Source organism: Mesorhizobium sp. BR115XR7A, assembly GCF_020165315.1.
Taxonomy (GTDB): Bacteria; Pseudomonadota; Alphaproteobacteria; order Rhizobiales; family Rhizobiaceae; genus Mesorhizobium; species Mesorhizobium australicum.
Window position 1 is genome coordinate 1 of sequence record NZ_JAIUHW010000012.1, and the last position, 112134, is coordinate 112134.

Here is a 112134-nt window from a genome sequence, read left to right on the forward strand (position 1 = left end):
GATCCAAATCTTTCACAATGGCAAATTAAAACTCTGAGAGGCCTAATTATGAGGCGAGGAAAGCGACCACTGCCGCAGGGCTTGCGTCTTGTCGAAGGCACCTATCGCTCCGATCGGCACGGCCCTGCGGAAAGCGCACATGTTGCTGCGCAAGAACGGCTGATCAAGCCCGATTGGATGCGCGGCGGCGTCGGCGCGGCGTGGGATCGGTTCATCGCTCCGGCTGGTTGGCTTGACGTGTTCAGGGAGCCTTCCGCGATCGCCTTTTGCGAACTGTGGGAGGAGTTTCAAGCCTGGCCAGTGCGGTTCCCCGCATCGAAGCATGGGCAAATGCGCGGATATATGAACGATCTCGCCTTATCCGGCCGCTGCGGGAGGATTTGATGCCATGAGCAAAACACCCACGGACAGGGCAGCAGCATGACCAGCAAAAAGCCGTCCACATACTGGGGCGAAGCCATTGAGGCAGGCGACGCACGCCGCAAACAGGAGCAACTCGACGTCGCTCGGAACGTGATCCTTGCTGGGATCGAAATGGCCTTTTTGGTCTCCGGTTCCGGCCTGGCAGCGCTTCATGAGACTGAGACGGCCATGGGTGCCTTTCTCGCCGCGCACAACGCACCGCTGGCGGCTGAAATCGCTGCGATAAAAACGGAAGGAACCGCCTAATGGCCGCAACGGTCGGAAGCATCAGCATCGATTTGGTCACGAATGCCAACTCATTTGCTAGCGGTTTTAAAAGCAGCGCGCAGACCGTTGAACAGCAGTCGGCACGCATGGCGAAGTCGGTTGCAGCCGTGGAGAAGGGCGTTATCGGGATCGGCACCACGCTTAAGAACTTCGGCGTCGGCGTTGCGGCGGGCGTTGGACTGGCGGCACTGGGGTCTCTTAGCGGTGCGTTCCAGACCTTGAAGCAGACCATTTCCGAATACGACGAAATTGCCACCAACGCCAAACAGACTGGGCTGAAGTCCGACACGTTCCAGGCGCTGTCCTTCGCTGCAAAGCAAGCGAACATCGAGCAGGAAAGTTTCAATACCTCGCTGACGATCTTCGCGAAAAATGCCGGCCTCGCCGAAAAGGGAACTGGCGCCCTATATTCCGGGCTTATTAAGCTCAACCCGCAACTGCTTCAGAACATCCTCAACGCCAAGGATCAGGAGGAACGGCTTAAGCTTGTTTCCGATGCCCTGGCCCAAACCACAGACGCGACCCAAAAGGCGGCGCTTGCCGCGGTTGTCTTCGGCAAATCCGGCGTCGAAATGGCTCGTTTCCTCGACCAGGGCCGCGCCTCCATTGAGGCTATGAAAAAGACCGCTCAAGGCTTGGGGATCATTGTCCCGGATTCGTTGCTTCAAAAGGCCGGCGAACTTGACGACAAACTGGACCTTCTGAGCCAAGTCATCCACGTCCAGCTAGGCGAGGCGCTGATAAACCTTGCGCCGCTGCTTGTGGATGCAACTGCGGGATTTGCCGACTTCTCGAAGCAGATCAACACCACCGCCGCGTCGCTGGAGAACTTCGTCAACAATCCAAGTTGGGCGAATCTCGAAAACCTCGTGGTCGCTTTGGGCGGTGAGAAATTCCGAGAAGGCAGCATTCTGGATCGGCTGGCGAAAGGCAACCTGGCCCCCGGCGGCGCCGAAGATGTCGCACAACTGACGAAGGGCATCGATTTTCTGACGACCAAGATTGCCGAGCTTCAGGCGCAGGCCGAGCAAGGCGCGAACGTCAAGCTGGAGATCGCCGACGCCACGGCAAGCCTCAACGACCTGGAATCCCAATTGCATCGAATCCAGGCGACAGCCGAAGAGGCCCTGAACAATCCGGCAGGCTCATTCGATAATCTTCTTAAATCCATGGGTGGAACCGCCCCCGCTGCCAGTCCCGGCGTATTGCCGAACGTGACCCGCTATGGCGGCGATCCTAACAAGATCACCCTGCCTGGAGCTGGAGCCCCGGTGGTTCAAAACAACGCCAACGGCTCGGGTGTCAGCGTCACGAAATACAACAGCGAGACCGCCGACAATACCGGTGAAACCGCTGACAATGTGTCGACCCTCGACAAAAACACCAAGAGCTATCTGCGCGGCCTGAGCAATGACATCGGCGGCTACTCCTCCCAGACCAACGTCACCATCTCAAAGTTGAGCGATGTCGTCCGGGGCAACATCGGCGGCCTGTCCAGTTCCATCCTATCGTTGCTCACTGCCGGTGGCGGACCCGGCAAGGCGGGCGGTATCGGTGGCGGCGCCTATGCATTCGGCGATTCGTTCGATCCGAACGTGGGCAGCTACATTTCCAGTTGGGGTATAGGCTCCGTTAAGCGCCCCAGCGTGAACTTTCCGACGACATCGAGCGACGGCACATACAACCAGGACGTCTCCGTCGCCCAGCCCGGCAGCCCGATCACATTGAACTATCATGCCGCCGCTGGCGAAAGCACACAGACGGCAAAGCAGAATGCCCGCGCCATGTTCGATGAACTCGTCAGGGCACAGGCGAGCGCATGATGATGTTCGCCGGGCACGCTACAGCTTACGGAGTCGCTGCCCATGACGAGGACGTCATTGGCCATGGCGCATTCACGGATCTGATCCGACAAGGCTTCAGACCCAAGATGCTTATGATGCACGAAGGCTCGGAAATCGGCGACTGGCTTGAATTCCGCGAGGACGACATCGGCCTCCTGGCAATTGGCCGGCTCGATTTGAAGTCTGCCGGTGGCAGGCAGGCGTCGGCGAAGATCGAGACTGGCGAATTCACCGGTTTATCGCTTGGCGCGCCGCTGATTGGAGACATTCGCCGAATTGCAGGAACAAATGGCCGCTTTTGTCGGCGCGTGCTTGCTGTACCGGAAATCTCACTGGTGACTGAGCCGGCAAATCCGATGGCGCGTATTCTCTCATTCACGGCGGGAACAGCATGATCACAAGGCCTGTCCTTTATCTCGGTGGCCCGCCGGCATCGCCTACCGTCGCGGAGCCGTCGCCCGTTCAAACGACGCTTCCGACATCGGCCTACGGCCAGACAATCCCGGTGGTATGGGGCAAGGCCCGCTTGCCGGCTTCTTATATCTGGGTGGCACCAATCCTCACCGTCACCGAAACGCATATGGAGTGGTTTGATCAAGTCACCACGACGACCAGCGCCATGACGGCGCGGCTGCGTTTTGCTCGTCCTCTAGTCCCGAACTCGACATGGGGTGTCCGCAGGATATGGGCTCAGGGGAAGCTGATCTATGATTCCTCGACCGGCTATCGAGCCCCCGGCGTCGACTTCCGCGTCTACGATGGCCGAAGCACGCAAGGCCGCGACCCTTCCCAGGTCAGCGAGGAAGGCACCAACAACGTTTCGGCCCATCGCGGCTATCTCGACATCGTGTTTCGAAATTTCGATATCTTCACCATTGGCGCGCCTCCTGTCTTCGAAGCGGAATGGATTCAAGATCCGTCGACGGACCCCCAAGTCCAAAACTTTCAGACCTTTTTCTCGGACCCGATCAACACCGTCGCTGCGGCAGACTGGGACGCTCAGGAATTCTATGGCATCTTGAATGATAGCGGCCAAATTAGGCGATTCTCGATCATCGGCTTGCGAGAAATTTACGCGATTGCGATCAGCGGCCTTGGACGAGCGTATAGCGGCATAACCGAAAACTTCCTTGCCTACGTCCCGATCATGGATCGCCTCGTGGCGTTTGGTTTTGTCCCCGGTCCAGCCGGCGGCACTTTCCCGATCATGCTTGACCCGGTGACGGGAACATCCATCAGCGAAGGTGCTGCGATCGGAGACGCAGGGCAACTGTTGAATGCGGCGGCAGTCTTGCAGTTTGGCCATTCCTCCGGCCTCCTGATCGCCAGCAGCTTCCATATCGGCTACTTCTCGGTCTTCAGGTTCGACGCCAACACGATGACGCGCGTCAGCCTCTCCGGTAGCTTCTGGGATAGCCGGGGACTGCCAGAGAGCATCACCGTAGGCACCATTCGGGACAGTGACGCTGACGTCTATGTGTGCGCGGGAACGTCGCTCTACAAGCTGGTAATCAACGCTCAGGGCCTCGTCCTGACAACGACCACGTTGGCAACGTTCAGCGACAATCTGAGATATGTCGTTTTCTACGATAGCAATTTGATCGTCTGGAATGACAACGCGCAGGCTATCAAGGTCGGCTCGACCGGCGCGACAATCTGGACTGTCACCGTGCCTTATCAACTCCCGGCATCTTCAGCACCGCGCGGCGATGGCGACCCGACGCTCAACAGGTTCGAGGACACGTTTTTCACGCAAGACTCGGACCACTACTATTTTACCAATCTGGACGATGGCACGACGGAAACGGTTTCGAAGCCACTTGAGCTGTCACCATGGCGCCACGTCTACGACGCGATCAGCGATACCGTCATCACGACCGATAATTTTGCGGTGCCCCAGCGGCGCCGGTTCAATGTATCGGGAACCGGCGACCTCCGAAATTTGTCTGATTTCCTGTCGGATCTCATGATCCACGGCGGTGGCGAAGATGAAGTCGAATGCGTCAACATCGATGATCAGATCCAGGGCGCCGTGATCGACGTCACGGCCGGCGCTCGCGATATCGCGAGATCGATCATCGAACCGTATTCGATCGCCATGTTTGAACGATAGGAGACCGACCGATGTTAATGTCCACCGGCCAAATGTTTGGAAACACCAATCCCGGCGGCGGTGGTGGCGGCGGCAGTGGACATCGCTATTGGCGAATAAGCTGCACAGCCGTCGATGGTGGCGCCCGTGTTGCCATCGCAGAAATTCTGATGCGCACGACGGCATGGGGCGCCAATGTCGCCACAGGCGGCACGGCCAGCGCATCAGACGCAAGCTTTGGCGCTGCGGCCAATGCCTTCGATGGCAATCCGGCTACGGTCTGGCGAGCGAATTCCGCCACGGCAACGATCACCTACGACTTCGGCTCCGGCAACGCCAAGGATATCCAGCAGGTTGTCATAAAGGCTTTCCCGACCGTCCCTACCGAATCGCCAAAGGATTTTACGATCCAGTATTCCGACGACAGTTCGTCGTGGACGACGCTGGCGACGATAACGGGGCAGACCGGATGGAGCGGCGCGCTGCCGGCAGATACGATCGGCGAGGCCAGGGCCTTCAGCGCCGCTGGTCGGGATGTGGCGACTGGTGCCGCACGCTACTGGGCGGTTTCCTTCGCCGACAACCAGGCCGGCGGCGGCGTTATGCGCCTTGTCGATATCATCTTTCGTGCCTCATCCGGTGGCAGCAACATCACGGGAGGGACGCCGTCCGTTTCATCGGCGGCGAACAGCACGACTGCCGCCATGGCTAGGGACGGCAACACCGCTACCGTGTGGGATTCGAACACACCATATCCTGTTGCGTTCTATATCGATTGGGGTGCGGCGAACGACCAGGATATCGTTGAAATCCTGATGCAGGCCCAAAACATTAACGGGCCGAAGAACTTCAAAATCTACCGGTCCTACGACGCGATTGTCTACAGCCTGGTCTGGGCGCCCGCGACGCAAGGCGCATGGACCAATTTGGAAGTCCGCACTTTTACGAAGCCATAAAAATGGCCGATCAGGCAGTTGGCAACTCTGCCGACGGGAAGCAGTCAAACCACGCCTGGGTGGAGGATCTGACCGATATCGACGGTTGGCAGTCGCGGCTGATCGTGGGCAGTTCCTTTGATCAATACACCGGCACCGGCCACGGCGGCGAGGATGGCGAAGGCCGCGAGCGCAATGCGGAGTCTCGGGCTCTCTTGTGGAGCCTTCACGGCATGGGTGAGATCGTCAAAAGAGGTTTCCATCAGCGGATGCTAATCGAGGATCGGCCAACAACCAGTTAACGTGCCGCCGTCTCACCGTCTTGCTTTACGCCAGCCAGCCTCTTGCGCCTCGGCTTCGCTGCAGAACCAGCGTTCGCCATACTCAGGGCTGATCCTCGTTTCCCAATAATGTTCTTGGCCGGGGACGTGGTAGATGTGCTCGCCGGTGTTAATCGAGATGTTGCCCTTGATGTTGCAATTGCCGCCCGCAAGCAGCAGCGATGAGGGATCAGGGACGTCCAAGCTGCCAAGCCATTTGGTGGGCACGAGGTTCGCAACAGTGTTGAGGCTGCTTGGGTTCACAGTAAGGAAAGCCGCAAGCGGCACCATTACGAGCGGGAGGATGTACTGCCACCGCCATGACCTTCGGCGCCGCACGCTCGCGCGCCTCGGCTGATCAGCACCAGCACCTCTGTAATGATGGCCTTTTCCCAAGCCCTTCACTCCCGATGGGACAATGCGTCCGTTGCGGGGGAGAGTCCAGATTTGATTAGGCACTGCTAAAAAAGGGCGGCACGGCTCGGGAACAAGTTGGATTGGCCCAAGTTCGACCCGCAGGCGCCATACTCATCTCCCGCCCGTGGCGCACCGGCCCGCTGCTTTCCCCTCGTGCAGCGGGCCACTTCATTCTGTCTGCCTTAAGGGGAACCGAATCATGGGCCTACGACTTGTTAGCTTCAAAGAAGCTTGTATGAGGCGCGCCTAATGTTCAGGGATAAAGAAACTCGAGTTTTAGAAGCGGCCCTGCTCGCGGCGGTACCGATCTCGGTAATGGTTGCGGTGGCGATGGTCAGCCTTACGTTCGGTTGGTTCGGATGAGCACGCGAGGCACTGACTTCCTCGACCGGTGGATCCGGTCCAACGTTCCGGGGACAGTCGGTGCGGATGTCATCTCAGTCGCCGAACTGACACAAAAGCTTTTCGCCGATGCCAAAAAGGTCGGCATCAGCAGCACTGAGATCGAGGAGGACACCGGCAGCGTCTATGAGGCGGTCCTTGATGCGATCGTCCACCACGATGCCGGGTTGGCGGACTGACTGGTCTTCCTTCGACCCCTCGCACCGGTTGACAACGCTCCCCTTCGCAAGGCAATTTTCTCTCTGCCGAGGACAACCGGGGAGGACCATTATGAAGAAGACCTATGAAAAGCCAGAACTGAAGAAGCGTGAGCGTCTGGGCAGCATCGCGGCCCAGGTGATCGTCATCTCGAAGTCGGCCGGCTAGCCGATCCAGAACAAAGCAGCCCGCTAGGGCTACGCCCGGCGGGTTTTAGTGCTCGGGGTCGGGAACAGCTCGACCAGTCGCAAGTTTCGGGCGAAGGCGGCGGCGCGTCCGGGTCTTTCGCGACGCTGGCCGGCCCGCGCTCTACAGTGGGGTGGGGTGCGGGCCTCAATGGAACATACGTCAGAGTCAAAGGTTCGGGAGCCAGCCGCCTAGTCCGGCGGTTCTCCACTTCTGTCAGCTGCCCGCTGGCTCCGGCCGGCGGGCATTTTGTGCGCATGTGGGAACTTGGTATTTCTCGGCAAGTTCGAATGTGGCAGCTCCCCGCTGCTGGTCAGGATGTCCCCCCTGACCGGGCCCGCTTTCCCTGCCCGTACTGCCAGGAGGCGGGCCCACGGGGTGGAGAGCGGGAAGGACTTCCGTGAAAATAACGGCACCGTCTTGCAAGCAGACGCGGGCGAGGAATATAATCCTTTCGTTGCGGCGAAACCCTCAAAACGGAGATCGCCAATGGCCAGGTCCAAACCATCCAAGCAGCTTTCCCAGGCTGAAATCGAGCGCTTTCTCGTGGCGGCGGAAGCGCTCCACAAAAGCATCATAAAGCCATTTATATCGCCGCACTGCGAGCATTACCGCGCCACGCGGACACTGCATGAGGCGTTGTTGAAGACCGTGCGGGAAGTGACGGGGAAGGAAGTCGAGTTCATCCAGTGGAATACCACCGGGCCGGTGCTGGGAATGACCGAGTGACCGCTCAGCCCGCTACAGCGTGGCCTATGGCGATTCCTAGGCCGATTGCGAAGCCCATGAGCAAGTTCGCTGCCATCTTCAGGGCAAACGCGCTGTAGCGGCTCCCCTGGCTGTTCTGGGGGGCTTTCAAGGCGCTGGCGATATCATCGAATGCGCTTTCCATGCCGGCGAACATATACCCGATCCGCGAATCTGTGAATCCCCCTTAAACATGCCCGGCATTCCTCTTAGGCGAGGATAACAGCGGGATTCACGGGCACAACTTTCCTCTATCTCTGGTGCCATGGCTTCGGCCGTCGAACTATATGCCGTGACGGCGTATGGTTCGCGCGGTCGGGTTCAAACCTCCAAAAAAAGGCATGAAGAAGCTCATGGCGATCAACGAGAGGGAAGGAGACCCAAATGCACTTAGCAGACGCAGCCCAACACCAAGCGGCAGGAGAGAGGCTTAGAAGACAGATCCATCAGCGAGGTTTCACGCTCCTAGGTCAGAAGCTTTGGATACCGAAAGAGGACGAAATCTGTCGATCGCTCTATCCGGATTACCTGGCCATGGCGAAGGCGTTGCCTCACCGCAGCCGGAAAGCCATCGAGCATCGGTGCTCGGTGCTCGGAATCGTTCACCGCAGAATCAATGTGTGGACAGCGAAGCGGGACACCCTGTTCCGGAAGATGTATCGCACCAGCTCGACCCAAGAGCTTCGCGACGCCTTCCCAGAAATGACGATGAAACAGATCTGGAGGCGGGGCTGCAAGTGCAAGCTATCGCGACCCCGCAAGCGACCTTATCGGACAACCGGCAACCTGCTTCTGGATGAACTCAGAGAGGAATGCTGGCGACAGAACATTTCTATGCCCGACCTGGATGAATTCGCCAGGTCAGGGCGTTATTTCAGGCGAAGATCCTGGCGATCCGGCTTGAACTACAAACACATCCTGAGAGCGATAAACGAGCTTGGCGGCACGCCTATCGTTCAGTGGCAGGAAAGGACGCTGCAATGAGCACGTTCTTTCGCAAGCGTGTCGAGGCAACGATTGAACACCTCATAGCGGTATTGGACCAAATGGACGGCGATCCTGATCAAGAACAGGAGCCAGTCGAGGAGCAGCACGACCGCGAGCCCGAGGATAGGGCTACGCGCGCGTTTGTGATCGCTGAGGCTAGGCGCCGGTATCGAAAGACCAGACACTAAAGCATTAGGCACGGTGCGGGCTTGTTTCAGCAAAAGGCCCGCACCGGCACTAATGTCGCGATCGAAGCTGGATGCTGATCACTCCAAGCGCAAACGTTACCGACCCAAATCCGAAAGCAGCGATGGACTCTATTTCGTGGATTGCCGATTTGGCAGCGGCAATTGTCACTATGCCCAAGGACAATTCGAGTAGCCCAACGAGAATAATCAAAACACCCATGGCCCCTAATCCTCCCGAGCCCACCATTGCGCCGGTAACGCATTAAGGCAAGGCGCGGCTGCCCCGGGAAAGGGGAGCGCTTGACGATTGAGGCAAATCAGCGGCAAATGTCCGTGGGCTGAACACCCGGACCTGGAATACGGCGTAGCGACCCTTGGCGGGGAGGCTTCACCGAAAATCTGCGAATGCCGAAGCCCTGGCAGGCTTCCTATTCGCGCGTGGAGCGCCTTGGCGGGCGTCCAACTCGGCTTTTATGGCCGGGGGCGGACGCTATGTCCAGAGGGAAACCTTAAAAGCGTTCGGCCTGTCTTCCAGGCAGGTGTTCAACCCCGGCTTTGGCGCCGACCGCCATATGGGTCTGAACAGCCCTTACCTGGGGACTAAACCATGACATACGCAGCAATAACGCTTCTGCTTGGGGCAGGAGCCATCCGCACGCGCGTTGTACGTCTTCACCTAGCTCTGAGGCTCCTACGCCTCTCAAACGCGCTCCATGATGCCGGGGCGCGTGTCCTAGAACAGATTGAGCAGGAGTTGGGCCAATGAGCGCGCAACTGTCACGCCGCGCCGCATTGGGCGTCCTTGCCTCTCTGCCGGCCATAGCTGGCGCTACAGCGGCATTGCCGGCTCCGCTGGCCCTTCTAATCACACCGCCGACCAGAGAAAGCGCTCATGCCAAACTTGGGCGCCTCGAAGCGCTGTTGGACACGCTGCCGCCAGAAATCGCCGCCGCCTATCGTGCGCAGATGCATGAGTGGCTTACCCACATTGTATGGATGCAAGAGAGCGGCGCGCCTCGTGCTGATATCTTGGCCTACATTCGCAGCCTGAGGTACCGCGATAAAGTCTTCGCACAATTCAAAGCGTCACTGGGGACGACGCTATGAACGCGCCTGTCAGACTTCTAAAGCCCTACGGGATGCCGGCCGGGGTAGATCCCCGCACTTGGCGGCAAGCCGTCGAGAAGCAGCTTAACGACCTGCTAGACCGCGCCATGAGCCTCATCACGGCGCTGGACGTTATGGAGGCCGATTGCGACCTTGAGGACGGGGCAGACGCGGAACCGTGGCTTGGGTGGTGCGCGCTCGGCCCGCAGACCGTCAGGGGCTTTGATGACGGCAGGGGCAGTCCCTACGACGACCGGGAGCAGGACAACAGCGACGACGAGGACGACGGTACGCTGGAGCCCACGCTCGGGGCTCCGAACCGTCACCACAATCAAGAGCATTGGGCGGCTGGCGCGCGCGGCGATCACGAGCGGGAGGTGTGCGTCGACCGCGAGCAGCCCGACCACTATTAACCGAGAAGTGGTTGATCGATTTCGCCCGGGGGCTTCGGCTTGCCGGGCCTTTTTCATTGCCCGATCACGAAATTGTTAGCCGCTCGTTAGCCAAAGAGGGAAACGCGCCCTGCCCGTGTCGCAGCCGAAAACTATCCAATTGATTTTGTTAGGGTTTTGGTGAGCGCGATGGGATTCGAACCCATGACCTACTGATTAAAAGTCAGTTGCTCTACCGGCTGAGCTACGCGCTCCCGCGGGCTCGAAAAGGCCGCCCTCGAAATTGCGCGGAACATAGGGAGAGTGCCGCGACCGGTCAACCGGAAAAGAGGGGTTCCAAACCTGCTCTTTGCCCTAATTCGCTGCCCCTTGCTTGTTCCCCCGGGTTCTGGCGACCAGCCCGGCGGTTTGGGTTTCGTGCGGGAACGGCTGCCTACACGGCGGAACAAATCCGACGCACTGTCGTTTTTTGCCAAAGGGACGTTCGCCAACCCTCGAGGAGAATACCAATGAATAGAATCACAACGGGCCTGCTTGCCGCCACCCTTTCGGCGACATTCGTCGCGGCGGAGGTGGTGCCGGTCAACGCCCAGCCCAACTTCGTGCCACTCTCCCAGGCGGCAGCGCCGGATGTGCAGACGGTGCAATACCGGGAGTGGAGGAGAAACCGCTCCTTCGACCGCAATTTCTCGCGCAATCGAAGCTTTAGCCGCAACGGTGACATGTATTGGAATGGGCATCGCGGCTATCGTGAATATCGCCGCGGCTATCGCCGTCATGGCGACTACTGGTTCCCGCTGGCCGCCTTCGCGACTGGCGCGCTGATCACCGGCGCGATTGTCAACAACGAGAACAACCGCGTCTATGAAGGCAACTCGCACGTTCAGTGGTGCTACGATCATTATCGGAGCTACCGCGCTTCCGACAACACCTTCCAGCCGAACAATGGTCCTCGTCGGGAGTGCCGCTCCCCTTACTGATCCGTATTGAGTATCAGTAGCTGGCAATGGTGAGTAAAGGCCCGCGTGTAGAAGACGCGGGCCTTGTCGCGTCTATCCTAACATGGTTGGCAGTGGTCGCGTTTGTCGCTGGCCCAGCTCAGGCTCTTGATAACCAGGTAAAGACCGCCGCCTTTGCCGCGGGGAGAGCGGTACGCTCCAACAGCGTCGCAAATCCGTACCATAGCCCCGCTGAGTTCCCATCCGAGTGCTTCGAGGTCGTCGTCGGTATCGACCACGTAAGCCTGCGCCAGCTCGTCGATGCCGTTCTGTTCCCCTAAGGATCGGACCTGCTTTGCGTCCGCAAGGAGTTCGTCGGGCAGGTTGGAGTTCGCCCAGGCCCACAGCCAGTTGCCAGCCATTGTGCTCGTGGAACCTGCGATCTGGATTTCGGCGACGACCGCGACCTTCCCTTCCTGTGAAAACAGCAGCTTCCCCGTTGTCAGGTCGTAGTCATAGCGCGGCCAGTGCCCCAAGTGGAAATCCTTCTCCAGACGGGCGTTCTTCGCGGTAAGCTGTTCGAATGCCTCCGCGAACCAGTTGCTATACCATTCCGGCGTCATTTCCCCCTCGCCAAGCCCTCACCTCAAGGCGATTATGGCACGCTCAATGTCCGGCGCACAGCGTCCCGCCAGCCCGCCAATTTGACGGACCGGGTAGCGGATTCCATGTCGGGCACGAACCGCCGCTCCAGGGCCCAGGTCTTCGCGAATTCCCGCGCCTTCGGCCATACGCCGGCCTTCGAACCGGCAAGCCATGCCGCCCCCAGCGCGGTCGTCTCCAGAATTGTCGGCCGATCGACCGGCGCGTCGAGAATGTCGGCCAGGCGCTGCATGGTCCAGTCCGATGCCACCATGCCGCCATCGACCCTGAGCACCGTCTTTGCCTTGGCGCCCTTCCAATCCTTGTGCATGGCGTCGAGCAGGTCGCGGGTCTGGTAGGCGACGGATTCCAGTGCCGCGCGGGCAAACTCCGCCGGTCCGGTGTTGCGGGTCAATCCGAAAATCGCGCCCCGCGCCTCGGCATCCCAGTGCGGCGCACCGAGCCCGACAAAGGCCGGCACCAGATAGACGTTCTGCGTCGGATCGGCTTCCGCCGCGAGTTTGCCGCTCTGCTCTGCCTTGCCGATCACCTTGATGCCGTCGCGCAGCCATTGCACGGCAGCCCCAGCGATGAAGATCGAGCCTTCCAGCGCATAGGTGGTCTTGCCGTTCAGCCGATAGGCAATGGTGGTCAACAGTCGGTTCTTCGACCGCACCAGGTCGCTGCCGGTGTTGAGCAACGCAAAACAGCCGGTGCCATAGGTGGATTTCATCATGCCCGGCTCGAAGCAGGCCTGGCCAATCGTCGCGGCATGCTGGTCGCCGGCAACGCCGAGGATTCTGATTTCGGCGCCAAACAGGTTTTTCTCTGTTATTCCATAATCATCGGCGCAATCCTTGACTTCGGGCAGCATCGCGGCGGGGATGCGCAGGATGGCCAGCAGCTCCTCGTCCCAGGCATTCTCCGCAATGTTGTAGACCAGCGTGCGCGACGCGTTGGTGGCATCCGTGGCGTGAACCTTGCCGCCGGTCAGCCGCCAGATCAAAAAGCTGTCGATGGTGCCGGCGAGCAGCTCGCCCTTCTCGGCACGCTTCCTCGCGCCCTTCACCTTGTCCAGCATCCAGGCGATCTTGGTGCCGGAGAAATAGGGGTCGAGCAGCAGGCCGGTCTTGCGGGTGAATTTCTTCTCAAGCCCCTGCTTCCTGAGCTTCTGGCATAACGGTGCGGTGCGCCGGTCTTGCCAGACAATGGCGTTGTGAATCGGTTTGCCGGTCGCTTTGTCCCAGATGACGACCGTCTCGCGCTGGTTGGTGATGCCGATCGCAGCCACATCCGAAGCGTCGCGGCCGGCATTCTTCAGCGCGGCCCTCACCGTCTCAATGACGCTCGACCAGATCTCCTCCGGATCGTGTTCGACCCAGCCTGAGGCCGGATAGTGCTGGGCGAATTCCTTCTGTCCGCTGCCCGCGACCTTCATCGTGCCGTCGAACAGGATCGCCCGGCTCGATGTCGTACCCTGGTCGATCGCAAGGATATATCCGGTCATTCTCCCTCCTGGTAAGCAGCTTATACAAACAGGGGAGACGGCAAGAAGCCGCCTCCCCGATCATTATGACGCCGGCGCGAACGCCAGCACCAGAATTTACTTCTGCCAGCTCTTCACCAGTTCGTCGTAGTTGATGGTGATCGGCTTGTCCTTCTCCTTCTCAAGCTTCAGCTGAGGCGCGAGATTGCCTGCCTTGACCGCGTCGGCATTCCAGTAGGCAAGGTCATGCTCTTCGGCCATCTTCGGTCCGATGTCGCCCTGGACACCGGATTTCTCGATACGTGCCATGACTTTTTCCTGATCGGCGCAGAGCGAATCCATGGCTTCCTGCGGTGTCTTGGCACCAGACGATGCGTCACCGATGTTCTGCCACCAGAGCTGCGCCAGCTTCGGATAGTCCGGCACGTTGGTACCGGTCGGCGTCCACTGCACACGGGCCGGCGAGCGATAGAACTCGATCAGACCGCCGAGCTTCGGCGCACGTTCGGTGAAGCTCTTGTCATGGATGGTGGAGTCGCGAATGAAGGTCAGGCCAACCTGGCTCTTTTTCACATCGACGGTCTTCGAGGTGACGAACTGGGCATAAAGCCAGGCCGCCTTGGCGCGGTCGGTCGGCGTCGACTTCATCAGGGTCCAGGAGCCGACGTCCTGATAGCCGAGCTTCATGCCGTCCTTCCAGTAGGAGCCGTGCGGAGACGGCGCCATGCGCCACTTCGGCGTACCGTCTTCGTTCATGACCGGCAGGCCGGGCTTGACCATGTCGGCGGTGAACGCAGTGTACCAGAAGATCTGCTGGGCGACATTGCCTTGCGACGGCACGGGGCCGGATTCGGAGAAGGTCATGCCCTGGGCTTCCGGCGGCGCATAGGCTTTCAGCCAATCAAGATACTTCTGGATGGCATAAACCGATGCTGGTCCATTGGTATCGCCGCCGCGCGCGGTGCACGAGCCGACAGGCCGTGAATTCGCATCGACCTTGATACCCCATTCGTCGACCGGCACACCGTTCGGCAGGCCCTTGTCGCCATTGCCGGCCATCGACAGCCAGGCGTCTGTGAACCGCCAGCCGAGCGACGGATCCTTCTTGCCATAGTCCATGTGGCCATAGACCTTCTTGCCGTTGACGTCGCGGCCAGTAAAGAATTCGGCGATGTCCTCATAGGCCGACCAGTTGACCGGCACGCCGAGATCGTAGCCGTACTTGGCCTTGAAGTCCGCCTTGTTCTTCTCATCGTTGAACCAGTCGTAACGGAACCAGTAGAGGTTCGCGAACTGCTGGTCGGGCAGTTGGTAGAGCTTCTTGTCCGGCGCGGTGGTGAACTTCGTGCCGATGAAGTCGTCGACGTCGAGCATCGGATCGGTGACGTCCTTGCCTTCGCCCGCCATCCAGTCGGTCAGGTTGCGCACCTGCTGGTAACGCCAGTGGGTGCCGATCAGATCGGAATCGTTGACCCAGCCGTCATAGATATTCTGGCCGGTTTGCATCTGGGTCTGGATCTTCTCGACGACGTCGCCTTCCTGGATGACGTCATGCGTGACCTTGATGCCGGTGATGGCGGTAAAGGCCGGTGCCAACACCTGAGACTCGTACTGGTGGGTGGTCAAGGTTTCAGACACGACTTTGATTTCCATGCCGGCAAAGGGCTTGGCCGCGTCGATGAACCACTGCATCTGCTTTTCCTGGTCGGCGCGGGAAAGCGTCGAGAGCGGGCCTATCTCCTTGTCGAGAAAGGCTTTTGCTTCATCCATCCCGGCATAGGCATTACCGGCCCCGAGCAATAGTACAAGGGCCGTCGTCGATGTCAAAAATTGCCGTCGCATGTGTTCCTCCACAGTTAAAATGTTTCAAGTACGATCTGGAGCGGTCACCGGCACGCGACCGCTCCAACAGTTTCCCCCTCTATACGTAGCGGAACACGCCGATGGCGTAGACCACGGAGAGAGCGAGAGCCCACCACAGGTTGGGTCCGACAAGACCCAGCCAAGCGAGATGGATAAAGGCGCTGCCGAGCAGCGACAGGAAAAGACGATCGCCTCGCGTCGTCTCGAAGCGCAGGACGCCGACGCGCGGATTGCCACCCGGCGAGGCGTATTCCCAGACGCCCATGCCAAGCAAAAGCAGCGCGATGACGGTGAAGAACGCGGCCGTCGGCCAGGTCCATGCCATCCAGGAGAAGTCGAGGTTCACGTTACACCCTCCCCAGGGCAAAGCCCTTGGCGATATAATTTCGCACGAACCAGATGACGAGCGCGCCGGGGATCAGCGTCAGCACGCCGGCGGCGGCGAGCAGGCCCCAATCCATGCCCGAGGCCGACACCGTACGCGTCATGGTGGCGGCGATAGGCTTGGCGTCGGTGGTGGTCAGCGTGCGTGCGATCAGCAATTCGACCCACGAGAACATGAAGCAGAAGAAGCAGGCGACACCGATCCCGCTCGCGATCAGCGGCATGAAGATTTTTACGAAGAAGCGCGGGAAGGAATAGCCGTCGATATAGGCGGTCTCGTCGATTTCCTTCGGCACGCCCGACATGAAGCCCTCGAGAATCCACACGGCCAGCGGAACGTTGAACAGGCAATGCGCCAGCGCCACCGCGATATGCGTGTCGATCAGCCCGAAGGCCGAGTAGAGTTGGAAGAACGGCAGTGCGAACACCGCCGGCGGCGCCATGCGGTTGGTCAGCAGCCAGAAGAACAGATGTTTGTCGCCAAGGAAGCGGTAGCGCGAGAAGGCATAGGCCGCCGGCAGCGCCACCGACACCGAAATCACCATGTTCATGACCACATAGGTGATCGAGTTGATGTAGCCGGAGTACCAGGCCTTCTCGGTGAAGATGGTGACGTAGTTGGCGATGGTCGGCGTGTGTGGGTAGAGCGTCATCGAGTTGACGATCTCGGCATTGGTCTTAAAGCTCATATTGATGAGCCAGTAAATCGGCAGCAGAAGTACGATGATGTAGAGCGTCGGCACGATCCACCACCAGCGCGATTCCTCGCCGCGCCGGCGCATGCGCCTGTCGAGATCGCTCTGCGACAGTGTACCGGCGAGACTTTCCGAGGCGGTCCCGTTCATCGCATTGCGCTCGGTTCGTTCATTGGCGCCAGCCATTTCAGCGCTCCGCGTCGTAATTGGTCATCACGGTGTAGAACACCCATGACAACAACAGGATGATGAGGAAGTAGACCAGCGACATGGCGGCCGCCGGGCCAAGGTCGAACTGGCCGAGCGCTGTCTTGACGAGGTCGATCGACAGGAAGGTCGTCGAGTTGCCCGGCCCGCCGCCGGTGACGACGAACGGTTCGGTGTAGATCATGAAACTGTCCATGAAGCGCAGCAGCACGGCGATCAAAAGCACGCGCTGCATCTTCGGCAGCTGGATGTAGCGGAATACCGCCCAGCGCGAGGCCCCGTCGATCTTTGCCGCCTGGTAGAAGGCATCGGGGATCGAGACCAGCCCGGCATAGCAGAGCAGCACGACGAGGCTGGTCCAGTGCCAGACATCCATGACGATGATCGTCACCCAGGCATCGAACGGATCCTGCACGTAATTGTAGTCGATGCCGATCGCGTTGAGGTAATAGCCCAACAGTCCGATGTCGTTGCGTCCGAACACCTGCCAGATGGTGCCGACGACATTCCACGGGATCAGCAGTGGCAGCGACATCAGCACCAGGCAGACCGGCACGCCCCAGCCCTTCTTAGGCATGTTGAGCGCGATGAAGATGCCGAGCGGCACCTCGATCGCCAGGATGATAAAGGAAAAGATCAGGTTGCGAACCATCGCTTCCCAGAAGCGGCTGGATGAAAGCAGTTCCTCGAACCATTCGGTGCCGGCCCAGGTGAAGACATTGTTTCCGAACGTGTCCTGCACCGAATAGTTGACCACCGTCATCAGCGGGATGACGGCGGTGAAGGCCACCAGCACCAGCACCGGCAGCACGAGGAACCAGGCCTTGTTGTTCCAGGTCTTGTCCATCTATGCCCCCATCTCGACACGCCAGGAATCGGCATAGATGTTGATGCCGGCCGGATCGAACCGCACCTTCGGTTCGGCTGGCACGGTCTCGTCCTCACCGATGACGGCAGCGATGTCCCTGCCCTCCAGCTTGGCGCGCACCACCTTGTGGCGGCCGACATCCTCGACCTTGGTGATTGAAACAGCCATGCCGTCACGGCCGAGCCGAACATATTCCGGACGGATGCCAAGCTCGACGGCGCCGCCGGCGGCTTTGGGCGCGCCCGGCAGTTCGATACGCTGCGAGCCGAGCGTCGCCGTCTTGCCGTCGATCGCCACAGGCATGACGTTCATGCCCGGCGAACCGATGAAATAACCGACAAAGGTATGGCGCGGCCGCTCGAACAGTTCGGCCGGCGTGCCGATCTGCACGATGCCGCCATCATACATGACGACGACCTGGTCAGCGAAGGTCAGCGCCTCGGTCTGGTCGTGGGTGACATACACCATCGTGTAGCCGAAGCGGCGATGAAGCTGTTTCAATTGCGAGCGCAGCACCCACTTCATATGCGGGTCGATGACGGTCAGCGGCTCGTCGAACAGGATGGCGTTGACGTCCGAGCGCACCAGGCCGCGGCCGAGCGAGATCTTCTGCTTCTGGTCGGCGGTCAGGCCCCTGGCCTTCTTCTTGGCCCAGGACGCCAGGTCGATCATCTCCAGCGTCTCGCGCACCTTGCGGTCGACGTCTGCCTCCGGCACGCCGCGATTGCGCAGCGGGAAGGCCAGATTGTCATAGACAGTCATGGTGTCGTAGATGACCGGGAACTGGAACACCTGCGCGATATTGCGCTCCTGCGTCGACAGGGTGGTCACGTCCCTGCCGTTGAACAGCAACTGGCCATGCGAGGGATGCAGCAGCCCCGATATGATGTTGAGCAGCGTGGTCTTGCCGCAGCCGGACGGCCCGAGCAGCGCGTAGGCACCACCATCCTCGAAAGTGTGATGCACTTCGCGCAGCGCGAAATCGGCATCCTTGCGCGGGTTCGGTAGATAGGAATGCCTGACATGGTTGACGTCGATGCGCGCCATATCGCCCTCCTCAAGCCGCCAGCTTCGGCGCGGTCACGGCCCGGCCGTGCTCGTCGAAGACCATGATGTGACGTGGATCGATGAACACTTCGACCACCGCGTCTGTCTCGAAATCCCTGATGCCATGGGTCAACATCACCCAGCGCACATCGGCAAAGTCGAGATGGATGAAGCTTTCGGACCCGGTGATTTCCGTGATGGTGACCTTCGCCCGCACCGGCACCGCGGAGGCATTGGGCCGGTCGAGCGAAAGATGGTGCGGCTGGAAGCCGACCGTATAGTTCGCATCGGCGATGCCGACGAGATCAGCGGGTACCGGCAGCTTGACGCCGCCCTCCAGCAGAAAATCCGCCCCCTTCTTGGCCAGCACGATGGTGTTGAGCGGCGGATCGGCGAAGGTCCTCGCCGTCACCAGGTCGACCGGCTTGCGGAATACGTCGATGGTCGGCCCGAACTGGGTGATGCGGCCTTCCGACAGCGTTGCCGTATTGCCGCCGAGCAGCAGGGCCTCATGTGGCTCGGTGGTGGCATAGACGAAGATGGTACCGGCGGCCGCGAATATCCTCGGCAGTTCGGCTCGCAATTCCTCCCGCAATTTGTAGTCGAGATTGGCGAGCGGTTCGTCGAGCAGCACAAGGCTGGCATTCTTGACGATGGCGCGCGCCAGCGCGGTGCGCTGCTGCTGCCCGCCCGACAGACTGAGGGGCGTGCGGTCGAGATAGGGGGTCAGTTTGAGGAGTGCCGCCGCTTCGCGCACCTGGCTGTCGATCTTGCCCTGCTCGACGCCGGCCACCTTGAGGGGTGAGGCGATGTTGTCATAGACGGTCATCGCCGGATAATTGATGAACTGCTGGTAGACCATGGCGATCTTGCGCTTCTGCACAGGCGTGCCAGTGACATTCCGGCCGTCGAACCAGACCGAGCCGGAGGTCGGCACATCGAGGCCGGCCATCAGCCGCATCAGGCTGGTCTTGCCTGAAAGTGTGGGCCCGAGCAAAACGTTGAGCGAGCCGTGCTGAAGCGTCAGCGACACGTCGCGGATGTGCTCGACCGCACCGACCGTCTTGGTGACGTTCCTCAGTTCCAGCATGACGCCTCCTCCCAGGCTTTCCGCATCAGCTCAAAACCTCTTCATTCGGCGGCCGCGACGTGCTGCCGGCTTATGCCGCGCATGAATTCATCGAGTGCCGCGACCTGCTCGCGGTTAAGATGCAGGCCGCGCTTGGTTCGCCGCCACAGCACGTCTTCCGCCGTGACAGCCCATTCGTTTTCAACGAGATAGCGCACCTCGGCTTCGTGGAGATCGCCACCGAAATTGCGGCCGAGATCGGCAATCGACTTGGCCAAGCCGAGCAGCACCTGTACACGCGTTCCATAGAGCCTCGTCAGCCGGCGCGCCAAGCGCTGGTCGAGGAAAGGATAGGCGCTTTTCAGCTTCGCCACCTGCGCATCGAAACCCGTGGCCGGAAAATCGCCGCCCGGCAGCGGCGCATCTGATGTCCACGGCTTGCCGCGCTTGCCGAGAAAACCTTCGATCTTCTCCAGCATCGATTCCGACAGCCGGCGATAAGTGGTGATCTTGCCGCCAAACGCGTTGACCAGCGGCGCGGCGCCGTCGCCGCCATCCGCCTTCAGCACATAGTCACGTGTCGCTTCCTGCGCCTTGGAGGCGCCGTCATCGTAGAGCGGACGCACGGCCGAATAGGTCCAGACGATGTCGGAACGCTTGACGGGAACCGCGAAATACTCGCTCGCCGCGGCACAGAGATAGTCGATCTCGGTGTCGCTGATCCTCACATCATGTGGGTCGCCGGGATAATCCTGGTCGGTGGTGCCGATCAGCGTGAACTCGTCCTCGTAGGGGATGGCGAAGATGATGCGACCATCCCTGTTCTGGAAGAAATAGGCGCGCGGGTCGTCGAACTTCTTGGCGATGACGATGTGGCTGCCCTGGACGAGGCGGACATTGTGCACGTCGTTGAGGCCGACGACGCCGGACAGCACGTGGTCGACCCAAGGACCCGCCGCATTGACCAGCAGCCGTGCCCTGACCTCTTCGGTCTCGCCGGTCCGCAGGTCCTCGATCTCTATCGCCCAGATTCCGCCCTCGCGGCGCGCTCCGACCACTTTGGTGCGAGTCCGGATCGTTGCGCCCCGGTCAGCGGCGTCACGAGCATTCAGCGCTACCAGCCGCGCATCGTTGACCCAGCCATCCGAATATTCGAAAGCCTTTTTGAACAGTGGCTTCAAAGGCTTGCCCGCCGGGTCGCTTGCCATGTCGAGCGTCCTGGTCGCTGGCAGCAACTTGCGCCCGCCGATGTGGTCGTAAAGGAAAAGGCCGAGCCGGATCAGCCAGGCCGGGCGCAGGCCCTTGGCATAGGGCAGCACGAAGCGCATCGGCCAGATGATATGCGGAGCGTTCTTCCACAGAACCTCGCGCTCCATCAGCGCCTCGCGCACCAGGCGGAATTCATAGAATTCGAGATAGCGCAGCCCGCCATGGATCAGCTTGGTCGAACCGGACGAGGTTCCGCTGGCGAGATCGTTCATTTCGGCGAGAAAGACCGAGAACCCGCGTCCCACGGCATCGCGGGCGATGCCGCAGCCGTTGATGCCGCCACCTATGACGAAAATGTCCCGGACTGAAGATGTGTCCACCTAGCTCCTCCACGATTTCGCATTGCACCATTTTTGCTCTTTTGCGAAACCGTGGCGGAATTATTTCGAACTCATAACGAATGTCAAACGAAATATCACACGCCTGTGAGAAGACCGTGAATTGCGTCAGCCAAGCGACGTCTCGATGAGCTGAACCTCGGCCTCCTGGCAGATCTTGCGCACGGACGGGATGTCGCAGCGATCGGTGATGAAGGTGTTGACCTGCGACAGATGGCCGATGCGCACAGGCGCCGTGCGTTCGAACTTGGTCTGGTCGGAAACCAGGATGACGTGCCTGGCGTTGGCGATGATCGCTTGCGCCACCTTCACCTCGCGGAAATCGAAATCGAGCAGCGCGCCATCATGATCGATAGCCGAGGCGCCGATGACAGCGTAGTCGACCTTGAACTGCCTGATGAAATCGACCGCCGCTTCGCCGACAACACCCCCGTCGGAGCCGCGCACCACGCCGCCCGCAATCACCACCTCGATCGAGGGATAGATGCGCATCCTATTGGCAACATTGATGTTATTGGTGATGACCATCAGGCCGTCATGATCGAGTAGCGCCTTGCTGACCGCCTCCGTCGTGGTGCCGATGTTGATGAACAGCGAGGCGTTGTCGGGAATCAATCTGGCCGCCGCGCGGCCTATCGCTTCCTTCTCGTCGGCCGCGATCTTGCGCCTGGCTTCATACTCCATGTTCTCGATACCGGACGGGAACAAGGCGCCGCCATGGACTCGCGAAAGCAGCCGCTGGTCGCACAAATCGTTGAGGTCCTTGCGTATGGTCTGCGGCGTCACGTTGAAATGCGTGGCCAGGTCATCAACCAGCACGCGGCCGTTGTCCTTGGCCATCTGGATGATCTCGGCATGGCGCGGCGACAGATACATAAGGCAAGCTCCCGTTTTCGTTTTTCTTGCTTATAATAGAAAACGAAACCGATGAAAAGGTGCAAGCCGGCTAACGAAATCTGATGATTGTACGGGTGAACCTCGGTGCCACCTTCATCCAGCCTTTTCAGGCCGTGGCACGCGCAATTTCGGTAATGGCGGTGAAAGCGGCATCGACGTCTCCCGCCTCCGCGTCGAACTGGCCGACCTGGAAGCGGATCGCCACCTTTCCATCGACCTTCGTTTGCGTCAGGTAGATGCGGCCATCGTCGTTGATCGCATTGACGAGCCGCAGATTGTGCTCGTCGGCATCGGCGCCCGAGGCAGCCTTGTGCCGGAACGAAAACAGCGACAGCATCGGCTCGGTGACGATCTCGAAATCCACCTCCCTTGCCAGCCGTGCGGCAAGGCCCTCGCTCCAGGCGACATGGTTGCGGATCATCGTCCGCAGGTTTTCCAGTCCATGCGCACGCAGCAGAAACCAAAGCTTCAGCGCCCGAAAGCGCCGACCAAGCGGCACCGACCATTCGGAATAGTTGATGATGCCGTCGCGGCCATGTGTCTTGAGGAATTCGGGCTTGATGGCCAGCGTGCGAACGAGGTCCTCGGGCTGGCGAATGAATTGCATCGAGCAGTCGAATTGCGCGCCCAGCCATTTGTGGGGGTTGAAGACGATGGAATCCGCCAGCTCGGCGCCAGCCCAGAAATGCCGGTACTCCGGACAGATCATCGCCGACCCGGCCCAGGCGGCATCGACATGCAGGTAGAGCCCATGCCGACCGGCGACCGCCGCAACTGCTGCAATATCGTCCGTGCCCCCGGTGCTGGTGCCGCCGACGCTGGCGATGATGCCGGCGGGCAACATGCCGGCCGCGCGGTCGGCGACGATTGCCGCGTCGAGTGCGGCCGCATCCATGGCGCGAAAACGGCCGGCGACCGGAATGCGCACGAGATTGTCCTCGCCTATGCCTGACACCCAGATCGCCCGATCGATCGAAGTGTGCACCTGGTCAGAGGAATAGATGCGCAACCGGCCCTGCCCGGCCAATCCTTTTTTGTTGCCTTGCCAGTCCAGCGCCCGCTCGCGCATGGTCAACACCGCGTTGAGTGTCGCCGACGAGGCCGAATCCTGGATAACGCCGGAGAATCCTTCCGGCAGGCCGAGCGCCTGGCGCATCCAGTCGACGGTCCGCATTTCAAGCTCGGTCGCCGCCGGCGAGGTCTGCCAGAGCATGCATTGCGCGGCCATCGCCGACACCAGATATTCAGCCACCACCGAGACCGGCGCCGCGTTGGCCGGGAAATAGGCGAAGAAGCGCGGGTGCTGCCAATGCGTCATCCCCGGCACGATCTTCTCTTGGAAATCGGCGAAAATCCTGTCCATCGACTCCGCGTCTTCGGGCGGCGACGCCTCGATGCTCCTGAAAATATCGCCCGGTTCGATCAGCGGCCGCACCGGCCGCTCACGCAAATTGTTGCGATAGTCGGCGCCCCAATCGGCGGCGCGTTGCGACCATTGCCGGAAATCATCATTGTTCATCTTGTCCTCCCGACAGGATCATTCGCTGCCGGTGTAGCCGCCGGCTCCTCAAGATCGGATATTAGTCGCCATGTGAAATATTTGAAGCCGCCGGCGGGCTGCGAGATATGCGGACTAGCCAGGAAAATCCGGCAGGCTGGCGAAGGCCGTCTTCAGCGCATTCGACCATCCATCGGAGATCGTGCGATAATACTGGTCGTCCTGGCCGATCCGCTTCTTAAGGCCGACCTGAAAGGCGTCCTGCTCCAGGAAAAGCAGGTCGAGCGGCAGGCCGACCGACAGGTTCGACTTCAGCGTCGAATCGAACGACACCAGAAGCAGTTTCACCGTCTCGGCCAGGCTCATCGTCTTTTCGTAGGCGCGAATGATGATCGGCTTGCCGTACTTGGTTTCTCCGATCTGGAAGAACGGCGTGTCCTCGGTCGACTCAATGAAATTGCCTTCGGGGTAGATCATGAACAGGCGTGGCGGGCTGCCCTTGATCTGCCCGCCGAGGATGAAGGAGGCATTGAAATAGGAATCGGCCTTCTCGCCCGCGGGCGACGATTGCGCGATCACTTCCTTCACCGTGTCGCCGAGCAGCCGCACCGTCTGGTACATGGATGGCGTCTCGAGCAGCTTCTCATGGCGGTCGGTCACCGCCTTGGTGCGCTCGTCGAGCAGGCTGACCACGGCCTGTGTCGTCGCCAGGTTGCCGGCCGACATCAGCACGATGACGCGCTCGCCCGGCTGTTCCCAGACATGCATCTTCTTGAAGGTCGAGATCGAATCCATACCGGCGTTGGTACGCGTGTCCGACATGAACACGAGCCCGCGATCGATCTTGAGGCCGACGCAATAGGTCATGGAATCTCTTAAGGCGGTAATCCCTGGGGGATTACTGCTCTACCGTGACGGTGACCGCAAGCAGTTCTTCCGCCTGTCCCAGTCGAATTCCCGACACCGGCGAAGCGTCACGGTAGTCACGACCGGTGGCCACCTTCACATAGCGTTCGTCGGGAGAAATACCGTTGGCGGGGTCGAAGGCAACCCAGCCGAGCCCCGCGACATGCGCTTCGGCCCAGGCGTGGCTTGCAGCCTGCTCCACCGCATCCATCATCAGATAGCCGCTGACATAGCGGGCCGGAAATCCCATGGCGCGCGCGGCGGCGGCAAAGATGTGGCTATGGTCCTGGCAGACTCCGGTTTTCAGTACCAAAGCTTCCTCGGCCGAGGTCGTCGCATTGGTTGTTCCCGGTGTGTAGGCGACGCGCTCACCAATGGCGGCCATCAGCCGGTGCAGCCTGTCAAGGTCGGTGCCCTTGCCGACCGCCTCGGTAAGATCACGGATGCCGCCGCCTATCATGGTCAAAGCGGTCTCCTGCGCGAACAACCAGAGTGGCGCGAAGCCCTGATGAGGCCCGCAAACACCCGATGTATCGCGCGTCACCACCTCGCCCAACGCTTCGACTGTGATGAAGTCGTGGTCACCCTCGACGCTCAACAGCCTGTTGTCGTTGCCGTAATGATCGGTAAATCGCACTTCCTCGCGCGCACCGTCGACCTTCAGCGCCCAGGACAGCACGGTCTGAGTCGGCCCGCTCACGGGAAGCAGCCGCAGCCTCTGGAGCAGATACTGCACCGGTGCGTCGTAGCGGTACTCAGTCCGGTGCGTTATTTTCAGCCGCATGGCCATCTTCCGTTCGCGTGCATGATCTCTAGCGAAAAACGACATCCACTTCCCGGCATCATGCTCAATAAAACCTGTAGTCCTGCGCGATCTCGTCGCCGAGCCTGGTGTTGTCGCGAATGAACCCGGCCAGGAACTCGTGCAGCCCGGCATCGAATATGTCCTTGATCGATCCTGCTTGCAGCATTGCCTGCGTCTTTTGCGCCGTCGCATGGCAGGCATGGCGCTCGCCATAGTCGTCGCCCAGGAACTTCAGATGCTCTGCCAGGAAGCGATAGCAGAAGGTCAGCGATCGCGGCATGCGGACGTTGAGAATCAGGTAGTCGGCGATGTTGGTCGGCTTATAGTCGGCATCATAAACCCAGCGATACGAGCGATGCGCCGACACCGAGCGCAGGATCGATTCCCACTGATAGTTGTCGAGCGTCGAGCCGACCCAGGAGATCGACGGCAACAGCACGTAGTATTTCACGTCGAGGATGCGCGCGGTGTTGTCGGCGCGCTCGACATAGGTGCCGAGCTGCGAGAAATCGAAGATCTCGTTGCGCAGCATGGTGCCGTAAAACGAGCCGCGGATCAGCGCGGTCTCGCGCTTGATCGCGTCGAGCACGTTGGGCAGGTCGCGCTCATCGATCGGCCTCGCCAGCATCCGTTTCAGCGCCATCCAGGCTTCGTTGATGCTCTCCCATGTCTCGCGCGTCAGCGCGGTGCGCACCATGCGCGCATTGTTGCGGGCGGTCTCGATCGACGACATCGTGCTCGATGGGTTCGACGTGTCGCGCAAGAGGAAATCAGAGACATTGGCGGCGGTATAGTCCGGGTATTTCTGCTTGAAGGTGATATCGGAGCCGGCGCTGAGCAGCACCGAATTCCACTCCTCCGACGCGCTCTGGGTGCGAGTGAGCGCCATGCGCAGCCCGGCGTCGACCAGCCGCGCCATGTTTTCCGCCCGCTCAATATAGCGGTTCATCCAGTAGAGCCCGTTGGCGGTGCGGCCGAGAAGCATGGGAAGGCCCTTGGGCTAGTGAGTAGGGATTAGTGAGTAGTCAGTAGTAAATAGTTGAATCCATATGAGATATGGCATGCGCTTTCCCTCTGTAGCTGACTACTCACTACTCACTAATCGCTGATCCCTACCGGCTCAGCTCAATCATCCAGCACCCAGGTATCTTTCGTCCCGCCGCCCTGGGAGGAGTTCACCACCAGTGAGCCTTCCTTCAGCGCGACCCGCGTCAGCCCGCCGGGCACGATCTGGATGCGATCCGAGACCAGTACGTAGGGCCTGAGATCGACATGGCGCGGCGCCAGCCCCTTTTCAGTCAGGATCGGACAGGTCGAGAGCGCGAGCGTCGGCTGGGCGATGTAATTAGACGGTTTGGCCTGCAGCTTCTTGGCGAAATCCTGACATTCCTTCTTGGTCGCCGCCGGTCCGACCAGCATGCCGTAGCCGCCGGAACCATGCACTTCCTTGATGACCAGTTCGTGGATGTGCTCGAGCACGTATTTCAGGCTGTCCGGTTCCGAACAGCGCCAGGTCGGGATGTTGCCGAGGATCGCCTTGCGGCCGGTGTAGAATTCGACAATCTCGGGCATATAGGAATAGATCGCCTTGTCGTCGGCGATACCCGTGCCAGGCGCATTGGCGATGGTGATATTGCCGGCGCGATAGACATCCATGATGCCGGGTATGCCAAGCGCTGAATCCGGCCTGAAGGTCAGCGGATCGAGGAAGGAATCATCGACGCGGCGGTAAAGCACGTCGATCTGCTTGTAGCCTTCGGTGGTGCGCATCGCGACATGGCCGTCGACGACGCGCAGGTCCTGGCCCTCCACAAGCTGCACACCCATCTGGTCGGCAAGGAAAGCGTGTTCGAAATAGGCGGAATTGAAACTGCCCGGCGTCAGCACCGCGATGGTCGGGGCACCCTCGGTGTTCTGCGGCCGCACGGCCGCCAGCGACTGGCGCAGCAGCTGCGGGTAGTTCTCCACTGGCCGCACCTTGATCTTCTGGAACAGCTCGGGGAACAGCTGCATCATCGTTTCGCGGTTCTCCAGCATGTAGGAGACACCGGACGGCGTGCGCGCATTGTCTTCCAGAACGTAGAACTCGTCCTCGCTGATGCGAACGATGTCGACGCCGATAATGTGGGTATAGACGCCGGCCGGCGGCCGCACGCCGATCATCTCCGGCAGGAAGGCCTCATTCCTGGCGATGAGATCCCTTGGGACGCGGCCGGCGCGCAGGATTTCTTGGCGATGGTAGATGTCGTCGAGGAAGGCGTTCAGCGCCTGGACGCGCTGCTCGATGCCTTGCGTCAGGCGCCGCCACTCATTGCCTGAAATGATGCGAGGGACGATGTCGAACGGGATCAGCCGTTCGGAGGCTTCCTGTTCGCCGTAGACGGCGAAGGTAATGCCCGTCTTGCGAAAGACGCGTTCGGCGTCCTGCATCTTCTCGGTAAGCCTGGCTGGATCCTGCTCCTTCAGCCAGCGATCGTAAGCCGAATACGGTCTTCTCAATCCGGAGACTTCCGGAAGCATTTCATCGAACGCTGCCAATCGCATACTCCCCTGTGAAGCCATTTCACTGGCGTCGCGGGAGAAAATCAAGCGCAATCGGTGATTTGGGGGAAGCGGACGATCAGTATGTTGCGGCTGCCCAAAATTAAGGCAGCCCAAATACGAGCTTGATCAGCCTTTGCCTCGTGCCGGGGCAACTGACTCGCACTGTTAGAAGGCGCGGAAGGTGACGACGGTGAACGTGTCCTTGATGCCGGGAAGAATCTGCACCTTCTCGTTGACGAAATGGCCGACGTCTTCTTCGTCGTCGACATAGAATTTGGCGAGCAGATCGTAGTTGCCGGCGGTGGAGTAGATTTCCGAGGCGATCTCGGCGTCGGCAAGCGCGCTGGCAACCTCATAGGATTTGCCCAGCTCGCATTTGATCTGCACGAAAAAGGCCTTCATGGCTTCGTCCCGCTAAACTTCCAGGTCCAAGCGGCCCTTCTGGCAGACTGGAGGCAGCCTTTCAAGCACTGGAATGCGCGCTTAGCCGGCGCGGGGTCCCGGCCACCGCCTCGCGCGGCCCCGCAACCGGCATGCCGTGCTTGCAGAGCCTGCCGCCGATCACCAGCGCGGGCATGCCCTGCAATATCGTTCGTGCATGGCTTCTGCACCGAGGCGCGACGAATATTGGCGGCCGCTGAAACCGTGAGGCGCCTGGCACGTATGTTAGGATGTCTCCTGGAACTTCTGGAGGCGGTTCGAGGACGGTGGAGACAAGCCATGCGCCGCGGCTTTTTCGCATTCGCGTTCGTTTCGCTCATGCTGGCTTTCCAGGCGTCTGCCGGAGATGCCGAGATCAAGGCTGGTCAGGCCGTCATCGACAGTCAGTTGAAGGCCCTCATCGCCGATGACGGCGCCAAGGCGTACAGCTTTGCCGCCCCAAACGTGAAGCAGATATTCCCGACCGTCGATGCCTTCATGAATATGGTGACCAACGGCTACCCGCCTGTGCGCAAACCCCAGTCCTATGCTTTCGGCAAGGTCGAGCAGACTGGTCCCGGTTCGATCGTCCAGCAAGTGCTGATCGTCGGCCCCGACGGCAAGGACTACGAGGCGGTCTACACGCTGCAGCAGCAGCCTGACGGCACATTCCAGATCACCGGCTGCAGCCTGCGGGCGTCGAACTCGCTCAGCACCTGAACGGGTCTACAGCGCCGGGATATCGCCCCTCGCCCAACCCTCTGATATCTCGGCCCCGCGTGCCTCGAAGCCGCCGGTCTCGATCGCGGCGCGGATATCCTGCATAAGCTTTTGGTAATACGAAAGATTGTTCCAGGTCAGCAGCATCGCGCCGAGCGCCTCCTGCGAGCGCACCAGATGGTGCAGATAGGCACGCGAATAATCCCTGGCTGCCGGGCAGTCGCTCTCTTCATCGAGCGGGCGCGCATCGTCGGCATGGCGGGCGTTGCGCAGGTTGACCTTGCCGCGCCTAGTATAGGCCAGCCCGTGCCGGCCGGCGCGCGTCGGCATCACGCAATCGAACATGTCGATGCCGCGGGCAACCGATTTCAGGATATCGTCCGGGGTTCCCACGCCCATCAGATAGCGTGGCTTGTTATCTGGCAGTTCGGGACAGGTGATGTCGAGCATATCGAGCATCACCGCCTGCGGCTCGCCGACGGCCAAGCCGCCGACAGCATAGCCCTTGAGCTCCATCGCGCTCAGCGCCTGTGCCGAGCGCACCCTGAGCGCCGCGTTGTCACCACCCTGCACGATGCCGAACATCGCTTTGCCCGGCTGGTCGCCGAACGCCGTCTTGCAGCGCTCCGCCCAGCGCAGCGACAGTTCCATGGCGCGCTCGATCTCCTTGATCTCGGCCGGCAACGCGGTGCATTCGTCGAGTTGCATGTGGATGTCGGAATCGAGCAGACCTTGAATTTCGATCGAGCGCTCCGGCGACATCTCGTAGGCCGCACCATCGATGTGAGAGCGGAAGGTGACGCCCTTTTCCGTCAGCTTCCTCAGCTTCGACAGCGACATCACCTGAAAACCGCCGCTGTCGGTCAGGATCGGGTGCGGCCAGCGGGCGAATTCGTGCAGACCGCCGAGCCGCGCCACGCGCTCGGCCCCGGGCCGCAGCATCAGGTGATAGGTGTTGCCCAGGATGATGTCGGCACCAACGCCGCGCACCTGGTCCATGTACATGGCTTTGACCGTGCCACCGGTGCCGACCGGCATGAAGGCCGGCGTGCGGATTTCGCCGCGCGGCATGTCGATCAGGCCGCGCCGCGCCTTGCCATCGGTCGCCAACACCCTGAAGGTGAAATTCTCAGCCATTGAACTCCTTGTCGAATACCGGCGCATCCGGCGCCTGCTCGTCGAGCGACTGACGGTATTGGATGCAGCCGCGCATGAATTTTGGCCAGGGCGGCACCGCGATTGACGGCTCGGTCCTTTCCGGCAGCAGGTCCCACAGATCGGGGTGATGCCAGCAGAGGTCATGACCTGATGTATCGCGGTGCGCGCGAATGCCGGCGCGCAGCCTTTTCACTTCCGCGATCAGCCTGTCGCGGTCGAAGGTTTGCAGATCATCGTCCATCGTTCTCCTCCCTGAACAGAAGACTGGCGTCTCCATAGGAATAGAACCTGTAACCGCTCTCGATGGCATGCGCATAGGCGGCACGCATCGTGTCGAGGCCACTGAAAGCCGAGACCAGCATGAACAGCGTCGAGCGCGGCAGATGGAAGTTGGTCATCAGCATGTCGGCCGTGCGAAAGCGGTAGCCGGGCGTGATGAAGATGTCGGTCGGTCCGGACCATGGCGCCAGCGTGCCGTCCTCACGCGCCGCACTCTCGAGCAGGCGCAGCGAGGTCGTACCGACGGCAATGACGCGCCCGCCCCTCGCCTTCGCCGCATTGAGCGCATCGGCGGTCGCCTGGCTGACCGAGCCGATCTCGGCATGCATCTTATGGTCCGCGGTATCGTCCGCCTTGACCGGCAGGAACGTACCGGCGCCCACATGCAAGGTGACGAAGCGGCGTTCGACCCCTTTGGCGTCCAGCGCCGCGAAAAGCGCCGGCGTGAAGTGCAGGCCCGCGGTGGGCGCCGCTACCGCGCCTTCTTCCCGGGCATAGATGGTCTGGTAGTCGGCACGATCGCGCTCGTCGTCATCGCGCTTCGAGGCGATGTAGGGCGGTAGTGGAATGTGGCCGACCGCGTGCAGCGCTTCGTCGAGGAAAGGACCGGATAGATCAAAGCCGAGCAGCGCTTCGCCGCCCTCGCCTTTTTCGATCACGGTGGCGTCGAGTTGGCCGAGGAAACAGGAATTGCCGTCATGGCCGAAATGGATGCGGTCGCCGGCGGCAATGCGCTTGCCCGGCCGCATGAAGGCCAGCCAGCGGTCCGGCGCCATGCGCATGTGCAGCGTGGCCTCGACTTGCGACTGTGCTTCGCCGCGCCGCCTGATCCCTTTCAACTGCGCCGGAATGACCTTGGTGTCGTTGAAAACCAGCACGTCGCCAGCACGGAGCAACGATGGCAGATCGCCAACCGTCCTGTCCACCAGCCCCTTGCCTGGCTTGACCACCAGCATTTTGGCGCTGTCGCGCGGTTCTGCCGGGCGAAGCGCGATGCGCTCCTCCGGCAGGTCGAAGTCAAAGAGGTCGACGCGCATCGGGACTCAAAACAGCCGAACGAGCAGCGCTCCGGCCAGCAGAAGCACCGCGCCGGCGACGCGGCCGAGCGAGATTTCACGCACGGCGACCCCAAGGAAGCCGACGCGGTCGATGAGCATACCCGCAAGCAGCTGGCCGGCCACCAGGAACGCCATCAGCGCGGCCGCGCCGATGCGCGGCGTCAGGATCGTCGAAAGCGTGACATAGAAGCCGCCAAGCATGCCGCCGGCGACAAACAACCAGGGCGCGGGCGCCTTCCAGTCAAGCGAGATGCCCTGCAGCTTCACCACCGTGACGGAGATGATGCCAAGCACGACCGCGCCCGACAGGAACGAAAACGCGGCCGCCGCGACCGGGAGACCCAAGCCGCGCGCAAGCTGCGAATTGATCGGCGCCTGGATGGCAATGAAGGCGCCGGACAGGATGCCGAGAAGCGACCAGACGACGCCCATCATTGTCGTTTGTCCTTACTTGACGTCGGCCGCGACCTTTAGGGACACGATCTTGTCGGGATCCTGCACCGGCTCGCCGCGCTTGATCTTGTCGACATTGTCCATGCCCTCGATGACCTGGCCCCAGACCGTGTACTGGCGGTTGAGGAACGCGGCGTCGTCGAAGCAGATGAAGAACTGCGAATTGGCCGAGTTCGGGTTCTGCGAACGAGCCATCGAGCAGGTGCCGCGGCCGTGGTTCGCGTTGGAGAACTCGGCCTTCAGGTCAGGCTTTTCCGAGCCGCCCATGCCGGCGCGAGACGGCGCGAAGCTGGGCTTGCTGGAATTGCCGAATTTCACGTCGCCGGTCTGCGCCATGAAGCCTTCGATGACGCGGTGGAAAACGACGCCGTCATAGGCGCCTTCACGCGCCAATTCCTTGATGCGGGCGACATGGCCAGGAGCCAAATCGGGAAACAGTTCGATGACGACCTTGCCCTTGGTCGTTTCCATGATGAGCGCGTTCTCGCGGTCCTTGATCTCAGCCATGTCAGATATCCTTTTGTAAAAATGAAACTATTTGTCGGCGGCGATGCGCACTTTGATCATCCGGTCGGGATCGATGACCGTGCCATTGTCCGCCTCGTCGCCCTTCTTGATCTTGTCCACCAGGTCCATGCCGCTGACGACATTGCCGACAATCGTATACTGGCCATCGAGCGGCGGCGCCGGTGCGAACATGATGAAGAACTGCGAATTGGCGGAGTTCGGATCCTGCGAACGGGCCATGCCGACCACGCCGCGCTTGTAATGCTCGGCCTGCGAGAACTCGGCAGGCAGGTCGGGCAGGTCGGAGCCGCCGGTGCCGACGGCCTGGGCATTGAAGCCCTTATTCATGTTGCCGAACTTGACGTCGCCGGTCTGCGCCATGAAGCCATCGATGACACGGTGGAATGCGACATTGTCGTAGGCATGGTCACGCACCAGCTTCTTGATCTGCGCGACATGCTTGGGCGCCAGATCGGGGCGCAGCGCGATGGTCACGTCGCCATCTTTCAGCGTGATGATCATCGTGTTTTCCGGATCTGCGGCATAGGCCGAGACCGATGCGGTCACGAGACCGGCGAGCACAACAAGGAATGAGGCAAGCCTTTTGAGCTGCATGAGGGTTCTCCGAGCTTATTTCGCGAATTTTGCGGTGAGCGCGCCGGCCACGGCCGCCGGCACGAAGGGGCGGATGTCGCCGCCCATCGAGGCTATCTGGCGCACAAGTGTGGCGGTAATGGTGCGCACCGACGGGCTGGCGGGCAGGAAAACCGTCTGCAATTCAGGCGCCATGGTTTCGTTCATGCCGGCCATCTGCATTTCGTAGTCGAGGTCGGTGCCGTCGCGCAGACCGCGGATCATGATCGAGGCGCCTTCTCTCCTGGCCGCATCGATCACCAGCCCATCGAAGGCAACCACCTTGATGCGGGCGCCATCGCGGCCGAATTCGGCCTTCGCGGCGGCTTCGATCAACTGCACCCGATCCTCGAACGAAAACAGCGGCTTCTTGCCCGGATGAATGCCGATCGCGGCATAAACAATGTCGGCAACCGCCAGCGACGCTTTCAGCACATCGAGATGGCCGTTGGTCAGCGGGTCGAAGGAGCCGGCATAAAGGGCGATGCGTTCGGTCATGGCGGAGCTTCTAGCGAGCCTCTATCACAAAGGCAAATCCGATTGGCAGGCGGCCCATGAACCTTTTCCGGCGCATGAACGACAGATGAACACGCTGATCACGAAGCCTTCACGCAGCGTTCACTAGGCTGCACCCTTAATAAGATGAAACCAAAGTCCCATATATCCGTTGTAAGGCGCAGGAGAACACGCACATGCTGATCTACATGCTCGCCACCGCAATGACCGTCGCCATGCTGATCGCCACAGTATTCGGGCTGCATCAGGAAGCACAGCGCATCCGCGTCAAGGCCACCACCAAGCGCTTCGAAGGCTTTGGCCTGCGCAAGCCGTATCGCCACTACTAAGACAGTCCGCAACGCTGCCGCGCCGGCCGACAGGCCGGCGTTGCTATGTCAAACGTACCAGGAACTATTCGGCGTTGTCCGGACCGCTGTCATTCGAATCCGGCCCCGCGCCACCCTCGACGGCCTCTTCCACTTCCTCGTCCGATTGCGGCTCCGAAATCCGCTCGACCGAAACCACCTTTTCACCTTCAGCCGTGTTGAAGATGGTCACGCCCTTGGTGGCGCGGCTAGCGAAACGGATGCCGTTAACGGGTACCCGGATGACGGTGCCGCCATCCGACACCAGCATGATCTGATCGTCATTGCCGACCGGGAAGGTTGCCACCAGCTGGCCGATTTCGGCTGCCTTGGACACGTCGGTGGCACGGATGCCCTTGCCGCCGCGGCCGGTCAGGCGGAAGTCGTAGGACGACGAGCGCTTGCCGTATCCATATTCGGTCACCGTCAGCACGTACTGCTCATGCGCCTTGAGGAATTCGTAGCGGTCGTCTGGAAGCTCGGTCTCCTCGCCGATCTCCTCATTGGTGAGCGCGATCTCTTCTTCCTCTCCGGCCGTCTCGGCGGCAAGCCGCCGTTCCGACGCCGCCCGCTTGAGGTAAGCGGCGCGTTCCGCCGGTGAAGCATTGACATGCTCGATCACCGACATGGAGATGATGCGGTCGGTTTCAGCCATGGTTATGCCGCGAACGCCGACGGAATTGCGGCTCTGGAATACGCGCACGTCGCCGACGGAGAAGCGAATGCACTGGCCCGAATTCGCCGTCAGAAGCACGTCGTCATTGTCGGTGCAGGTCTCGACGCCGAGAATTTCGTCGCCCTCCTCCTCCAGCTTCATGGCGATCTTGCCGTTGCGATTGACCTGGACGAAGTCGGACAATTTGTTGCGGCGCACGGTGCCGCGCGTCGTGGCGAACATCACGTCGAGATCGCCCCAGCTCGTCTCGTCCTCGGGCAGCGGCATGATCGTGGTGATGCGCTCGCCCTGCTCCAGCGGCAGCATGTTGATCAGCGCCTTGCCGCGTGACTGTGGGTTGCCGATCGGCAGCCGCCAGACCTTTTCCTTGTAGACGATGCCGCGCGAGGAGAAGAACAGCACCGGCGTGTGGGTGTTGGCCACGAACAGCCGGGTGACGAAATCCTCTTCCTTGGTCGACATGCCGGAGCGGCCCTTGCCGCCGCGGCGCTGCGCCCGATAGAGCGACAGCGGCACGCGCTTAATGTAGCCGGAATGGCTCACCGTCACGACCATGTCCTCGCGCTGGATCAGATCCTCGTCTTCCATGTCCGCGCCGCCATCGGTGAGCTCGGTGCGGCGTGGCGTGCCGAATTCGTCGCGCACGGCGGCGAGCTCGTCCTTGACGATCTGCTGGATGCGCGCGCGCGACGACAGAATGTCGAGGTAGTCCTTGATCTCGTCGCCGATCGTATTCAACTCATCGGCGATTTCGTCGCGGCCAAGCGCGGTCAGGCGCTGCAGGCGCAGTTCGAGGATGGCGCGCGCCTGTTCCTCGGACAGATTGTAGGTGCCGTCCTCGTTGATACGATGGCGCGGATCGTCGATCAGGAGGATCAACGATTCAACGTCACCCGAGGGCCAGCGCCGCTCCATCAACTGCTCGCGCGCCGTCTGCGGGTCCGGCGCGGTACGGATCAGCTTGATGACCTCGTCGATGTTGGCGACGGCGATGGCCAGGCCAACCAGCACATGGGCGCGGTCCCGCGCCTTGCGCAGCAGGAACTTCGTCCGCCGGCTGATCACCTCCTCGCGGAAGGTGACGAACGCCTTCAGCATGTCGGTCAGGTTCAGCAGTTCCGGTTTGCCGCCGTTCAGAGCCACCATATTGGCGCCGAAAGAGGTCTGCAGCGGCGTGAACCGGTAGAGCTGGTTGAGGACGACGTCGGCAACGGCGTCGCGCTTGAGCTCGATGACGACCCGATAGCCCTGGCGGTCGCTTTCGTCGCGGATGTCGGAAATGCCCTCGACGCGCTTGTCGCGCACCAGTTCGGCCATCTTCTCGATCATCGAGGCCTTATTCACCTGGTAGGGAACCTCGGTGATGATGATCGATTCGCGGTCATTGCCGCGCTGTTCGATGTTGACCTTGCCGCGCATGACGATGGAGCCGCGGCCGGTGGAATAGGCGCTGTAGATGCCGGAACGGCCAAGCACGATGCCGCCGGTCGGGAAATCGGGGCCCGGAATGATCTCCATCAGCGCCGGCAGGTCGATCGCCGGATTGTCGATGACGGCAATAGCGGCGTTGCAGACTTCACCGAGATTGTGCGGCGGGATGTTGGTGGCCATGCCGACGGCAATGCCGCCCGAACCATTGACCAGCAGATTGGGAAAGCGCGCCGGCAGAACCTTAGGCTCGGTGTCCGAAGCATCATAAGTGTCCTGGAAATCGACGGTATCCTTGTCGATGTCCTCCAACAGCTCGTGCGCGACCTTGGTCAGGCGCGATTCGGTGTAGCGCATCGCCGCCGGCGGATCGCCGTCGATCGAACCGAAATTGCCCTGCCCGTCGATCAGCGGCACGCGCAACGACCAGTCCTGCGCCATGCGCACCAGGGCGTCATAGATCGAGGCGTCGCCATGCGGATGGTATTTACCCATCACGTCGGCTACGGGGCGCGCCGATTTCACATATTTGCGGTTCCAGTGGTAGCCGCTCTCATGGGCGGCATAGAGGATACGACGGTGCACCGGCTTCAGGCCGTCGCGCACATCGGGCAGCGCACGGCTGACGATCACGCTCATGGCGTAATCGAGATAGGAGCGCTGCATCTCCTCGATGATGGATATCGGCTCGATGCCGCTGGGGCCGCCGTCTGTGCCGCGCGGTGTCTTCTGGTCGGTCAAATCGGATCACAATCTAATCAGGAATCACTCGCTGCTTATATAGGAAGCGAGGCCGAAACTCCAATGTTCGCGGCACTTTTCCAGTGTCAATTTTGGTGGTAATTTCAAATGGATACCACTGATTGCGACGATATGGCCAAGGCGCTTTCGCCGCCACCAAGGCAAAAGCCGGCAATGGACCGTTTTCCCCAGACGAACGCCGCGAGCGCGATCAATTGGACCTCGTGGCAACTTTTCAGCGGCTGCCAACCCGCCCGGACCGATACCGGCCCGGCGTCTCGCCCATGACCCGCCGAAACCGGCGGTTGAAAGTCGACAGATCGTTGAAGCCGGCTTCGAAAGCAATTGCCGAGATGGCATCGTTGGACGTGCGCAATCGCACCGCCGCGCGATGCAATCGGGTCCTGAGCAGGTACTGATAGGGCGTCATGCCGGCGACCTGCCGAAAGGTGCGCAGGAAATGATAGGGACTGGTCGCGGTCTCATCCGCCAACGCTGGAAGCGAGACCGGTCCGTCGGCATCCAGTTCGATCCGCCTCACCGCCTCGGCAACCCTTTTCTGGTCGCGGCGGCTTGGATCGCGACTGGCGTGCCTTGCGCCTGAGATTGTCGCCACGGCGGCACCGGCGATGCGCAGGGCAAGTTCCTCGAAGGCGCCTGCGTCGGCCATGTCGCGCGCGGCTTCCGCCTCGGCCAGCAGCGGTGCGATGGCGGGTAACGGCGGCAGGCGGGGCGTCTCGAAGGTGAGCTTCCCAGCGCCCGGTACGTCGGCGACGATCCGGTCCATAAAGGCCGGCCCGAAATGGAAGGAGAGGCAACGGTCGCCGCTGCCATGCTCGTGCCCGCATTCGTAGCATGTGCCGGAATTGCCAAGCAGGAGGCTGCCTGGCGCGAGCATTGCGGTGCCTTGCTGTGCGCGATAGCGGAAGGTGCCACTGGTGACCGCCGCGACGCAAAAATCCCGATGGACTTCCTCGAACGGCCGATCGCCGGCGCTGGCCGTGCAGATCACATCCGCCACGTGCCAGCCAGGTCCGGATGCAAGGGTATTCGCGGTCGCCGTCATGGCTGAAATATAGCAATTTTTCCCAAGCCCAAAACCCCGGCGGCACCTATTGCTCGCGGTCTCCTGACAAGAAGAGATCGCAGCCATGCCCGACCAATTCACATTTGCCGAAGCCTTGCACAGTCCCGGACCGATCGAAGGGCTTGCCGAAAAACTGAACCTTTACGGCCGCTTCGTCGGTGCCTGGACGTTCGACGCCGCGCGCCATCTCGAGGACGGCACGGTGCTGACCGGACGCGGCGAGGTGCACTTCGGCTGGGCGCTGGAAGGCCGCGCCATCCAGGACGTCTGGATCCTGCCCGCGCGTGACGCCGGCCCCTCGCCATCGCTTGGTAAATGGACCTTTTACGGCACGACGCTGCGGGTCTATGACCCCGGAATCGATGCCTGGCACATCTTCTGGAGCGACCCGCGCAACCAGTATTTCAGCCGTCAGCTCGGCCGCGCCGAAGGCGGCACGATCGTGCAGGTCGGCGCCGACGGCACTGGTTCCTCGGTACGCTGGAGCTTTTCGCGCATCACCGAGAATTCCTTCCGATGGCTCGGCGAGCGCTCGCATGACGGCGCGGACTGGCACCTCGAAGTCGAGTTCCTGGCGCGTCGTCAATCCGAAAGATGACCCCACAACCCTTAGTAACAATGGAGAAAACCATGTTCGATCATATCTCGATCGGCGTTCGCGACGTCACTGCCTCCAAACGTTTCTACGATGCCGCGCTGAGGCCGCTCGGCTTCACTTGCGTCAGCCAATCGTCAGGTTCGCTCGGCTATGGTGTCCAGGCTGTCGCGCCCCAGGCTGTCGCGCTGTGGGTCAACGAGGCGGCGCGCCCGGTGCCGGCGGACGAAAGATCCGGCCTGCATTTCTGCTTCGCCGCGCCGACACGGGATAGCGTCGGTGCCTTTCATGCCGGGGCGTTGCGCGAAGGCGGCAGCGACAATGGCGGACCGGGCCTGCGCGCCGACTATGGCGAGAACTATTACGCGGCCTTCGTTGTCGATCCGGACGGCTATCGCCTGGAGGCCTATTGCGGCGCTGCCGCCTAACCTGCGGTTCTGACTGTTCCCACCGACCGGGCTTTGCTCTACCAATGTGGGTACGGGCTTGGCCCGGCGGGAGGGTCAGCGATGCCGAGTTTCGACAGCCTGTTCAATGCCTTCGTCACCATTCTCGTGACCATCGATCCGCCTGGGCTGGCGCCTCTGTTCCTCGCCGTGACGCGCGGCATGAACCGCGAGGAGCGCAGCCAGGTTTCCGTGCGCGCCTCGGTCATCGGTTTTCTGGTGATGGCGCTGTTTGCGGTGGCCGGCGCATCGATCCTGTCGGTGTTCGGCATCACCTTGCCGGCGTTCCGTGTCGCCGGCGGGTTCCTGCTGTTCTTCATCGCCTTCGAAATGGTGTTCGAGCGCCGGCAGGACCGCAAGGAAAAGATCGGCGACGTCGCCATCACCAAGGACATGATCCACAACATCGCCGCCTTCCCCCTGGCGATCCCGCTGATCGCCGGCCCCGGCGCGATTTCAGCGACGGTGCTGCTCTCAGGCTCGTTTCAGGGTTTTGCGGCGCAGGCGGCCCTGGTCGGCATCATTCTTGTCTGCCTCGTCATAACCTATCTGGTATTCGTGCTGTCGGAACGCATCGACCGCATCCTCGGCCAGACCGGCCGCTCGATCCTGACCCGCCTGCTCGGGGTTATCCTGGCGGCACTGGCCGTGCAGTTCGTGGCAGATGGCATCAAGGCGCTGATGGCCTCGTAGGCCCGCTTATTTTGTGGTCGTATCGATGACTTCAAAGTCGTGGGTAATCGTCGCGGTCTTGGCCATCATGGCGGAGGCCGAGCAGTATTTTTCGATCGAAAGGTCGATTGCCCGCTTGACCTTGTCGCTGGACAGCGCCCGGCCCTTGACGATGAAATGCATATGGATGCGGGTGAACACTTTGGGATCGGTTTCGGAGCGGTCGGAATCGAGCTCGACCACGCAATCCTCGACGGCCTCGCGCCCCTTTTCGAGGATATGGACGACATCATAGGCCGAGCAGCCGCCGGTGCCGATCAGCACCAGTTCCATCGGGCTCGGTCCCGGCGTCTTGCCTTCCGGGCCTGACGCCGTGCCCAGCACGACCTTGTGGCCGCTGCTGGACTCGCCGACGAAGGTGCGCTCCTCGACCCATTTTACCCGTGCCTTCATCGCCAGTCCTCTTACGTCTCTGATCGCGCCAACGTCAGCTCAAAACCACCATGCAAAACCCCGAAAGTCCATGCGGACCCTCGGGGCATATCAAGTAAAGGCATTCGCTATTTGGTGCGGCTTTCGATCAGAACGGAATTTCGTCGTCCAGTTCGCGCGACGAACCACCGCCACCGCCGCCCCTGGGAGCGTTGCCGCCACCGCGGTTGAACCCTTCGTTCGGGCTCGACTGGCCGAAATCGGAACCACGGCTGCTGCCGCCACCGCTGTAGCCGCCAACCTGACCGCCCTCACCCTGGCCACGCGCGTCGAGCATCTGCAACTCGCCGCGGAATTTCTGCAGCACGACTTCGGTCGTGTATTTGTCGGCACCGGTCTGGTCCTGCCATTTGCGCGTCTGCAGCTGGCCCTCGACATAAACCTTCATGCCCTTCTTCAGATACTGCTCCGCCACCTTGGCGATGCCCTCATTGAAGATGACGACGTTATGCCACTCGGTCTTTTCCTTGCGCTCGCCGGAATTCTTGTCGCGCCAGCTTTCCGACGTCGCGATGCGAATGTTGACGACCGGCTCGCCCGAGTTCAGGCGGCGGATTTCAGGGTCAGCGCCGAGATTGCCGACCAGAATGACCTTGTTGACGCTACCCGCCATGATATTTCTCCGCGCTATCCGAAACAAATTTTTGTCGCAGCACCTTACAGGCTACGCACGTCAGCCGCTTGCCAAGGCTGGCTTTTCCCACAAGGTTTTTGTTCCCTTTTCGTTCCTATATGCACTGCGGCCAATTGTCAAGGAATGGCAGCAATGCCGGAACGCCGCATATGGGTCTCAAAACAGCGCTTGCCAAATCGATAAGTATCGACTTATGCTTTTGTCATGATCGAAGCAGAGATTTTCCGCGCCTTGGCCGACCCGACACGCCGCGCCGTCTTTGAGCGTCTCGCCACAAGCGAGATGAGCGTGTCGGAATTGCGCAGCGGCCTGACGGTGTCGCAACCGGCGGTGTCGCAGCATCTGGCGGTGCTGCGGGGCGCCGGCCTCGTGGTCGAGCGGCGGGCCGGCCGCAACGCCTATTATCGTGCGGATCCGCAGGGGCTTGCCCCGCTGCTCTCATGGATCGAACGCTACCGTACCTTCTGGCCGGAGCGCATCGAAAGGCTGAAGACGGTTTTGAAGGACATGGATCAATGAACAGCCAAAGCGAAGTCTCTCCCGATGCGATTGAGTTCGAATACGATCTTGCCGAGCCGCCGGAAAAGGTTTGGCGGGCGCTGACCGTGCCGGAACTGCTCGCCGCCTGGATGATGCCCAACGACATCAGGCCGCAGACCGGCAGCCGCTTTGCCTTCGCCGGTCAAGACGCGGCGATCGAATGCGAGATTCTCGATGCCGAGCCCGAACGCCTGCTGCGCTATTCCTGGCGCGAGCGGTCGGACGATGCCGCGCACCCACTCGACAGCACCGTCACCTTCACACTCGCCCGAACCGTTTCCGGCGGCACGCATCTGCGCATCGTCCATGACGGCTTTGCTCGCAAGGCGATGCCGGCCGTGGCCATGGCGGGGGCAGGCTGCCGGCTTTCGCTGCACGGGACCGGCACGCCTATAGCCGCGAACACCCCACGCCTTCTGCTGCTGCACGCGGCTTGAACACGGAAAATTGGAGACAGAAAAATGGGCGGTGTTGCCAGTCTTGTGCCGATGGTAATCGAGCAATCGAGCCGCGGCGAACGTGCATTCGACATTTTTTCGCGGCTGCTGCGCGAGCGCATCGTCTTCGTCAACGGGGAGATTAACGATGACGTCTCGGCGCTGGTCTGCGCGCAGCTTTTGTCGCTGGAGTCGGACAATCCCGAGAAGGAGATCTCGCTCTACATCAACTCGCCCGGCGGCATGGTGACCAGCGGCTTCGCCATCTACGACACGATGCAGTATATCAGCTGCCCGGTGTCGACCGTATGCATGGGCTTTGCCGCGTCGATGGGATCGTTCCTGCTGATGGCGGGCACCGCCGGGCGCCGCATCGCACTACCCAACGCCACCATCCTGCTACATCAGCCGCTGGGCGGCTTCCAGGGCCAGGCTTCCGACATCCAGCGGCACGCCGAACGCATCGGCCAGACCAAACGCCACATGACCGAACTCTACGCCCAGCATTGCGGCCGCAGCTATGAAGACGTCGAGCGCACGCTCGACCGCGACCATTTCATGACCGCCCGCGAGGCCCAGGCCTGGGGCATCGTCGACCATGTGTTCGACACCCGCAAAAAGGCTGCGTAAGACCAGAGTGAGGTCAAATCCTGCTGCTTGTCGAAGATTTGACGATCCCGCTCTGGCTCCGGTGGCGGCAGGCCCCTATAACAAGGGATGACCGACACTCATCGATCAAGAACATCGCACCGTGTCACGGCCGCCATGGTGCTTGCCATCGTCGGCCTTGTGTCCAGGTCGGCACTTGCCGACGAGGCCTCGTCGTCGGTTCGGAAAGGCGCCCTGCCCGGCGTAACCGGCGACTATCGCATCGCAAAGCCCGCCCCGGTGCCCGAACCCGACGACGCGTTCCCCAGCAGCGGCAACGGGCAGTTCAAGATCGGCAATACCGATGTCAGGATTTCCGGCAGCATCACCGTCGATGTCGGAGTTGGCGGGATCAAGCCACCCAGATAGGCAAAGATCGGGCCTTCCAACTGGAGCCCGCCAAAAGAACAGCCCCGCCGTGCCTTGGGCAAACGGACGGGGCTTTTCTGGATCTCAAATCCATTTTTGCCGGGAGTGTACTGCCGGCGTTTGATTTCGGATGCTTCGCGGCATTCAGCCGACGATCCGACTAGCAGTCTCTGATTTTCAGGGATACGGCAGGTCACGGTTTGTCGGGTGGCGCAAACGCCTGCCCTTGGCACTTATGCCTGCCGCGGCTCCAGTAACAACTGAAGCCCTGGGGGACTATCCGGTGGCGTCATGCTCCGCTCCTCTTGTCCGTTGCGACATTGTCGTCGTGAAGCGCAAATCGCAAATGCCTGCGGCGTCTCGCAGGCCGCCTTGGGGCGGCGAGGCCATCGATAGACGGCCGGCTTCGCTGACTTCGCAAGACTGCTCCCGTGAGTTGGCCGCGTCAACCATCAATAGCCGGTTACGGAAAAATGTGATCGCCGGGAGCTTACGTTCGGGTCAGCTTCCGCACAGCTTTGTCAGGAGCGTGTTCGGCCTTTGTTCTTTCCGCTTGCCCCCTCGCGCGAAAGGCGGTTAAACGACTTCTGTCGAGAATTGTGGCGTCTCTCGACGTGGCGGCAAAAATAACTACATAGGGAATGGCCGGGGAAACCCGCCGATCCCACAAATTCCAGATCTGAGGCGGCGACCTGACATGGCCGACCATAAATATCTTTCCATTCGCGGGGCGCGCGAACACAATCTGAAGAATGTCGATCTCGACCTGCCGCGTGACAGCCTGATCGTCATGACCGGCCTGTCGGGCTCCGGCAAATCGTCGCTTGCTTTCGACACCATCTATGCAGAAGGCCAGCGTCGCTATGTCGAGAGCCTCTCGGCCTATGCCCGGCAATTCCTCGAAATGATGCAGAAGCCGGACGTCGACCAGATCGACGGCCTGTCGCCGGCCATCTCGATCGAGCAGAAGACCACGTCGAAGAACCCGCGTTCGACGGTCGGTACCGTCACCGAGATCTACGACTATATGCGCCTTCTGTTTGCCCGCGTCGGCGTGCCCTATTCGCCGGCCACCGGCCTGCCGATCGAGAGCCAGACGGTCAGCCAGATGGTCGACCGGGTGCTGGCCGTCGAGGAAGGCACGCGCCTGTTCCTGCTGGCGCCCATCGTGCGCGGCCGCAAGGGCGAATATCGCAAGGAACTGCTGGAGTTGCAGAAGAAGGGCTTCCAGCGCGTCAAGGTCGACGGCGTCTTCTATGAAATCGCCGATGTGCCGGCGCTGGACAAGAAATACAAGCACGACATCGACGTCGTCGTCGACCGCATCGTCGTTCGCGGCGACCTTGCCACAAGGCTTGCCGACTCCATCGAGACGGCGCTGAAGCTGGCCGAGGGGCTGGCAGTGGCCGAGTTCGCCGACAGGCCGCTCGATGCCAGCCAGACTGGCGAGGATTCGGTCAACAAGTCGAAGAACGAGACGCATGAGCGCATCCTGTTCTCGGAAAAGTTCGCCTGCCCGGTTTCCGGCTTCACCATTCCGGAAATCGAGCCCAGGCTGTTCTCCTTCAACAACCCGTTTGGCGCCTGCCCGACCTGCGACGGTCTCGGCAGCCAGCGCGCCATCGACCCCAACCTCGTGGTGCCGGACGAGAACGTGTCGCTGCGCGACGGCGCCGTCAGCCCATGGGCGAAATCGACCTCGCCCTATTACTCGCAGACGCTCGAGGCATTGGGCAAGGCGTACGACTTCAAGCTCGGCGACAAGTTCAAGGATCTTTCAGCGCAAGCCCAGGAAGCGATCCTGCGCGGCACCGGCGAGCGCGAGATCACCTTCCAGTATGATGACGGTCTGCGCTCCTACAAGACGACCAAGACCTTCGAAGGCGTCATCCCCAATCTCGAGCGCCGCTGGAAGGAGACCGAATCCGCCTGGATGCGCGAGGAGATCGAGCGTTTCATGTCGGCAACGCCCTGCCCGGTCTGCAAGGGCTACCGGCTGAAGCCGGAGGCGCTGGCGGTGAAGATCGCCGGCAAGCACATTGGCGAAGTGACGGAACAGTCGATCCGCAACGCCGACAAATGGTTCACCGACCTGCCGGCGCAGCTCAACGACAAGCAGAACGAGATCGCTGTCCGCGTCCTGAAGGAAATCCGCGAGCGTCTGCGCTTCCTCAACGATGTCGGGCTCGACTATCTCACCTTGTCGCGCAATTCCGGCACGCTGTCGGGTGGCGAAAGCCAGCGCATCCGGCTGGCCTCGCAGATCGGCTCAGGCCTCACCGGCGTGCTCTACGTGCTGGACGAGCCGTCGATCGGCCTGCACCAGCGCGACAACACGCGCCTGCTCGATACGCTCAAGCACCTGCGCGACATCGGCAACACCGTGATCGTCGTCGAGCACGACGAGGACGCAATCCTGCATGCCGACTACGTTGTCGACATGGGTCCGGCCGCAGGCATCCATGGCGGCGAGATCATCGCCCAGGGCACGCCGCAGCAGGTGATGGCCAACCCCAATTCGATCACCGGCAAATATCTGTCGGGCGCGCTCGAAGTGGCAACGCCCGGCGTGCGCCGCGAGGCGAAGAAAAACCGGCGGCTGAAGATCGTCGGCGCGCGCGGCAACAATCTGAAGAACGTCACCGCCGAAATCCCGCTCGGCACCTTCACCGCCGTCACCGGCGTATCGGGGGGCGGCAAGTCGACCTTCCTGATCGAGACGCTGTTCAAGGCGGCCTCGCGCCGCATCATGGGCTCGCGCGAACATCCGGCCGAGCATGACCGCATCGAGGGATTGGAGTTCCTCGACAAGGTCATCGACATCGACCAGTCGCCGATCGGCCGCACGCCGCGTTCGAACCCCGCCACCTATACCGGCGCCTTCACGCCGATCCGCGACTGGTTCGCCGGGCTACCGGAAGCGAAGGCGCGCGGCTATCAGCCCGGCCGTTTCTCCTTCAACGTCAAGGGCGGCCGCTGCGAGGCCTGCCAAGGCGACGGCGTCATCAAGATCGAGATGCACTTTTTGCCCGACGTCTACGTCACCTGCGACGTCTGTCACGGCAAGCGCTACAACAGGGAGACGCTCGACGTGCTGTTCAAGGGCAAGTCGATCGCCGACGTGCTCGACATGACCGTCGAGGAAGGCGTCGATTTCTTCGCCGCCGTACCCGGCGTACGCGACAAGCTGGAGACGCTGAAGCAGGTCGGCCTTGGTTACATCCATATCGGCCAGCAGGCGACGACGCTGTCCGGCGGTGAAGCGCAGCGCATCAAGCTCGCCAAGGAACTGTCGCGCAAGGCGACCGGCAAGACGCTCTACATCCTCGACGAACCGACCACCGGTCTCCATTTCCATGACGTCGCCAAGCTATTGGAAGTGCTGCACGAACTGGTCGACCAAGGCAATACGGTGGTGGTCATCGAGCATAATCTCGAAGTGATAAAAACCGCAGACTGGGTGCTCGACCTCGGCCCCGAGGGCGGTGATGGCGGCGGCGAACTGGTCGCCTCGGGCACGCCGGAAGCGATCGTGCGCGAAAAGCGCAGCTACACCGGCCAGTTCCTGAAGGAACTGCTGGAGCGACGCCCCGGAGGCAAACGCGAAGCGGCGGAGTGATGGGTAAGGATGATCTCATCACGGTCCAGAGCAGCTTTGGCATGAGGCTTGCCGGCCCTGAAGATCTCGCCGCGATCGTCGCGCTGACGCAAGCCGCCTACGCTCCCTACAATGCCATACTCGATGCACCGCCGATCCCGGTTACCGAGGACTACGCGCCGCGTATTGCCCAGGGCCAGGTCTGGCTGCTGGAGAGCGGCGATGAACTTGCCGGAGTGATCACGCTGGAGCGCCATCCCGATCACGCGATGATCTTCTCCGTCGCCGTCGCCCCGGGCTTTCAAGGCAGGGGTTTCGGCATCACGCTGCTCAACCACGCCGATGAACAGGCGCGTCTGTGGGGCTTGCTGGAGGTGCGGCTCTACACCAACGCGAAGATGGAGCGGAACATCGCGCTCTATATCGCCTATGGTTATCGCGAAACGGGTCGCCGCCCAAACCCCTATCGGCCAGGGTGGATCCTCGTCGACATGGCGAAGGCGATCGGCGTGGCTGCTAGAACTTGATCGCTTTTAGAAATCTGGGAGGACGACAATGAGCAAATCGGGAACAATCCGCGCCGGCATGGGCGGCTGGACCTTCGAACCCTGGGACACGTCCTTCTATCCGGACAAGCTGTCGAAGGCCAAGCAGCTGCAATACGCCAGCCGCCAGGTGCCCAGCATCGAGGTCAACGGCACCTATTATTCCAGCTTCAAGGAGCCGACCTTCGTCAAATGGGCCAGCGAGGCGCCTGACGGTTTCGTCTATTCGCTGAAAGGCAACCGCTTCGTTACCAACCGGCGCGTGCTGGGGGAAGCCGGTGAATCGATGATGCGTTTCCTGGGCTCCGGCGTTGCCGCGCTCGGCGACAAGCTGGGACCGATCCTGTGGCAGTTCGCGCCGACCAAGAAGTTCGATCCGGACGATTTCGAGGCGTTTCTGAAGCTGCTGCCGGAAAAGCAGGATGGTGTCGCGCTGCGCCACGCGCTTGAAGTGCGCAACGACAGTTTCATCGTGCCGGAATTCCCAGCGCTCGCGCGCAAATACAAGGCGGCGATCGTCTATGCCGACCATGCCAAATATCCTGACATCGCCGACATCACTGGCGATTTCATCTATGCGCGGCTGCAGACCGGCAGCGACGACAATCCCGATTGCTATACGCCAACGGGCCTCGACGAATGGGCGGCGCGGGCCAAGATCTGGGCGCAGGGCAAGCAGCCGGCCGATCTGCGGCGCGCCGACCCCGCCACCGATGCCCCGGTCCAGCCCCGCGACGTGTTCGTCTACTTCATCACCGAGGGCAAGGTCCGGGCGCCGTTCGGGGCGATGGCATTGATGAAGCGCGTAGCCGACTGAAAAGGCGTCAGTCGGTGTCCAGCTGCACACAATAGGCGCATAGCCTATGCGTATTGAGCGTAGCAAAGCGCCTGTTCCTGGGCATCTTCGCCACGATCGTAACCTTATCGACACTTCCTTGCCGCATGAATGCACCGACGCCAAGCCGCAGAGCTGGGACCGCCGCCGGCAGGGAAAGAGGGCATGTCGCTCGACTACACGTCACTTCTGCTGGCCGTCGGTTTCTCGGCAGCTTGCCTCAGCCTGACATTGTTCGGCATGTGGCTGACCGCCCGCTCGGAAAAATTCCTGCTGACATGGGCGATCAGCCTGGTGTTCGTGGTCGGCGATATTTTTATCTACGACGCCTATATCGAGATGCCGGGACGCCTGCTCGGCATCGCCACCTCGGCGTTTCTGCTGATCGGCTTTTCGACCATGCTGGGTGCGGCCTATCAGTTCCGAACCGGCGGCTCGCCACTGCCGCGGGCCCTGTGGGGTTGCTATTCCCTGGCGATAGCGTTGCCCCCCATGGCTCTGGGTTATGATGGCCTCGGCTTCATGGCGGAGAACATGTTTGCCGCCGTGCTCCTGTTCGCCACGGCGTTCGAATACTGGAAGGGCCGTGATGAGGCACCCGCGCTGACGATCGGCATCACCGCGCTCTATTCGGCCACGGCCACCTCGTTCGGGCTCTGCGCCATGGTTCTCGCCTGGGAAGGAAAACTGGTGCTTGGACATGCACCAAGCAACTGGGCCGAGGAGCTCAGTCTCATCGTGGTTATCGCCAGCATGACAGGTATTGGCGCGCTGTCGCTTGCCCTCAATCAGGGGCGTCTGGCGAGGCATCACCATCGCAACGCCCAGACGGATTCCCTGACCGGCCTGCTCAACCGGCGCGCGCTGTTCGACATGCATGGCCATGTCCCGGTCGGCGCCTTTACCGCGGTGGTCGTCTTCGACCTCGACAACTTCAAAACCATCAACGACGAATTCGGCCATGCGGCGGGCGATGAAGTGCTGAGGGTGTTCGCCAACGAGTTGGCAGCCAACCTTCGACCGGCCGACGTCGCCGCGCGCATGGGCGGCGAGGAATTCGCGCTGGTACTGAAGCGCACGCTGCCGGAGGCGGTCGAGGAAGCAGCCGAGCGTATCCGGGCGGCTTTCGCGACGCGACTGATAGAAACCGAAACCGGTTCCCTCACCTGTACGGTCAGCGCCGGATTTGCGTTTGGCAGCAAAGAGGGCATCAGCCTGGACAAGGTGCTCAGCGCCGCCGACAAGGCGCTCTATGACGCCAAGCGGGGAGGTCGCAACCGCGTCACGGCCTCGCCATTCCGACGCGCGAGCTAAACGCGCGTATCATGCCAAGCCCGCCGGGCGACATGCATTAGGCCGCCATGACGATTTCATTGAAGGTATCGAGGTCGACATAGAAGACCTTGGTGATCTCCTCGATCAGGTCGTCGTAGTCACAGCCCTGTGACCTCAGAATGTTGATGGCGGCGATGATGTCGACGCGTTCGGTAAGCCGCCGCTTCTGGTAGTCCTCGACGTAACGTTCCATGGCTGTCCCTTAGCCTGTGTGCCCAAACGCGTTTGAACGACAATCAGATCGGGAAGCTAGGAAGCCTTGCTTGCGTGGAACTTGCAGGGCCTTTGCCGCGCCGCGATCTGCGATAACCAGACTGATACGGAAACGGCCGACTCACAAAGCCACGGAAAGACTAGCATGCGATATTGCATGTGCCAGAGACGCAGATGATGGATGTAGGAAATATTGGACTTGCCAATAACTTCAAATCTTCAATGAAGTCTGGCACCGATTCTAGACCGTGAGGAATTTGCGGACATCGGCCCGGTCTAAATCTTCCGCCGGGCCGGTGTGGACGATCTGGCCGCGATCCATGATGTTGACCTCGTCGGCGAGTTCGCGGCAGAAATCGAGATACTGTTCGACCAGCAGCACCGCAATGCCGGCCTGGTCGCGCAGATAGCGTATGGCGCGGCCGATATCCTTAATGACAGAGGGCTGGATGCCTTCGGTCGGCTCGTCGAGCACCAGCAGCTTCGGCCGCATCACGAGTGCCCTGCCGATGGCGAGCTGCTGTTGCTGGCCGCCGGAAAGATCGCCGCCACGGCGGCCAAGCATCTGCTTCAGCACCGGAAACAGCTCGAAGACGTGCGCAGGCACGTTGCGGTCGGCGCGCTTCAAGGGCGCGAAGCCGGACTCGAGATTTTCCCGCACGCTGAGCAGCGGAAAGATCTCCCTGCCCTGCGGCACGAATGCGATGCCCGACCGGGCGCGGTCATACGCCGCGCTCCGGTCGAGCGCCTTCCCCTCGAAGGCAACGCTTCCGCTCGTCAGCCGGTTATGGCCGACGATCGATCTCATCAAACTGGTCTTGCCGACGCCGTTGCGGCCGAGCACGCAGGTGATTTTGCCCGCACCCGCCTTCAGCGACACCCCGCGCAACGCCTGGGCGGCGCCGTAGTGCAGCGTGGCATTGTAAACCTCGAGCATGTCAGCGCCTTCTCCAGAACCTCAGCAAAGACAGATCGAAGCGATGGAATTGAACCCGCCAATGCATGCTCATCTCCCCAGATAGACTTCGACGACGCGCTCGTCGGCCGAAACGAAATCGAGCGTCCCTTCCGAGAGCACCGAGCCTTCATGCAGGCAGGTAACCTTGACGCCGAGTTCGCGGACGAAATGCATGTCGTGTTCGACGACAATGACCGAGTGGTCACGGGCGATATCCCTGAGCAGCCGCGCGGTTTCCTCGGTCTCGGCATCGGTCATGCCGGCCACCGGCTCGTCGACCAGAAGCAGCTTCGGGTCCTGCGCCAGCAGCATGCCGATCTCGAGCCATTGTTTCTGGCCGTGGCTAAGATTGGCGGCGAGTTCGCGGCGCTTGTCGCCCAACCGGATGATGCCAAGGATGTCATCGATCTGCCGCGCCTCGGCGGGCGATTGGCGATGGAACAGCGCCGGGAAGATCGAACGCGGTCCCTTCAGCGCCAGCATCAGGTTTTCTTCGATCGTGTGGCTTTCGAAAACGGTCGGCTTCTGGAATTTGCGGCCGATGCCCATCATGGCGATCTCGGCTTCGTCATGCCTGGTCAGGTCCACCTGGCCGTCGAAGAACACTTCGCCTTCATCCGGCCTCGTCTTGCCGGTGACGATGTCCATCATCGTCGTCTTGCCGGCGCCGTTGGGGCCGATGATGGCGCGCATCTCGCCCTTGTCGAGCACCAGGGACAGATTGTTGATGGCGCGAAAGCCGTCGAAGGACACCGAGACGCCGTCGAGATAGAGGATAGTGTTGGATTTGCTCATGGTCGCCTACTCCGCCGCCTGCGGTTCGGGGTCGGACCAGGACCATTCGCCTGGGTTTCTCGCCGGCGAGCGAGCGGGCTTCGAGGTCGCGGACGCGATGCCAACCTCGGCGCCGGCTTCTTCAGCCTGGGACGCCACGCGCAGCGCCCTGGCATTGCCGCGCCAGCTGTCCCACATGCCGATGATGCCCTTGGGCAGGAGCAAGGTGACGGCGACGAACAGGCCGCCGAGCGCGAACAGCCAGAATTCCGGCAGCACGCCGGTGAACCAGGATTTGCCGGCATTGACCAGCAACGCGCCGATGATCGGCCCGACAATGGTGCCGCGGCCGCCGACCGCCGCCCAAATCACCACCTCGATCGAATTGGCCGGCTCGAATTCGCCTGGATTGATGATGCCGACCTGCGGCACGTAGAGCGCGCCGGCAATGCCTGCCATGACGGCCGAAACGGTAAAAGCGAACAGCTTTACGTTCTCGGCCCGCCAGCCGAGGAAACGCGTGCGGCTCTCGGCGTCGCGCACGGCCATCAGCAGCTTGCCGTATTTGGAGCCGACGATCGCCCAGGTGATGAAAACGGCGAGTGCCAGCATCACCGCGCTGGCTGCGAACAGTGCCGAACGGGTCGTATCGGCCTGCACGTTGAAGCCCAGAATATCCTTGAAATCGGTCAGGCCGTTATTGCCTCCGAAACCCATGTCGTTGCGGAAGAAGGCAAGCAGCAGCGCATAGGTCATCGCCTGGGTGATGATGGAGAGGTAGACACCGGTGACGCGGCTGCGGAAGGCGAACCAGCCGAAGATGAAGGCAAGCAGGCCGGGCACCGCCAGCACCATGATGGCGGCGAACCAGAAATGGTCGAAACCGGTCCAGAACCAGGGCAATTCCTTGTAGTTCAGGAACACCATGAAATCGGGCAGGATCGGGTTGCCGTAGACGCCGCGCGAGCCGATCTGGCGCATCAGATACATTCCCATCGCATAGCCGCCGAGCGCGAAGAAGGCGCCGTGGCCGAGCGAGAGGATACCGCAATAGCCCCAGACCAGATCGAGCGAGAGCGCCAGCAGTGCATAGCAGAGATATTTGCCGGTCAGCGCCACGATGTAGGACGGAATGTAGAAGGCGCTTGTCGGCGAGACGGCCAGGTTAAGCACCGGCACGATTATAGCCACCGCCAGCAGGATGAAGATGGTGATGGCGATGCGGCGATCCGCGCCGGCGGCAAAGAAGCGTCCCGATATCATGCTTCCACCGCCCTGCCCTTGAGCGCGAACAGGCCTCGCGGGCGCTTCTGGATGAACAGGATGATCAGCACCAGCACGACGATCTTGCCGAGCACCGCGCCGGCATAGGGCTCGAGAACCTTGTTGACGATGCCGAGCGAAAAGGCGCCGACCAATGTACCCCAGAGATTGCCGACACCGCCGAAGACGACCACCATGAAGCTGTCGATGATGTAGCCGCGACCAAGATTGGGCGAGACATTGTCGATCTGGCTGAGCGCGACGCCGGCGATACCGGCAATGCCGGATCCCAGCGCGAAGGTCAGCGCGTCGACCCAGGGCGTCCTGATACCCATCGAGGCGGCCATGCGCCGGTTGGCGGTGACGGCGCGCATCTGCAGCCCCCAGGGCGTGCGCTTCATCACATAGAGCAACATGCCGAATACCGTGAGCGCGAACACCAGAATCCACAGACGGTTCCAGGTGATGGCCAGTTGCCCGACGTCGAAGGAGCCGGACATCCAGGACGGATTGCCGACCTCCTGGTTGGTCGGTCCGAAGATCGAGCGCACCGCCTGCTGCAGGATGAGCGAGACGCCCCAGGTTGCCAGCAGCGTCTCCAGCGGCCGGCCGTAGAGGAACCGGATCACGCCGCGCTCGATGATGAGACCGACGAATGCCGCGACCAGGAAGGCGAGCGGCAGCGCGATCACCAGCGACCAGTCGAACAGGCTGGGAAGGGACGTCCGGATCACCTGCTGGACGACGAAGGTCGTATAGGCGCCAAGCATCACCATCTCGCCATGCGCCATGTTGATGACGCCCATGACGCCGAAGGTGATGGCAAGCCCGATCGCTGCCAGCAGCAGCACGGAACCCAGCGAAATCCCGTACCAGATGTTCTGTCCGGCATCCCACAGGGCCAGCGTCGAATTGATGTTGGCGATCGCTGCCGTCGCCGCGTCCTTGACCGCGCCGGAGGCACTGGCCTCGACCGAAGTGAGCAGCGAAACCGCGTCCCGGTCGCCACGCGCGCCGATCAGGGCGACCGCGGCGAGTTTGTCGGCCTCAGGCCCGTCGGAAACAAGCACCGAGGCCGCACGGGCCTGTTCGAGCAGAGCCTTGACGCTGGCCACGGTCTCGCCGGCAATCGCCGTGTCGAGTGGCTCGATGTTGGCTGCGTCGGGCGTCTTGAACATGGTGCCGGCGGCGGCCAGCCGCACAGCCGGATCCTTGGCGCCAAGCGTCAACGTGCCGAGCGCATCGCGGATGACGCGGCGCAGTGTGTTGTTGACCTTGATCTTGGCGACGTCGTCCTTGGCCGCCTCGCCGGATGCTTCGCTGCTGAGCGGATCGAAAAGCTGGACGCTTTCGCCGGTTTCCTTGCCGACGAAGACCAGGGAATCGGCCTTGCGGATATAGAGATTGCCATCGGCGAGTGCCGAAAGCGGGTGTTCGACCAAAGGATCGCCGGTGGCGGCGAGGTCATGCACGACGGCTCCGGTCTCGGAAAAGCCCTTGGCGCTCGCGAACTTGGCGATGATGGCGCGCAGATCGGCTTCGCCTGCGCCCGACGACGACAGTGTCGCCAGCAGGAACAACAGCGTCAGGCCAATCGTGCGGATCAAGGTCATCGGCTTGAGTTAACCCTTGAAGGTTTGAAATGGGCGCGTCCGGACAGTGGAGGAAACCGTCCGGACGCGTGCGGTCTTGGGCTTGGCATGAAGGCCCAGCCCGGGGAGGATCAGTTTGTGCCCTTGCCGCCGCACTTGCCGGTGGCAACGTTGAAGTTGCCGCACGACAGCGGCTTGCGCCAATCGGAGATCAAATCCTTGGAGTCCGGCAGGTAGTCGGACCATTCGTCGCCCATCACAAGGCCGGGCGTGCGCGAAACCGTTTCGAACTGGCCGTCGGCCTGGATTTCGCCGATCAGCACCGGCTTGGTGATGTGATGGTTCGGCATCATCGTCGAGTAGCCGCCGGTCAGGTTTGGCACAGAAACGCCGATCATGGCGTCGATGACCTTGTCCGGATCGGTGGTGCCGGCCTTCTCAACCGCCTTCACCCACATGTTGAAGCCGATATAATGAGCTTCCATCGGGTCGTTTGTGGTGCGCTTGTCGCTCTTGATGAACTTGTGCCAGTCGGCGATGAACTTCTTGTTCTCGGGCGTATCGACGCTCTCGAAATAGTTCCAGGCGGCGAGATGGCCGACCAGCGGCGCGGTGTCGAGACCGGCCAGCTCTTCCTCGCCGACCGAGAAGGCCATGACCGGGATGTCCTCGGCCTTGATGCCCTGGTTGCCGAGTTCCTTGTAGAACGGCACGTTGGCATCGCCATTGACGGTCGAGACGACGGCGGTCTTCTTGCCGGCCGAGCCGAATTTCTTGATCGCCGAGACTTCGGTCTGCCAGTCGGAGAAGCCGAACGGCGTATAGTTGACCATGATGTCTTCGGCCGCGACGCCCTTGGCCTTCAGATAGGCTTCGAGGATCTTGTTGGTGGTGCGCGGATAGACGTAGTCTGTGCCTTCGAGCACCCAGCGCTTCACCGAACCGCCATCCTCGCTCATCAGGTAATCGACGGCCGGAATGGCCTGCTGGTTCGGCGCGGCACCCGTGTAGAAGACATTGCGCTCGCTTTCCTCGCCCTCATACTGGACCGGATAGAACAGGATATTGTCGAGTTCGGAAAACACCGGCAGCACCGACTTGCGCGACACCGAGGTCCAGCAGCCGAACACCGCGGCGACCTTGTCCTTCGAGATCAGCTCACGCGCCTTTTCGGCGAACAGCGGCCAGTTGGAAGCCGGGTCGACGACGACCGCTTCGAGCTTCTTGCCGAGCAGGCCGCCCTTGGCGTTCTGCTCGTCGATGAGCATCAGCATGGCGTCCTTCAGCGTCGTCTCTGAAATCGCCATCGTGCCCGACAGCGAATGAAGAATGCCGACCTTGATCGTATCATCGGCGGCCCTGGCCGGAGCAGACATCACCAGGCCGGCGGCAACTACGCTCGCCGAGAACATTTTTGCTATTGTCGAGAAATTACCCCTCATGCGGAAGACTCCCAAGCTGGTTGATTGCACCGCGACTATGCAATGCAACCCCCGTGCCAACCGCTGAAGGCATGCGGAAAAGCGCAAAATAGATACATGTTATCAGTGCGTTGCCATATTAGATTGAACGAAACAAAGAGCGCCGGTTAAAAATTGATTGAGGGAAATTTGCGCAATGCACAAGGCATATGCCTAAGTTTTGCCCATTTTCTTTAGATGCCTATATTTTGATCTCGAAGGCAGATCGCCGACGGCAAATGTTGCGGCGCGGCGCAAAAATAGGGCAAGCTTGGTCGTTCAAGCGGACGGCATCATGACATCAGCCATTTCACGCATATTCATCGGCATAGTGGCTCTGGCGGCGGCAACCGGAGCGGCCCGAGCCGACTTCAGCGACGGCAGGATGCCCGACGGCATCTATCACTGCGAGGCCTACCTGCTCGGCATGTTCCTCAACCTCGGCGACATCACCATCAAGGGAAACGTCTACAACGGCCCGGTCACGTTCGGGACCGCGCAGCAGGGCTACAACTACCAGATGGATGCAAACGGCGTGATCTCCTGGTTGGGACCAGTTGGCGGTTACACCACTGGCGGCAACTCGCTCTCGCTCACCCAGGCAACGCTGGACGGCCAGAGTCCGCCCTCCTTCGACATCATCATGAAGCAGCCCGACGGCGCCTTCACCGCCACGACCTGCACCAGCGGAAGCAATCAATAGATCTTCCCTGGCAATGACACCGCCTCGGTCTGCAACCCTGCCCGTCTTCTCATCTCATCTGGATGTTGCCGAAGGACCGCCAGCCGGTCGGCGCCTGAGGCCATGAAAAAAGGGCGCGGAACTGGTCAAGTTCCGCGCCAGCAGGCAGTCGGGAGGTCAGATGGTTTTCGCCGACATCTGCGCGGCGATATAGTCGGCCTGGCGGATCGCCAGCGAGACGATGGTCAGGGTCGGGTTTTCGGCCGCACCCGTCGTGAACTGGCTGCCGTCCGACACGAACAGGTTCTTGATGTCGTGTGCCTGGCCATGCTTGTTGACGACGCCGTCGGCGGCCTTCTCGCTCATCCGGTTGGTGCCGAGATTGTGCGTCGAGGGATAGGGTGGCGTCGGGAAAGTGCGTGTGGCGCCGACCGCATCGTAAAGCGCCGTGGCCTGCTTGTAGGCATGATTGCGCATTGCCGTGTCGTTGGCATGGTCGTCGAAATGCACATCGGCGATCGGCATGCCGTGCTCGTCCTTCTCGTCGCCATGCAGCGTGATGCGGTTCTCCTCGCGCGGCATATCCTCACCGACGATCCACAGGCCGGCCATGTGGTCGTAGTGGTCGAGCGCGGTGGTGAAGGAACGCCCCCAGCCGCCAGGGTTCAGGAAGGCAGCCATGAAGGGCAGGCCGAGCGACAGCGTCTCGAACTCGTAACCGCCGACAAAACCGCGTGACGGATCATGGCGCGCCTCATCACGGATGATGCCGGCCATGGTGGTGCCGCGATACATGTGCACTGGCTTGTCGAAGATGGCATAGACTGATCCCGTGGTATGCCGCATGTAGTTCTTGCCCACCTGCCCCGACGAGTTGGCAAGGCCGTGCGGGAACTTGGCTGATTCGGAATTGAGCAGCAGGCGCGGGCTCTCGATCGAATTGCCGGCGACCGCCACGATGCGGGCCTTCTGCTCCTGCAGCTTGCCGTCCTTGTCGGCATAGACGACGCCGGTGACCTTTCCAGAGGCGTCATGGTTGATCTTGATCGCCATGGCGTTCGGCCGGACCTCGAGGTGGCCGGTCGCCTCGCCCTTCGGGATTTCGGTATAGAGCGTCGACCATTTGGCGCCCCATTTGCAGCCCTGGAAGCAGAAGCCGGTCTGCTGGCAGGAATTGCGGTCGTCGCGCTCCACCGAGTTGATCGCCATGTTGCCGGTATGGCATTCCTTGTAGCCGAGCTTGTCGGCGCCGGCCTTTAGCACCTTGAAATTGTTGTTGCCCGGCAGGCGCGGCCAGCCATTGGTGCCGGTGACGCCCATCTTGGCTTCCGCCTTGGCGTAATAGGGCTCCATCTCGGCCAGCGTCACCGGCCAATCCAAAAGGTTGGCGCCTTCCAGCTTGCCGTAGGTCGACAGCGTCTTGAACTCATGCTCCTGGAAGCGCAGCGATGCGCCTGCCCAGTGCGTGGTCGAGCCGCCGACCGACTTGACGATCCAGGCCGGAAGGTTGGGAAAATCCTTGGCCACGCGCCAATCGCCGGATGTGGTGCGCTTGTCCGTCCAGGCGAGCTGAGCGAACGAATCCCACTCGTCGTTGATGAAGTCCTCATATTCGTGGCGGGCACCGGCCTCGAGGATGACGACATCGATGCCCTTCTGCGCCAGTTCGTTGCCGAGCGTGCCGCCGCCGGCGCCGGAGCCGATGATGACGACCACGCCGTCGTTTTTCAGATCAAATGCTGCTGCCATGGTTTCCTCCCATGAAATCAATTGAATGCGGTTGAGGCGAAGCGGGTCAGAGCCACTCGATGTCGCTGAATCCCCGCGCGATGTAGCCGCCCTTGGAATAGGATTCGCCCTCGTAGCCGAAGATCGGCCAGACCTCCTTCTGGTTGTAGAGGCTGACGACAAGACCGCCGCGAACCGCCTGGAAGAAGGCCGTACCCTCAATGTCCCTGAGCAGCGCGACCCGCTGCTCTTCCCAGCCGAGCCCGCGATAACCGCCCTCGCCGGCTCTCTTGTCGAGATCGGCGATCCCGTTTTCGATAAGCTCCTTGTGAGCCTTGTCCTTGGCGGCCATCTCATCATGGCCCCTGACCGCGACGGCGTAATATTTGTCAGGGACCTGGTCATGCGGGTAGATATCGCGCGCCAGCTGGATCAGCGTCGCCATTGTCTCGGGCTTCAGAGCCGAGGTTTCCAGCCCCCAGGCATGTTGCGGACTGATGACGGCGCTGCCGGAAATGACGAGCAGCGCGCCGACGCCGCCGCGTTTGAGAAGTTCGCGCCGTGAAAGCCCGGGCTTCCCCTCGTGGATCGTGACCATGTTTTCCTCCCTGCTTGCTGTTCGCACTCGAAGAGTGCCGTTGCTGGCGCCGCGCCGGTCCGCACGGCCGGTTGTCTCTATTGGAAGCGCCCTCCGCGCTGCAGGACCTCGACCTTGTAACCGTCGGGATCCTCGATGAAGAAGAAGCGGGCGATGAGCGAACCGTCGCGGCTGAATTCGACGATCTTCTTCGGATTGAGGCCGAGTGCGCCGAGCCGATCATGTTCGCTGTCGAGATCGGCGACCGAGACCGCGAGGTGACCATAGCCGTCGCCCAGCGCATAGGGCTCCGCGCGCCCCTTGTTGACGGTCAACTCAACCTCGAAAGGCGCATCGGCATTGCTGAGGTAGACCAGCGTGAAGGTCTCGAAGTCCAGCCGTTGGGCGACCTCAAGGCCGAATGCGTTGGTGTAGAAATCGATGGAGCGGGCTTCGTCGAGAACCCGGATCATGGTGTGGATTGCCTTCGCCAAATCAGACTCCGCAGCTTCGTGCTTTCGAAGGTGATTATGCGCGCCGGTGAAGAAAGGTGGTGGCAGCCGACTACCACGCATGGGGTTGGAAAAACGGATATGCCACCCCAAGGACGAAAGTCTGCCAAGGACGAAAGTCTGATTGCCGTTGACGACCTTCCGATCGATGATGGACCGCAGGCAGTGTTCAAAAGGCACCGACCGCCCCGTCGGCGCCCAAGACCAACAAAAATGGGAGGTAACGATGTGCAGAGTCTTTGCCGCACAGGATCCGGAAGGCTATCGTCAGATCAACCGGTCGATCCGCATTGATGGACATTCGACGAGCATCCAGCTCGAGGTCACGTTCTGGGCCTTGCTCGACGAAATCGCCGAAAGCCAGAACCTGACGACGCCGAAATTCATCTCGAAACTCTACGACGAAGCCATCGAGATCAACGGCGAGATCCCTAACTTCGCGTCGATGCTGCGCACCACTTGCGCACTCTATCTACGCGGCCACCGACCATCCATGGAGGAGGTGTTGAAGCGAGAGGCCGCCTAGCGCCCTTCCGTGGCGACTTCGAGCGCGAGCCGGCTCATGTCGGTGAAAAGCGCCTGGCGTTCGGAATAGTCGGTCTGTTCGCCGGTAAGCAGATTGTCGACTACGGTCAGCAGCGACAATGCCCTCGCGCCGAAGTGGGCCGATATGCGATAGAGAGCGCTGGTTTCCATGTCTACCGCCAGCGCCCCGAGCGCCCTTGCGTCGGCATAGCGGGCACGCGCTTCAGGATGGTAGAATATGTCGGTGCAGGCTGTCAGGCCGGCGTGGTGGTCGATGCCAAGTGCGGCCGCGTTGGTCAATGCGCTAGCCAGCAGCGCCGGATCCGGGCCAACATCGGCTACGTAAAGGCCAAAAACTCGACCGCTCTCGGTATTTTCAGGCCGTGCCGATTGCGAGATCACAAGGCTGCGCAGCTTTGCCTCGGCGCTCAGGCTGCCGCAGGTACCGGTGCGGATCAGTGTTCGGACGCCATAAAAGTCAAGCAGTTCATGGGCGTAGATCAGGAAGGATGAAACGCCGATGCCCGTCGCCTGAATGCTGACGGGCTTGCCGCGAAACAAGCCGGTAAAGCCGAGCGCGCCGCGTCGGCGATTGACGCAGCGCGGCGCGTCCAGGAATGTCTGCGCCATCCACTCCGCGCGCTGCGGGTCGCCCGGCAACAAAACCGTGTCGGCGTAATCGCCCTTGCCTGCCTCGATGTGTGGCGTCAACAGCCGCTCCCCCAAGCCCGCCTGCTGTATTTTCAACAATCATGGCGTTGTTACGGCGTTGTGCAAGAGCGCGGCTTGGAAGCACCTAGGATTCAAGGACATCCTTGACGATCGTGGCCAGTTGCTTGAGCGAGAACGGCTTTGGCAGGAAGCCGAAATGCGCCTCCGCCGGCAGGTTCCTGGCGAAAGCGTCCTCGGCATAGCCGGAGACGAAAACGAACTTGATGTCCGGCTGGCGTTTGCGCAACTCTCCGAGCAGGGTCGGCCCGTCCATTTCCGGCATCACCACGTCGGAAACGACGATGTCGACCTTGCCGCCCAGCGCTTCGAACACTTCCAGCGCCTCGACGCCCGAGGATGCCTCGTGAACGGTATAGCCGCGCGAAGTCAGTGCCCGCATGCCGCCCATGCGCACGGCATCCTCATCCTCGACCAGCAGGACCGTCGCCGATCCGGACAAGTCCTTGGTGCTATCGGCCAGTTTGACTGCCGCTGCCGCCGGCGCTTCACCGGCTTCGGCTGCCGTTTTTGCTTCCACGATGTGACGCGGCAGGAAGATGCGGAAGGTGGACCCCTTGCCGACTTCGGAATCGCAGAAAATGAAACCGCCGGTCTGCTTGATGATGCCGTAGACCATGGACAGGCCAAGGCCCGTGCCCTTGCCGACCTCCTTGGTGGTGAAGAACGGCTCGAAGATCTTCTTCAGCACGTCGGGCGCGATGCCTGAGCCAGTATCCTCGACTTCGACCACCACATAGTCGGCGGCCGCGAGTTCGCGGTAGGGAAAGCTCTTGCATTCCTCGGCGGTCACGTTGCGGGTGCGCACGGTGAGATCGCCGCCCGCCGGCATCGCGTCGCGCGCGTTGACCGCCAGGTTGACCACCACTTGCTCGAACTGCCCGATATCGACCTTGACCGGCCACAGGTCGCGGCCGTGGTCGACCTTGAGCTTGATGTCGTTGCCGACCAGCCGGGCAAGCAGCATCCTGAGATCGGCGAGCACGTCGGTGAGGTTCAGCACTTCCGGCCGCAGCGTCTGCTTGCGCGAGAAAGCCAGCAACTGCCTGACCAGGGAGGCCGCGCGATTGGCGTTCTGCTTGATGTTCATGATGTCGGGGAAGGACGGATCCGACGGCCGGTGATTGGTCAAAAGCAGGTCGGACGCCATGATGATGGCGGTCAGCACATTGTTGAAGTCGTGCGCGATGCCACCGGCGAGCTGGCCGACGGCCTGCATCTTCTGGCTTTGCGCCATCTGCCCTTCGAGCGCCTTCTGCTCGGTCGTCTCGACGGCGTAGACGATGGCCGCTTCCTCGGCCCCTTCGCCGCCGGTGCCATCGGCCACGGCGTTGACGTAGAAACGGATATGCCGCTCATCATTGCCGGGCAGCACGGTCTCGATCGGATCGATGTCGGCCTGCCGCTGCCGGGCTTTCTCGAAAGCCGCGGCAAAGGTCGGCCGGTCGCGGTCATGGATCACCGTGTCGAGCCGCACGCGGCGATCCACGGCATCGCGGTCGACGACCGAGGAAAACAGTGACAGGAACGGTGCGTTGGTGCGCAGGATGCGCCCGCTGGCATCGACACCGGCAATCGCCATCGGTGTCGAGTTGAAGAAGCGGGTGAAGCGCACTTCCGAGGCGCGCAGGTCGGCCGAGGCATCCTCGCCCTGTGTGCGGTTGAGCACGATGGTGCGGGTTGGCCCGCCGACGCCCTCACGGCTGGCCGAAACGCGATGCATGAAGCGCACCGGCAGCGCCTCGCCGGTCATCGTCGTCAAGTCGAGATCGACGACCGCATTGCGCGTCGTCCCGGGGTCCGCCTTGACGGAGCGCACCAGCGCCATGCCGTCGCCGGCAACAATATCGGGCAAGGCGACGGCGCCGGGGGTGAAGCTGGCGAGATCGATGCCCAGCCATCCGGCGAGCGTGGCGTTGATGTAGGTGACGCGGCCGTCCTGGTCGGCCGAAAAGAAGCCGGCCGGCGCGTGGTCGAGGTGGTCGATTGCCTTCTGCAGATCGAGGAAGAAACGCTCCTGCTCGGCCCGCTCTTGCGAAATGTCGGCGAGCTGCCAGGCCAGCATCGGCAGCCGCTGGCCCGGGACGCTGAACGCGCGGGCGCGTGCCCGGTACCAGCGCGCGCCCGGTTCGGCGCCGGGCCGGATCGATTGCGCGAGCCGGAACTCGCCGTCGCCCGGCTGCCCGTCACGCAAGCCGGACGCCAGCCGGTAAATGGTCACCGAGGCTTCGGGGACATCGGAGAGCAATCCTTCGACCGTCTTCAGGTCAGCGGCCGATGAGGCGCCGGTCATATCGGCATAGGCGCGGTTGGCGTAGACGACGCGACCCTTGGTGTCCGTGACCAGCAGGCCCTGCGACATCGAATCGACGAAGGCCTTGGACAGTTCGTCGCCCGTCGAGCGCGGTGTGATCTGCACGAAGCCGATCGCGGTCGCGAACAGGAAGCCGACACCGATCATCGCCAGCACGCCGAGCATGCCGAGCAGGAACGGATCGCCGAGGCGCTCGCGGAAAAGGCCGAAGACGATTGCGGCGCCCGTCAGGACGACGATGAAGATGATAAGCCGGGTGACCGCGCCCGGTCGCGTATTCTGGTCGACGATCGGTGCCGGATAGAAATCGCCGCGCGCTTCCTTGGCCATATGCCCCCTGCTCATGAAATCCGATGTTCCGACACCCGCCCCCAATGCATGTCGCCCAAAAATGACTTCGGTTTTGGGAAAACGACATGCATGAAAAACACGGACCTGAAACGCGCCGCATGAATCCGTTTCAGCGCGACGCGCTTTAGCCGGTTGAATCACATTCTCCTGGTCTGGAAAAGGCCCGGGCGGCAAATGTCGGATAAAAATGCTGTCGGCTGGCCTTCCCTGTGTTTCAAGCTGTTCACGATGCGTGAAAGGCAACTTGCGGTAGCCAGTCGCAACGGTCTAGTGTCGCGTCACTTTCCAAACCGTTCGGGGGAAACCAATGCAGTGGCTGGATAGCGTGGCGGGTCCCGGTTATGCGGCGGCACTCCTGTGGACCTTCGCGGCGCTGATCCTGCTGGTCATCGTTCTCGTCATCGTCAGGCTCGTGCGCAACCTGACCTTCGGCACGTTTGTCGCCGGCGGCCGCAACCGCAAGACGCGGCTCGCCGTCATGGACGCAACCGCCGTCGACAGCCATCGCCGACTGGTGCTGGTGCGACGCGACGACATCGAACATCTGCTTCTGATCGGCGGCCCAACCGACGTCGTTGTCGAACGCGACATCCGCCTCGCCGCGCCGCGCCGTCCGGCGTTGACTGGAGATGGCGGCCTGCAGCCTGTCCCGGCCGCCGCCGCCCCGGCTGCGAAGCCTCGGTCGCCGCAGCCCGCTCCCGTGCCTCCGAGACAAGCACCCGCTCCGCAGCCGGTGGCCATGGCACAGCCTGCCCGCCAGCGTCCGGCGGCGCCACCACCGGCTCCGGCGCCCGCACCGAAACCAGCGGCGCAAACCTATCAATCGACCAATGTCACGCCGCTGCCTGCCTATGGCTCCGCCAACGTCAATGCCGCCAGGCACACGCCGCCACCGCCGACGCAGGACAGCATCGACGACACGCTGATGAAAGAACTCGAGGTTTCGCTCGACCAGCCCCGCTCCGGCGGCCCGGTGGGCAAACCGGCAGCCAAGGCGCCGCCCTCGCTCGACGATGAAATGACCAGGCTGTTGGGCGAACTTTCAAGCCAAAAGAGATGAACTGCCTAGGTCAAGAGATGAACTGTCGCCTGCCAGTGACTAGGCTGGCCGGCGTTCAAGCGTGTTCAAATCTATTGAAGGTGGCACGCATCGAACAGAAATGGCCGGATAACCGGCCATTTGGAAATCAATGCAAAGGCGGTCCATCAGTCGTCGCGATAGACTTTTTCACGGCGCTCATGCCGTTCTTGCGCTTCGATCGACAAGGTGGCGATCGGGCGCGCGTCGAGCCGCTTCAAGGCGATCGGCTCACCGGTTTCTTCGCAATAGCCGTAAGTGCCTTCATCGATGCGCTGCAGCGCCGAATCGATCTTTGAGATGAGTTTCCGCTGACGGTCGCGGGCCCTGAGCTCGATGGCGCGGTCGGTTTCCGAAGAGGCGCGGTCGGCGAGGTCGGGATGGTTGGCGTTTTCCTGCTGCAGGATTTCGAGGGTTTCGCGCGCCTCGCGCAAGATGTCATTTTTCCAGGTGACGAGCTTCTGGCGGAAGTAGGATTTCTGCCGTTCGTTCATGAACGGCTCGTCTTCGGAGGGTACGTAATCGGCGGTAACGATGTCGTTCATTCGACTCACCCAACAGCCCCAAATTTGGCGCCTATATATTCGCCACCAGACGCCTGCACAAGCGCAATCAGCCACCGACTCACGCAATTGTTAAAGTGCGTCTCCAGCCTTCTCCGGAGCGGCATAAATCTGTTTTGATGGCGAAAGTACGACGATCCTCGCCCATCGCCCTGCAAGTGATTCGCCGCGCTGAAGCACGCGCACCATTGTGCGTGCGGCTTTTCTCGTGGCTAATCGCGGCAGGACTTCAGCTCTCGGGCACCGTTGGAGGTTGGGTGAGCAGGCTTTATCTGTTGCGACACGCCAAGGCCGGTTGGGCCTTGCCAGGCATGCGTGATTTCGATCGTCCATTGGACGCATCCGGCCGCGCCGATGCCGAAAAAATGGGGACCGCGATGCGTTCCCGCTCCTATGTGCCGGACCTGACGCTGTGTTCCAACGCCAAACGCGCCAGGGAAACCCTCGAGGGTCTGGCCGGCCAGACCGACACAGGCAAGGTGCTGTTTTTGGACGCGCTCTACAGCGAGGACGCGGCCTGCTATCTCCGCCTCGTCCGGGATCATGGCGGACCCGGTTCATTGCTGGTCATAGGCCACAACCCGATGACGGAGGATCTCGCCATGGCGGTTTCGGGCGATGGCGGCGAGCCGGAGCGGGCAATGCTCAATCACGGCTTTCCAACCACGGGCCTCGCGGTCGTCCGTTTCCCCGGCGATCTGGCGAAAGCGACCCAGGGAGCGGGTTATCTCGAAGCGTTCCTGACACCGGCAGATCCCTGATGCCGATTTCCAGCGCCATTTCAAAGCCGGGTTCCAGCGCCTATATCGGGCGGACGCAAGCCCGAGAGATCATGTTTTGGCATCATCGCTGACCACCTTCACCGACGAGGCAAGAATTGCCCTCGACACATTGTCGGGACGTGCCACCGGACTTTTTTCTCCATCGCTGCGTCTGGGTGTCACGGGTCTCTCCCGCGCCGGCAAGACCGTCTTCATCTCGGCCTTCGTCCACAATCTGATCCACGGTGGACGTCTGCCGCTGTTCGAGGCGCAGAAGTCGGGGCGTATCGCGCGCGCCTTCCTCGAACAGCAGCCCGACGACGCCGTGCCGCGTTTTCAATATGAGGACCACATCGCCGCTTTGGTCAACGATCGCGTCTGGCCGGACTCGACCCGCGCCATTTCGGAACTGCGGCTGACGATCGAATATGAATCGGCCTCCGGCTGGAACCGCATGTTCTCGTCGGGCAAGCTGTCGGTCGACATCGTCGATTACCCCGGCGAATGGCTGCTCGACCTGCCGCTGCTCGGCAAATCCTTCGCCGATTTTTCGCGCGAAGCCCTCGAAATGGCCACGCTGCCGGTGCGCGAGGATCTTTCGCTGGCCTGGCGAGCGATCTCGGCGGAAATCGACCCGAATGCCGACGCCGAGGAAATGACAGCGCGCCGGCTGGCTGAAAGCTTCGCCGCCTATCTCAAGGCATGCAAGCTCGACGAACGGGCGCTTTCGACCTTGCCGCCCGGCCGTTTCCTGATGCCCGGCGATCTCGAAGGCTCGCCCGCGCTGACTTTCGCGCCGCTGGCCGGCCTGGGCGACAGGCGCGCGCGCAACGGCTCGTTGCACGCCATGATGGAACGGCGCTACGAGGCCTACAAGACGCATGTCGTCAAACCGTTCTTCCGCGAGCACGTCACGCGCCTGGACCGCCAGATCGTGCTCATCGACGCCATGCAGGCGCTGAACGCCGGGCCTGGTGCCATGGCCGACCTGGAGCGGGCCGTCACCGAGATCCTCAGCTGTTTTCGCCCCGGCCGGGGCAGCTTCATAACCGACCTGTTCTCCCGGCGTATCGACCGCATCCTGGTCGCGGCGACCAAGGCCGATCATCTGCACCACGAAAGCCACGACCGGTTGCAGGCGATCGTGCGGCGCCTTGCCGACCGCGCCGTGGCGCGGGCAAATTTCACCGGCGCCGATGTCGATGTCGTCGCCATGGCGGCGGTGCGCGCCACCCGCGAAGGCACCGTCAAACAGGGCCGCGAGACATTGCCTGTTATCATCGGCACGCCGATCGCCGGCGAGAAGATCGATGGTGAAACATTCGACGGAAAGACGGAAACAGCTATATTTCCTGGTGATTTGCCGGAGAACATTGATGCTGTTTTCGACCTTTCGGGGCCGGATCACAGGCAGGACTCCACGGACCCGGCAATCCGCTTCGTCCGGTTCCGACCGCCGAAACTCGAACGCACGGCCGAAGGTGTCACGCTGTCGCTGCCCCATATCAGGCTCGACCGCGCCTTGCAGTTCCTGATCGGAGACCATCTGGCATGACCGCGCCCCGCAAACCGGCGGCATTCCGCATCGAGCCGGAAGCCGCGCCGAAACAAGACGCGCCACAAGCACGCCAGACCGAACCGTCGCGCAGACCGCGCTCCATGAAGGCCGATGTGGCGCTGGTCATCCCGGCGGAGGTCGACGTTTTTGACGAACCGGACGTTATTGCCGCCGAGCCGCCGCCATCGGTCGCCCCCAGAAGGCGCTCGGTTCTCGGCAGCATCTTCTTCGGCGCCTTCGGCGTGCTGGTTTCGCTGGCTGTCGGCCTGTGGACCGACCAGTTGATACGCGATCTCTTTGCCCGCGCCGAATGGCTGGGCTGGCTGGCCGCCGGGATGGCGGCGATTGCGCTGCTGGCGCTGCTGGTAATCCTGATTCGCGAGTTCCTGGCCATCGCCCGCCTCGCCGAGGTCGAAAAGCTGCAGAAGCGCGCGCTCGATGCCATCGCGCGCGACGATCCGAAAGCGGCACGCGCGGTGGTCGACGAGTTGTCGGCCTTTGTCGCGGCCAAACCCGACACCGCTGCCGGCCGGCGCGCGCTGGCTGAATTGCGCGGCGAGATTATCGACGGCGCCAATCTGGTGCGCCTGGCGGAGGCGGAAATCCTCGGCCCCCTTGATGTCAGGGCCAAGGTGATGATTCTCGAGGCCGCCAAGCGGGTCTCGCTGGTGACGGCGGTGAGCCCGCGCGCGCTGGTCGATGTCGCTTATGTCGTGTTCGAGGCCGGGCGCCTCATCCGCCGGCTGTCGGAACTCTATGGCGGACGGCCCGGAACGCTGGGTTTTTTCCGCCTGGCGCGCAGCGTACTGGCGCATCTGGCGGTCACCGGTTCGATCGCCATCGGCGACAGTTTCGTCCAGCAGATCGTCGGCCACGGCCTGGCGGCCCGCCTCTCGGCAAAGCTGGGCGAAGGCGTCGTCAACGGTATGATGACGGCGCGCATCGGTCTCGCCGCGATGGAGACGGCGCGCCCCCTGCCCTTCAGCGCTGCCAGGCGCCCGGGACTGGGCGATTTCCTCGCAGCATTGACTTCGTTCGCAGCCAAGAAAGACGCCGAAACAGCTGGCTCCGGCAAATAGCGTCCAGCTCTTCGGGACGATGATCGGACTGCTGTTTCGAGGGCCCGCGGTGACGAAGCATTAACCAATCTTCTTCATGGTCGAACCGGTTTCAAACAGCCTCGTTGTTGCCGGGTATCGTCGATGAAAAGCGTAATTCTGTCCAGCGTCCTGCCCCTGGCGGCGGTGATCACAGCTGTCGTCGGCATTGCCTCGGCGGCCTCTGCCACGGAACCGGACAAGCAGTTTTTCCAGTCGGCCGAAGGCAAATGGGTTGGCCCGGGCGAAATCGTCGCCGGCAAATACAAGGGCACGAAATTCAACTGCAGCTTCACCGGCTCCACGCCGGACGGCAAGATGGGCATGACACTGGACGGCGGTTGCCGGGTCGGCATGTTCACCCAGCCCATGTCGGCCAAGATCGAGCGCAAGGGCCGCGACTACAAGGGTTCCTTCATGGGTGGCGCTGCCGGCGCCGGCCTCGACATCATCGGCGGCAACGTCGTCGACGCCCACAAGGTGGTCTTCACCATCAACCGCAATCAATTGCGCGGTGTCATGCAGGCCCGCATTCCCGACGACAATTCCATGACCGTAACGGTTGCAGTACGCGTTCAGGACCAGTTGGTGCCCGTCATCGGCATGAGCCTGAAGCGCGTCGATGCCGTCGAAGTCGGCTCCATCGCGCCGAACTGAGCGCACCTCGCCTCTGTTCTTTACGAATTCCGGACGGAAAAACACTTTTCCTGGGATTGCTCGAATACACCCCACAAAACAAAGAGGCGGCGGCCCATCGCCACCGCCTCCTTGGAAACGGACGAACCAGGCGTCAGCCCTTGATCGCCTTGGTCAGCTCGTCATACGCCTTGCAGGCATCGGCCAGGGTCGTGGAACCCTGATACTTGGTCGTCACCGCCTGAACCTTGGCGGTCAGGTCAGCCGCCTTGGACGGATCCTTGGTGATCGCCTCCTGCAGCGCGGCGGCCATGTCCTGCGCCTTCTTGGTCGCGATCTCGGTCGTGCATTCCGGCGCTTTCGAACAGGCCGAGCCGGCAAGCACCGCCAGCCCGGCGGCAACGAGCAAAAACTTCTTCATGTCAGTCATCTCCTCAAAAGGGTGCGACTTGATCGCCGCTCACCCCCAATGGCCGAAGCCGAGCGTGCTTAGCCTTCGATTGCGGCAACAAGCAACGCGCCCGTGGCGTAAACTTGTGTAAAGAGCCTGCAACATTGCGGCGGTTCGAGTTCGATGTCAGCTGGAGCAAAGTTCAGCCGCGAGGCTGCAGCAGAGCGAGCACAGCTGTCGATGCAGCAAGGACGGCCGTAACGGTCAATGGCGCCGCGGCACCATAGGTATCCACGACATAGCCACCGACAACCGCGCCGATCGTGATGGCAACCTGGAAAGAGACGACCATCAGGCTGCCCGCTGCTTCCAGCGCGTCAGGTGCCGCACGCGAGAGATTGGTTGGCAGCACCACCGGCCCCATGCCGAAGGCGAAGCCCCAAAGCGTGACGAATCCGAAGGCAACGCCAATGTGCACGCCCCAAAGCACCAAGGCCAGCGCCGCAACCGCCATTAACGCCGCGGTGACCACGAGAGCCATGTGAATATTGGCATCGGCCATGCGGCCGCCGGCAATGTTGCCGATCACAGCGGCGATGCCAAACCCAAGCAGAGCCAGGGCAATTGGACCGGTTGCAAGCAGCGTGACGTGTTCTAGGAAGGGGCGCACATAGACAGAACCAGCAAAATGCCCCGTCATCAGCAAGACAATGGCCAGCATGCCGATTTGAATGCCGCGCCGCCGTGTAAGCCGAAACACGTCTGCAAGACTGTTGCTTGTTGTCGCCGGCAAGGTCGGCAGGCTGAGCAACTGCGCCAACATGGCCAATACGGCCAGCCCCGCTGTCATGGCCATGGCGCTGCGCCATCCCAGCCAGTCGCTGATCAACGCCCCCAAGGACGGCGCGGCAATGGTGGCGAGCGAGACGCCGAGGGTAACGATAGCCATGCCCCGGCCTGTCGCATTGGCGCCGACCAGCCTCGCCACGACGGCAACCGAAAGTGCCCAGAAAGCGCTGAGAGCGATCCCCAGCCCGGCCCGGCCTAACAACAACAGCCAGAAATTGGGTGCCAGCGCCGCAAGGATATTGGAAGCGACCGCCAAAGCCATGAGACCGACCAGCACCGTCTTGCGGTTCAGTCGGCCGATGAGAACATTGCTCAACATGGCCGTCACGGCGCCGACGGAAGCGGTGGCGGTGACGACCTGCCCGGCCGTTCCCTCACTGATACCGAGATCGCGCGCCATTGGCGTCAGCAGGCCTGCCGGCAGGAATTCGGCTGACACCAGGGCAAAGCTGGTGGCCGCCAGTGAAATGACCGCAAACCAGGTGGCTACGCTCCACGCGGCTGGCGCGTCGGCATCAAGGCCAATCGCGGTGTCTTCAAGCTGTAATGTTGTGTCTGTCACGGAAAGATCTCCAAAGTTGGAGATCTTCATAGACGACTCCCGTCGGATGATATGTATCTTAAAATCCGAAATTCATGTCTATTCGTCCGGGGTTTGTGCGACGCACAATGCCCGGCGAGACATTGGTGATGCGCTTGAACGCGCGAGCGAAGGATGCCTCGGAATCATAGCCCAAACGGGTAGCGACCTCGGCAACCGACAAGCCGCTCTGCCCCAACAACTCGCGGGCAAGCTGCATGCGCAGGCGAGCGAGATAGCGCGCGGCACCCTCGCCCAATACAGCGCTGAAACGCGCGGCGAAAATCGATCGCGATTGGCCTGCCACGCTCGCAAGGCTTCCCAGCGTCCAGTCGTGGCCGGGGTCTCGATGCATGGCTGCCAGGGCGCGGCCGATATGGGGATCGCGGATGGCTGCGAGCCAACCTGTGGTCGAGGCTCCGTTGCAATTGACCCAACAGCGGATGAGCCGGGCTGTCAGCAAATCCGCCATACGCGACAAGATGGTGGCGCTGCCCATCTGCGGTTGCGCGGCCTCCATCGTCATGGCAGCCAGCAAAGGACCAACGACCGGGTCATTGCCGGCCACGTCGCAACCCTTGATGACAGCCGGCATCAACGTGATCAATGGATTGAGCGCACAGGAGTCCAAGGCCATGGAGCCGCAGAAAAGGGTGCTTGTCGCGCCCGTTCCTTCCCGCACCACTTCGCAGACATTGCCCCCTAACTTGATCACCTGGCAGCCCTCGAGCGAGTCGCCCACCACGTCCGGCGCACTCGCCAGCCGATGGGCGATGCCCTGCGGCAGCAGCACCAGATCGCCATCGCGCAACTCTTGCCAGCCCTGCGCTTCGGTGTGAATCCAGCACGGACCCTGGCCGACAAAGTGAAAACGAAGCAGCGATTGTCGCGGAAATTCTATGCTCCATGGATGTCGGAGCTCGCAGCGGCCATAGTTCACGCCACTCAGGCGAAAGTCTTGCAGGACCTCGCTGAGCGCATCCATCGGGATATGGGACGGCGAAGACGGCTGGGACGAACGGTCAAGCATGTAGCCGATATATACGCCGAACGTCCCGCAGACAAGGGGAGACCGTTGTTCCTCCGGGGGAGTCGCACCGACAGCACCCTACCTTTCCTGGCAGGCTTCCCACCCTTGCCTCCCGCTCCCACTGCATGCAAGGAGTGCTATACGACAAAGGGACGGATCATGGCGGCAGAGGCAGCGGGCAGCGATCTCATTCAGGTGGTGGCATTGCTGGCGGCGGGCGTGGTGGCCGTCCCGATCTTCAAGCGCATGGGTCTCGGTTCGATTCTCGGTTACCTGGCCGCCGGCGTGGTGATCGGTCCGTTCGGCCTCGGCGTCTTTTCCGAATCGGGAGCCATCCTCCATGTCGCCGAACTCGGCGTGGTCATGTTCCTGTTCATCATCGGCCTGGAAATGCAGCCGTCGCGGCTTTGGGGCCTGCGCCGCGAGATCTTTGGGCTGGGCGCGCTTCAAGTCGGCGTCTGCGCGGTGCTCTTGACTGGTGTCGGCATGGCCGGAGGGTTTCCGATCGCGCAATCCTTCGTCGCCGGCGCCGGTTTCGTGCTGACCTCGACGGCCATCGTCATGCAGCTTCTGGAGGAGCGCGGCGAAATCGCCGCGCCCAAGGGCCAGCGCATCGTCTCCATCCTGCTGCTGGAGGACCTGGCTATCGTGCCGCTGCTCGCCTTGATCGCCTTCCTGGCGCCGGGCGGTGCCGGTACCAGCCTGTCGGAGCGGCTGACCGAGGTCGGCATCGGCCTCGCCGCGATCATCGGCCTGGTGGTAGCGGGACGCTACCTCCTCAACCCCTTCTTCCGCATCCTGGCGGATGCCCGTGCGCGCGAAGTGATGACGGCCGCGGCTCTGCTGGTCGTGCTCGGATCGGCGCTTGCCATGCAGCTCAGCGGCCTGTCAATGGCGATGGGCGCGTTCCTGGCCGGCGTGCTGCTCTCGGAATCGACCTTCCGCCATCAGCTTGAAGCCGACATCGAGCCGTTCCGCGGCATCCTGCTCGGCCTGTTCTTCCTGGCGGTCGGCATGTCGCTCGATCTGCATGTGGTGGCCGCGAACTGGAAGCTGATCGCCGTCTACGTCGTGGCCTACATGGTGATGAAGGCTTTCGGCATCTACATTGTCGCCCGCATCCTGAAATCAGGCCACCGCGAGGCATTGGAGCGCGCGGTCTTCATGGCGCAAGGCGGTGAATTCGCCTTTGTGCTCTATTCCGCGGCCGCCGCCGTCGGCATCATCGACGGCCAGGCAAACGCAACGCTGACCGCGATAGTCATCATCTCCATGGTGCTGACGCCGCTGGCGATCATCGCCTTGCGCTATTTCACGCCACGGGACGAGCAGTCGCTGGACGGCGTCGAAGTCGCCGACGGCCTGTCCGGCAGCGTGCTGATCATCGGCTTTGGCCGCTTCGGCCAGATCGCCAGCCAACCCCTGCTCTTGCGCGGCATCGACGTCTCGATCATCGACAACGATGTCGAGATGATCCAGGCGGCCGCCGATTTCGGCTTCAAGGTCTATTATGGCGACGGCACGCGGCTGGACATCCTGCACGCGGCCGGGGCCGGCCGGGCGCGGGCCGTGCTCATTTGTGTCGACAAGCCCGACGCCGCCATCCGCATCGCCGAACTCGTCAAGGCTGAGTTCCCCTTGCTTACGGTGCTGGCCCGTGCGTTCGACCGCGGCACGGCGCTGCAGCTCATCCGCGCCGGCGTCGATTATCAGCTGCGCGAAACCTTCGAATCGGCGCTCGTCTTTGGTGGCTCGACCCTCGAGGCGCTGGGCGTCGATCCCGAGGACGTCGCTGAAACGATCGAGGACGTCAGGCGCCGCGACACGGCCCGGTTCGAGACCCAGCTCGCCGAAGGCATCCGCTCGGGACAGCGTTTCCTGAAAGGCAATATCGGTACGCCGATCCCGACCCCACTCTCCACGCCCCGCCGTCCTGGCCAGGCGCTCAACGAGGAAACGGCCGGCGTCCTGCATAAATCCGAATCGGCGGATCGAGGGAGTTAGGCATGGAATTGGACAGCAGAGCCCTGTCGATCACCAAGTTCTGGCGCGACGCCGGCGAGGATGCCTGGTTCGAGAAGAACGACGCTTTCGATGCCGATTTCCGCGACCGCTTCCTCGATCTCCACTACGCCGCAGCGCGCCGTGAATGCGATGTCTGGTCAAGCCATGCCGAGGGCTCGCTGGCGCTGATGATCCTGCTCGACCAGTTCCCGCGCAATTGCTTTCGCGGCACCGGCCACATGTTTGCGACCGACCCACTGGCAAAGCATTTTGCGCAAAAAGCGGTCGATGCCGGCCACGATCTGGCATTGGAACCGGAAGTGCGTGTGTTCCTCTATTTGCCGTTCGAACATTCGGAAAATCTTGCGGACCAGGAGCGGTCGGTCGAACTTCATACCGCCAGGGCCGAGTTCAATCTGAAATACGCGCTGGAGCACCGCGACATCATCCAGCGCTTCGGCCGCTTTCCGCACCGCAACCGGATGCTTGGCCGCGAGACCACGGCTGAGGAAAAAGCATTCCTCGATGACGGTGGTTTCTCCGGCTGATCCGCGATTTAGCGCCGCCACCAGTCGCGGCCTGATGGCAGCCGCTCGATGCCGGCCGCATCGACCGCGCTCAGGCGATCGGCCACGCGTTTGCCGCCGACGGCAAGATCCGGCGCGATTTCGGCCAGCGGCGCCAGCACGAAGGCGCGCTCCAGCATGCGCGGGTGCGGCACTTCCAGGCCCATTTCATGGATGATGCGGTCGCCGAACACCAGGATGTCGATGTCGATGAGGCGCGGCCCCCACCTCTCCTCGCGCACGCGTTTGAGCTTTCGCTCGGCATCGAGGCAGAGGTCGAGCAATGCCCGCGGCGACAGCCGCGTCGATAATTCGGCGGCCGCGTTGAGGAAATCCGGCTGGTCGAGCTTGCCCCAGGGCGGCGTCCGGTAGAGCGAGGAGACGGCGGCCATGTCGGTATCGGGATCGGCGTCGAGCAGGCGCAACGCGGCTCCCATCGACGCCGCCGGATCGCCCAGATTGCCGCCGAGGCTCAGATAGACGGTGTTATTCGGGCCAGACAACGGTCACCTCGACGTAATCGAGCACGCCAGGCACCGGCGCATTGGGCTTGCGAACGGTGACCTCGGCTTTCCGAATCTGGGGAAAGCGCCCGGTGAGAGCCTTCGCGACTTCCAGGGCCAGCGCCTCGATCAGGAAGCGCCGGTGTCCGGTGATGATCTCCTCGATGACGGTGAAGGCGACGCCGTAATTCACCGTTCCCCCGATGGCGTCATCGACGAGCGCGCGTCCCGGCTCGACGGTGAGCGAGGCATCGACATAGAAGCGCTGCCCCAGCGCTTCTTCCTCGTCCAGCACGCCATGCCGGGCAAAGAAGGCGCAATTCTTCATGCGGATGACATACATGGCTCAGCGTTCCGATCCGGTTTCCCGCGCCAGCATAGCATCCGCCACCGCCAGCGCGTCCACGTTGATTGCGACATCATGGACGCGAAACAGATGCGCGCCCTTGAGCCGGAGAATGACGCTGGTCGCCGCCGTGCCGGCCGCCCGGTTGGCGGCGTCGCGGCCGGTGACGGTGCCGATGAAACGCTTTCGCGAGGTACCGGCCATCAGCGGGAAGCCGAGCGCGCCAAGCTCGGCAAACCGTGCCATCAGATCGAGGTTTTCCTCCGCCGTCTCCTTGGCGAAGCCGAAGCCGGGATCGAGCACGATATGGCCGTCGGCGACACCTTGCCCGCGCCCGATCTCAAGCGATTTTCCCAGGAACGCCAGCTGGTCGGCGATCACATCGGGCAGCTTGTCGCGATCCCGTCCAGTATGCATGATGACAAGCCCGGCGCCGGTTTCGGCCGCCACCCGCGCAATGTCGGGCTCACGCTGCAGACCCCAGACATCGTTGACGATATGCGCACCGGCCTTGACGGCGAGCCGCGCGGTGTCGGCACGATAGGTGTCGACGGAAATCAGCACGTCGCCGACCTGCGCCAACGCCTCGATCACGGGCAGGATACGGGCCTGCTCCTCGCTGGCCGATATCGCGGCGGCGCCCGGGCGAGTCGATTCTCCGCCGACATCGATGACGGCAGCTCCTTCCCCGATCATGCGGCGCGCCTGGACGAGCGCGGGTTCAGGAGCATCAAACAAGCCGCCATCGGAGAAGCTGTCGGGTGTGACATTGAGGATGCCGACGACCACGGCCTTGCCGCCAAGCTCGAGATGGCGTCCATGCGCCAATTGCCATCGCCCCGCCGTCATTGCGCTTCAACCATGGGCTCATCAACCAAGATGTCATCAACGATGTGTGATCCGCATTGGATCAATTCCGTTGCGCCGGCGAAGGCCGTAAAGCAAGGTGATTGAAGAGGCAACATGATGATACGATCCCTGCTCTGCGCACTGCTGCTTACCGCCGCCGTTCCGGCGAATGCGGCCAATCTGGTGAAGACATACAGCTATTTCGCCATTGGCGGCAGAACGCTGGAGGATATCGAGCAGCAACTTGCCAAACACGGGCCCCAGGTCAAAAGCACGGGGTCGCGCCACCCTGGCGCCACCCAGATGGCTTTCACGACACGCATCAGCTACGCCAGCCAGCCGGGCTCCTGCCGGATCGCCGACGCGGCCGTCACCGTCAAGGTCAAGGTGATCCTTCCGGAATGGCGCCGCCCGCGCAAAGCCGACGCCGATGTGCGGCTGTTCTGGGATACCTTGTCCGCCGACATCAAGCGCCATGAAGACCGCCATGTCGAGATCGCCCAGAACCACGGCCGCGCGCTGGAAGACGCCCTGAAGGCAGCTTATCCGCAGAAGGATTGCGACGCCGCAAAGGCCAAGGCCGCCGCGATCACGGCGGCCGAGCTTGCCAAACACGACAGGGACCAGGTGCGGTTCGACCGTGTCGAAGGCGCCAATTTCGAAAGCCGCATCCTGCAGCTGCTGCGTTACCGGATGGAGCGCATCGAGAGCGGCCAGTTGCGGCCGCCGGCCTGAATCTCCTCGCCGCCTCCGTTCGCCTGGATGCAAGCCAGCCGGGCGGAAGCGTAGTGCCAGCTTGGAATTTTTTTCGAGCAACGGTCGAAATCGGCCTATACGGAACGACATATCCAGGGTTGCCAAGGGCACAATCCAGAAGCACGGGCATCACGATCGATCACGCCGCGGATGCACCAGACAAGCCCAATGGTGATGCGGCAGCGCAAAGCGCATGGACGAGAAGATTTATGGACCAGGCTGTCGACAAGCAGGCCGTGGCGGCCGTGAGCGCGCCGCTGAGCGAAAGCGAAAAGAACGCCATTATTGGCGGCGTTCTCCTGTCGATGCTGCTGGCAGCCCTCGACCAGACCATCGTCGCGCCCGCCATGCCGACCATCGGGCGCTTGCTCGGCCGTGCCGAATACCTGCCATGGATCGTCACCGGCTACCTCTTGACCGCAACCGCCGTGGCACCGCTCTACGGCAAGATTTCCGACGTCTATGGGCGTCGGCCAACCGTCTACGCGGCAATCCTCATCTTCCTTGCTGGATCGCTGGTCAGCGCACTGGCCCCCAACATGTTCGTCCTCATCCTGGGTCGCGCGATCCAGGGGGCCGGTGGCGGCGGTCTTTTCGCGCTGACGCAGACCGTGGTCGGAGACCTCGTCCCGCCGCGCGAGCGGGCGCGCTATGCGGCGTGGTTTTCCGGTACCTGGGCCGTTGCCAGCGTCGCCGGGCCGCTGCTGGGCGGCACCTTCGCTGAGCATCTGCACTGGTCTCTCATTTTCTGGATCAATATCCCGCTGGGCTTTCTTGCCATGGCGATCATCAACAAGCCGCTCAAGAAGCTGCCCATCGCGGCCAAGAACCACAGCATCGATGGCCTCGGCGCATTGCTGCTGATCGTGGCAACGGCGCTGTTGCTGCTGGCACTGAACTGGGGCGGCAGTGCCTATCCCTGGTTATCGCCGGAAGTCATCGGCGTCCTGGCGTGCTCCGCGCTGTTCTGGGGCGCCTTTGCCTTGCGGCTGATGCGGGCGGCCGAACCGCTCATCTCGCTCGAGGTGCTGGGCAACCCGATCGTCCTGGCCGGCACCCTGTCGATGTTCCTGCTCCAGGCCTCCAGCGTCGGCCTTGCCGTGTATCTGCCGGTCTATCTGCAGTCGATACTCGGCCTCACGGCCAGCGAGTCGGGCATTGCAATGCTTGGTCTTCTGCTTGGAACCGTGGGCGGCGCCGCTTCCAGCGGCCGCCTGATACCACGCTTCACCCACTACAAGCGCATCGCCATGGTCGGCGTCGTCTTCGCCATCCTGTGCACGGGCCTGCTGGCTTTTGTCGCCGGCCATGCATCGCTGCTTGTCGTCGAAGCCCTGACCATCTGTATCGGGCTGGGAACCGGCACGACATTTCCGGTAACCACCGTGTCCGTGCAGAACGCCGTCGACCGCATGCATCTTGGCGTAGCGACGGGGGTGCTTACCTTTCTGCGTTCGCTGGGCAGTGCATTGGGGGTGGCGATGCTCGGCGCGGTCGCCCTTGGCTTTGGGTTGCCGCTGGCCGGCGAAGGCGTTCAGGTGGCTGGACATGTCGTATCGGCCCAACCCTTCGTGATGATCTTTCTCGTCGCGGCCGGCACTCTGGGATTAGGCCTCATCACGCTGACGCTGATGCCCGAGAAAGAACTTCGGGGCCACGTCGATGATCCGGCGCCGATCCTGGCGGAATAACTAGCCGGAAACGCCGAGCTTCTTTTGCAGGCTGGTGGACGAGGTCGTGTACTGGAACACGATACGCTCGCCGGGGCTGACGATGCGCTTGGCGGCCTGCGCCATCAGCGCCACCTCGTGAAAACCCGACAGGATCAGCTTCAGCTTGCCCGGGTACCAGTTGATGTCGCCCACCGCGAAGATGCCGGGCACCGAGGTCTGGAACTTCTCGGTATCGACCGGTATCAGGTTCTCGTGGAGATTGAGCCCCCATTCCGCGATCGGGCCGAGCTTCATGGTCAGTCCGAAGAACGGCAGCATGCGGGTGCAAGGCACCTCGATGTCGCCATCCGGGCCGCCCTTGATGGTGGCCGATGACAACTGGCCATCGGCTCCGGTGAGCCCGGTCACCTGACCGACCCTGAATTCCAGCTGCTTCATCTCCTGCATGGCGTACATCTTGTTGACGCTGTCGGGCGCCGCGCGAAACTCGGCCCGCCGGTGAACCAGTGTCACGCTCTTTGCCATCGACTGCAGGTTCAGCGTCCAGTCGAGCGCCGAGTCGCCGCCGCCGACGATGACAAGGTCATGGCCGCGGAAATCCTCCATCCGGCGCACCGAATAGAAGACGCTCTTGCCCTCATAGGGTTCGATGCCCGGGATCGGCGGGCGCTTCGGCTGGAATGAGCCGCCGCCGGCGGCGATGACCACCACCTTGGCCTCGAATACCTCGTTCTCGTCCGTGGTGACGCGAAAGCCGCCGTCTTCCAGCTTCTCAAGGCTGGAGACCATGCGGTTATAGGTGAATTCAGGCTGGAACGGCGCGACCTGCTCGAGCAGCTTGTCGACGAGCCCTTGCGCCGAGATCGAGGGCCAGCCGGGAATGTCGTAGATCGGCTTTTCCGGATAGAGTTCCGCGCATTGGCCGCCGGGCTTGTCGAGGATGTCGATCAGGTGGCATTTCAGGTCCAACAGGCCGAGCTCGAACACGGCGAACAGGCCGACCGGCCCTGCCCCGACAATGAGGACGTCTGTGCTGATGATGCCGGTCATGATGCGCCTCGCTGCGAAAGTCCGGGCGAGACTGCATGACCAGCGGCCCGCTGCCAAGCGTCAGCGGCAAAAATCGCCCGTGCTGGCTTCAGCCCTGACGCTCGGGCACCCGGACGATCAGGCCGTCGAGCGCGTCGCGTACCTTGATCTGGCAGGACAGGCGCGAGTTCGGCTGGACGTCGTAGGCGAAGTCCAGCATGTCTTCCTCCATCGCCTCGGGCTCGCCGACTTCGGCCGTCCATGCCTCATCGACATAGACATGGCAGGTCGCGCAGGCGCAGGCGCCGCCGCACTCCGCCTCGATGCCCGGGACAGCGTTGCGGATGGCGTTCTCCATGACCGTCGAGCCGTTTTCGGCGTCCACGTCGAAATGTGTGCCGTCATGGGCGATGAAGGTCAGTTTGGTCATTTGTCACCTGAAGGGAGTTTCGCCCCGGACGAAGGGAGTTCGCCCGAGGGGAAGCGAGTTTCGCCCGAGATAATCACTCCGGCAAACAAGTCAACTGCCGTGCGAAAGCGGCGCTCCGTGACGTTTTTGTCGCAAACCTGGATCAGCGATTGATGGCGGCGATGAAGTCGCGCACTTCGTCGATCAGCCTGCCGAGCCGCTTGAGCGTCTGGGCGTCCTCCGGGCGATGCTCGATATCGGTGACGCAATCGGCGATGGCGAAGGCACCCACGCCACGGGCCGACCCTTTCAAACCATGAGCCAGCAGGAGCCGGTCCTTGATGTCGGCATCGACTATTTTGTCGCGTACCGACAGTGCCTGCTGTACAAACAGCGCCAGCACCTCTTGCTCGAGGGCGCGGTCGCCCATCGTTTGCCGGGCAAGGTGTGCCAAATCGACCGGTCGGGACTGCCTCGTTCCCGATACGTCGCCCCCCGGCATTGAGAAGGCAATGCCGCTTTCGCCACGCATGAACTCGAACTCCATTTTCTTCGGTCGCCTGAAAACCTAGGCGAATCCAGTGGACAACGGGTTAATGGATGGCCCGGAAAAATGTTGCGAAAGCGGCGCCCAAATCACGCTTCCGTTAACCTTATATTTAAAGTTTTACGTATCCCGCGGAATGCATGTTTTCTTTACCCCCCTGTGTCATTACGATACGAGGGTCCATTTTCAGCCTCCTGCGCGGGGGTAAGACAAGCACAATTATAAGCCCCCGCGGCAGCTAGTACAGGGTAGCGAAGGCATGGCGAAGAAACCAACAACGACCAGAACTCTCGACAGCGACGTAGCCAGGGAACTCGAAAAAGCGCTCGATCTCGACCTGAGCGGCGATACCGATAGCGGCGACCTCGATATCGCGGCCTCGATGGAAGATCTGGAAGCGCAGATATCACAGGCCGCCGACGAACTGGCACGCGAGGGACGCAATCAGCAGCCGGCGCCCGTCGTCAATCAGCCCCAGGCCGCGAAGCCCGCGCCAAACGCCAAGCCGGCCGAACTTCGCCCGGTCGAGACGCGCAATGGTGGCCAGCCCGCCGGCTTCGCGCCAGCCAACGACGATCGTCAGAAAGATTACAAGACCCTTCTGCACAGCCTGAACAGGCGCGCCTCCAACACCATTTACTGGGTCATCGCCTTTGTCTCGCTTGCCTGGATCGCGGGCGCCGGCGGACTGGCGAACCTGCTTTTTGGACCGAGCATCTGGCGGATCCGCACGCTGGACCAGTTCTTCGCCCGCCCCGAACTGATCGGCCTTGCCGTCGCGGCTATCGTGCCTGTCATCCTGTTCTGGGCCTTCGCGACGATGATTCGCCGCGCTCAGGACATGCGCATCGCCGCGCAATCGATGACGGAAGTGGCCTTCCGCCTGACCGAGCCGGAAAACATGGCCCAGGATCGCGTCATGATGATCGGCCAGGCCGTCCGCCGCGAGGTGGCTGCCATGGGCGAAGGCATCGAACGCACCCTTGCCCGTGCCGTCGAACTGGAGACGCTGGTCCACAGCGAGGTCAACCAGATCGAGCGCTCCTATTCGGAAAACGAAACCCGCATCAGGTCGCTGGTCGACGGATTGGGCAGCGAACGCGAAGCAGTGGTCACCCATGCCGAACGCGTCCGCGCCTCGATCTCCGGCGCGCACGAGACGCTGCGCGATGAAATCGGCGCGGCAAGCGACATCATCCGTGACAGCATCCTCAACGCGTCGACCAAACTGTCGATGACGATCACCAATTCCGGCGACACGCTGATCGACCGCATCAACGAAAGTTCGATGTCGATCTTCGATTCGGTGGAGGGCCGGCTCGACAACATTACCGACAGGCTTTCAACCTCCGGCGAGGCTTTCGCCAGCCTGCTCGACACCCGTATCGCCAAGCTGACGGACACCACGGACGGCTTGACCCGTTCGTTGACGGACCTGCTCGACGATCGCACCACCGGCATGGTGTCGCTGCTCGGCGGCGCCGCGCGCACCCTCAATTCCGAGTTCGAGGCCAGCCTCAACGGCATCGAACGCACCTTGGCCGAACGCGGCCAGGCGCTGATCAGTGAATTTCAGACCCGCGCCGAAGCGCTGGACACCGGCACCCAGAAGCTCAATGCCGCGCTGGAAGCCCGCGCCCGCCAGATCAACGAAACGCTAGTCGAGCGCGCGCGCGAAATCGCCCACACCTTCGCCGAGAGCAAGGACACGCTGTCGGCCATGATCGATCAGGGCAAGACCCAGATCGGCGCCGACATGGCCGACATCGTCACCTCGACTTCTTCCATGCTCGAAGCGCGCGCCAGCGATTTCGCCGGCCGCATGGAGGCAGCCCGCCACGTCGTGTCGCGCTCCTTCGACGCCGACATCCAGCGGCTCGCCGACGCGCGCGTCGGTATCGAAGAAGCCGTCGAAAACCATAGCCGCAAGCTCTCCGAGAGCCGCGAGCGCATGGCGGCAGCCATGCAGGCGGACCTGGAGAAATTCGACGAAGGCCGCGCCGGCATCGATGCGGCGGTGACCAACCAGGTGCAGAGGCTGGCCGAAGGCCGCAGCCTGATAGCGCGTGCGCTCGAAGAAGACCTGCGCAAGGTCAACGAATCGCGTGCGGCCATCGATGCGTCGCTCGGCAGCCACCTCGAAAGGCTGGAAGAAGGCCGCAACCGGCTCTCACTGGCTCTCAACGAAGACTCCGGAAAATTGGTGCAAGCTCGTACCATCATTGATGAAATGGTGGCCGGGCATGTTGGAAAACTGGCCGAAGGCCGCAACATTTTGTCGCGCGCCTTGGAGGCCGATCTCGGCAAATTGTCCGAGAGCCGCGCCGACATCGACGGCCTTGTCGCCGGCCAGGTCGAGAAAATCGCCGAGGGCCGCGCGGTGCTCGCCAAGGCGCTGGAAAACGACATTGCTGGTATCAAGAACCTCATCGAGGCGCATTCGGCGAAACTGGCCGAGGACCGCACGCAGCTTGGCCGTTCGCTCGAAAGCGACCTGTCGGGGATACGCGGGCTGATCGACAGCCATTCGGGACGCTTGGCGGAAGACCGCAGCCTGCTGTCGCAGACGCTGGAAGCCGACCTCGCCAAGCTGGCCGAAAGCCGCTCCAGCATCGACGGTCTGGTCGCCGGCCAGGTCGAGAAGCTCGCCGAGGGCCGCGACATCCTCAAGCGTGCGCTGGAATCCGACCTCAATACGATCAAGAACGTCATATCGAGCCAGTCGGACAGGCTGGCCGAGGATCGCGGGCAGCTCTCACGTGTTCTGGAAGCCGATCTGCAGAATGTGAACAGCGTCATCGCCGACCACATGAACAGGCTGGTTCAGGATCGCTCGACCTTGTCGAAGGCGCTGGAGGACGATCTCGCCAAGCTGGCCGAAAGCCGCTCCGGCATCGACGGTCTGGTCGCCGGCCAGGTCGAGAAGCTCGCCGAAGGGCGCGATATCCTGCGCCGCGCATTGGAAGCCGACCTCAGCACGGTCAGAAACACCGTTGCCGACCAGTCCCAGAAGCTGGTCGACGACCGCGCCCAGTTCGCCCGCGCGCTGGAGGCCGATCTCGAAACTGTCAACAGCCTTGTCAACAGCCACTCGGACCGACTTGCCCAAGAGCGATCGACACTGTCAAAGGCGCTTGAGGCCGATCTCGAGGCTGTCGGCAGCCACGTCAGCAGTCACGCGGAACGGCTTGTGCAGGAGCGTTCGACCTTGTCGAAGGCACTTGAGGCCGACCTTGAGACTGTCGGCACCCACGTCAACAATCATGCGGAACGGCTTGTGCAGGAGCGTTCGACCTTGTCGAAGGCTCTCGAGGACGATCTTGCCAAGCTGGCCGAAAGCCGCTCCAGCATCGACGGTCTGGTCGCCGGCCAGGTCGAGAAGCTTGCCGAAGGCCGCGATGTCCTCAAGCGTGCGCTGGAGGCAGACCTTGCCAAGCTGGCCGAAAGCCGCTCCAGCATCGACGGTCTGGTCGCCGGCCAGGTCGAGAAGCTCGCCGAAGGCCGCGACATTCTCAAGCGTGCTCTCGAAGCCGACCTGCAGAAGCTGACCGAAAGCCGCGGCGATATCGACGATATCATCGCCGGACATGTCGGCAAGTTGTCCGAAGGCCGCAACATGCTCAGCCGCGCGCTGGAAGATGATCTCGGCAAGCTCGCCGAGAGCCGCAAGGAGGTCGATCGTTCGCTGTCCGGCCACATCGACCAGATCGCGGCCAGGAGCACGGACATTTCCGCCGCGATCGCCGCCGATGTCGACAAGATCGAGCAGGCGTTCAGCCGCCAGACCGGCATCATCGAGGAACGCGCCGGCACCATGGAGCGCGCGCTCTCGACTGGTGTCGACAACGTCCGCAACGTGCTCGAGAAGAGCGCTGTCTTCGTCGCCGGCGCATTGCGCGAAAAGGTGTTGGAAGTCACCAGCACGCTGCACGAACAGGCCGGTGCGGCTTTCAGCGACGCCGATCGCAAGATCGCCGAGCGCGCCGAGCAGACGTCCGCCGCCCTGCTGGCCCGGGCCGAAGACATCGCCCGCACCTTCGAGGAGGCCGATCGTCGCCTCCACGCCCGTGCGGAGGATACGTCGAACGCCCTGCTCGCCCGCGCCGATGACACCTCCAGCTCGCTGCTGGCCCGTGCCCACGAAACCGCCGATCAACTCGCTGCCCGCGCCGGCGAGATCGCCGGCACCTTCGACATGGCCGACCAGAAGCTTGCCGCCCGCGCCCAGGAAACCGCCGATCAGCTGGCCGCCCGCGCAAGCGAGATTGCCGGCACGTTCGACGCGGCCGACCAGAAGCTGGTCGCCCGTGCCGTGGAAACGGCGCAGTCGCTGGCCGCCCGCGCCGGCGACATCCTGCGGAACTTCGAAAGCGCCGACCAGCGGCTCGGCATGCGCATCGGCGAATCCGCCGAGGCGCTCGCCGCCCGCGCGTCGGACCTCGGTCGTATCTTCGATGCCGCCGACCAGCATTTGGTCTCGCGCATCGCCGAGGGTTCGGACGCGCTGTCCAGCCGGGCATCCGAAATCGCCCGCATCTTCGACGACGCCGACCAGCGCCTGGTTTCGCGCATCGCCGACAGCACCTCGACGATCGGCGAGCATGCGCAGACCATTGTCGGCGCCTTTGCAAGCACCGAGCAGCGGGTCGCCGATCGCGCCCGCCAGACCGGTCAGGAGCTGGCCGTGCACGCCCGCGAAATCGAGCAGGCACTTGCTGGCGCCGACGAGCGTCTTGCATCGAGCGCGGCGGCAGCGGCCGCCCGTGTCGAAGAACAGATCGCTGGGGTCGAAAACCGGCTCGCCTACACCACCGAGACGATGGGCCAGAAGCTCAACGAGCAGGTGTCGAGTGCCGAGGCACAACTCGTATCGCGTGCCAATGTGATCGCGGAAACCTTTACCGCGGTCGGACAACATATCGGCCAGAGCACCAATGACGCGGCCAAGACGATCGGCGCCAACACCCGCGAGCTCAACACCATGCTCGCGGCGCGGTCGGCCGAGATGTCGAAGATCCTCGACGAAACCGCGCGGCCTTTGGTCGAGCGCTTCGCCCAGGGCGGCTCGGAACTGCAGAAGAGCATGGAAGAGGTCACGGAACGCGCGACCGAGAAGCTGCGCAGCGAGAATGCAGCCCTGGTCAACGCACTGGCCAGCCGCACCGCCGAAACCTTGTCGGCGGTCGAAGGCGCCCGCTCGTCGCTGTCCGACAGCGTCGCCGATCTGATCGGCCGCATGACCAAGTCCAGCTCGCAGCTCGGTCAGCTGATCGAGCAGGCCGCGGTCAACCTCGGCGAGGTCGACGAACGTCTGACCGGCAGCACGCAAAGCTTCGCGGCGACCACCGAAAAGGCGGCGCAGACCTTTGCCAGCTCCGCGCGTCTGGTCGATTCGAACACGACGAGGCTGACGGAACTGTCGTCGTCGACCTTGCGCGAAGTCGCCTCGATCGCCACCAAGTTCGATGAACACAGCCGCTTGCTGGCCAGCGCCTCGGACCTGTTGAGCTCGGCCCAGAGCAACCTCGAACACACGCTGGAAAGGCAGTCCTCACTTGAGGACCTCGCCGTCGGCCTGGTCAAGAAGTCGGAAGATCTCGAAAGGGTCATGCGCTCGTTCGAAAATCTCGTCGGCCAGACCCTGCAGAACGCCGAGGGCAAGACGATGGAGTCCGCCGACAAGATCCGCAACGCCATCACCGATGTCGTCGATTCGGCAACCAAGCGTTTCGCCGATGCGACCGAGGAGATGCGGCGCACCGCGGGCTCGATCAAGAGTGAACTCGACCTCACCCGCGCCGAGCTCAAGAAGGGCGTCATCGAGATGCCGGAAGAGGCAAAGGAGTCGACATCGGCCATCCGCCGCGCGGTTTCCGAGCAGATCAACGCCTTGAAGGAGCTTTCGGACATCGTGGCGAAGTCCGGTCGTGGCGGCGACACTTCAGAACCGCGGCCCTTGCGCCCTGCGCCGCAGGCACCGGCGGCACGCGCCGCCGAGCCGCCCCGTCGCGCCCCGGCACCGCAGGCGGATCTGCGCCCGCCACAGGCGCCACTGGGCGGCGCGGGACTGCGCGGCACGCTCGATCTGGAGCGCCCGGCTGAGGCAGCACCGCGCCAGCGTGCCACCGACGCCACTGCCCGCGCGCCGCAAGGCGGCTGGGTGCGCGATCTCTTGACCGCCGCGTCGAACGATGCCGAGCTCAGGCCAGCGGCTCCCCAGGCGCCAGCGGAAGCCCCGCGCGCGGCCCCTGCCCAGCGTTCGCCGGCGCATGTCGTGGAATCGCTGAACTCGCTATCCGTCGATATCGCGCGGGCCATCGACCACGATGCCTCGATCGAGCTGTGGAACCGCTACCGGCGCGGCGAGCGTGACGTGTTCACGCGCAGGCTCTACACGCTCAAGGGCCAGCAGACGTTCGATGAAATCCGCCGCAAGTACCAGGCGGAGGCCGAATTCCGCACCGCCGTCGACCGCTATTGCGACGATTTCGAGAAGCTGCTCAAGGATGTCTCTCGCAACGACCGCGACAACATCATGGCGCAGACCTATCTCACGTCGGACACCGGCAAGGTCTACACCATGCTGGCCCATGCCAGCGGCCGCCTGCATTAGGTGGTCGACAAGCCAAACCGAAAAAGGCGGGGGATTGTCTCCCGCCTTTTTCTTGAAGGAACTGACTCGCCACCCGGAGACGCATCCGGGTTTGATCTCGCTTTCCGGAACCGGATCCTGAGTTGTGAAGACGGCAATCATCTTCGACTGCGAATTTCTCTGCCTTGAGGGATCACAACGCCGATTCTGGTGCGCGGCCCATGATCTCGATCCGATCATCGCGCAGATCGGCGCGGCAGGCTCGGCCTCGAAGGTGATTCCCCGTGCTGGGCACGCACAAGGCCTATATCAGACCGGTCGACCGGTTTGGCGAGCGGTACACGCTCGATCCGTTCTTCACTGGACTGACCGGCATCACCGAAGAAATCATCGAGGCCGAGGGCGTCGTGCTGGAAGATGCTCTTGCGGGCGTCGATCGTTTCTCCGATGGGGCTCGGTTCTGGTCCTGGGGCAAGGACAAACTGAACATGATCGCCATCAGTTGCTATGTCGCGGGCATCAGGCCGCCTATCCCGGCCACCCGGTTCGACAATGCGGTCAAGCTGCTGGTCGCGGCCGGCATGCCGATCGAGGACCTGGCAAGGACGCCGAGCAACAAGCTTGCGGATTATTACGGCGTCGAACATCCGCCACTGCAGGGGCATGACGCGCTCGACGATGCGCTGTCCGTAACCTACACCCTGCAGCACCTGATGAAGACTGGAAAGCTGCGGCCGGACACCTTCGACCGTCCGTAACCCGGAAGCGTTGGTGGAATCCCGGCGCGCCTGGCGCTCAGATTACCGAATCGGTCCAGCGAACGACCTGCTTGGCCGCATCACCGAAGGCGGCGTCGAGCGCGCCGACATAGGCCGGGTTGCCGCTGCCTGAAACGGGTGCCGATGCGGTGAAGCTCTTGGAAGCCTTCACTTCCCCGTTGCGGTCGTTGAGCAAGCGCACGAACAGGTTGACCTCGGCATGTTCGCCGCCATTGACGCGCACTTCGAAGGAGCGAACCTCGACGATCACCTGATAGTCGATCGCCAGCCCCTCGCCCGGCTTGCCGACGCCGGCAAAGCTGCCCGAGCGCTGGAACGTCTCGGCCAGCCGCGCCTGCACGATCAGCGGCAGGCGGTCGGCCCATTGCGCGCCCTTCAGATACTGGATCGAGCCGTCGGAGGGTTTGATGACGATGTTCTGGCTGTCCAGTGCCTTCAGCGCCGAAGGCTGGGCGATCAGGATTTGCTTGCGGCTGTGGCCATGCGCGTCGACCGAGGGCGCCGACAATTCGAACGTGTCGAGCGGTGCCGGCTTGCCGCCGAGCGCCGCGCAGCCGGCAACCGCCAGGACAAGCAGCGCCGCAGCCGATTTCAACCCGCCCGTTCCAAGCCTACTCAATCTCACGCGTGATCCCCGTTATCTCCTGATCGCAAGATCAACCCGCATTTCACGAGCACTGTTCTTGCGGCGGGCCGATGCCGAAGTCAACGCCGCGCCCTGCCGTCGAACTGCCGAACCTCGCCGTCGCCGCCCGAAAGGATGCGCTGCGGATTGCGGCTGAGATCGGTCACCGCCTCCTCGATGCGGTTGATCGAGCGGCGGCTATCCTGCACCAGCGCCTCGACATTCTGCAGTCCCTGGCCCGAGAAGCGCGCCAGATTGTCGGTGATGACCCCAAGCCGGGCATTCAGCGTATCGGCGACCTGCTTGAACGATTTCAGCGTATCCCTGGCGTCGGCCATCACGCCGTCGGCCTGGCCCGAGCCGAGCAGCTTGTCGACCTTGGCGAGAATGCCGTCGACCCGCACCGAGGCGTCGTTGAGCCGTTGCGCCAGCTGCCTGGCGTCCTTGATCGTCTGGTCGATGTCGTCAGCCCGATTGGCGATCTTGCCGGTCACCTCCGCGATATCGGCAGCCGCCTTGTTGGCGCTGTCGCTGGCCTTCTGGATGTTGGCGAGCGCTTGGCGCACCTGCGCCGGATCGATGCCGTCGAGCACGCCGTCCACCTTGGCCAGCGTGCCTTGCGTCTGCTTGGCGAAATCGTTGACCGATCCCACCGCCGTATCGACGTTCCTGATCACACCGTGCAGCTGCTGCGAGGTTTCCTTGAGGTTCCCCGTTACCGCATCGACATTGGCAACGATGCTCTTGATCTTGTCCTTGTCGACGGCATTGAGCAGGCCTTCCGCTGCCTTCAACGTGCCGTCGAGCTTGCCTGAAACGCCTTTCAGCTCATCGGACAGCGCGCTGACGGCGGACAGGAATTTGTCGATGCCGTCGGAATTCCTGGCCAATGCATCGGAAAACGTCTGCACGTTGTGCACGGTCTGCGTCAGCGGCCCGCGTACGTCCTTGGTGAAGCCTTCCAGCTCCGACAGCACCTTGTCGGCGCGGGTGAAGATGTTTTGCGCCGTCTGCAGCAGATTGGTCACGGCGGAAGGATTGGCGACGATCTCGGCGACCTTGCCTTCCTTCTCGGCCTGGTCGAGCAGCTTGACTTCCTTGGGGTCGGCGCCCTTGAGTTCGATATTGGCCTGCCCGGTGAGGCCGGCGAGGCCGATATCGGCCTGCGTCGACTTGGTGATCGGCGTCATCCGGTCGATCTCGGTGTCGGCGATGGCGACAGTCGGATTGTCGACGTCGATATAGACGCGCTTGACGTCGCCGACCTTGACGCCGTTGAACAGCACGAAGCTGCCGCGGCCGAGACCAGAGGCCGAGCCCGGAATGCGCACCCGCAGCAGCGTCGTCTCGCCCCTGTCGCCGATCGCCGCCGTCCAATAGACGAAGGCGAACGCCGCCAGGATCGCAACCAGCGTGAAAATGCCGACAATGACGTAGTTGGCTCTGGTTTCCATTGCTTCACTTATGGCTATGCACGTGCGGCAAGATCAAGTTGCCGTGCGCGTTTTCCGCGGAAATAGGATTTTACCCACGGCTCCTCGCTCTTCAGCATGTCGTCGATCGTGCCTTCGACCAGCACCTTTTTCTTGCCGAGCACCGCCACGTGGTCGCAGGCGGTAAACAGCGTGTCGAGGTCGTGGGTCACCATGTAGACGGTCAGATCCATGGTGTCGCGCAGCTTGACCACCAGTTCGTCGAACTCGGCCGCGCTGATCGGATCGAGACCTGACGTCGGCTCGTCGAGAAAAACGATGTCGGGATCGAGCGCCAGGGCGCGGGCAAGTGCCGCACGCTTGATCATGCCGCCGGAGAGTTCGGAGGGAAACTTCTGCGCCGCATCCGGCGGCAGTCCGACCAGCTCGATTTTCAGCAGTGCCAGTTCGTCCATCAGCTTTCTTGGCAGATCGAGATATTCGCGCATCGGCACCTGCACGTTCTCCATCACGGTCAGCGCCGAAAACAGCGCCCCATGCTGGAACAGAACGCCAAGACGCATGTCGATGCGCAGCCGCTCGAGATCGCTTGCCTTGTCGACGTCGACGCCAAACAGTTTGATTGTTCCCGACTGCTTGGGCATCAGTCCGAGAATGGTTCGCAACAGCACGGACTTGCCGGCGCCCGAGGCACCGACGAACCCCAGTATCTCGCCGCGCTTGATGTCGAGCGACAGTTTGTCGAGGATCAGCTTGTCGTCGATGGCAACGGTGACGTCGTGCACCGAAAGCACGATTTCGCTCTCGTCCGGCGCCTCAGTCGTGATTCCGTTTCCCTTTGCCATGTTACTAGAACTGGATCGCTGCGTAGAACATGGCGAAAAGTCCGTCGAGAATGATGACGACGAAGATCGACTTCACCACCGAAGCGGTCACGTGCTGGCCGAGCGATTCGGCACTGCCGCCGACCTTCATGCCCTCGACTGAAGCGATCGTGCCGATGATCATGGCCATGAACGGCGCCTTGATCAGCCCGGCGAAAATCGTGCTGAGATCGATTGCGACACGCAACCGGTCGATGAAGGCAGCGGGGGGGATATCGGAGTAGAGCCAGGCCGCGACAATGCCGCCGCCGAGCGCGGCGAAATTGGCGATGATCGTCAGGCAGGGCAAGGCGATCACCAGGGCAACCAGACGCGGAAAAACCAGGACGCCGATCGGATTGAGGCCGATGACCTTCAGCGCGTCGACCTCCTCGCGCATCTTCATCGAGCCGATTTCGGCGGTGATCGCGCTGCCGGAGCGGCCGGCGATCATGATTGCCGTCATCAGCACGCCGAGTTCGCGCAGGATCAGCACGCCGACTAGGTCGACGACGAAGATGTCGGCGCCGAAATAGCTCAGCTGATAGGCACCCTGCTGGGCGACGATGGCGCCGACGATCGCCGACATCAGCACCACCACGGGGATAGCGCCGACGCCCATGCGATCGATCTGGTTGAAGATCGCCGCCGGGTTCACGGCATGGCCACGGCCGAGCTTCATCTGCGCGCCGCGGATGGTGGCGCCCAATATGTTCATCGAGGCGAGGAAATCGTCGCGCATCTCGTAGACGCGCCGGCCCACCGCCTCCAGTGCCCGAATGACAATGTTGGGTGGTCCCGCCGGTCCGGCTTCGGGTTCGCGCCGGACGGCCTCGCTCACTGCTTCGAGCAGGATGGAAGCGACGTCACTTTGGCCTTGCAGCCTTACCTCGACATTCTTCTTCTCGAAGACGCTGACCAAGCGATCGATCAGCCAGGCGCCGGCGGTGTCGATCTTCTCGATTTTCGAAAGATCGAGCGCCAACATCTTGAAACCGCTTCGTTTCTCGATCTTGCGCATCTCGGCGTCGATCAGCGCCACCGTCCGCGTCGTCCAGATGCCGGAGAACGCACAGCCGAGGACCCCATCCTCCTCGCCGACCGCGACGCGCGGGTCGTGGTCAGTCCCCGAGGCGGTCGTGCCGCTTGCGTCGCGTTTGCCGATGGTCAACATGGCGTCCTGTTTAGCCTGATGGGTCCGACCTTGTCGATTTGCCGACAACCCTTCTCGCATAGCCGGAGCAGAAAAATATGGCGCGTGTCATTTCGGTCGAGGCCGAGCGTTTTCCGATCGCCGGGACCTTCACCATTTCGCGCGGCTCCAAGACAGAGGCCGAGGTCATCACCTGCACGATCAGCGACAACGGCCATGTCGGTCGCGGCGAATGCGTTCCCTACAAGCGCTATGGCGAGACCATGGACGGCGTGAGCGGCGCGATCGCGGCGATGCGCGACCGGATCGCCGGCGGGATGGACCGTGCCGCCCTGCTCGACGCAATGCCTGCCGGAGCGGCGCGTAACGCTGTAGACTGTGCCCTGTGGGACCTTGAAGCCAAGATCAGCGGCAATCCGGTGGCGAACGCAATCTGGCCGGCCCCTTTGCATCAGCTCGAAACCGCCTACACGCTGTCGCTCGGCGAACCGGAGGCGATGGCTGCGCAGGCCCGCGCCAATGCCGGCAGGCCGCTGCTGAAGGTCAAGATCGGCGGCGACAACGACGCCGCCCGCATCCAGGCGGTGAGGCAGGCGGCGCCCGGGAGCCGATTGATCCTCGATGCGAATGAAGGCTGGACCGACGACAACATCGTCGCGAATCTCGCTTTTGCCGCGAAGCAAGATATCGCCTTGATCGAGCAGCCGCTGCCGGCGGGCCGTGACGGCATCCTGCGCCACATAGCCCATCCGGTGCCGATCTGCGCTGACGAGAGCGTCCATGAAGCAGGAAACCTCGAGGCGCTTGTCGGCCTCTACGACGCTGTCAACATCAAGCTCGACAAGTCCGGCGGGCTGACGGCGGCGCTCACCTTGCGCGACCGCGCCCGTGAGCTGGGTTTTGGCATCATGGTCGGCTGCATGGTCGGCACGTCGCTGGCAATGGCGCCGGCGGTGCTGCTGGCGCAAGGAGCGGATTTCGTCGACCTCGACGGCCCGCTGCTGCTTGCCCGGGATCGTGTGCCGGGTCTCGTTTACCAGGGATCGCTCGTCTCACCCCCGGACCGGGCTCTGTGGGGCTGAGCGCGCGGCAAACCCGATCAGCATAAGGCCGACGATCGCGATCGGGATCATCGCCAGGAATCCATCGACACCGAGACGGTCATAGAGCGGGCCGGAAACAAGCGTAACGGCGGCCATGAAGAAGCCGTTGAAGAAATAGGCGATGCCTTGCGCGGCACCCGTGCGCTCTTCGGAGACGGTCTCGCCGATCATTTTCTGCAGGCCGATCAGCACCATTGCGACAGACACCGAATGCAGCGACTGCACGGCAAAGAAGCCGGCGATGCCAAGGCCGAGCGGCCATATCAGTGGAAAGATGATCCAGCGCACGACGGAGCCGACGCCAGCAATCACCATCACCTTGACGACAGACACGGAGGCGAAAATGCGATTGAAAAACAAAAACATGCAGACTTCCGACACCACGCCCCACGCCCACAGCAGGCCGACAACGGAATCGCTGATGCCGATTGATTTCCAGTAAATGGAAACGAAACCGTAGAGGAAGGCGTGGCTGGCTGTAATGATGCCGACGCCAAGGGTGAAGGAGAGGAAATAAGCGTTGAACAGGCTTGGCGCCGCATGCTGGATTTCCACTGCCGACAGCGGCGAGGCCTTTCGCGGCCGTCCCATGCGCGGTGCCAGCAGGCCTGCGATGAGTGCCGCGCCAAGGGCAAGGAATATGATCACCGGGACGGCTCCAGGGCCACTGGCCGCCAGGATGAAACCGCCAGCGACATTGGCCACGAGATAACAGATCGACCCCCATTTGCGCATGCTCGCATAATTGGCCCCGAAGCGGCGCACACCCGAAAGCGCCAGCGAATCGGCGATCGGCGAATGTGGCGTCCAGACAATGGTCAGCACCAGCGACACCGCCAGCACCGTCGCGTATGTCGGGGTCAGGAAGTATCCCGCGGACAGCAGCAGCGATGCGGCGACGAGCACGACATAGACATCGGCGCGGTCCCTGGCTCGATCGGCAAGTGTGGTCAGCAGCGGCGTCGTTACGACGCGCAGGAACATCGGCGCCGCCAGGATGACGGCGATCTGCTCGGCATGAAACCCCTTGGCCTGCAACCAAAGCGGGAAATAGGGCAAATGGGTGCCAAGCGATATGAACAACGTGCCGAAGATCAGGCTCATGCGCAGTTCAAAACGGCTCGGCTTCACGAGTTGTTCGGGCGAAAGCGGTGGCAGCGGCATGAATCGATCCAATGACGCTGCGCTCAACGACCGGCGAGCAGCGCAAGCCGATCCTTAACATGAGCAAAAACCGGACGAAACCGGCTGGACCAGTCGATTAACACCAGAAATTGCAGGGCCCGCTTCCGCCTCAGGCCGCCTGCACCACCCTGTCCTCGATCAGCAGCGGGATGAAGGGCTCGTCAAGCGCCTCAGGCAATACATGCGCCCAGGTCAGGATTTCCATGCGGCCGTCGAAATGCTCGACCACGGCGGTGCAGCTCTCCACCCAGTCGCCGGTGTTGATATATTGTACGTCCCCATAGCTTTCGATGGCGGCATGGTGGATATGCCCGCAGATGACGCCGTCGACATGCGAGCGTCGCGCTTCCTCGCTGAGCACTGTCTGGAACGAGCCGATGAAGTTCACCGCCTTCTTGACCTTGACCTTGGCCCAGGACGAAAACGACCAGTAAGGCAGGCCGAGCAGCTGGCGCAACCGCGTGATCACCCGGTTGACTTGCATGGCGGCGTCATAGGCATGGTCGCCGAGATAAGCGAGCCAACGCTGGTTGTGGACTACGGTGTCGAACTGGTCGCCATGGATGACCAGCAGCCGCCGGCCATCGGCGGTTTCATGGATGGCGCGGTCGGCAACGACGATGCCGCCGAAATGCACGCCCTGGAACTGGCGGGCGAATTCGTCGTGATTGCCGGCGATATAGGTGATCGAGGCGCCCTTGCGCGCCTTGCGCAGCAGTTTCTGCACGACGTCATTGTGGCTTTGCGGCCAATGCCAGCTGCGCCTTAGGCGCCAGCCGTCGACGATATCGCCGACCAGATAGATAATGTCGGCATCGTGGTAGCGCAGGAAGTCGATCAGGAAATCGGCCTTCGCCGCCTTCGAGCCCAGATGGACATCGGAAATGAACATGCTGCGGAAAGTGCGGGGCTCTTGGCCTGACATCGCGGATTCACCCTTGCTTTCGAGCAGCCTATGCCCCGATTCATGCAACAACCGTATGACGGTTGCGATTGGTCCAGCGCTGGCGCTAGCCTGCCGGGCAAATCAAAGGAGAAAATCGTCATGGATCTCGGTATCCGCGGAAAGAAGGCCATCGTCTGCGCTTCGAGCAAGGGGCTTGGCCGTGGCTGCGCCATGGCGCTGGCCGAGGCGGGCTGCGACATCGTCGTCAATGGGCGCAATGCGGAGCTGGTCGCGAAAACCGCCGCGGAACTGCGCCAGCGCCATGGCGTGACGGTGACGGAAGTGGTCGGCGACGTTTCTAAGCCGGAGATACAGAAAGCGCTGCTCGCCGCCTGTCCGGAACCCGACATCCTCGTCAACAACAATGGCGGACCGCCATTGCGCGATTTCCGCGAACTCGATCGCGGCAAAATCCTCGAAGGCGTGACCCAGAACATGGTGACGCCGATCGAACTGGTGCAGGCGGTCATTGACGGCATGGCTGCGCGCGGCTTCGGCCGCATCGTCAACATCACCTCGCTATCGGTCTATGTCCCCATACCCGGCCTCGACCTGTCATCGGGCGCGCGCGCCGGCCTGACCTCGTTTCTCGCCGGCGTGGCGCGCACGGTGATCGAGCGCAACGTGACCATCAACAGTCTCTTGCCCGGCAAGCTCGACACTGACCGACTGCGCGGCCCGCATGAGGCTGGCACGCCAGAGGATCCCAAGGCGGCCGCGGCGCGCAAGACCCGCATCAGTGCCGACGTGCCGGCCAAACGGCTCGGCACGCCGGAGGAATTCGGCCAGATCTGCGCCTTCCTCTGCTCGGTCCATGCCGGCTACCTGACCGGGCAGAATATACCCGTCGATGGCGGTCTCTACGTCAGCGCTTTCTGACCGAAATGTCGGCAAAGCGGCGCGAAACATCCGGCATGTAACAGCCGTAAGTGTCTGACATCTAGAGATTTTCGATGCGCTGGCGCTTAAAGATGCCGGCGCGTCAATTAGCGTCGCGAAAAACCTTGGCCTCATGCTAAAAGGACTCCCGAAGCAGGTTTCGAGGAGCGGCCGCATGGAAGGCGAGAACAAGAAAACGGCACGTTCGGACCTCGACGAAGCCGCGCTCTATTTCCACAAGCACCCGACGCCGGGAAAGCTCGAGATCCAGGCGACCAAGCCGCTCGGCAACCAGCGCGACCTGGCGCTCGCTTATTCGCCCGGCGTGGCGGCGCCTTGTCTTGAGATCCGCGACAATCCGGCAACCGCCGCCGACTACACGGCGCGCGCCAACCTCGTCGGTGTCGTATCGAACGGCTCGGCCGTGCTCGGCCTCGGCAATATCGGCCCGCTCGCCTCAAAGCCGGTGATGGAGGGCAAGGCGGTCCTGTTCAAGAAGTTCGCCGGCATCGACGTCTTCGACATCGAGATCGACGCGCCGGAAATCGAGCGCATGGTCGAAACCGTCGCCGCTCTGGAGCCGACCTTCGGCGGCATCAACCTCGAGGACATCAAGGCGCCGGAGTGTTTCGAGGTCGAGGAACGCCTGAAGGCTCGCATGAGCATACCGGTGTTCCACGACGACCAGCATGGCACCGCCATCATCGTCGCCGCTGCCGTGCTCAACGGGCTGGAATTCGCCGGCAAGACCATTTCGGACATCAAGGTCGTCACCTCCGGCGCGGGTGCTGCCGCCCTTGCCTGTCTCAATCTGCTGGTTTCGCTCGGCGTGCGCGTCGAAAACATCTGGGTCACCGACCGGTTCGGCGTCGCTTACAAGGGCCGTGTCGACGAGATGGACCGTTGGAAAGACCCTTATGTGAAGGACACCGACGCGCGCACCCTGGCCGACGTCATAACGGGCGCCGATGTTTTCCTCGGTCTCTCCGCCGCCGGCGTGCTGAAGCCGGAACTGCTGCAACACATGGCACCGAAGCCGCTGATCCTGGCGCTGGCCAATCCCAATCCGGAGATCATGCCGGAAGTGGCGCGCGCGGCCCGTCCAGACGCCATGATCTGCACCGGACGGTCCGATTTTCCCAATCAGGTCAACAACGTGCTTTGCTTCCCCTACATCTTCAGGGGTGCGCTCGACTGCGGCGCCAGCGCCATCAACGAGGAGATGAAGATGGCGGCGGTGCGGGCCATCGCCGCCCTTGCCCGCGAAGAGCCTTCCGATGTCGCCGCGCGCGCCTATTCCAGCGAGACGCCGGTCTTCGGACCCGAATTCCTGATCCCCTCGCCCTTCGATCCGCGCCTCATCCTGCGCATTGCGCCGGCGGTGGCCAAGGCAGCCTGCGACACCGGTGTGGCGACACGGCCGATCACCGACTTCGCCGCCTATATCGACAAGCTCAACCGCTTCGTCTTCCGCTCCGGCCTGGTGATGAAGCCGGTGTTCTCTTCCGCCAAGGCCTCCAGCGCCAAGCGCGTCATCTACGCCGACGGCGAGGACGAGCGCGTACTGCGTGCCGCCCAGGTTGTGCTTGAGGAAGGCATCGCCGAGCCGATCCTGATCGGCCGGCCGCACGTCATCGAGGTCAGGCTGAAGCGCTATGGCCTGCGTATCAAGCCCGGGGTCGATTTCGGCCTGATCAACCCGGAGGACGATCCGCGCTACCGCCACTATGTCGACCTCCTGATCGAACTCGCCGGCCGCCGCGGCGTGACGACGGAGGCCGCACGCACCATGGTGCGCACCGACAACACGGTGATCGCCGCACTTGCGCTGAAGCGCGGCGATGCCGACGCCATGGTCTGCGGCCTCGAAGGCCGTTTCGAGCGGCATCTGCGCAATGTGACGCTGATCATTGGGCCGCGCACCGGCATCAAGGACCGAGACCTGTCGACGCTATCCATGCTGATCTCGCAACGCGGCATCATCTTCCTCACCGACACCCACGTCTCCGTCGACCCGACGGCCGACGAGATCGCCGAGATGACCGTGCTGGCGGCGGAAGAAATCCAGCGTTTCGGCATCGAGCCGAAGGCGGCGCTCTTGTCGCATTCGGATTTCGGCTCGCGCGATTCGCCGAGCGCCCTGAAGATGCGTCAGGCCGCGGCGATCCTGGCGCGCATCGCGCCGGAGCTGCAATGCGACGGCGAAATGCACGCCGATTCCGCTTTGTCGGAGCATCTGCGCCAGCGCGTCTATCCGCATTCGCGCCTGAAGGGCGAAGCCAATCTCCTGGTGTTCCCGAACCTCGATTCGGCCAACATCACGCTGACGGCGCTGCGGGCCATGATGGATGCCTTGCATGTCGGCCCCATCCTGCTCGGCACCGACAAGCCGGCGCACATATTGACTCCCTCGGTGACCTCGCGCGGTGTGGTCAACATGACGGCACTGGCGGTGGTCGAAGCCGCGCATAAGGCCCAGGCGATCGCCAATCTGGACTGAACCGGCGGTCGCGATCGGATTGATCCGGCCCCGATTGAGGTGTGGTGGCGACGCGCCACCGACCGCATTGGCGGGATCGAGTGTTGCGAACCGACAACTCTTAACCGAGTAATCCGGCATCGGACGAATGCGGATTTCTCGGACCGGGTCAATTTGATATGGTCACACCGTCTGATCGGGCGGTGAAAATGTCATGAGAGCCCTGTTGCTCGCTTCGGCAATGCTGACTGTGATTGGCGGACAGGCGTTCGCCGCCGACGCCGTCGGGCTGGACCCGGCCGCGCATGACTGGTCCGGCGTGTATGTCGGCGGGCATCTTGGCTATGGTTTTGGCAGCACCGACGCGACCTACAACCTGCCAAATACGCCAGCGATCCGGGGCACGCAGGACTACGACATCGACGGCTTTCTGGGCGGTGTCCAGATCGGCTACAATTACCAGGTCAATTCCGCGGTTCTGGGGATCGAGGCCGATATTTCGGGCGCCGATATCAAGGGGCATTCCGACGAGGTCAATGTCGGCGGAGGCGATGTCTACGACACCAAGGTGGATTGGTTCGGATCGATCAGCGCCAGGGCAGGCTATGCGTTCGGCAGCACCCTTGTCTACGGGACCGGCGGCCTCGCTATCGGAGGTGTCGAGAACCGGTATCTCGATGGCCCCGCCGACAGCTATTCCGAAAAGAACACCAAAATTGGCTGGACGATTGGCGCAGGGCTGGAGCAGGCAATCACCGATCATTGGTCGGCAAATGCCGAATACCGATATGTCGACCTGCGGGATCAGACGATCAACTACGCGCCCAACTCCAATACGACTTTCGACAACACGTTCAGTACGGTCAGGATCGGGATGAACTACAAGTTCTGACGGCCCAACCTGCCATTGCCGGACTGATTGGCACATAGAATGCGCGGCTTTCAGCCGGCAACGAAATGGACGATTAACCGCGAACGGGGTAGCCTTGGCGACCACAGGCAAGCGGGATCGAGGCGGATGGCGAGCGGAGGTTTGAAGCAGGCGCATGCTGCCGTGCTGCTTGGCCTTCTGCTGTCCGGCACGGTGGTCAGCGAGCCGCAAGCCGCTTCGCGGGTCTGCCGTCAACTGGAGGCCGAGCTCGCCGCGGCTTCGCGTGGCGGCGGCGGTCCGGCAATGATCCGCAAATACGATGCGGCCATCGACCGGCAGCGCGAACAGATCTCCAAGGCCCGCAGCCAGGCGGACAATGCCGGTTGCGGGTTTTCACTGTTTTCCCGCAACATCAATCGATGCGCTGGGCTCAACGCCACCATCGAGCGCATGAGCGCCAATCTCGACAGTCTGCAGGCCAAGCGCGCCCAACTCGCCGGCGGCCGTTCACGCCGCGACCGGGGCCATATCCTGGCGGCGCTCGATGCCAATGACTGTCGTGACGATGCGGTGTCCCCCCGCCGCGCGCCTCCGCAGGAAGCGAATCGTGAAGATGGAGGCAATGCCAATCTCTTCGACCAGCTTTTCGGCGGCGACGACCGCCAGATCGATACATTGGACCAGCCTGACAATTCCGGCGAGGAACGCGATGTCGGCCGCGTTCTGAACCAGCCCGGCAGTCCGGACGTTGCGAGCAGCGGCGGCGAATTCCACACCAGTTGCGTGCGCACTTGCGACGGCTATTTCTTCCCCATGTCGAATGCCGCCTCGGCCGGCGATTTCGAGCGCGACCAGAAGAATTGCGAATCGGCCTGCCCCGGCACCGAGATGCAGGTCTTCTATTCGCGCGGCATGGACGATGATTCGGCATCGATGATGTCATCGGTCACCGGCAGGCCCTACGGCGAATTGCCGACCGCCTATCTCTACAAGCAGCCCGACATGTCGCGGCCGCCCGCGTGCGGCTGCAACGCCGCCCAGAATTTCCAGATCATTGGCGGCAACTCGCCAAGCCCCCAACAGTCACAGCCCGAACCGGAAGCGGCACCGCTCGTTCCGGTGCCGGCCTTAAAGCCCGATCCGGGTGCCGACCCGGAGACCCTGGCCAACAGGGACGGCGGGCTCGACCGTGAGGCCATCAAGCGCCTCTCGGCCAAGCCTGTGACATCGCCGGTTTCTGCCGTGCCTCCGGACCAGCGCAAGGTCAGGGTCGTCGGGCCAACGTTCCTTCCCGACCCATCAGGGGCAATAGATCTGCAAGCTCCGGCCCCGAAGGCAGTCCAGTAAGGGCAAGCCTGAGCGGCATGAACAGCGCCTTGCCCTTGCGGCCGGTCGCTTCCCTGATCTTGCCGGTCCAATCCTTCCAGATCGTCCCGTTCCACGGCTCCTCAGGCAGGAGATCAAGCGCCTGGTGCAGAAAATCGCGGTCGTCGTCGGAAAAGTCAGGCTTCTCCCGCGGCCCTTCGCGCAGGACGCGCCACCAGGCAACCGCATCCGCCAGCCGGTCGAGATTGCCGCGCACCGCCAGCCAGAATGGTTCGGCCTGTTCGCCGGAAATACCCAGCACCATCAGCCGGTCCCGCGCCTCGTCGAACGGCATGTGATGCAGCAGCACCCGGTTGAGCACGAACAGTTCGGCCGGATCGAACTTGGACGACGATTTCGAGGTCGCGGCCGGGTCGAAATGGCCGGCGAGTTCGGTCAGGTCATGCGCGGCCGCGACATTTTCCGACGTGCCGACCAGTACGGCCAGCGAAGCGACGGCCATCGGCTCGATGCCGTCTTCGCGCAGGCTCTCGATGGAAAGTGCGCCGGTGCGCTTCGACAGCCCCTCGCCCGAGACGGTGGTCAGGAGATTGTGGTGGCCGAAGACGGGCGGCTCGGCACCCAGCGCCTTGAACAGGGCGATTTGCACGCCGGTGTTCGTGACATGATCGTCGCCGCGGATGACATGGCTGACACCCATCTCCATGTCGTCGACGACGGAGGGCAGCGTGTAGAGATAGGTGCCGTCCTCACGCACCAGCACCGGATCGGACAGCGAGGCCAGATCCACCATCTCCTCGCCACGCACCAAATCGTCCCAGCGGATCTCGGTGCGCTCCGGCTGCAGCGGATCGCCGGAGAAATTGGGCAGCAGGAAACGCCAGTGGGGCCGGCGTCCATCGGCCTGATATTCGGCCACCTGCTCTGTCGTCAGCGCCAATGCCTCGCGGCCATAGACCGGCGGCAGGCCCCGCGTGCGGCGCACCTTGCGCCTGAGATCGAGTTCTTCCGGCGTTTCGTAGCAGGCGTAAAGAACGCCCGCCGCCTTCAGCCGCTCCACCGCCGCGTCATAGATTTCGAAGCGCCGCGACTGATACTCGGTGGCATCCGGGAAAATGCCCAGCCAGTGCAGGTCGTAAAGGATGGCGTCGGCGAATTCCTGCTTCGAGCGGGCGATGTCGGTGTCGTCGAAGCGCTGGATGAAGCGGCCCTTGTTGTTGAGGGCAAACAGCCAGTTGAACAGAGCGGTGCGCGCATTGCCGATATGGATGCGGCCGGTCGGTGACGGGGCGAAACGAACGGTAACTGTCATGAGCGGGGCGTACCGGATGCCTTTATGATTGACAAGATGCGCCCCCGCGCCGTGCCGCAGACATAGAACATGGCGGCTGGAATGAAAAGACCGGGCCGGCACGCCTCAGCTGGCGCAAGACCCCGCCGTGAGAGGGCAAGCGGCCAGCGGAGCCGACGAACAGGTGGTTGACGACGATCAGCGGCCGAAGTCGTCTGAACTCAGGCGGGTCCAGCGGTCGCCCATCAAGCCGCCGATAGCGATGTCGCCGGAGCGGACCGCTTGCGTGACCTCGGCGATTCGCGAGCGGACCATCGTTCCGCCGGCATAGCGGAAGAAGACATTCCTGTAGCCGAAGAGGTGAGGCATGAACTTGTCCTGGGTCTGCCCGGTGATGCCTGCGCAGCCCATATCCCGCGCTGCCGCGACGAGGCCGTCCAGCGTCGCGCCCCAGTGGTGTCCGGAAGCCTGGATTTGCAGCAGGACCGCCATGTCTCCGACTCGGCCGTAAAAGGCATAGCAACCGAGCATTTTGCCTGTCTCATCGTAAGTCCCGCCGAAATGAAGTGGTCCGTCGGCCCGCTTCTCGGCCGCCAGCGCGAGCAGCCGCGGCAGTTCGCCGTCCTTCCAACTCGGCCGAAGAGCGTAATCGGAGAGAAAGGTCGGCAGCCGCTCGGCAAACTGCGCGGCATTGATCGGCTCGGCATGGACCCGATGCGACGATGAAGGCTGGAAAGGCGATCCGAACCTTCGCTTCGCGACAGCGTCGAATGCTCTCGCGCAGGGATCGAGTGCCAAGCGAGGCAGGCCGGGCCATTTACGGTGCAGCGCGGCGGCGGCCATCGCGGCTGGCCGCAAGATGCAGGTCCATCCCAGGCAGTGGACCGGCAGGAGCTGGTATTTCATCGGTCGCGCGAAGGCCAGGGAGACCCGGTTGGCCGAATCCGTCAGTTGCAGATCGAATTCGCCTTGGTGCAAGGCGCGCAGCAATTGCGGTCCTGCCGAGCCATCGTCGGCGCCGGTGTCGGCCATGAACGGACCGATGATCGCCGCATTCAATCCAGCGCCGTTGAACTCGTAACGGGCTTTCAGGACGCCGAGGAACCCGCCCAGATCGCCCTGCCGGTTGATCTGGACAAGAGCGCTGCTCGCACCGGACAGGCCGGCGGGGTCAAGATATATCTTTCTCATGTATTCGGCCGTCTCCTCGATAGCGCGATCGAGGAGGTGACGCCGGCGGCGGCGAAACTTCGTAAGGAAGAGTGCCGCGACGCGCTCGAGATCTTCGGCGGCGAGTGGCCGAACCGAGCCGTGCTGAGAGTCCAGCACCGACGGGGCGGTCACCTTTTGCGCGCCGGCATTTGCGGAAACGAGATGCATCGTAAACACCGAACAGGTTGCTTTTGCAGAGTACAGCAACCAAAAGTGGAAACAACGAATCTCGGCCGGTAACGTAAACAGACGTCCCGCACTCGGGACTTTGGCTTCGCGCTGCGATTGCGAGCGCCACATGGCTCGCCGGCTTATGGCAACCGATAGAGGTGGCCCCCGGCAGGAGCCGGAGGCCACCTCGGATCACATCACGAGGCCCTTGGTAAGTTCCAGCGCCTGGCGCTCGAACAGGCGGCGGTAGATGCCGCCCTTCAGCCGGATCAACTCGTCATGCGAGCCTTCCTCGACGATCTTGCCGCGATCGAAGACCAGCAGTCTGTCGAGCGCCCGCACCGTCGAAAGCCGATGCGCGATGACCAGTGTCGTGCGGCCGACCATCAGCCGTTCCATCGCCTGCTGGATGAGCACCTCCGATTCCGAATCGAGGCTCGACGTCGCCTCGTCCAGGATCAGGATGCGCGCATCGGCCAGGAAAGCGCGGGCGATCGCCACGCGCTGGCGCTCGCCGCCCGACAGTTTCACGCCACGTTCGCCGACCAGCGTCCCATAGCCCTTCGGCAGGCTGGTGATGAAGTCATGCGCGCTCGCCAGCCTGGCGGCATGCTCGATCTCCCCCTGCGTCGCGCTTGGCCTGGCATAGGCGATATTTTCGGCCAGCGACCGGTGGAACAGGATCGGTTCCTGCTGAACGATGGCGATCTGGGCGCGCAGCGACGCCTGGGCGACCTGTGAGATATCCTGGCCATCGATCACAATCTTTCCCGCATTCACGTCATAGAGCCGCTGGATGAGCTTGACGAATGTGGTCTTGCCCGAACCCGAGTGACCGACGAGCCCGACACGTTCGCCCGGCGCGATATCCACCGAAAAGTCACGGTAGAGCGGCGACCGGTGATTGCCGTAGTGAAAGGTGACGTTGTCGAAGGCGATGTGGCCCTGCGTGATGGCAATCGGTTCGGCGCCGGGCCTGTCTTCGATGCCGAGCGGTTCGGACTGGAAATCGACCAGTTCCTCCATGTCGTTGATCGAACGCTGCAAATTGCGGATATGCGTGCCGATATCGCGCAAATAGCCTTGCAGCACGAAGAACGAGGTCAGCACGAAAGCGACATCGCCGGCGCTCGCCTGCCCCCACGACCACAGCATCAGCGCCAGGCCGATCACGGCGGCCCGCATGACCAGCAGCAGCGCCCCTTGGGTGGTGCCGTTGATGGTGCCGCGCACCCAGGTGCGCCGCGTGCGCTCGCGCCATTTGGCGACCACCCTGGCGAGGCGGCGCTCTTCGCGCGTCTCGGCGCCAAAGCCCTTGACCACGGCATTGCAGCTGACCGCGTCGGCCAGCGAGCCGCCGAGGCGCGTGTCCCAGGTGTTCGCAAGCCTTGCCGCGGGCGCGACATAGCCAAGCGACAACATGGCCGTCACCGTGATGAACAGCAGGGAGCCGGCCGCGACGACCACGCCCATCAGCGGCCAGAACCAGCCGAGCAGCAGCGTCGAGCCGGCGAGCATGACCACCGACGGCAGCAGCGCGATCAGGATCGTGTCGTTGAGCAGGTCGAGCGCCCACATGCCGCGCGTCACCTTGCGCACCGTCGAGCCGGCAAACGAGTTGGCATGCCAGTCGGTCGAAAAGCGCTGAACGCGATGGAAGGCGTCGGCCGCGATGTCAGCCATCATCTTGAGTGTCAGCTCCACGATGCCCATGAAGGCAAGATTGCGCAACACGACGCCAGTCAGCGCCAGCGCCATCAAGAAGAAAAATGCCGTCATCGCGGCGTTCCAGGCAATGGCATCCGCTCCGGCGCTGCTGGCGACAGCATCGACCAGCCGACCGGAGTAGAGCGGCGTCAGCACGTCGGCCAGCGTCGACAGCAGGAAACCGCCAATGATGAGCGAGAGCCGCCAAGGCTGACGCCGCCAATGGGTAAGTGTGAAGCCAAGAACGCTGCGAAAGGCGCTCGCGCGCAAATCGATCTTGAAACGAGCCATGATGTCATTCGGGCGCAAAACGAGCCCGATCCCAAATAAAGGTCGAAGGTTGAAAAACCGCGCCGGGGCGAATTGCCCATGAATGCGGAGGTTCGGCTATGGTTGGTCGCCTGCCCATGGGCGGCGACCGGCAGCGGCAAATGCCTTTTCTACGCCCGGTATGGTTCCGATACTTCGGAACACCGGCGCAGACCTAGGCCTCGCGGCCTCGCATAACGATGTCAAATCCTGGCATTCGGTCCTCCCTGAAGGGAATCGCGGAAAGGCTCTTATAGGGGTGCTTCGATTGCGCGCCAAGGCAAGCCATGGCCAAAAGCATCTCTGGCCCAGCCGATGAGGCGATTTTGCAACAGTCGCTATCCCCGCCTATCGCCGTCGCCCGTCGTTCACCCGGCATGCGGCGCACGATCGAGGCGCATGTATCGCCCATCCATCGATGCCTTGAAACCCAGCTTTTCATAGACCCCATGCGCGTCGCTGGTCGACAGGCTCCAATGCGAGACGGTGCTGAGTTCAGGATGGTCGATGAGTGTCCGCACCAGCCGCAAGCCGACGCCCTGCCCGCGATGCTCGGGCCAGACGATGATATCCGCGAGATAGGCGAATACCGTGCGGTCGGTGATCGCCCTGCCGAAACCGACCTGTTTGCCGGCGATGTAGGCGGCGGCGCAGAACGAGTTGGCAAAGGCCCGGCGATGGAACTCGTCGCTGCGTCCAGCTCCCCAGTAGCTTTCCATCAACAGGTCGGAGGTCGCACGAAAGTCGATCCGTGAGAGGTCGAAGCTGATTTCACAGTCGGGCATGCTGGTATCCCTATCCCGCCATGCCGCGTATTTTCGTCCAGCAGACGAACTGCGCTTCAGCCACGATCCCTGAAACGATTGGTGATGGGATAGCGGCGGTCGCGGCCAAAATTCTTCCTGGTGATCTTCACACCCGGTGCCGCCTGCCTGCGCTTGTACTCGGCGATGTAGAGCAGATGTTCGATGCGCGCCACCGTCGCCCGGTCATGGCCGCGCGAGACGATGTCGTCGACGCCCATCTCGTTCTCGACCAGGCATTCGAGGATGTCGTCCAGCACCGGATAGGGCGGCAGCGAATCCTGGTCGGTCTGGTTCTCGCGCAATTCGGCCGATGGCGCCTTGTCGATGATGTTCTTCGGGATCACCTCGCCCGAAGGCCCGAGCGCACCCGGCGGCACATGGCTGTTGCGCCAGCGCGAGAGCGCGTAGACCTGCATCTTGTAAAGGTCCTTGATCGGATTGAAGCCGCCATTCATGTCGCCGTAGAGCGTGGCGTAGCCGACCGACATCTCGCTCTTGTTGCCCGTAGTGACGACCATCGAGCCGAATTTGTTGGAGATCGCCATCAGGATGGTGCCGCGCGCGCGGCTCTGCAAATTCTCCTCGGTGATGCCTTCCTTAGTGCCTTCGAACAATTGCGTCAGCGCATGCAAAAAGCCTTCGACGGGCTCGAAGATCGGCACGATGTCATAGCGGCAGCCGAGGGCGCGGGCGCAGTCCTCGGCGTCCTTGAGGGAATCCTTCGAAGTGTAGCGATAAGGCATCATGACGGCACGCAGCCGTTCCTCGCCCAGCGCATCGACGGCCAATGCGGCACAGATCGCGGAATCGATGCCGCCGGAAAGGCCAAGCACCACATTCTTGAAGCCGTTTTTGTTGACGTAATCGCGCAGGCCGAGCATGCAGGCGCGGTAGTCGGCCTCCTCCTTGTCCGGGATTTTCGACATCGGTCCTTCCGAACAGACCCAGCCATCATCGGTACGTTTCCAGGTGGTGACGTCGACCGCATCCTCGAACTGACTCATCTGGAAGGCGAGCGTCTTGTCCGCCCCGATGGCGAAGGAGGCGCCGTCGAAGATCAGCTCGTCCTGGCCGCCGAGCTGGTTGGCATAGATCATCGGCAGGCCGCATTCGATGACTTGCTTGATCACGACCTGGTGGCGAACGTCGATCTTGGCGCGATAATAGGGCGACCCGTTCGGCACCAGCAGGATTTCCGCGCCGCTTTCGGCCAGCGTCTCGCAGACCGCGACGTCGCCCCAGATGTCCTCGCAGATCGGTATGCCGATGCGCACGCCGCGGAAGTTGACCGGTCCCTGGATCTCGGGCCCGGCCTGGAAGACGCGCTTCTCGTCGAATTCGCCGTAATTGGGCAGGTCGAGCTTGTAGCGTTCGGCGATGATCTTGCCGCCATCGGCGAAGACGATGGAATTATGCGTGCCGCTCTTGCGCTTCAGCGGCGTGCCGATGATGACGCCGGGACCGCCATCGGCGGTGTCCGCGGCAAAATCCTGTGCTGCCCGCTCGCATGCCTTGAGGAAGGCCGGCTTGAGCACCAGATCCTCCGGCGGATAGCCGGCGAGGAAAAGCTCGGTATAGAGCACGAGATCGGCGCCCTGGCGGGCGGCATCCGCCCTCGCCTCGCGCGCCTTGGCGAGGTTGCCGGCGACGTCGCCGACAGTCGGGTTGAGCTGGGCGATGGCGATACGCAGTATGTCGAGCTTCTTGGTCATGCTGCTGACTTAGCGCGGCGGAATTCACCTCGCAATGGCGTTCGTTTGGACCAATTCAGCCCGTCAATCGTCGCCCATATACGCGCGCAACGATTGCGGAGAGTGGTTTTCGCCGATCGACATGGCCAGGATGCGCGAGAGATGCCGGCGCGGCAGCCCTGTCTCGTCGGCCCATCGGTTGATCTGGACCTGGATCTTGTCGAGGTCCTTCTTCGATGTCGGGTTGTCCGCGATGTCGAGGCCCGCGTCGCGAAGGGCTGCCGCCATGTCGGCCGAAATGACGAAAGCATCCCAGCCCAGCCAGCGCAAAAAATACTGGCCGGTGTTGCCGCCGAGCCGGCTGCCATGCTTGCCGAGATAGGCCATCAGCCCGACCTGGTCATCGGCGGGCCATTCGGCGAGAAAATTGCCGAAGCCGCCATGTTCCCGGGACACGCGCTCGACGAAGGCGGCGTTGTCGCGAACGGACCTGATCTTCTGCGGATTGCGCACGATGCGCTGGTCCGAGGCCAGATCGTGCCAGAAATCGTCGGGCTGGAACAAAAGCCGCTTCGGCTCGAAGCGCAGGAACGCTTCCTCGAAACCGGGCCATTTCTGCTCGATGACGAGCCAGACGAAACCGGCGGCAAAGACGCGCTCGGCCATGGTCGAAAGGATGCGGGCGTCGGCGATGTCGGCAACGGCGGCATTGTCGGGTATCGGACCCAACAGCGAGGTCAGTTCCGCCTCACCGCCCTTGCGATTTGCCGCGCGAGCGCGAATTTTCTTGAAGTCGGCCATCGGTCCCCTCGGTTCGCCTCAATCTAGCACTTCCCGCCCGGGCCGGCAGCCTCTACCTCTAATGAATGTCGCCCAAAAGTGACCTCGGTTTTGGGAAGACGACATGCATAAAAGCAAAAACCTAAAGCGCGTCGCCTCAATCCGCTTCGACGCGACGCGCTTTAGCGCAGCAAAGCGCTTGGAGACGGCCATGAACAAGACCATCGACGACCTGGCGAACCGTTGGCTGAAGCGGAAGCCGGATGGGCTGAGCCAGTTGGAAAACCGGGTGCTGCAAAGCACCATCGAGCGTACCACCATCACCAGGGACACCAACAAGGCCGTCGCTTTCCACCAGACTTTTGGCGACCGCCTTGCCGATACGATCGCCCGCATCGGCGGCTCCTGGTCGTTCATCCTGACCTTCATCGCCTTCCTGATCGTGTGGACATCAGCCAATGTCTGGGTGTTGTCGCGCGATGCATTCGACCCCTACCCCTTCATCTTCCTCAACCTCGTCCTGTCGATGGTCGCCGCATTGCAGGCGCCGGTGATCATGATGGCGCAGAACCGCCAGACCGAACGCGACCGCATCGATGCCGCCCATGATTACGAGGTCAATCTGAAGGCCGAGATCGAGATCATGGCGCTGCATGAGAAGCTGGACGAACTGCGCCACAGCCAGATCATCGGCATGCGCGACGAAATCGTGCGGCTGGCCGAACTGGTCAAGCGGATCGACGAAAGACTGTCACAGCAGTCGGCCTCATGACCGAAGCGATCCACCATTTCATCGAGCAATACGGGTTGCTGGCGGTTTTTCTCGGCTGCGTGGCCGAAGGCGAAAGTGCCGCGATCCTGGGAGGTTTCTTCGCCCACCAGCATGTTTTCGTGCTGTGGCATGTCTTCGTCGCGGCAGCGCTGGGCGCCTTCACTGGCGACACCTTTTTCTTCATCCTCGGCAGAAGTTTCGCCGATAATCGCCATGTCGTCAGGCTGCGCCGGCGGCCCGGCTTTCGCCGCGCCTACCGCCTGCTCAACACCCATCCCAACATCTTCGTGCTGTCGAACCGCTATGTCTACGGCATGCGCCTGGTCGGCGGCATCGCGGCCGGCCTTTCGACCATAGCGGCGCCGCGCTTCATCATCCTCAACGCCATTTCCTCGGTCATCTGGGCGGTCCTGTTCAGCACGATCGGCTATGTCTTCGGATTGGGAGCCGAACAGTTGATTGGCCAGGCGCTGATGCAGCACGAGCGGCTGTTCGTCGGGCTCGGCATCGGCCTTGCCCTGGCCGTGCTTGCCTGGTTTGTCGCCCGCCATGTCGCCGAGCGGGAGCGCGACAAGGAGTTTTGACCGTCAGTCGATGCCGAGCGCCTGGTCCCCCCGATCGAGGATGAGCGGGATGATCAGGTCCTCCTCATCGGCCAGATGCCGGGTCAGCATCGCGATCAGACGGTTGTTTTCGTCGGCATAGGCATCGGCGGCGAAGCGCTGCTTGTCCTCACTCTCCTGAAGTGTGCGGATGAAGGCGTTCGCCGCCTCGGCGTTGCGCTCCAATCCTTCATGGATGGTGTGGTGGTCGGCATCGAGAATCTCGAAACCGCGCTTCAGACGGGGCTCCGCCATGGTGAAGGCTGGGAAATACTGGTAGTCCTCGACATTGTGGTGGCCGTCGAGATGCCCGAGAAAATGGTTGAGGCGCGGCGCGAACCAGCGCGCGAAATCGGGGGCCGTCAGTCTGCCTTCGCGATAGTTGCCAATGCCGCCGGTGAGCATGCCGCCGAGTTCGCGGAACATGTCGTGCCGCTGCAGCCACATATTGGCCATGCCGTGAATGTTGGCGTTAGCCTGCCAGTTTTCGCGAGGATATTTGTCGGCCAGCCAGCGCAGGTCGTCCGGCAGGCCCAGGCGTTCGAGAAGCGATGAATTCGTGACCTCTGCCATGACGGTCTCCTTTGGTGACCGTCATATAGGCATCAAAGCTTCAGATCGGCACCCCCGTTATGCGCTCGATGAGAGCGATGCCCCAGACGCCGCCGGCAATCACCACAGAAATCAGCACCGCCAGCGAGCCGCAATCCTTGGCGAGCTGGATATCGATATGGAATTCACGAGAAATTGCGTCGCACGCCGCCTCGATGCCCGTGTTCAGCACTTCGACCATGATCAAGAGGAGCACCGCGCCGATCAGCAGCGCGTAACCGCGCCAAGACACCGAAACGAACCAGCCAGCGGGCAAGGCCAGCACCAGCAGCATCAGTTCCTGCTGGAAAGCCTTCTCGCTAACCGCAAGCTTGCGAAATGCCCGCACCGAATTGATAAAAGCATCGATCAGCCGCTGCATGCCAAGGCCCCTCTCGGAATCACCGGCCCGGGATAAAGCAATGCCCCGATCAATGGAATAAGGCGGATCGTCCAAATTTCATTCGGCTACCGGTATGGCCGGTGTCGACTTTTCAAACTGCGGCAGCCCATCGTCGATCGAATAATAGTCGCCCTTGTCGCCGACGAAGATATGACATTCGCCCTCGAGCGCTGTCGGCTTGTCGAACGATCCCGCCATGACCGAGATATGGTCTTGGTCCATTGCCTTCCAGAACAGCAGCGACCCGCATGTCTTGCAAAAGCCGCGCTTGGCGAACCCGGACGCTTCATACCAAGTGATGCTTTCCGTGCCTTCGATCACGATGTCGGTATCGGCAACATTGGTCGCGGCATAGAAATGCCCGCTCTGTTTGCGGCATTGCGAACAATGGCAGTAGACGACGCCACGCAGTGCCCCACTTGTCCGGAAGCGGACCGCTCCGCACAGGCATGATCCCTGGTGACTCTCCCGCACTGGGTTTCTCCCCTAAACTGTAGTCTGACGAAGGCACCAGCATTCCAGCTTTGCGGCCGTCATGCGTAAGCAATTGCGACATCTGTTGTTGTGGAAAATCCGAAGTTCAGTTTCGCTCAGCCGCGAATTTGCATGCAACGCCGCCAATCAGCGCTGCCTGGAGGTTGATAGTCTGGTTGGACGCATGCAGCCTGATGTAGCGAAAAGGCGTGAGTTCTGCCGATTAAGGAAACTTTAGCGCTACTGCATCTATGGTGATCTCCATCGAAGGTCGCGTGTGGGGACGCGCCTTTTCGTGTGTCGGCTTCGAATGGGTGGCGTCCCCGCGTCAGCGATGATGGATATGCGCCAAGTTCAGGCGCGTTCCCAAGGGAAGAGCGAACAACCATGCAGCCGGCGGCCACCCAGACCGAACGAAACACTGAGATCGCAAGCACAGTCGTGGCCACCATGCGCCAGCTTGGCGTGCTCGGCCTGCCGCGCAACTACGAGATCTTCTATGAGGCCCTGAGCGGCACCAACCGCGAGCTCGGTCTTGCCGTCTTGTCGCTGAGCAGCCGGCCGACGCAGGATGAGCTGGATCAGATCGGGCGCGCTTTCTTTGCCCATAATCATGGCCCCGGCATCATCGAGCATGCCCGGGACGTCATCGCCAAGGAGCTTGAAGAGGTCGCGTCGCTCCTGCGCAGCGAGCGCAGCCATATCGAAAAATACGGCAGGATCCTCGACGAGACATCCAGTGGCCTGAGCAACCGCAGCCTTCTCTCCCAGGATCTTCTGCAAAAGATCGCCAACGCAATGACGATCGCAACCAATTCGACGATCGACCACGGCCGGCAGGTCGCCTCGACGCTTAGCGACAAGACGGCGGAGCTTGAGAGCGTCAAGTCGAAGCTCGAGGAATACAAGCGGCTGGCCGATACGGATCCGTTGACCCAGATCTGGAATCGTCGCGCTTTCGACAAGGAAATCACCAGGATCTACAACAGCAACAAGGGTATTCTGTTCAATGCCCTTGTCCTTGTCGACATCGACCGGTTCAAGGACATCAATGACCG

111 protein-coding genes, 1 tRNA gene and 1 pseudogene (1 of these 113 only partly in view) are annotated in these 112134 nt (G+C 62.2%); 47 read left to right on the forward strand and 66 right to left on the reverse strand.

Annotated elements, in window-relative coordinates:
* From LB557_RS23635 to LB557_RS23665, 7 genes are all read left to right on the forward strand, one after another.
* A partial coding sequence (locus tag LB557_RS23635; protein WP_224713101.1) for a hypothetical protein occupies window positions 1–384 on the forward strand: 384 nt, incomplete at its 5' end.
* 36 nt (window positions 385–420) lie between these two features.
* Window positions 421–669: a hypothetical protein gene (locus LB557_RS23640; RefSeq protein WP_224643960.1), complete on the forward strand. Its 249-nt coding sequence runs from the start codon at window positions 421–423 to the stop codon at window positions 667–669.
* Window positions 669–2513 (forward strand): hypothetical protein, encoded by a 1845-nt coding sequence (locus LB557_RS23645; protein ID WP_224643959.1) that lies wholly within the window; start codon window positions 669–671, stop codon window positions 2511–2513. The genes LB557_RS23640 and LB557_RS23645 overlap by 1 nt, the downstream gene beginning before the upstream one ends.
* Window positions 2510–2929 (forward strand): HK97 family phage prohead protease, encoded by a 420-nt coding sequence (locus LB557_RS23650; protein WP_224713102.1) that lies wholly within the window; start codon window positions 2510–2512, stop codon window positions 2927–2929. Before LB557_RS23645 ends, LB557_RS23650 begins: the two co-directional genes overlap by 4 nt.
* Complete coding sequence (locus tag LB557_RS23655) at window positions 2926–4647, forward strand: hypothetical protein (protein ID WP_224713103.1); 1722 nt, start codon at window positions 2926–2928, stop codon at window positions 4645–4647. The genes LB557_RS23650 and LB557_RS23655 overlap by 4 nt, the downstream gene beginning before the upstream one ends.
* Before the next feature lie 17 nt (window positions 4648–4664).
* Window positions 4665–5582 (forward strand): discoidin domain-containing protein, encoded by a 918-nt coding sequence (locus tag LB557_RS23660; RefSeq protein ID WP_224713104.1) that lies wholly within the window; start codon window positions 4665–4667, stop codon window positions 5580–5582.
* 2 nt (window positions 5583–5584) lie between these two features.
* Entirely contained in the window at window positions 5585–5863 is a 279-nt protein-coding gene (locus LB557_RS23665; protein ID WP_224713105.1) for a hypothetical protein, read from the forward strand.
* 12 nt (window positions 5864–5875) lie between these two features.
* On the opposite strand, the gene LB557_RS23670 is transcribed toward LB557_RS23665, so the two are convergent.
* A complete protein-coding gene (locus LB557_RS23670) occupies window positions 5876–6172 on the reverse strand; it encodes a hypothetical protein (protein ID WP_224643954.1) in 297 nt (98 codons plus the stop codon).
* Window positions 6173–6657: 485 nt separating this feature from the next.
* Here LB557_RS23670 and LB557_RS23675 point away from each other — a divergent pair, with 485 nt between their 5' ends.
* Window positions 6658–6879 carry a hypothetical protein gene (locus tag LB557_RS23675; RefSeq protein WP_224643953.1) on the forward strand — a complete coding sequence of 74 codons (222 nt, stop codon included), beginning with the start codon at window positions 6658–6660 and terminating at the stop codon, window positions 6877–6879.
* A gap of 694 nt (window positions 6880–7573) precedes the next feature.
* The gene (locus LB557_RS23680) at window positions 7574–7813 is read left to right on the forward strand and encodes a hypothetical protein (RefSeq protein WP_224643952.1); all 240 of its coding nucleotides are present in this window, start codon (window positions 7574–7576) and stop codon (window positions 7811–7813) included.
* A gap of 4 nt (window positions 7814–7817) precedes the next feature.
* On the opposite strand, the gene LB557_RS23685 is transcribed toward LB557_RS23680, so the two are convergent.
* The gene (locus LB557_RS23685) at window positions 7818–7988 is read right to left on the reverse strand and encodes a hypothetical protein (RefSeq protein ID WP_224643951.1); all 171 of its coding nucleotides are present in this window, start codon (window positions 7986–7988) and stop codon (window positions 7818–7820) included.
* A gap of 227 nt (window positions 7989–8215) precedes the next feature.
* Here LB557_RS23685 and LB557_RS23690 point away from each other — a divergent pair, with 227 nt between their 5' ends.
* From LB557_RS23690 to LB557_RS23700, 3 genes are all read left to right on the forward strand, one after another.
* Window positions 8216–8815 (forward strand): hypothetical protein, encoded by a 600-nt coding sequence (locus tag LB557_RS23690; protein ID WP_224643950.1) that lies wholly within the window; start codon window positions 8216–8218, stop codon window positions 8813–8815.
* Between the two features lie 953 nt (window positions 8816–9768).
* Window positions 9769–10113, forward strand: a complete 345-nt coding sequence (locus LB557_RS23695) for a hypothetical protein (RefSeq protein WP_224643949.1) — start codon at window positions 9769–9771, stop codon at window positions 10111–10113.
* Window positions 10114–10220: 107 nt separating this feature from the next.
* Window positions 10221–10526, forward strand: coding sequence for a hypothetical protein (locus tag LB557_RS23700; RefSeq protein ID WP_224713106.1), 306 nt, complete (start codon window positions 10221–10223; stop codon window positions 10524–10526).
* Window positions 10527–10683: 157 nt separating this feature from the next.
* On the opposite strand, the gene LB557_RS23705 is transcribed toward LB557_RS23700, so the two are convergent.
* Window positions 10684–10759: transfer RNA gene (locus tag LB557_RS23705), tRNA-Lys, on the reverse strand.
* Between the two features lie 255 nt (window positions 10760–11014).
* On the opposite strand from LB557_RS23705, the gene LB557_RS23710 reads away from it, so the two are divergent.
* Window positions 11015–11485, forward strand: a complete 471-nt coding sequence (locus LB557_RS23710) for a BA14K family protein (protein ID WP_015317740.1) — start codon at window positions 11015–11017, stop codon at window positions 11483–11485.
* Between the two features lie 77 nt (window positions 11486–11562).
* On the opposite strand, the gene LB557_RS23715 is transcribed toward LB557_RS23710, so the two are convergent.
* From LB557_RS23715 to LB557_RS23790, 16 genes are all read right to left on the reverse strand, one after another.
* The gene (locus LB557_RS23715; RefSeq protein WP_224643947.1) at window positions 11563–12066 is read right to left on the reverse strand and encodes a DUF6882 domain-containing protein; all 504 of its coding nucleotides are present in this window, start codon (window positions 12064–12066) and stop codon (window positions 11563–11565) included.
* Between the two features lie 32 nt (window positions 12067–12098).
* Entirely contained in the window at window positions 12099–13592 is a 1494-nt protein-coding gene (gene glpK, locus LB557_RS23720; protein ID WP_224713107.1) for a glycerol kinase GlpK, read from the reverse strand.
* A 96-nt stretch (window positions 13593–13688) separates the two neighbouring features.
* Window positions 13689–15413: an ABC transporter substrate-binding protein gene (locus LB557_RS23725; RefSeq protein WP_140726894.1), complete on the reverse strand. Its 1725-nt coding sequence runs from the start codon at window positions 15411–15413 to the stop codon at window positions 13689–13691.
* Between the two features lie 79 nt (window positions 15414–15492).
* Complete coding sequence (locus LB557_RS23730) at window positions 15493–15759, reverse strand: DUF2160 domain-containing protein (protein WP_224644357.1); 267 nt, start codon at window positions 15757–15759, stop codon at window positions 15493–15495.
* A 22-nt stretch (window positions 15760–15781) separates the two neighbouring features.
* Window positions 15782–16663, reverse strand: coding sequence for a carbohydrate ABC transporter permease (locus LB557_RS23735; RefSeq protein WP_411970572.1), 882 nt, complete (start codon window positions 16661–16663; stop codon window positions 15782–15784).
* A gap of 37 nt (window positions 16664–16700) precedes the next feature.
* Window positions 16701–17567 carry a carbohydrate ABC transporter permease gene (locus LB557_RS23740; RefSeq protein ID WP_027044598.1) on the reverse strand — a complete coding sequence of 289 codons (867 nt, stop codon included), beginning with the start codon at window positions 17565–17567 and terminating at the stop codon, window positions 16701–16703.
* Window positions 17568–18635: an ABC transporter ATP-binding protein gene (locus tag LB557_RS23745; RefSeq protein WP_140726885.1), complete on the reverse strand. Its 1068-nt coding sequence runs from the start codon at window positions 18633–18635 to the stop codon at window positions 17568–17570.
* A 10-nt stretch (window positions 18636–18645) separates the two neighbouring features.
* Window positions 18646–19725 carry an ABC transporter ATP-binding protein gene (locus LB557_RS23750; protein WP_140664202.1) on the reverse strand — a complete coding sequence of 360 codons (1080 nt, stop codon included), beginning with the start codon at window positions 19723–19725 and terminating at the stop codon, window positions 18646–18648.
* A 41-nt stretch (window positions 19726–19766) separates the two neighbouring features.
* Window positions 19767–21293: a glycerol-3-phosphate dehydrogenase gene (gene glpD / locus LB557_RS23755; RefSeq protein ID WP_224643135.1), complete on the reverse strand. Its 1527-nt coding sequence runs from the start codon at window positions 21291–21293 to the stop codon at window positions 19767–19769.
* A 126-nt stretch (window positions 21294–21419) separates the two neighbouring features.
* The gene (locus LB557_RS23760) at window positions 21420–22187 is read right to left on the reverse strand and encodes a DeoR/GlpR family DNA-binding transcription regulator (protein ID WP_015317731.1); all 768 of its coding nucleotides are present in this window, start codon (window positions 22185–22187) and stop codon (window positions 21420–21422) included.
* Window positions 22188–22314: 127 nt separating this feature from the next.
* Window positions 22315–23727 (reverse strand): pyridoxal phosphate-dependent decarboxylase family protein, encoded by a 1413-nt coding sequence (locus tag LB557_RS23765; protein ID WP_224643136.1) that lies wholly within the window; start codon window positions 23725–23727, stop codon window positions 22315–22317.
* Window positions 23728–23841: 114 nt separating this feature from the next.
* A complete protein-coding gene (locus LB557_RS23770) occupies window positions 23842–24573 on the reverse strand; it encodes a peptidase (RefSeq protein WP_023773863.1) in 732 nt (243 codons plus the stop codon).
* Between the two features lie 31 nt (window positions 24574–24604).
* Window positions 24605–25396 (reverse strand): transglutaminase domain-containing protein, encoded by a 792-nt coding sequence (locus LB557_RS23775; protein ID WP_224643152.1) that lies wholly within the window; start codon window positions 25394–25396, stop codon window positions 24605–24607.
* A 64-nt stretch (window positions 25397–25460) separates the two neighbouring features.
* Complete coding sequence (locus tag LB557_RS23780) at window positions 25461–26402, reverse strand: alpha-E domain-containing protein (protein WP_140821762.1); 942 nt, start codon at window positions 26400–26402, stop codon at window positions 25461–25463.
* 140 nt (window positions 26403–26542) lie between these two features.
* Window positions 26543–27955 (reverse strand): circularly permuted type 2 ATP-grasp protein, encoded by a 1413-nt coding sequence (locus tag LB557_RS23785; protein ID WP_181171261.1) that lies wholly within the window; start codon window positions 27953–27955, stop codon window positions 26543–26545.
* Between the two features lie 171 nt (window positions 27956–28126).
* Window positions 28127–28363 carry an Lrp/AsnC family transcriptional regulator gene (locus tag LB557_RS23790; RefSeq protein ID WP_010909609.1) on the reverse strand — a complete coding sequence of 79 codons (237 nt, stop codon included), beginning with the start codon at window positions 28361–28363 and terminating at the stop codon, window positions 28127–28129.
* Window positions 28364–28681: 318 nt separating this feature from the next.
* Here LB557_RS23790 and LB557_RS23795 point away from each other — a divergent pair, with 318 nt between their 5' ends.
* On the forward strand, window positions 28682–29101 hold the full coding sequence (locus tag LB557_RS23795) for a DUF4864 domain-containing protein (protein WP_015317725.1): 420 nt from the start codon (window positions 28682–28684) through the stop codon (window positions 29099–29101).
* Between the two features lie 6 nt (window positions 29102–29107).
* Here LB557_RS23795 and tgt read toward each other — a convergent pair whose 3' ends face one another.
* From tgt to coaD, 7 genes are all read right to left on the reverse strand, one after another.
* A complete protein-coding gene (gene tgt, locus LB557_RS23800; RefSeq protein ID WP_224643137.1) occupies window positions 29108–30238 on the reverse strand; it encodes a tRNA guanosine(34) transglycosylase Tgt in 1131 nt (376 codons plus the stop codon).
* Window positions 30231–30500, reverse strand: coding sequence for a hypothetical protein (locus tag LB557_RS23805; protein WP_140616328.1), 270 nt, complete (start codon window positions 30498–30500; stop codon window positions 30231–30233). The genes tgt and LB557_RS23805 overlap by 8 nt, the downstream gene beginning before the upstream one ends.
* Window positions 30490–31575 (reverse strand): tRNA preQ1(34) S-adenosylmethionine ribosyltransferase-isomerase QueA, encoded by a 1086-nt coding sequence (gene queA / locus LB557_RS23810; protein ID WP_140873767.1) that lies wholly within the window; start codon window positions 31573–31575, stop codon window positions 30490–30492. The genes LB557_RS23805 and queA overlap by 11 nt, the downstream gene beginning before the upstream one ends.
* Before the next feature lie 6 nt (window positions 31576–31581).
* On the reverse strand, window positions 31582–32031 hold the full coding sequence (locus LB557_RS23815; RefSeq protein ID WP_023773870.1) for a DMT family transporter: 450 nt from the start codon (window positions 32029–32031) through the stop codon (window positions 31582–31584).
* Window positions 32032–32043: 12 nt separating this feature from the next.
* Complete coding sequence (locus LB557_RS23820; RefSeq protein ID WP_015317720.1) at window positions 32044–32556, reverse strand: peptidylprolyl isomerase; 513 nt, start codon at window positions 32554–32556, stop codon at window positions 32044–32046.
* Between the two features lie 27 nt (window positions 32557–32583).
* Window positions 32584–33078: a peptidylprolyl isomerase gene (locus LB557_RS23825; RefSeq protein ID WP_411961388.1), complete on the reverse strand. Its 495-nt coding sequence runs from the start codon at window positions 33076–33078 to the stop codon at window positions 32584–32586.
* 108 nt (window positions 33079–33186) lie between these two features.
* Entirely contained in the window at window positions 33187–33687 is a 501-nt protein-coding gene (coaD, locus tag LB557_RS23830) for a pantetheine-phosphate adenylyltransferase (RefSeq protein WP_015317718.1), read from the reverse strand.
* A 194-nt stretch (window positions 33688–33881) separates the two neighbouring features.
* On the opposite strand from coaD, the gene LB557_RS23835 reads away from it, so the two are divergent.
* Entirely contained in the window at window positions 33882–34034 is a 153-nt protein-coding gene (locus tag LB557_RS23835; RefSeq protein ID WP_015317717.1) for a hypothetical protein, read from the forward strand.
* Between the two features lie 64 nt (window positions 34035–34098).
* On the opposite strand, the gene gyrA is transcribed toward LB557_RS23835, so the two are convergent.
* The gene (gene gyrA / locus LB557_RS23840; protein ID WP_224527805.1) at window positions 34099–36897 is read right to left on the reverse strand and encodes a DNA gyrase subunit A; all 2799 of its coding nucleotides are present in this window, start codon (window positions 36895–36897) and stop codon (window positions 34099–34101) included.
* Between the two features lie 235 nt (window positions 36898–37132).
* Window positions 37133–37963, reverse strand: a complete 831-nt coding sequence (locus LB557_RS23845; protein ID WP_224643138.1) for a helix-turn-helix transcriptional regulator — start codon at window positions 37961–37963, stop codon at window positions 37133–37135.
* Window positions 37964–38048: 85 nt separating this feature from the next.
* On the opposite strand from LB557_RS23845, the gene LB557_RS23850 reads away from it, so the two are divergent.
* The 3 genes from LB557_RS23850 (at window position 38049) to LB557_RS23860 (ending at window position 39718) form a co-directional block, all read left to right on the forward strand.
* Complete coding sequence (locus tag LB557_RS23850; protein WP_224643139.1) at window positions 38049–38582, forward strand: hypothetical protein; 534 nt, start codon at window positions 38049–38051, stop codon at window positions 38580–38582.
* 32 nt (window positions 38583–38614) lie between these two features.
* Entirely contained in the window at window positions 38615–39007 is a 393-nt protein-coding gene (locus LB557_RS23855) for a VOC family protein (protein ID WP_224643140.1), read from the forward strand.
* Window positions 39008–39088: 81 nt separating this feature from the next.
* Window positions 39089–39718: a MarC family protein gene (locus LB557_RS23860; protein WP_015317712.1), complete on the forward strand. Its 630-nt coding sequence runs from the start codon at window positions 39089–39091 to the stop codon at window positions 39716–39718.
* A 6-nt stretch (window positions 39719–39724) separates the two neighbouring features.
* Here the strand turns inward: LB557_RS23860 and LB557_RS23865 are convergent, their stop codons facing one another.
* On the reverse strand, window positions 39725–40150 hold the full coding sequence (locus LB557_RS23865) for an OsmC family protein (protein WP_224643141.1): 426 nt from the start codon (window positions 40148–40150) through the stop codon (window positions 39725–39727).
* A 127-nt stretch (window positions 40151–40277) separates the two neighbouring features.
* Entirely contained in the window at window positions 40278–40802 is a 525-nt protein-coding gene (locus LB557_RS23870; protein ID WP_023773877.1) for a single-stranded DNA-binding protein, read from the reverse strand.
* A gap of 225 nt (window positions 40803–41027) precedes the next feature.
* Here LB557_RS23870 and LB557_RS23875 point away from each other — a divergent pair, with 225 nt between their 5' ends.
* The 8 genes from LB557_RS23875 to LB557_RS23910 all read left to right on the forward strand — a co-directional run bounded on the left by LB557_RS23875 (window position 41028) and on the right by LB557_RS23910 (window position 49109).
* Window positions 41028–41342, forward strand: a complete 315-nt coding sequence (locus tag LB557_RS23875; RefSeq protein WP_015317709.1) for an ArsR/SmtB family transcription factor — start codon at window positions 41028–41030, stop codon at window positions 41340–41342.
* Window positions 41339–41800 (forward strand): SRPBCC family protein, encoded by a 462-nt coding sequence (locus LB557_RS23880; RefSeq protein ID WP_140616308.1) that lies wholly within the window; start codon window positions 41339–41341, stop codon window positions 41798–41800. The genes LB557_RS23875 and LB557_RS23880 overlap by 4 nt, the downstream gene beginning before the upstream one ends.
* Before the next feature lie 24 nt (window positions 41801–41824).
* Window positions 41825–42430 carry an ATP-dependent Clp protease proteolytic subunit gene (locus LB557_RS23885; protein ID WP_015317707.1) on the forward strand — a complete coding sequence of 202 codons (606 nt, stop codon included), beginning with the start codon at window positions 41825–41827 and terminating at the stop codon, window positions 42428–42430.
* Between the two features lie 87 nt (window positions 42431–42517).
* Window positions 42518–42817, forward strand: a complete 300-nt coding sequence (locus LB557_RS23890; RefSeq protein WP_140873759.1) for a hypothetical protein — start codon at window positions 42518–42520, stop codon at window positions 42815–42817.
* Between the two features lie 697 nt (window positions 42818–43514).
* Entirely contained in the window at window positions 43515–46436 is a 2922-nt protein-coding gene (uvrA, locus tag LB557_RS23895) for an excinuclease ABC subunit UvrA (protein WP_140664219.1), read from the forward strand.
* On the forward strand, window positions 46436–46942 hold the full coding sequence (locus tag LB557_RS23900; protein WP_411970570.1) for a GNAT family N-acetyltransferase: 507 nt from the start codon (window positions 46436–46438) through the stop codon (window positions 46940–46942). The genes uvrA and LB557_RS23900 overlap by 1 nt, the downstream gene beginning before the upstream one ends.
* A gap of 28 nt (window positions 46943–46970) precedes the next feature.
* Window positions 46971–47777 (forward strand): DUF72 domain-containing protein, encoded by an 807-nt coding sequence (locus LB557_RS23905; RefSeq protein WP_224643142.1) that lies wholly within the window; start codon window positions 46971–46973, stop codon window positions 47775–47777.
* Window positions 47778–47960: 183 nt separating this feature from the next.
* Window positions 47961–49109, forward strand: a complete 1149-nt coding sequence (locus LB557_RS23910) for a GGDEF domain-containing protein (RefSeq protein ID WP_224643143.1) — start codon at window positions 47961–47963, stop codon at window positions 49107–49109.
* Window positions 49110–49146: 37 nt separating this feature from the next.
* On the opposite strand, the gene LB557_RS23915 is transcribed toward LB557_RS23910, so the two are convergent.
* The 6 genes from LB557_RS23915 to urtA all read right to left on the reverse strand — a co-directional run bounded on the left by LB557_RS23915 (window position 49147) and on the right by urtA (window position 55342).
* A complete protein-coding gene (locus LB557_RS23915; protein WP_013531844.1) occupies window positions 49147–49323 on the reverse strand; it encodes a hypothetical protein in 177 nt (58 codons plus the stop codon).
* A 261-nt stretch (window positions 49324–49584) separates the two neighbouring features.
* Window positions 49585–50280, reverse strand: coding sequence for an urea ABC transporter ATP-binding subunit UrtE (gene urtE, locus LB557_RS23920; protein ID WP_224643144.1), 696 nt, complete (start codon window positions 50278–50280; stop codon window positions 49585–49587).
* A 69-nt stretch (window positions 50281–50349) separates the two neighbouring features.
* The gene (gene urtD / locus LB557_RS23925; protein WP_015317700.1) at window positions 50350–51096 is read right to left on the reverse strand and encodes an urea ABC transporter ATP-binding protein UrtD; all 747 of its coding nucleotides are present in this window, start codon (window positions 51094–51096) and stop codon (window positions 50350–50352) included.
* A gap of 6 nt (window positions 51097–51102) precedes the next feature.
* Complete coding sequence (gene urtC, locus LB557_RS23930) at window positions 51103–52338, reverse strand: urea ABC transporter permease subunit UrtC (protein WP_015317699.1); 1236 nt, start codon at window positions 52336–52338, stop codon at window positions 51103–51105.
* Window positions 52335–53951, reverse strand: a complete 1617-nt coding sequence (urtB, locus tag LB557_RS23935) for an urea ABC transporter permease subunit UrtB (protein ID WP_015317698.1) — start codon at window positions 53949–53951, stop codon at window positions 52335–52337. The genes urtC and urtB overlap by 4 nt, the downstream gene beginning before the upstream one ends.
* 110 nt (window positions 53952–54061) lie before the next feature.
* A complete protein-coding gene (gene urtA, locus LB557_RS23940; protein ID WP_224528120.1) occupies window positions 54062–55342 on the reverse strand; it encodes an urea ABC transporter substrate-binding protein in 1281 nt (426 codons plus the stop codon).
* Window positions 55343–55685: 343 nt separating this feature from the next.
* Between urtA and LB557_RS23945 the strand changes: the two genes are divergently transcribed.
* Entirely contained in the window at window positions 55686–56093 is a 408-nt protein-coding gene (locus tag LB557_RS23945; protein ID WP_224643145.1) for a hypothetical protein, read from the forward strand.
* 156 nt (window positions 56094–56249) lie between these two features.
* Here LB557_RS23945 and LB557_RS23950 read toward each other — a convergent pair whose 3' ends face one another.
* The 3 genes from LB557_RS23950 to LB557_RS23960 all read right to left on the reverse strand — a co-directional run bounded on the left by LB557_RS23950 (window position 56250) and on the right by LB557_RS23960 (window position 58871).
* Complete coding sequence (locus tag LB557_RS23950; RefSeq protein WP_140821788.1) at window positions 56250–57821, reverse strand: GMC family oxidoreductase; 1572 nt, start codon at window positions 57819–57821, stop codon at window positions 56250–56252.
* Window positions 57822–57867: 46 nt separating this feature from the next.
* Window positions 57868–58398, reverse strand: coding sequence for a gluconate 2-dehydrogenase subunit 3 family protein (locus LB557_RS23955; RefSeq protein WP_224643146.1), 531 nt, complete (start codon window positions 58396–58398; stop codon window positions 57868–57870).
* 77 nt (window positions 58399–58475) lie between these two features.
* Window positions 58476–58871, reverse strand: a complete 396-nt coding sequence (locus LB557_RS23960) for a VOC family protein (RefSeq protein WP_224643147.1) — start codon at window positions 58869–58871, stop codon at window positions 58476–58478.
* A gap of 244 nt (window positions 58872–59115) precedes the next feature.
* Here LB557_RS23960 and LB557_RS23965 point away from each other — a divergent pair, with 244 nt between their 5' ends.
* Window positions 59116–59415 (forward strand): ribbon-helix-helix domain-containing protein, encoded by a 300-nt coding sequence (locus LB557_RS23965; RefSeq protein WP_015317692.1) that lies wholly within the window; start codon window positions 59116–59118, stop codon window positions 59413–59415.
* On the opposite strand, the gene LB557_RS23970 is transcribed toward LB557_RS23965, so the two are convergent.
* The gene (locus LB557_RS23970; RefSeq protein ID WP_224643148.1) at window positions 59412–60125 is read right to left on the reverse strand and encodes a DeoD-type purine-nucleoside phosphorylase; all 714 of its coding nucleotides are present in this window, start codon (window positions 60123–60125) and stop codon (window positions 59412–59414) included. The genes LB557_RS23965 and LB557_RS23970 overlap by 4 nt on opposite strands.
* 85 nt (window positions 60126–60210) lie before the next feature.
* Window positions 60211–62787 (reverse strand): cell cycle histidine kinase CckA, encoded by a 2577-nt coding sequence (gene cckA / locus LB557_RS23975; protein WP_224643154.1) that lies wholly within the window; start codon window positions 62785–62787, stop codon window positions 60211–60213.
* Window positions 62788–63115: 328 nt separating this feature from the next.
* Here cckA and LB557_RS23980 point away from each other — a divergent pair, with 328 nt between their 5' ends.
* Window positions 63116–63868, forward strand: a complete 753-nt coding sequence (locus tag LB557_RS23980) for a flagellar biosynthetic protein FliO (RefSeq protein WP_015317689.1) — start codon at window positions 63116–63118, stop codon at window positions 63866–63868.
* A 146-nt stretch (window positions 63869–64014) separates the two neighbouring features.
* Here LB557_RS23980 and dksA read toward each other — a convergent pair whose 3' ends face one another.
* Window positions 64015–64431 (reverse strand): RNA polymerase-binding protein DksA, encoded by a 417-nt coding sequence (dksA, locus tag LB557_RS23985; protein ID WP_015317688.1) that lies wholly within the window; start codon window positions 64429–64431, stop codon window positions 64015–64017.
* A gap of 275 nt (window positions 64432–64706) precedes the next feature.
* Between dksA and LB557_RS23990 the strand changes: the two genes are divergently transcribed.
* From LB557_RS23990 to LB557_RS24005, 4 genes are all read left to right on the forward strand, one after another.
* The gene (locus LB557_RS23990) at window positions 64707–65210 is read left to right on the forward strand and encodes a SixA phosphatase family protein (RefSeq protein ID WP_140726830.1); all 504 of its coding nucleotides are present in this window, start codon (window positions 64707–64709) and stop codon (window positions 65208–65210) included.
* A 76-nt stretch (window positions 65211–65286) separates the two neighbouring features.
* A complete protein-coding gene (locus LB557_RS23995; RefSeq protein ID WP_140821796.1) occupies window positions 65287–66765 on the forward strand; it encodes a YcjX family protein in 1479 nt (492 codons plus the stop codon).
* On the forward strand, window positions 66762–67847 hold the full coding sequence (locus tag LB557_RS24000; RefSeq protein WP_224643149.1) for a YcjF family protein: 1086 nt from the start codon (window positions 66762–66764) through the stop codon (window positions 67845–67847). Before LB557_RS23995 ends, LB557_RS24000 begins: the two co-directional genes overlap by 4 nt.
* A gap of 123 nt (window positions 67848–67970) precedes the next feature.
* Window positions 67971–68522 (forward strand): hypothetical protein, encoded by a 552-nt coding sequence (locus LB557_RS24005; protein ID WP_015317684.1) that lies wholly within the window; start codon window positions 67971–67973, stop codon window positions 68520–68522.
* A 133-nt stretch (window positions 68523–68655) separates the two neighbouring features.
* Here the strand turns inward: LB557_RS24005 and LB557_RS24010 are convergent, their stop codons facing one another.
* The 3 genes from LB557_RS24010 to LB557_RS24020 all read right to left on the reverse strand — a co-directional run bounded on the left by LB557_RS24010 (window position 68656) and on the right by LB557_RS24020 (window position 71351).
* Window positions 68656–68922 (reverse strand): hypothetical protein, encoded by a 267-nt coding sequence (locus tag LB557_RS24010; protein ID WP_015317683.1) that lies wholly within the window; start codon window positions 68920–68922, stop codon window positions 68656–68658.
* A gap of 172 nt (window positions 68923–69094) precedes the next feature.
* The gene (locus LB557_RS24015) at window positions 69095–70303 is read right to left on the reverse strand and encodes an MFS transporter (RefSeq protein ID WP_224643155.1); all 1209 of its coding nucleotides are present in this window, start codon (window positions 70301–70303) and stop codon (window positions 69095–69097) included.
* A 58-nt stretch (window positions 70304–70361) separates the two neighbouring features.
* Entirely contained in the window at window positions 70362–71351 is a 990-nt protein-coding gene (locus LB557_RS24020) for an AraC family transcriptional regulator (RefSeq protein ID WP_015317681.1), read from the reverse strand.
* 159 nt (window positions 71352–71510) lie between these two features.
* Between LB557_RS24020 and LB557_RS24025 the strand changes: the two genes are divergently transcribed.
* Window positions 71511–73355, forward strand: coding sequence for a monovalent cation:proton antiporter-2 (CPA2) family protein (locus LB557_RS24025; protein WP_224643150.1), 1845 nt, complete (start codon window positions 71511–71513; stop codon window positions 73353–73355).
* Window positions 73356–73357: 2 nt separating this feature from the next.
* The gene (locus tag LB557_RS24030) at window positions 73358–73903 is read left to right on the forward strand and encodes a DUF924 family protein (RefSeq protein WP_140716840.1); all 546 of its coding nucleotides are present in this window, start codon (window positions 73358–73360) and stop codon (window positions 73901–73903) included.
* Between the two features lie 8 nt (window positions 73904–73911).
* On the opposite strand, the gene folK is transcribed toward LB557_RS24030, so the two are convergent.
* From folK to folP, 3 genes are read right to left on the reverse strand one after another with little or no spacing between them, the layout of a single operon-like run.
* Window positions 73912–74424 (reverse strand): 2-amino-4-hydroxy-6-hydroxymethyldihydropteridine diphosphokinase, encoded by a 513-nt coding sequence (gene folK / locus LB557_RS24035; protein WP_224643151.1) that lies wholly within the window; start codon window positions 74422–74424, stop codon window positions 73912–73914.
* Window positions 74408–74767, reverse strand: a complete 360-nt coding sequence (gene folB, locus LB557_RS24040) for a dihydroneopterin aldolase (RefSeq protein ID WP_224713108.1) — start codon at window positions 74765–74767, stop codon at window positions 74408–74410. The genes folK and folB overlap by 17 nt, the downstream gene beginning before the upstream one ends.
* Window positions 74768–74770: 3 nt before the next feature.
* A complete protein-coding gene (gene folP / locus LB557_RS24045; protein WP_224713109.1) occupies window positions 74771–75619 on the reverse strand; it encodes a dihydropteroate synthase in 849 nt (282 codons plus the stop codon).
* Window positions 75620–75733: 114 nt separating this feature from the next.
* Here folP and LB557_RS24050 point away from each other — a divergent pair, with 114 nt between their 5' ends.
* Together LB557_RS24050 and LB557_RS24055 are read left to right on the forward strand one after the other, a co-directional pair.
* On the forward strand, window positions 75734–76354 hold the full coding sequence (locus LB557_RS24050; RefSeq protein WP_224643582.1) for a DUF922 domain-containing Zn-dependent protease: 621 nt from the start codon (window positions 75734–75736) through the stop codon (window positions 76352–76354).
* A gap of 230 nt (window positions 76355–76584) precedes the next feature.
* Complete coding sequence (locus tag LB557_RS24055) at window positions 76585–78066, forward strand: MDR family MFS transporter (protein ID WP_224643583.1); 1482 nt, start codon at window positions 76585–76587, stop codon at window positions 78064–78066.
* Here the strand turns inward: LB557_RS24055 and LB557_RS24060 are convergent, their stop codons facing one another.
* The 3 genes from LB557_RS24060 to LB557_RS24070 form a co-directional block, all read right to left on the reverse strand.
* Entirely contained in the window at window positions 78067–79098 is a 1032-nt protein-coding gene (locus tag LB557_RS24060) for an NAD(P)/FAD-dependent oxidoreductase (RefSeq protein WP_140616266.1), read from the reverse strand. It abuts the gene before it with no gap.
* Window positions 79099–79186: 88 nt separating this feature from the next.
* Entirely contained in the window at window positions 79187–79507 is a 321-nt protein-coding gene (locus tag LB557_RS24065) for a 2Fe-2S iron-sulfur cluster-binding protein (RefSeq protein ID WP_015317672.1), read from the reverse strand.
* A 142-nt stretch (window positions 79508–79649) separates the two neighbouring features.
* A complete protein-coding gene (locus LB557_RS24070) occupies window positions 79650–80018 on the reverse strand; it encodes an Hpt domain-containing protein (RefSeq protein ID WP_015317671.1) in 369 nt (122 codons plus the stop codon).
* Window positions 80019–80292: 274 nt separating this feature from the next.
* On the opposite strand from LB557_RS24070, the gene LB557_RS24075 reads away from it, so the two are divergent.
* Together LB557_RS24075 and LB557_RS24080 are read left to right on the forward strand one after the other, a co-directional pair.
* Complete coding sequence (locus LB557_RS24075) at window positions 80293–86646, forward strand: kinesin (RefSeq protein WP_224643584.1); 6354 nt, start codon at window positions 80293–80295, stop codon at window positions 86644–86646.
* Window positions 86647–86770: 124 nt separating this feature from the next.
* A pseudogene (locus tag LB557_RS24080) lies at window positions 86771–87383 on the forward strand (exonuclease).
* Window positions 87384–87420: 37 nt separating this feature from the next.
* Here LB557_RS24080 and LB557_RS24085 read toward each other — a convergent pair.
* The 4 genes from LB557_RS24085 to LB557_RS24100 all read right to left on the reverse strand — a co-directional run bounded on the left by LB557_RS24085 (window position 87421) and on the right by LB557_RS24100 (window position 91499).
* Window positions 87421–88029: an ABC-type transport auxiliary lipoprotein family protein gene (locus tag LB557_RS24085; protein WP_140726799.1), complete on the reverse strand. Its 609-nt coding sequence runs from the start codon at window positions 88027–88029 to the stop codon at window positions 87421–87423.
* An 80-nt stretch (window positions 88030–88109) separates the two neighbouring features.
* Window positions 88110–89483 (reverse strand): MCE family protein, encoded by a 1374-nt coding sequence (locus LB557_RS24090; protein WP_224643585.1) that lies wholly within the window; start codon window positions 89481–89483, stop codon window positions 88110–88112.
* A 14-nt stretch (window positions 89484–89497) separates the two neighbouring features.
* On the reverse strand, window positions 89498–90307 hold the full coding sequence (locus LB557_RS24095; protein WP_023783273.1) for an ABC transporter ATP-binding protein: 810 nt from the start codon (window positions 90305–90307) through the stop codon (window positions 89498–89500).
* A gap of 4 nt (window positions 90308–90311) precedes the next feature.
* Window positions 90312–91499, reverse strand: coding sequence for an ABC transporter permease (locus LB557_RS24100; protein WP_140664278.1), 1188 nt, complete (start codon window positions 91497–91499; stop codon window positions 90312–90314).
* 77 nt (window positions 91500–91576) lie between these two features.
* Between LB557_RS24100 and dgcA the strand changes: the two genes are divergently transcribed.
* Window positions 91577–92560, forward strand: coding sequence for an N-acetyl-D-Glu racemase DgcA (dgcA, locus tag LB557_RS24105; RefSeq protein WP_140664281.1), 984 nt, complete (start codon window positions 91577–91579; stop codon window positions 92558–92560).
* Here dgcA and LB557_RS24110 read toward each other — a convergent pair.
* Window positions 92531–93745 carry an MFS transporter gene (locus LB557_RS24110; RefSeq protein WP_224643586.1) on the reverse strand — a complete coding sequence of 405 codons (1215 nt, stop codon included), beginning with the start codon at window positions 93743–93745 and terminating at the stop codon, window positions 92531–92533. The two genes, dgcA and LB557_RS24110, sit on opposite strands and share 30 nt — an antisense overlap.
* Window positions 93746–93875: 130 nt before the next feature.
* Window positions 93876–94658 (reverse strand): UDP-2,3-diacylglucosamine diphosphatase, encoded by a 783-nt coding sequence (locus LB557_RS24115; RefSeq protein WP_181171109.1) that lies wholly within the window; start codon window positions 94656–94658, stop codon window positions 93876–93878.
* 153 nt (window positions 94659–94811) lie between these two features.
* Here LB557_RS24115 and LB557_RS24120 point away from each other — a divergent pair, with 153 nt between their 5' ends.
* The 4 genes from LB557_RS24120 to LB557_RS24135 all read left to right on the forward strand — a co-directional run bounded on the left by LB557_RS24120 (window position 94812) and on the right by LB557_RS24135 (window position 100288).
* The gene (locus LB557_RS24120) at window positions 94812–95591 is read left to right on the forward strand and encodes an SDR family oxidoreductase (RefSeq protein WP_140664287.1); all 780 of its coding nucleotides are present in this window, start codon (window positions 94812–94814) and stop codon (window positions 95589–95591) included.
* A 175-nt stretch (window positions 95592–95766) separates the two neighbouring features.
* On the forward strand, window positions 95767–98091 hold the full coding sequence (locus tag LB557_RS24125; protein WP_015317660.1) for an NADP-dependent malic enzyme: 2325 nt from the start codon (window positions 95767–95769) through the stop codon (window positions 98089–98091).
* 193 nt (window positions 98092–98284) lie between these two features.
* Window positions 98285–98962 carry an outer membrane protein gene (locus tag LB557_RS24130; protein WP_224643587.1) on the forward strand — a complete coding sequence of 226 codons (678 nt, stop codon included), beginning with the start codon at window positions 98285–98287 and terminating at the stop codon, window positions 98960–98962.
* A gap of 126 nt (window positions 98963–99088) precedes the next feature.
* Window positions 99089–100288: a DUF2865 domain-containing protein gene (locus LB557_RS24135; RefSeq protein ID WP_224643588.1), complete on the forward strand. Its 1200-nt coding sequence runs from the start codon at window positions 99089–99091 to the stop codon at window positions 100286–100288.
* Here LB557_RS24135 and LB557_RS24140 read toward each other — a convergent pair.
* The 6 genes from LB557_RS24140 to LB557_RS24165 form a co-directional block, all read right to left on the reverse strand.
* The gene (locus LB557_RS24140) at window positions 100206–101579 is read right to left on the reverse strand and encodes a glutamate--tRNA ligase (protein WP_224643589.1); all 1374 of its coding nucleotides are present in this window, start codon (window positions 101577–101579) and stop codon (window positions 100206–100208) included. The genes LB557_RS24135 and LB557_RS24140 overlap by 83 nt on opposite strands.
* A 177-nt stretch (window positions 101580–101756) precedes the next feature.
* Window positions 101757–103070 carry a hypothetical protein gene (locus LB557_RS24145; protein WP_224643590.1) on the reverse strand — a complete coding sequence of 438 codons (1314 nt, stop codon included), beginning with the start codon at window positions 103068–103070 and terminating at the stop codon, window positions 101757–101759.
* Window positions 103071–103133: 63 nt separating this feature from the next.
* Complete coding sequence (locus tag LB557_RS24150; protein ID WP_224584801.1) at window positions 103134–104939, reverse strand: ABC transporter ATP-binding protein; 1806 nt, start codon at window positions 104937–104939, stop codon at window positions 103134–103136.
* 386 nt (window positions 104940–105325) lie between these two features.
* The gene (locus tag LB557_RS24155) at window positions 105326–105742 is read right to left on the reverse strand and encodes a GNAT family N-acetyltransferase (protein WP_224584802.1); all 417 of its coding nucleotides are present in this window, start codon (window positions 105740–105742) and stop codon (window positions 105326–105328) included.
* Window positions 105743–105798: 56 nt separating this feature from the next.
* Complete coding sequence (locus tag LB557_RS24160; protein ID WP_015317653.1) at window positions 105799–107475, reverse strand: NAD+ synthase; 1677 nt, start codon at window positions 107473–107475, stop codon at window positions 105799–105801.
* 63 nt (window positions 107476–107538) lie between these two features.
* Window positions 107539–108255 carry a DNA-3-methyladenine glycosylase I gene (locus LB557_RS24165; protein WP_224643591.1) on the reverse strand — a complete coding sequence of 239 codons (717 nt, stop codon included), beginning with the start codon at window positions 108253–108255 and terminating at the stop codon, window positions 107539–107541.
* 190 nt (window positions 108256–108445) lie between these two features.
* Between LB557_RS24165 and LB557_RS24170 the strand changes: the two genes are divergently transcribed.
* Both LB557_RS24170 and LB557_RS24175 read left to right on the forward strand, forming a co-directional pair.
* Window positions 108446–109006, forward strand: coding sequence for a DUF1003 domain-containing protein (locus LB557_RS24170; RefSeq protein ID WP_224643592.1), 561 nt, complete (start codon window positions 108446–108448; stop codon window positions 109004–109006).
* Window positions 109003–109590: a DedA family protein gene (locus LB557_RS24175; protein WP_224643593.1), complete on the forward strand. Its 588-nt coding sequence runs from the start codon at window positions 109003–109005 to the stop codon at window positions 109588–109590. The genes LB557_RS24170 and LB557_RS24175 overlap by 4 nt, the downstream gene beginning before the upstream one ends.
* A gap of 3 nt (window positions 109591–109593) precedes the next feature.
* On the opposite strand, the gene LB557_RS24180 is transcribed toward LB557_RS24175, so the two are convergent.
* The 3 genes from LB557_RS24180 to LB557_RS24190 form a co-directional block, all read right to left on the reverse strand.
* The gene (locus LB557_RS24180) at window positions 109594–110181 is read right to left on the reverse strand and encodes a hemerythrin domain-containing protein (protein WP_224643594.1); all 588 of its coding nucleotides are present in this window, start codon (window positions 110179–110181) and stop codon (window positions 109594–109596) included.
* A 40-nt stretch (window positions 110182–110221) separates the two neighbouring features.
* A complete protein-coding gene (locus LB557_RS24185) occupies window positions 110222–110581 on the reverse strand; it encodes a diacylglycerol kinase (RefSeq protein WP_015317648.1) in 360 nt (119 codons plus the stop codon).
* A 78-nt stretch (window positions 110582–110659) separates the two neighbouring features.
* Window positions 110660–111076, reverse strand: coding sequence for a GFA family protein (locus LB557_RS24190; protein ID WP_140716798.1), 417 nt, complete (start codon window positions 111074–111076; stop codon window positions 110660–110662).
* Between the two features lie 387 nt (window positions 111077–111463).
* Between LB557_RS24190 and LB557_RS24195 the strand changes: the two genes are divergently transcribed.
* A protein-coding gene (locus tag LB557_RS24195) for a GGDEF domain-containing protein (RefSeq protein WP_224584811.1) crosses the window boundary here: on the forward strand, window positions 111464–112134 show its 5' portion. 400 nt of this gene lie beyond the right edge of the window; only the first 671 of its 1071 coding nucleotides appear in the window; its start codon is at window positions 111464–111466; its stop codon lies beyond the right edge, outside the window.

Excerpts from the sequence above, each read along its gene's own strand:
- LB557_RS23955 (WP_224643146.1), bottom strand. The coding sequence starts at position 58,398 with ATGGTCACGATCCACGAGGGGAAGCCCGGGCTTTCACGGCGCGAACTT.
- LB557_RS24065 (WP_015317672.1), bottom strand. The coding sequence starts at position 79,507 with ATGACCAAACTGACCTTCATCGCCCATGACGGCACACATTTCGACGTG.
- LB557_RS23765 (WP_224643136.1), bottom strand. The coding sequence starts at position 23,727 with ATGAACAATGATGATTTCCGGCAATGGTCGCAACGCGCCGCCGATTGG.
- LB557_RS23680 (WP_224643952.1), top strand. The coding sequence starts at position 7,574 with ATGGCCAGGTCCAAACCATCCAAGCAGCTTTCCCAGGCTGAAATCGAG.
- LB557_RS23900 (WP_411970570.1), top strand. The coding sequence starts at position 46,436 with ATGGGTAAGGATGATCTCATCACGGTCCAGAGCAGCTTTGGCATGAGG.
- LB557_RS23685 (WP_224643951.1), bottom strand. The coding sequence starts at position 7,988 with ATGTTCGCCGGCATGGAAAGCGCATTCGATGATATCGCCAGCGCCTTG.
- LB557_RS24005 (WP_015317684.1), top strand. The coding sequence starts at position 67,971 with ATGAAAAGCGTAATTCTGTCCAGCGTCCTGCCCCTGGCGGCGGTGATC.
- LB557_RS24115 (WP_181171109.1), bottom strand. The coding sequence starts at position 94,658 with ATGTTCATTTCCGATGTCCATCTGGGCTCGAAGGCGGCGAAGGCCGAT.
- urtC (WP_015317699.1), bottom strand. The coding sequence starts at position 52,338 with ATGATATCGGGACGCTTCTTTGCCGCCGGCGCGGATCGCCGCATCGCC.
- folB (WP_224713108.1), bottom strand. The coding sequence starts at position 74,767 with ATGTATGTCATCCGCATGAAGAATTGCGCCTTCTTTGCCCGGCATGGC.
- LB557_RS23980 (WP_015317689.1), top strand. The coding sequence starts at position 63,116 with ATGCAGTGGCTGGATAGCGTGGCGGGTCCCGGTTATGCGGCGGCACTC.
- LB557_RS23815 (WP_023773870.1), bottom strand. The coding sequence starts at position 32,031 with ATGATGGGCGTCGTCTGGTCGCTTCTCGGCATCCTGTCCGGCGCCTTC.
- LB557_RS23710 (WP_015317740.1), top strand. The coding sequence starts at position 11,015 with ATGAATAGAATCACAACGGGCCTGCTTGCCGCCACCCTTTCGGCGACA.
- LB557_RS23740 (WP_027044598.1), bottom strand. The coding sequence starts at position 17,567 with ATGGACAAGACCTGGAACAACAAGGCCTGGTTCCTCGTGCTGCCGGTG.
- LB557_RS23950 (WP_140821788.1), bottom strand. The coding sequence starts at position 57,821 with ATGGCAGCAGCATTTGATCTGAAAAACGACGGCGTGGTCGTCATCATC.
- urtE (WP_224643144.1), bottom strand. The coding sequence starts at position 50,280 with ATGCTCGAGGTTTACAATGCCACGCTGCACTACGGCGCCGCCCAGGCG.
- LB557_RS24070 (WP_015317671.1), bottom strand. The coding sequence starts at position 80,018 with ATGCGTGGCGAAAGCGGCATTGCCTTCTCAATGCCGGGGGGCGACGTA.
- coaD (WP_015317718.1), bottom strand. The coding sequence starts at position 33,687 with ATGACCGAACGCATCGCCCTTTATGCCGGCTCCTTCGACCCGCTGACC.
- LB557_RS24055 (WP_224643583.1), top strand. The coding sequence starts at position 76,585 with ATGGACCAGGCTGTCGACAAGCAGGCCGTGGCGGCCGTGAGCGCGCCG.
- LB557_RS23665 (WP_224713105.1), top strand. The coding sequence starts at position 5,585 with ATGGCCGATCAGGCAGTTGGCAACTCTGCCGACGGGAAGCAGTCAAAC.
- LB557_RS24000 (WP_224643149.1), top strand. The coding sequence starts at position 66,762 with ATGACCGCGCCCCGCAAACCGGCGGCATTCCGCATCGAGCCGGAAGCC.
- queA (WP_140873767.1), bottom strand. The coding sequence starts at position 31,575 with ATGCGCGTCGACCTCTTTGACTTCGACCTGCCGGAGGAGCGCATCGCG.
- urtD (WP_015317700.1), bottom strand. The coding sequence starts at position 51,096 with ATGAGCAAATCCAACACTATCCTCTATCTCGACGGCGTCTCGGTGTCC.
- LB557_RS24030 (WP_140716840.1), top strand. The coding sequence starts at position 73,358 with ATGGAATTGGACAGCAGAGCCCTGTCGATCACCAAGTTCTGGCGCGAC.
- LB557_RS23735 (WP_411970572.1), bottom strand. The coding sequence starts at position 16,663 with ATGAACGGGACCGCCTCGGAAAGTCTCGCCGGTACACTGTCGCAGAGC.
- dksA (WP_015317688.1), bottom strand. The coding sequence starts at position 64,431 with ATGAACGACATCGTTACCGCCGATTACGTACCCTCCGAAGACGAGCCG.
- LB557_RS24150 (WP_224584801.1), bottom strand. The coding sequence starts at position 104,939 with ATGGCTCGTTTCAAGATCGATTTGCGCGCGAGCGCCTTTCGCAGCGTT.
- LB557_RS23885 (WP_015317707.1), top strand. The coding sequence starts at position 41,825 with ATGGGCGGTGTTGCCAGTCTTGTGCCGATGGTAATCGAGCAATCGAGC.
- LB557_RS24140 (WP_224643589.1), bottom strand. The coding sequence starts at position 101,579 with ATGACAGTTACCGTTCGTTTCGCCCCGTCACCGACCGGCCGCATCCAT.
- LB557_RS23715 (WP_224643947.1), bottom strand. The coding sequence starts at position 12,066 with ATGACGCCGGAATGGTATAGCAACTGGTTCGCGGAGGCATTCGAACAG.
- LB557_RS23865 (WP_224643141.1), bottom strand. The coding sequence starts at position 40,150 with ATGAAGGCACGGGTAAAATGGGTCGAGGAGCGCACCTTCGTCGGCGAG.
- LB557_RS23775 (WP_224643152.1), bottom strand. The coding sequence starts at position 25,396 with ATGCGGCTGAAAATAACGCACCGGACTGAGTACCGCTACGACGCACCG.
- LB557_RS23880 (WP_140616308.1), top strand. The coding sequence starts at position 41,339 with ATGAACAGCCAAAGCGAAGTCTCTCCCGATGCGATTGAGTTCGAATAC.
- LB557_RS23650 (WP_224713102.1), top strand. The coding sequence starts at position 2,510 with ATGATGATGTTCGCCGGGCACGCTACAGCTTACGGAGTCGCTGCCCAT.
- LB557_RS23945 (WP_224643145.1), top strand. The coding sequence starts at position 55,686 with ATGACATCAGCCATTTCACGCATATTCATCGGCATAGTGGCTCTGGCG.
- tgt (WP_224643137.1), bottom strand. The coding sequence starts at position 30,238 with ATGGCTGAGAATTTCACCTTCAGGGTGTTGGCGACCGATGGCAAGGCG.
- LB557_RS23725 (WP_140726894.1), bottom strand. The coding sequence starts at position 15,413 with ATGCGACGGCAATTTTTGACATCGACGACGGCCCTTGTACTATTGCTC.
- LB557_RS23905 (WP_224643142.1), top strand. The coding sequence starts at position 46,971 with ATGAGCAAATCGGGAACAATCCGCGCCGGCATGGGCGGCTGGACCTTC.
- glpK (WP_224713107.1), bottom strand. The coding sequence starts at position 13,592 with ATGACCGGATATATCCTTGCGATCGACCAGGGTACGACATCGAGCCGG.
- LB557_RS23780 (WP_140821762.1), bottom strand. The coding sequence starts at position 26,402 with ATGCTTCTCGGCCGCACCGCCAACGGGCTCTACTGGATGAACCGCTAT.
- LB557_RS24125 (WP_015317660.1), top strand. The coding sequence starts at position 95,767 with ATGGAAGGCGAGAACAAGAAAACGGCACGTTCGGACCTCGACGAAGCC.
- LB557_RS23910 (WP_224643143.1), top strand. The coding sequence starts at position 47,961 with ATGTCGCTCGACTACACGTCACTTCTGCTGGCCGTCGGTTTCTCGGCA.
- LB557_RS23820 (WP_015317720.1), bottom strand. The coding sequence starts at position 32,556 with ATGGCTGAGATCAAGGACCGCGAGAACGCGCTCATCATGGAAACGACC.
- LB557_RS23890 (WP_140873759.1), top strand. The coding sequence starts at position 42,518 with ATGACCGACACTCATCGATCAAGAACATCGCACCGTGTCACGGCCGCC.
- LB557_RS23845 (WP_224643138.1), bottom strand. The coding sequence starts at position 37,963 with ATGACGGCGACCGCGAATACCCTTGCATCCGGACCTGGCTGGCACGTG.
- LB557_RS24090 (WP_224643585.1), bottom strand. The coding sequence starts at position 89,483 with ATGGAAACCAGAGCCAACTACGTCATTGTCGGCATTTTCACGCTGGTT.
- LB557_RS23915 (WP_013531844.1), bottom strand. The coding sequence starts at position 49,323 with ATGGAACGTTACGTCGAGGACTACCAGAAGCGGCGGCTTACCGAACGC.
- LB557_RS23655 (WP_224713103.1), top strand. The coding sequence starts at position 2,926 with ATGATCACAAGGCCTGTCCTTTATCTCGGTGGCCCGCCGGCATCGCCT.
- LB557_RS23825 (WP_411961388.1), bottom strand. The coding sequence starts at position 33,078 with ATGATCATCACGCTGAAAGATGGCGACGTGACCATCGCGCTGCGCCCC.
- LB557_RS23670 (WP_224643954.1), bottom strand. The coding sequence starts at position 6,172 with ATGGTGCCGCTTGCGGCTTTCCTTACTGTGAACCCAAGCAGCCTCAAC.
- LB557_RS24135 (WP_224643588.1), top strand. The coding sequence starts at position 99,089 with ATGGCGAGCGGAGGTTTGAAGCAGGCGCATGCTGCCGTGCTGCTTGGC.
- LB557_RS24175 (WP_224643593.1), top strand. The coding sequence starts at position 109,003 with ATGACCGAAGCGATCCACCATTTCATCGAGCAATACGGGTTGCTGGCG.
- cckA (WP_224643154.1), bottom strand. The coding sequence starts at position 62,787 with ATGGCCAAGGAAGCGCGCGGCGATTTCTATCCGGCACCGATCGTCGAC.
- LB557_RS23875 (WP_015317709.1), top strand. The coding sequence starts at position 41,028 with ATGATCGAAGCAGAGATTTTCCGCGCCTTGGCCGACCCGACACGCCGC.
- LB557_RS23730 (WP_224644357.1), bottom strand. The coding sequence starts at position 15,759 with ATGGCATGGACCTGGCCGACGGCCGCGTTCTTCACCGTCATCGCGCTG.
- urtB (WP_015317698.1), bottom strand. The coding sequence starts at position 53,951 with ATGACCTTGATCCGCACGATTGGCCTGACGCTGTTGTTCCTGCTGGCG.
- LB557_RS23855 (WP_224643140.1), top strand. The coding sequence starts at position 38,615 with ATGTTCGATCATATCTCGATCGGCGTTCGCGACGTCACTGCCTCCAAA.
- LB557_RS23640 (WP_224643960.1), top strand. The coding sequence starts at position 421 with ATGACCAGCAAAAAGCCGTCCACATACTGGGGCGAAGCCATTGAGGCA.
- LB557_RS24160 (WP_015317653.1), bottom strand. The coding sequence starts at position 107,475 with ATGACCAAGAAGCTCGACATACTGCGTATCGCCATCGCCCAGCTCAAC.
- LB557_RS23965 (WP_015317692.1), top strand. The coding sequence starts at position 59,116 with ATGTGCAGAGTCTTTGCCGCACAGGATCCGGAAGGCTATCGTCAGATC.
- LB557_RS24110 (WP_224643586.1), bottom strand. The coding sequence starts at position 93,745 with ATGCCGCTGCCACCGCTTTCGCCCGAACAACTCGTGAAGCCGAGCCGT.
- LB557_RS24155 (WP_224584802.1), bottom strand. The coding sequence starts at position 105,742 with ATGCCCGACTGTGAAATCAGCTTCGACCTCTCACGGATCGACTTTCGT.
- LB557_RS23860 (WP_015317712.1), top strand. The coding sequence starts at position 39,089 with ATGCCGAGTTTCGACAGCCTGTTCAATGCCTTCGTCACCATTCTCGTG.
- LB557_RS24185 (WP_015317648.1), bottom strand. The coding sequence starts at position 110,581 with ATGCAGCGGCTGATCGATGCTTTTATCAATTCGGTGCGGGCATTTCGC.
- LB557_RS24100 (WP_140664278.1), bottom strand. The coding sequence starts at position 91,499 with ATGTTGACCATCGGCAAACGCGACGCAAGCGGCACGACCGCCTCGGGG.
- LB557_RS23835 (WP_015317717.1), top strand. The coding sequence starts at position 33,882 with ATGCTGATCTACATGCTCGCCACCGCAATGACCGTCGCCATGCTGATC.
- uvrA (WP_140664219.1), top strand. The coding sequence starts at position 43,515 with ATGGCCGACCATAAATATCTTTCCATTCGCGGGGCGCGCGAACACAAT.
- LB557_RS23695 (WP_224643949.1), top strand. The coding sequence starts at position 9,769 with ATGAGCGCGCAACTGTCACGCCGCGCCGCATTGGGCGTCCTTGCCTCT.
- LB557_RS23850 (WP_224643139.1), top strand. The coding sequence starts at position 38,049 with ATGCCCGACCAATTCACATTTGCCGAAGCCTTGCACAGTCCCGGACCG.
- LB557_RS24060 (WP_140616266.1), bottom strand. The coding sequence starts at position 79,098 with ATGACCGGCATCATCAGCACAGACGTCCTCATTGTCGGGGCAGGGCCG.
- LB557_RS24025 (WP_224643150.1), top strand. The coding sequence starts at position 71,511 with ATGGCGGCAGAGGCAGCGGGCAGCGATCTCATTCAGGTGGTGGCATTG.
- LB557_RS24130 (WP_224643587.1), top strand. The coding sequence starts at position 98,285 with ATGAGAGCCCTGTTGCTCGCTTCGGCAATGCTGACTGTGATTGGCGGA.
- LB557_RS23770 (WP_023773863.1), bottom strand. The coding sequence starts at position 24,573 with ATGACCTATTGCGTCGGCCTCAAGATCGATCGCGGGCTCGTGTTCATG.
- LB557_RS23750 (WP_140664202.1), bottom strand. The coding sequence starts at position 19,725 with ATGCTGGAACTGAGGAACGTCACCAAGACGGTCGGTGCGGTCGAGCAC.
- LB557_RS24050 (WP_224643582.1), top strand. The coding sequence starts at position 75,734 with ATGATGATACGATCCCTGCTCTGCGCACTGCTGCTTACCGCCGCCGTT.
- LB557_RS24145 (WP_224643590.1), bottom strand. The coding sequence starts at position 103,070 with ATGTGGCGCTCGCAATCGCAGCGCGAAGCCAAAGTCCCGAGTGCGGGA.
- LB557_RS23795 (WP_015317725.1), top strand. The coding sequence starts at position 28,682 with ATGCGCCGCGGCTTTTTCGCATTCGCGTTCGTTTCGCTCATGCTGGCT.
- LB557_RS23745 (WP_140726885.1), bottom strand. The coding sequence starts at position 18,635 with ATGGCGCGCATCGACGTCAACCATGTCAGGCATTCCTATCTACCGAAC.
- LB557_RS24180 (WP_224643594.1), bottom strand. The coding sequence starts at position 110,181 with ATGGCAGAGGTCACGAATTCATCGCTTCTCGAACGCCTGGGCCTGCCG.
- LB557_RS24020 (WP_015317681.1), bottom strand. The coding sequence starts at position 71,351 with ATGCTTGACCGTTCGTCCCAGCCGTCTTCGCCGTCCCATATCCCGATG.
- LB557_RS23760 (WP_015317731.1), bottom strand. The coding sequence starts at position 22,187 with ATGTATCTGTCGCCGCGCCATGCCGAGATCATCCAGATGGCCAAGGAC.
- LB557_RS23870 (WP_023773877.1), bottom strand. The coding sequence starts at position 40,802 with ATGGCGGGTAGCGTCAACAAGGTCATTCTGGTCGGCAATCTCGGCGCT.
- LB557_RS23660 (WP_224713104.1), top strand. The coding sequence starts at position 4,665 with ATGTCCACCGGCCAAATGTTTGGAAACACCAATCCCGGCGGCGGTGGT.
- dgcA (WP_140664281.1), top strand. The coding sequence starts at position 91,577 with ATGGCGCGTGTCATTTCGGTCGAGGCCGAGCGTTTTCCGATCGCCGGG.
- LB557_RS23790 (WP_010909609.1), bottom strand. The coding sequence starts at position 28,363 with ATGAAGGCCTTTTTCGTGCAGATCAAATGCGAGCTGGGCAAATCCTAT.
- folP (WP_224713109.1), bottom strand. The coding sequence starts at position 75,619 with ATGACGGCGGGGCGATGGCAATTGGCGCATGGACGCCATCTCGAGCTT.
- LB557_RS23805 (WP_140616328.1), bottom strand. The coding sequence starts at position 30,500 with ATGGACGATGATCTGCAAACCTTCGACCGCGACAGGCTGATCGCGGAA.
- LB557_RS24120 (WP_140664287.1), top strand. The coding sequence starts at position 94,812 with ATGGATCTCGGTATCCGCGGAAAGAAGGCCATCGTCTGCGCTTCGAGC.
- LB557_RS24170 (WP_224643592.1), top strand. The coding sequence starts at position 108,446 with ATGAACAAGACCATCGACGACCTGGCGAACCGTTGGCTGAAGCGGAAG.
- LB557_RS23675 (WP_224643953.1), top strand. The coding sequence starts at position 6,658 with ATGAGCACGCGAGGCACTGACTTCCTCGACCGGTGGATCCGGTCCAAC.
- LB557_RS23645 (WP_224643959.1), top strand. The coding sequence starts at position 669 with ATGGCCGCAACGGTCGGAAGCATCAGCATCGATTTGGTCACGAATGCC.
- LB557_RS24010 (WP_015317683.1), bottom strand. The coding sequence starts at position 68,922 with ATGAAGAAGTTTTTGCTCGTTGCCGCCGGGCTGGCGGTGCTTGCCGGC.
- LB557_RS24095 (WP_023783273.1), bottom strand. The coding sequence starts at position 90,307 with ATGGCAAAGGGAAACGGAATCACGACTGAGGCGCCGGACGAGAGCGAA.
- urtA (WP_224528120.1), bottom strand. The coding sequence starts at position 55,342 with ATGTTCTCGGCGAGCGTAGTTGCCGCCGGCCTGGTGATGTCTGCTCCG.
- LB557_RS24075 (WP_224643584.1), top strand. The coding sequence starts at position 80,293 with ATGGCGAAGAAACCAACAACGACCAGAACTCTCGACAGCGACGTAGCC.
- LB557_RS23700 (WP_224713106.1), top strand. The coding sequence starts at position 10,221 with ATGAGCCTCATCACGGCGCTGGACGTTATGGAGGCCGATTGCGACCTT.
- LB557_RS24165 (WP_224643591.1), bottom strand. The coding sequence starts at position 108,255 with ATGGCCGACTTCAAGAAAATTCGCGCTCGCGCGGCAAATCGCAAGGGC.
- LB557_RS23690 (WP_224643950.1), top strand. The coding sequence starts at position 8,216 with ATGCACTTAGCAGACGCAGCCCAACACCAAGCGGCAGGAGAGAGGCTT.